Source organism: Novosphingobium nitrogenifigens DSM 19370 (genome assembly GCF_000192575.1).
Lineage (GTDB): Bacteria > Pseudomonadota > Alphaproteobacteria > Sphingomonadales > Sphingomonadaceae > Novosphingobium > Novosphingobium nitrogenifigens.
This window is the reverse complement of the sequence record NZ_GL876926.1, coordinates 1-112041: the sequence shown is the minus strand read 5'-3', so window position 1 is coordinate 112041 and position 112041 is coordinate 1. Positions and strand designations below refer to the sequence as shown.

Genomic DNA, 112041 nt, shown 5'->3' with positions numbered 1-112041 from the left:
GCTTCGTGCCGCTCTCCACCCAGCGCCGTCACCACGCGCATACCCATGACCGTATCGACCAGGAAACTGCCCAGATCAGCCCCCCGCTCGCGCATGGTCTGGGTGATGTCGACCAGCCGCCGTTGCAAGCGGACGAAGACCAGCACGGCAACCGGCACCAGCACCGTACCGACCACGAACAGCCGCCAGTCGAGCCAGACCATCATCGCCAGCGATCCGGCGAGGAACAGCACATTGCCAAGCACGGCGAGCAAGGTATCGCCCGCCGCCCGCTGCACGTCACTGACATCGTTGTTGATCCGGCTCATCAGGTCGCCGAGACGGAACCGGGCATAGAAACGCGGGCTCAAACGCTGAAGATGGACGAGCAAGGCCACGCGAATATCGAACAGCATCGAGGCCGAGAGCGCCACATAGCTGTAGGAGGACAGCACATTGAGCAGCGCCCCGCCCACTGTCGCCCCCAGAACCATCAGCGCGATGCGGACAAGCGCGGAAAAATCGTGGCGCAACAGCGCCTCGTCGATCATCAGCTTGGACAGCCACGGCTGCACCAGCCCGACCGCAGTCGCGACAAGATTGATCAGCAGGACAACCGCCAGCCGCCCGCGATAGGGCATGATCCACGGCAGCAACCGGCGATAGGTGCGCCAGTCCGCCACCGGCGGCGTAACCGGCGCGCGAGGCGGCATCGTGTCGGGGCGCGTTGGAGGTGTCAGGCGACGCGATCCCGCCGGACGAGACGATCACCAGCCAGAACGAAGCCCGGCTCCCCTGCCTCGGCCAGTTGCCGCGTACACCATGCATGCCCTTCGGCAAGGGCGGCGGCTTCCTCCTGCCACCAGTCGCTACGCCCGCCATGGGTATAGAAGGGCAGCGACGCGGCAAGGTGGCGCCGCATCGCCGCAATCACCATCGCGCGATAATGCGCGCCCAAGGCGGGCCCGTCCTGCACCGGGTCGAGCAAGGGACGGTCCACGCCGCATACTGCCGCCGCGACCGCCCCTGCAAGCAATCCACCCCGCACCGCCATCGCCGTCCCGTCGCCGCAGATCGGATCGAACGCGACCGCCCGGCTGCCGATCAGCAACCCTGCGTGATCGGCAAGGTCGTCGGCGATCCGGGGCGCAGTTTCAAAGCGGGCCTCGACATTGCCCAGTGTGGCAATCGCGGGCGCGACAAGGCGGCTTTGCCCAAGGCAGGCATCCGGATCGCCACCGACCGACAGCAACCAACCGGTCCCGTCGCCGACGGGCATCAGGAACAGCCAGCCTGCGTCAAGCGTTTCTACCTGCACCGCCTCGCTGTCGACGCCCTCGGTCAGCACGACCGGAGCCCCGGCGGCACGCCGCGACCCGAAATCACGCATCGAACATTCGCCCTGCCCCCCGACGGCATCGAGCGTGAAGGCCGCAGCCGATGGTCCGCTATCGCTTTCCTGGGGAGGAGGCAGGGCAGCGCCAAGACGCTCGCCGGACAGGATCAAACCGTTGTGCGGAAAACTGCGCGGTGTCTCGTCGCCCCAGCAGACCAGCCGGCGAGCGATGCGATGGCCTCGGGCAAGAGTGTCGGTCAGCGCCGCATGTCCGGCAAAGACATCGGCGAGCAGCGCCTGCGCCTGCTCCCCCAACATGACCACCGGTGCAGGACGCGCAGGGATTGGGGGCGTGAACGGCGCGGGCTTCCCCCCGAAAGCCGACTTCACATCCACGCCCCGGCCAACAAGACAATGTGCGGCAGTCGCGGCGGCAACGCCCCGTCCTGCCAGCACTACGCCTTGCGGCAATTCCCTCATCCAAAGTCCCCGCAACTTCGGGATGTTATTTCAGGATCAACATGCCCGCCATCGTGGCATCGGCGCCCAGATCCCAGGTCTTTTCGTATTTCATCGTCGCCGCGTCATAGACTTCGATGTCATAGCTGGCGCCATAGACATAGAGCTTTGTTCCATCGCCCGACATTCCGAGCGTGAAACGCGAACGGCAGTGGAATTCGACCTTGTCGGTGAGCTTGGCAGTGGCGAGATCGAATTTCCAGAATTCGCAACGCTTGTTGCCGGTCGCGCCATAAGTCGCGGCGGTATAGGCCGTCTTGCCGTCCGGGGTCACTTCGAGCCCGCTGATCTGGTTGGTGATCGGCCCGATCGGCGTGAAATCGAACTTGCGGTGTGTGAGGTCGACACGGCCGAGGCCGAACACCTTGTTATGGACATAAGGATCGGCAGCCGTGAACAACGAGACCAGTTCGTTCGGGCTGGTCATCTGCAGCCCTTCGACCCCGCTGCCGAAAGCGACGTTTTCATATCCGGTCGCATCGGCCTTTTGCAGATCGATACGGTCGACGACTTTCAGCGTCGCGGTATCGACGACGAGAACCTTGTCCTTGAAGGAATAGAGCGTCTTGCCGTCAGGCGAAATCGCCAGGGGCGAGCGCCAGCCGCCACCCACCGCGTCGTCCTCGGGGCTCAGTTCCACCGCCTTGACGATCTTCTTCTGGGCAATGTCAATCATCGCGAATTCCTGTCGCGAGACCGAATAGCGATCGACCTTCTTCTCGATATGATTGACGATCGTGTAGAAATAGCGGCCGGTCGGATCGGGCACACCGCCATTGAAGCGATAGCGATCGGTGGGTGTGTTGAGGCTGAACTGCGTGAGGACGTGGCGCGTTGCCGCGTCGAGCACGATCACCCCGCTGGTGGTGATCGTCGTCGCAAAGACTTTCTTGCCGTCCGCAGTCAGGCGCAGCGAGACCGGAAGACCGCTTTCGAGCGGGATACGCTCCTTGACGGTCCCCGTTGCTTCATCGACCGTGAACAGCTTGTCGGGATACGTCCCCAAAAGCAGCGTCCCGGCCTGGGCGGGACATGCGGCGGAACACAGACCAAGCCCCAGCGCGAGCGCGGCGGCACGGATTCGAAACGAAAGACGCGGCTTCATGACGGATCACCCGGGCGCTGGACGGTTCAGGGAAAGACGATGTCGAGATTGCGCCAGTCCTTGGTCGCAGCCGCGCACTTGCTCGCCCAATCAGGCGAATAGTTCACGTGATCGGCCATCTGCACCGGCCAGAAACACGTGACGTAGCAGTCATAGATGTCGCGCTCAACCGGCTGACACAGCCCCGCGGTGCCCCCGCTCGCGTCCACTTCCCAACCGGGCGAGAACGACAGCGAACATCCCATCGGGACATGCGGGCGCGGCGCCTGTTGCAGGGCGACGACATCCTCTTCCATTGCCGCAAGATCGGCCTCGATCCGGCGCGCCTTGGCGTTGAGCGGCTTGAGGTGCTTCATGACTGGACCTTTCGATCGGCAAAGCGGTCAAGGAATGCAGGATTGCGGGCGGCAAGCGTGCCGTAGATCCCGAGGCAGCGATCGGTCCATTCGCGGATCCAGTCGCAGTAATGCAGGTTGGCATGACCGGTATCGCCATACCGCACGAAAGCCTCGTGATGGCAGCCCCCGGCACAAAGCGGACGCGCCCAGCACGACGTGCACTCGTATTTTGCGCCGACGTGACCGCGCGCGAGGAAATCCACACGCTTTTCATGATCGACGCCGTGATCGACGTGGCCGAGCACATGATCGTCGGCATCGGTGAAGCGGTGGCACGGCGACAAGTCGCCCGAAGGACTGACGCCCAGAAGGCCGATACCCGCGCCGCAGGGATGCGACTTGTTGGTGCCCGCGACAAGCTCGCCAATCGTTTCCGACACGTTGGAAAAGCCGTGCATCTGCCCGCGCAGGGCATGGTCGAGCCATTCCTGTGCCAAGGCATGGAAACCGGCCAGAACGGTTCCCATGCCATCGCCGTCGAGGCCCCAGTCGCGGTCCTCGCCTGCACTCGTCACCGGCGCGAAACCGATTTCGTGAAACCCGATCTCGTCCTTGAGATGGCGATAGATGCCCACGACATCGGTCACCCCCGCGCTCAGCGTGACCCGGGCGGTGATCGCACGGCGGCGATGACGCGCGATCAGAGCCTTGAGCCGAGGCAGGATCACCGCATAGCTGCCCTTGCCGCTCTTGTAGACGCGCCGTGCGTCCTGCAGCTTTTCCGGCCCGTCGATCGAGACGGTCACCCCGATCGCCTTGTCGGCGAGAAAATCGATAATCTCGTCGGTCAGCAGCGTGGCATTGGTCGTCAGGCTATAGGTGACTTTCCGCCCGTTTTCCGCAGCCCGCTCGTCTGCATAGGCAACGACATCGCGCAAGAGACGGAAATTCATCAGCGTCTCGCCGCCGAAGAACGTGATGTGGACGCTTTCGCGCCCCTTGGCCCCGTCGAGCAGGAAATCGACCGCCGCCCGCGCGGTTTCGGGCGTCATGTACTTGGGCTTGCCGGTCGGCGTCGCAATGCGATCGGCGCCGAATTCATAGCAATACGTGCAGGCCAGATTGCACTGGTTGGTGATGTTGAGCACCAGGGCCTGCAAGGGGAAGTCGGCAGGCGGCGTATCGACCGCCGGGGCCGCGCTCACCACCTGATCGGATTCGATCAGGCGGACGAGCCGCAATTCGCGCAACAGGCCATCGGCATCGGCCGGGTCCATTCCGTCGGCCACCAGCGCGGCGGCCAGTTCGTCATGCGCGACCGCGCCGCCCTGCAGGCGTTCGAGCACGTCGGCAGTCGCCCCATCGAGCGCGAAAATCGCGCCCGCAGTCGGCAGATAGACGAATTCGGCATCGGCGGCGGCGAAACGATGCATTTCGCCCGCGCGATAACGGTGGAGCAGCGGCGCGCTCATTCGGAAATCTCGGGCTGGTCCCAGCGCTTGAACGAGGGAATGGTCACCACGAGATAGGCCTTGGCCGTCAACGGCTTGCCCAGTGTGTCACGGGCGGTCTTCGCCGTCGCAACGACCCAGACGTCACCGTAATTGTTGCGGTTGCCGCTACGCTTGGCGTTGGGGCCGTCAAGATTGGGGGTAAAGAACCCGGCCTTGGTAATTGTGCCGACGAAATCCTTGTCGTCGTCATACCAGGTGGCCCGAAATTCCTCGAGGCTGAAATCAGCATCGACCAGCCCGACCTTGACGTCGTCGGCGGTATTGGGCTTGCCGTCGGGACCGACGTCGAAGCCCCAGGCTTCGAACTGGTTGTAACCGCGCGGATGGGCTTCACCACCAAGGCGTGCGATCGCGGTTTCGGGCGTCACCTTGATATAGTCGACCCGGTGCCACACCGGCAAGGCGCCGGGCAGGACGGCCGAGCCGACCTTCACGTCATGGAGACCAGCCGCGACATCGGCCGCCGCGTCAACGCTCACCACCAGTTCATCAGGCTTGGCCGAGACGATTTTCGCAACCGACAGCCCACGGCCGAGATCGATCGTCTTTGCCGAAAGACCGGTCGGGAATGCATCGCCATAGATGTGCAGCACTTGCCCCTTGGCGCCGGCCTTGATCCCGCCTGCCGAAACCGCGCCGATCACCGGCGTTCCGTCCGCGCGGATCAGTTCCACGTCGTAGCCGAATTCCTGATATTCACCCCAGAACCAGCGTCCCGCCGCACTCTTGCCGTCGGCCGAGAACTGCATGACTTCGCGCAAGGGCTGATCCGGCGCGTCGGGCGCGAACGTCCCGCCCGTTGCAGCGCCAGCCCGACCACGCCACGAATAGCCGCCATAGACGACGCCGTTGCCCGACGAGGCAATCCCGGCCCCGCCACCCAGCGGATGGAGCGCGATCCTGGTCGCGAACTGCTCGGGCGCGCTACCCCCAGTTACATCCATGGTCCCGAACCACTCGCCCTTGCCGGGAAGATTGGCACTGATCAGCCATTTGCCCGCAAGATGCGCTTCGTGGGGCTGCTTGCTCCACTGCACCCACTCCGCGCTGTGAAGCGGGGCTGCCTTGCGCAGATAGGCAAGCGCAACTTCGCCCGACGTCAGCGGAATGACCCCCGGCTTGTTCACCACCGGCGTGGTCTGGCCCAAGGTCGCACCCGGTTCGTCGGTCGCGGGCTTTCGATACTGGGCATCGGCCTGCGAATAGAGGGCGATATGGAATTCCTGCAGCAGCTTCCACTCCGCTGCCGAACGCCGCCACGACAGCGGCTGGGCAAAGGCATGGCAAGCAGCACACGCGGTGCGCAGGGATTCGCTGGGAATATTGGTTTCGTCGATGACGCGCTTTTCGACGAGATAGGAAACCGGCTTTGCCTCTTCGGGCGCAAGACCATGGCTTCCGGCAAGATAGCGCACGATATGACGCGCATCGTCGGGCGTAATTGCCGCACCGTTCAACCGGACCATGCGCTTGATCGCCTGATCCCAGCCTTCGGGCGTGGTGCGAAGCCAGGAAATCCGCGACAGATTACCCTTGGCGTCGGGCGTATGACAGGTACCGCACTTCTCGCGGGTCAAGGCGTCGGTGACGGGGATGCCTTCCTCGGTCTCGGCCACAGGCGTGGCCGAACCGGACAGCGATTCCCCGGCGACGGCACTGGTCGTCGCCAAGGCCGCGGCAGCGAGCAGCAACATCGTGCCGCGTCGCCCGCCAAATCGGACATGCGTCACGGCGCCATCCGCATCCTGTTCCGGAAGTGGGCGAACCATCGGTCAATCGTCCCCTTTGTGGTGATCTGCGGCGCAACCACACCGCCGAGACAAGAATGCGACCCGGAAACGACCCCCCCGAGCCCCGCACAACCGCCGATTCGCGGCTGCGGACAAGCGAAAAACTGGGCAGATGTCCTAAGTTGGTCAATCGCTTTGTTGCGATGCGGCAATAAGCATTCTCAATGCGGACGAAATTGGACTGGAAAACCCCCGAACCATCACGCAATGTGGGCAGTCAGGGGACTTTATCGAGCCGACCGGGAAGGCATTGCCGTGAATGACGTGAACCCGGATCTGACCGCCCCGGATCTGACCGCCCCGGATCTGACCGGCCCGGCCTTGACCGGAGGGACGGACGTCGCCGACGCCCCCGTCAATCACGTCCCCCTTTCGCCGCATCGCCCCGGCACGTACCTGCGCGGAACCGAAACGGTCTCGGCCATTCTCAAGGCCGCGCTCTCGGTCCTGATCAACGAAGGCGCGGGCGCATTCACCATCCGGCGTATCGCCGCCGAATGCGGGATGAAAGTCGGCAATGTCAGCTACCATTTCCCGCGCAAGGAACTATTGGTCAAAGTTCTGCTCGACGACTTGCTCGAAAGCTACAACAAGGTGCTCGACACCCGCGTGCGCCGCCCGGACCTCAGCACCGAGGAACGCTTGCGCCTTGTCATCGTGATCTGCCTTGATGACATCGCGGGCATGCGCACAACCCGGCTGTTCACCGAACTGTGGGCGCTTGCCAATCACAACCCGTTCATCGCCGATCGCGTGCGCGCCTTCTATCAGCGCGTCCACGACGTGATCTCAGAATACGTGACCGAGCTCAATCCGACTCTGCTGCCCGACGAAGTCCATACCGTCGCCCTGTTCATCAGCGCGGCCATGGAAGGCACGACACCGTTCCTGGGCTTCGAAAAACCGTGGGCCGCCAAGATGCCTGCGATCACCCGGATCGCTGCCCGTCATCTGGTTTCAATCGCAAGTACGATCACAGCTGAGGAAATTCACGAGCTCGCCCCCGTCCCGCCGCTTCCGTGAGGCGAATGACGGCGACCTGACTTCCGCCCGCGTTCCCGCGGCGCAACGCTCGCCCGCAGGCGTTGCATTTCCGCCGCCTGCCACAACAAAGGTGGGACCTGCGGGCGAATGCGTCTTGACTCAATTTGGACGCTCGTCAAATGTTTGTGCGATCACTGATGGGGGTGCGCACTTCATTGACGCGCGTCCGCATCGGACCATCATGCATCAATTGAAGTGACCATGCCGACGTCACCGCGTCCAGAGGGGCCTGCCACGATGAAGTCCGCCGCCATGCCCAAGCTTTCCGCCGCCTCCGCGATGGGCCTTGCCCTTGCCGCGACCATCGGGGCGATCTGCCTGCCTGCCGCACCCGCCCTTGCCGGGACCGCCTCGGTCGAGCCGGAAGATTCCGATGTCGCCCCGCTCCCCATGCCCAAGCCCAGTTGGTTCTATATCCAGCGCGGTTTCGTGCAGGCCGGAACCGGCGTCTACGACAGCGCCACCGGCAAGTATCTTGCCCAGGTCGAAACGCCCGTTCTGGGCGATCTGGCGATCGACCCGGCGGGCAAGCACTACTACGTCGCGGAATCGGTCTGGACCCGCCGCCTGCACGGCAAGCGCCAGGATTTCATCTCGATCTACGACAGCACCGGGCTCAAGCTCGAAGGCGACCTCGACATTCCGGGCCGCATGCTGGTCGGCGGACGCCTCCACAACTTCATCGTCAGCGATGACGGCAAGACCGGCTACGTCTACAACTTCAACCCGGTCTCCTCGGTCAACGTGATCGACCTTGCCAAGCGCAAGTTCGTCAAGACATTCGAACTGCCCGGCTGCGCCGACATCGTGACCTATCCCGGCGTAGGCCTTGCCGCGCTGTGCTCGGACGGCTCGATCGCCTCGATCAACCTGAAGGGCGCAAAGGAAGAGATCACCCGGACCGAGCCGTTCTTCAACGCGACGAACGACCCGATTTTCGACAACTATGCCTATGACAAGAGCAAGGCGCAGATGACGATGCTGACCTATACCGGCCTCGTCTATACCGCCAAGCTCGGGGCCAAGCCGGAAGTCAGCACGCCGTTCTCGATCCAGGAAGCGGCTGGCATCCGCAAGGGCGACACCAAGCCGCTCGAAGTCAACTGGTTCCCCGGCGGCGGCCAGCCGCTCGCCCTGCACTATGCCTCCAATCACATGTTCGTGCTGATGCACGCCGGTGAATTCTGGTCGCACAAGGCTGGCGCGACCGAGATCTGGGATCTCGACGTGACCGCGCACAAGGTGGTCAAGCGCCTCTCCGTCAGCGGCGAACCCAATTCGATCCAGGTCACGCAGGAAGCAAAGCCCCACCTCATCGTTGCGGGCGACGATGAAGTCGTGCAGGTGATCGACCCGGCGACCGGCGAAGTGAAGAGCCGGATCAAGGATGCGGGCACCGGCCCGATCCAGATCGCTGAATAAGCGCCACGGAGAGCTTTGACGCCATGAACTCCATTCTGGTCGAAACCGGTCTTGCTGGTGCCGTGGGCACCGGGATCGTGTTTGCCGGAGCGGGGCTGGCAAAGCTTCGCCACCGCGAACTCTTCCCCGGCGTCGTTGCCAATTACCGCCTGCTGCCCCCTGCGCTCGAGGCTCCGGTCGCCCTGCTCCTGCCTTTTGTCGAGGTGGTGCTGGGCGTCGGCCTCATTGCCAGCGGGCTTACGGGCGGGAAACTGGCTTGGCTCGGCTGGCCTGCGGCGGCGCTGTTCCTCGGTTTTGCCGCGGCCATGGCGATCAATATCCGCCGGGGTCGCGCCCATATCGATTGCGGCTGCGGCCGCTCGCAATTGCGCCAGCCGTTGAGCTGGGGCCTGGTCGTTCGCAATGGCGTGCTCGCGGCTCTTGCCGTCTGCCATGCCGTTGCCGGCGCCCCGGCCACGGCGCCGGATGCTGCGGGACTTGCCGTGGCTCTTGTCGCCGGACTGGCGCTGTACCTGTTCACCCTGCTTTTCAACGCCCTTGCGGCGCTGGCGGCCTCGCCGCTGGCTAGCGGACGGAGATAACCCTCGCGATGCTGACTGCCCTTGTAATCTCTTCGATCTTCGCCTGGGTGGTGATCCTCGGCCTCGTCATCGCGATCCTTGCCCTCGCCCGGCAGGTCGGCGTGCTGCACATGCGCGTGGCACCGGCAGGCGCGCTGACGACGGCAGGCGGCCCCTCGGTCGGCGCCAAGTCGCCCGCGATCCCGACCAAGACCATCGACGGCGCCAGCGTCAGCGTGGGCGGCCCTGCGCCGGGTTCGGCGCTGCGCCTCCTGATGTTCGTTTCGGCTTCGTGCCCGCTGTGCAAGAACCTGATCCCGATGGCCAAGAGCTTTGCCCGCGACGAACGCGTGCAGCTGATCTTCGTCGGCGACGACGACACCGCGGTTCAGCGCGACATGATCGCCAAGCAGGGTCTTGAAGGATACCAGTTCATCAACGGCCCCGACGTCGGCCAGGCTTTCGAAGTCGGCAAGCTGCCTTACGCGGTCCTGCTCGATGCAGACGGCGTCGTGCTGTCAAAGGGCCTCGTCAACAGCCGCGAACATCTCGAAAGCCTCGTCGTCGCGCACGAGATGGGGATCCGTTCGGTTCAGGACTACATCAACGGCCTGAACAAGGAACTCGCCTGAGACAGAGCCTGATGGGGCGGCATGACTGCCCCGACGAATTTGATCCCTTGCGGGATCGTAAAGACGAAGACCACCATGCCCGGCATGGGCTGATCAAACCAGATGGCGGCTCAGCCCATGCCCGCCGACCGGACAACGGGGGATGTTATGAAGAAGTTCAATGCTGACAGCCTTGGGGAAAAGGTGCTGCGGCGTTTTGCCGGCGGCACGTCGCGACGCGGCATGCTCGCCCGCGTCGGGGCGGCTCTCGTTGCGGCGCCGGTTTTCCCGCTGCTGCCCGTCAGCCGCGCGGAAGCGGCAGGCAAGCCCGACCGCTCGCCGGAAACCAAAACGGCCTTTGCCCGTGCGGCACAGACCAGCGACGACACCAAGTGCAATTACTGGCGTTATTGCGCGATCGATGGCGCGCTATGCACCTGCTGCGGCGGCGGCATCCACACGTGTCCTCCGGGCGCGGAACCCTCGCCGGTGTCGTGGGTCGGGACCTGTATCAATCCCGAAGACGGCAAGGCCTATCTGATCGCGTACCGCGACTGCTGCGGCAAGTCGTTCTGCAACAAGTGCAACTGCAACGGCTCCGATCGCGAAACGCAGATCTACACCCCGCAGCTCAACAACGACATCATCTGGTGCTTCGGCACGCAGAGCATGGAATACCATTGCTCGACCGCGGTTCTCGTCGGCGCAGCCTGAGACCCGGCCTGATGTCGAAGACCCGTTTTCAGGTGGCAAAGCCCTTGCTCGCCGTCGCGATCGTCGCGGCGGCGGGGATCGGCCTTGCCCGCGGCAATCTCCATGCCGCCCCCGGTGAAGCACACCCGGCACCGCTCGACCTTCATGCCTTGATGAGCGACCCCGATCAGGCGCGCATCGATTACATCGAACAGTGTGGCGGTTGCCATGGCGTCCGCGGGGATACAGTCCCGGCCCATCTTCCCGAACTGGAAGGGCGCGTCGGCTGGTTCATGTGCACGCCCGAGGCTCGCGCCTATCTGATCCGCCTGCCCAATGTGGCGCACAGCCGGATCAAGGATAACGCCGAACTCGCCGACATGATGAACTATGTCGTCTTCGTGCTGGGCGAAGGCAGTGCCCCGGCGGGCACCAAGCCTTTCACCACCGAGGAAGTCGCCCACGAGCGCCAGTTTGCCCTCACCAACAAGAACCTGACGGCCGAACGCCTGCGCCTGACCACCGATCTGGTCCGCAAGTGCCGTGCGCCGGAATCGATCAAGCAGCTCTATCCGGGCGAAAAGCTGTAAATCCTGCATCCGGGATGTCGGAAGGACCGAGATCCCGGATGGAACTCGCGCCACGTCAAAGCAGGCGGTCGAGCAAGGCCTCGTCAGGGCCGATCTGACCATCCAGCATCAACATCGCCAGCCCATGCACGAGCGCCCACGAGCGCAAGGCGTGGATTTCGACTTCGCCACCCTCGCGCGCGGCCAGTTGAGCGGCATGGACCTGCAACAAGGCCCCTGCTTCGGTTCCCCGCCGCTCTTCCACATCTGACGCCGCCAAGGCAGGCGAGGCAAAGATCAGGCGAAACAGCGCCGGATTGGCAAGCGCGAAATGGACATAGGCCCGCCCGGTCGCGGCAAAGCCCGCCTCGCCTCCACCTGCGGCCCGATCGGCCGCTTTCTGCGCCTCGCCCAGTTGAACCAACCCTTCATGCGCCAGCGCGGTCAACAGCGCCTCCTTGTCGGGAAAATGGCGATAGACGGAGGTGGCGCTTACCCCGGCGGCCCGCGCCACTTCACGCAAGGAGAGCGTTTCGGCGTCACGTTCGGCCAGCAATCGCAACCCCTGGGCGATCAGGGCCGAGCGCAAGTCGCCATGGTGATAGGGCCGTTTCGCAATGTTGACAGCGTTAGCATGATCCGACATGATAACAGTGTAAACATTGGGATGCGCCATGGGAAGTCCGATCCGATCCCTGATCCGTCACAATGGTGGCGTCATCGCGGCCGAAGCACTGGTCAATATCCTCGCACCGCTCGCGCTCTATGAAATGACCGTCGGGCACCGGGGCGAAGTCGAGGCCTTGCTCGTTTCCTCGCTCCCGCCCCTGATCTGGAGCCTGATCGGGCTCGCACGGAAACGAAAGCTCGATGCCTTGTCGGTGCTGGCACTGGCGGGCATTGCACTTTCGTTGCTGGCCTTTTTCGGTGGCGGGTCGGTTCGCTGGCTCGCCCTGCGCGAAAAGATGGTCACTCTGGCGATCGCGCTCGCATTCCTAGGTTCGGCGGCAATCGGGAAACCGCTGATCCTGCCGCTCGCCCGCGCCACGCTTGCACGGGAATCCGGTGAGGAACTGGCCGAGTTCGAACGCCGTTCCGGGGAAAGCTCCATCCGGCGGACCATCATGGTCATGACGCTGGTCTGGGGCTTTGGCCTCCTCGCCGATGTGCTCGTCTCGGTGGTGCTGATCTGGACTGTACCGATGCCTGTCTATCTCGTGGCGGGGCCGGTCCTGCTATATGTGACGCTCGGCGGCCTTGGCCTGTGGACGGCGCTCTATCGCCGCCACCGACGGGCCGCCGGAGCGCGGATCATTCCGAAGGCATGACCGATCCGATCGAGGCCGCGATCACCAGTCCGATTGCCAGCCACTGCTGCATCGTCAGGTGTTCGCCCAGCAGCATGGCTCCGGCAAAAGCGCCCACCGCCGGTTCGACGCTCATCAGGATACCGAAACGTCCCGCCGGAATGCGCTTCATCGCCACCATGTCGAGCGTATAGGGAATGGCGCTCGACAGGATCGCTGTCCCCAGACCCAGCACGATCACCGGCGGCGACAGGATCGCCGCACCGGCCGACGCCACGCCGATCGGCACTGCAAAGATCGACGCGGTTGCCATACCCAGCGTCACCGCCTGAACCGCCGGAATATTCCCGGTGCGCTGGCCAAAGATGATGTAGAGCCCCCAGCAGACCCCGGCCCCGAGCGCAAAGATCACGCCGACCGGATCGAGCCCGTGCTGTGCTTCGCGCAAAGGCAGCAGCAGCGCCAGACCACCTGCCGCAAGAAGAACCATGAGAATATCACGCGGACGACGCGATTTCACGACGGACACCGTCAGCGGCCCGAGGAACTCGATCGCCATGCCAAGTCCGAGCGGGAGCGTGCGCAACGACATGTAAAAGCTGAGATTCATCAGCCCGAGCACGATCCCGTAGCGGATCACCGCCACTTTGTCCGCGCGCGTCAATTTCGTCCGCCAGGGGCGGAACAGCACCGACATGATGATCGCGGCAAACCCGACCCGATAGGCAACCGCCCCCGGCGCACCGATCACCGGGAACAGATGCTTGGCAATCGACGTCCCGACGCAGACCGAAGACATCGATCCCGCCAGCGCCAGATAAGGGAGCGCACGCGTCAGCAACGGGGAAGCGGAACGGGTCGAGGCAGTCATGGTCGTCATGCGGCTCCTATAGCCGGTCTGCTCTGGCGAAGGGCGCCGAATTCAGCCATCATGCGCCTGTTTCCGTCACAAAAATGGCCTGCCTCGATCAAAACCGTCGAACTCGATGAATTCGATCAGCGAATCCTTGCGATCGTGCGTCGCAACAATCTGGAACCCGCACGCTCCATCGCGCAACAGGTAAGTCTATCGGAAAGCGCGGTTTTACGACGTCTTCGGCGACTGCGAACGACCGGCGTGATCGTCGCCGACGTGTCGCTGATCGATCCGGCACGACTTGCCCCGTCGATCACAATCCACGTTCTGGTCGAATTGAACCAGACCGGGCTGGTGCGGGAAAAGGCGCTTGTCTCGCGGCTCGAACAGCGGCCCGAAGTGATCGGTGCCTGGAATGTCACCGGCCGGGCCGATTTTCTTATCACCGTCGCGGTGCCCTCGATCGAAGCCTATCAGCGCTTCGCCGACGAAGTTCTGGCCTCGGACGAGAATGTCCGGGGTTTCGAAACGCTTGTCGCCCTGCGCGAAATCGTCCGGTCCGATCCCTTGCGCGCAGGGCTTCCCCGTCAGTCCGCCGAGTAGACGACCTTTCCACCGACCATCGTCATCAGCACCCGCGTATCGGCAATGGCGCGGGGATCCCCGGCAAAGATGTCGCGATCGATTTCGATAAGATCGGCAAACTTGCCCGGTTCGAGCGATCCGGCCACCTTTTCCATGCGCAATTCATAGGCAGCGCCGGTCGTGATCGCATGGACGGCCTGCGCTACCGTCAATCCGGGTCCGGGCAGCGGATGGGCATATTGCTCGCCCGCCGACGGCGCGTTCAACCGGGTCACCCCGACCTTGAGCGCGAACCATTCGTCGAGCGGATCGACCGGCCAGTCACTGCCATAGGCAATCGGCGCGCCCGCCTGCGTCAGATAGCCCGACGGTTCCAGCCGGGCATAGCGGTCGGGGCCCATGAACTCCTTCGCCCCGCCAACCGTATCGGCAGCCTGCTTTTCCCATTGGAACGACAGGACGGGAATGACGCCCAAGGCCTTGTACCGGGCATAGTCGGCCGGATCGACGCTCTCGTCATGGGCGATCGCGGGACGCGTGCCCCACTCGGGATGCGCCTTGCGCAAGGCTTCGCTGGCGTTGAGCGCAATGCGTACCGCGCCGTCGCCATCGGCATGCATATGCGGATCGAACCCCAGGGCGGCGAGTTTCTGCACCAGCGGATCGAGCACCGGCTGCGGGAAATAGGGCGCAGGCCCAGTGCCGCCACTGGGCTGCCAGTCGGGCATGTCGGCCGTCCCCTTGTTCACGCGATAGGGTTGCAACATCACGCCGGTAAAGGCAGGCGCCGTGATCACGCCGTCCATGAACAGCTTTACATTGCGAACGGTAATCCCCGGTTGCGGGCTCAGTTCGCCCTGATCGTACGCCTTGCGCAAGGCGACGATCCCGGCAATCGCCTTGTCCGGCGCGGGCCCATCCTTGGGCTCGATCACCGGGGCGAAATGCGCCCGCGCGGTCAGGCCGCCTTCCTTCGCTACTGTCGAAAAGGCCTCAACCGCCTCGGGCGGAGCCGCCGCGTCGAGAAAGCCGGTGACGCCCTGCTTTGCCATGGCAGCCAGAGCCGCCCGCGCTGCCGCATGATTGTCTGCGACCGTAGGCGGAGGCACCAGTCGGCTCAACAGATGCTGCGCTGCATCCTCCAGCAATCCCGTCGGCTGCCCGTTCGCGTCGTGATGGATCTGTCCGCCCACCGGGTCGGGCGTCTTTCCCGTGATCCCCGCCAGTTCCAGCGCGCGGCTATTGGCCAGCGTCGAATGCCCGAACGAGGATTGAATGATGATCGGCCGCTTCGTGGGCAAAGCATCGAGCAAGGCCTTTGTCGTCTCCACCCCGATCGGCTGGGTTTCCTGCTGGAACCAGTTGATGACGACCAGCCATTTCCCTTCCGCCGCAGAGCCTCCGTGATCGAGGCACCCCTTCACGATCCCCTGCATTTCCGGAATGGTCAGGCGTCGATAATCGAGCGTGCACGACAACAGCCCCAACCCACCGGCCAGAGGATGCATGTGCCCGTCGATCAGACCGGGCATCACCACCCGCCCTTTGAGATCGACCTTGCGCGTCCCCGCCCCGGCCAACGCCAAGGCCCCGGCATCATCCCCCACATAGACGATCCGCCCGTCCCGCACCGCCAGCGCGGAAACCACCCGGTCCCCGGCGTCGAGCGTGTGAATGGCGCCATGGGTAAAGACCACGTCGGCCGCAACGGGAGGAGCCGCCATGGCCGCAACCGGTGTCAGGACCATCCCAATCGAAGCCAGCAACCGCGCCTTCATCACCTATCCCCTCGCCGTTTTCGAGTCGCCGCAAATCCGGCAACCCCATCTGCGATCACTGCGCATTCCCGACGAACTTGGCCACTGCCTTGTTATCAGAGGATGAGAGAGGAAAAGAAGGATGCGAGGGCCATCGCCCTCGCGCTCCCGGCAGCCGACGAGGTACGCCCCGCCGTAACCCCCACCGACCGAGTTTGGGACGAAGCCGCCATCCGCAAGCCGAGATCAAAAGTGCGGCTGTCAGTCCAGCATCGAACGTTCTGAAAGGCAGCAAGCAGCGGTGGCGCCATATCGTCGGGTCAGTTCGCTGCGGAAAAATGAGCCCGGTGAGGTTGATCCCGGCACTCCCTGACTTTTGGCTACCCTGACGGCTTTTCATCGGGATGGATGAAGGCGGGCTTGGGCGCGTGACGGTGCCGGGAATCCTGGCGAAATCCGCCAACCGTTTCTTATCGTACGAAATTTTTGGTGACATCACAGCTCATTTGCCTATTGCCGCCCGCGGAAGTGCTAGAATCTGGGGACAATAATGCGTGGAAGCGGGCGTGAGCGCCTGCCGCTGATTGACGCCATGCGTACAATCGCGGCAGCGGCCGTTGTTTTTTATCATGCGGAAAATCTGTTCTGTACTAACGGACTGTTTCGCAGAGGTTATCTGTTTGTTGACTTGTTTTTTCTGATCAGCGGTTTTGTTCTTACGCTATCCATCGAAAAGAACGGGCGCATGTCTATCGATGGCCTGACTTTCTTCAAGGTCCGGTTTCGCCGCTTTCTCCCCATGACCGCGATCGGCCTGGTAAATGGCGCTTTGCTAATGGGCGGAGCCTCGCCGGTCAGCATGACCATTGCCAACATAGCACTTGGCCTAGTGATGGTGCCCAACCTCTTTTCCGGGGGAGATATCTTTCCTCTCAACTCGGTACAGTGGTCGCTGATGCAAGAATTGCTCGCCAATATAGCGCATGGCTTCGTGCTCAAGCGGATGAACGACAGGCAACTGGCACAGCTGGCAGGAGTTCTGGCGTTGCTGTTGATTGTGTCGATTGCCGTGCTGGGCGAGAACACGGGCGGTCCCGGTGTCAACAATTGGTGGCAGGGCTTGCCTCGCGGCGGCTTCAGCTATGTGGCGGGCATGTTGCTTGCGCGGCGCAGGTTGATCGCTCCGCCCGGGCCGGTTGTCTCGTGGCAGCTATCGCTGTTGGCGCCGGTGGTTATCATCGTCCTCATAAACCAGTTTCCGACTGCGAACTGGCGAGGGCCGGTGCGCGTCATTGGCGATATTGTCACATGTCTTGTGCTATTCCCGTGGTGCCTTTGGGTGGCTTCGTCCGCCCCGGTTCCTGCCCGGGTGGGTATCTGGTTGCGTCGCGCAGGCAGGCTGTCGTTTCCGATCTATGCCGTGCACTTGCCGATCATCAGGGTACTGGCGCCTGCAAATGAAGTCATGGCGCGAACGTATCCGGGCCATTATGCCATGCTTCATGCGCTGGCGCTGGTTGCTTCGTTTGCCGCAGCCTCGGTCATCGCTATCATACAGACCGTTTGGGCCCAACGCGCGCGCCGCGCAGTCGGTCAGCGAGTTCCGCAACCGTCCTGAACCGAGACAACGCCAGTGCTGGTTCAAACGGTCAGATCACTTTCGGCGCGCCACAGCGGCAGTTCCTAACGAAAGCCGACACAGCCATGCTATTGCCGAGGATCACAACCGAGGAGCCGGTGTATGGGCGAGGTTGAACGCGGGCATTTGATCGGGCCTTGGGAAAAGCTCGATTATTTCGACAGGCAGTCGATCGACTTGCCGCGTGCGGTCGGTCTGTTGGAGGCGTGGAACATCCTGATGGAGAAGCCTTGGCCGGGGCTGAAGTGGGCGTTTCGGGTTCGGGATGCGATTTCGGCGCGGTTCGGGGTGAAGCGGATCGGGGGATTTTCCGGGCAGCGAAAGGATGCGGTGGTGGTCGGGGAGCGGCTCGATTTCTTCCTTGTCGAAGGGGTGGGGCCAGAGGCTCTGCTGCTGACCGAGCGGGACCGGCATCTTGATGTCATGACCTGTATTTCGGTCAAGGAGACAAGGCTATCGATCACGTCCTCGGTGATCGTCCACAACTGGTTCGGGCACACCTATATGATACCGGTCGGCCCTGCGCACAAAGTGATCGTGCGCACCATGCTGGCGCAATTGCAGCGGACATTGGCCGAAGAAGCGGGGTCGGTGGAGCATGAACTCGGCCGGTCCGGGTGATCAGGCCAGCGTCAGGTAGAGTTCCGCTTCGATCATCCAGGCCGAACCGAACTGACGCCACTTGGCCGTATAAGTGCCGCTCGCAAGCGTGGTTCCGGTCGATGCCGCGACACCTTGCCAATGGCCGTGTTCGAAACCGATCGGTTCGATCCGGGACACGGTAATGGTTTCCGGCGTGCGGGTGTAAATCGTCGGGTCGGATGCGGAAAACTCCCGCCTCCACGCCAAAAGCTGCGCCTTGCGGCCCGACAGGAGAGCGCTGTCGGTGCCGGTGACGAGAACCGCATTGGGCGCAAGGAAGGCGCCGAGAGCGGACACATCGCGTTCGGCCAGCGCGCGGTTGAAGGCGCTGCGTTGAAGGCGGATGGCAAGGTCGGGGGATGACTGCATCGGCGGCTCCGGCAAGGATTGGAAAGCGGCGGTGCCGGATCAGTCCGGCTGCGCCTGCTTGATGACATGGAACGCGCCGCCCATCAGCCGGGTCACTTCCTCGGCGCTCAGGACATAATGCGGTTCATAGCGAAGCCCCTGTTGCGGGGTCTTCTTCCAGTGATCGACATAGAGCCCCTTGTTGGGACCAAACGTCAGGTCGACGTGCTTGGACAGCCGCGCCGGGCCCTGCGCCGAATAGGCCGCACGGAAAATCGCAATGTCGGCAACATAGGGACCGACCATGACCCAGACGTGGCCATCCCAGTCGGGTTGCGGGGTCGCGAAGACCTGCGCCCCATCGAAAGGTTCGCGATTGCCGAAAACGGGTTCGCCCGCGACTGACAAAGTCCCCGCGACAAGGTGGATCGGGGCGTCGATCCGGCGTTCGAGAGCCACCGCCAGCGCCGCGCTCATCAGCGCCGAAGCGCCCGGAACAGGGGGAAACACCTTGAGAATCTCCAGCGCGCATTGCGACAGCGCCGCGCGATCGGCTTCGTTCATTTCATAGGCCTTGAAAGCCTTGGCAGCGGGCCAGCCGTGCTGGGCGGCCACGCGCTTGCCGAGTTCGGCAATATCCCTGGGTGTCGACATCGCCCCCCCATAGGGCATTGGCCGGTGTCACACAAACGGCGCGCAGCCGAGGTCCCGGTTCCCCGGATACCGCCCTCTCAGGCCGGCGTTTCGACCAGTTCGGCAATCTCGAAGACGAAGCTCTTCCATCCCCGTATCCTTGCAGCCTCGTCCACCGGCGCGCGCTTGCGCCGGGCTTCGGCCAGCGAACGGGTATGGCCCCAGAACACTTCGGTCTTGCCGTTTTCGAGCACGGCAACGATCCGCCAGTAATGGGTGAAGGTGTCGGTCGTCGGCCCGATCGTCTTCACATACCCGTCCGGCATCGTCGCGGTGAGATAGCGGCGCTTCTTCTTCATCGCTGGCCCGTTCGATCCGGCAAGGGTTACTGGGGGTCGGATACCCGGGGCCGACCGGGGCCCAGGCCTCCCGATTTGACGATGAAATCGATGATCTCATCCAGCCCCTTGTTCTCCTTGAGATTGGTGAACAGGAACGGGCGTTCGCCGCGCATCTTGCGCGCGTCGCGGTCCATCACGCCAAGATCGGCACCGACCAGCGGGGCAAGGTCGATCTTGTTGATGACGAGCAGGTCCGACCGGGTGATGCCGGGACCGCCCTTACGCGGGATCTTGTCGCCCGCCGAAACGTCGATGACGTAAATGGTGATGTCGGCGAGTTCGGGGCTGAACGTCGCGGACAGGTTGTCGCCGCCGCTTTCGATGAAGATCGCTTCCAGCGTGGGAAAACGGGCGCACATGTCCTCGACGGCGGCAAGGTTGATGCTCGCGTCCTCACGGATCGCGGTATGCGGGCATCCGCCGGTTTCGACGCCCATGATCCGTTCGGGATCGAGCGCGCCGGACCGGGTGAGGAATTCGGCGTCCTCGCGCGTATAGATGTCGTTGGTGATCGCCGCGATGTCATAGCGGTCGCGCATCGCCTTGCACAGGCGATCGGTCAGTGCGGTCTTGCCCGAGCCGACCGGGCCGCCGATGCCGATGCGCAGCGGGCCATGGGTGGAAACGGGTGCGAAAGTTTCGGTCTGGGTCATGATCGGAACAGCCTGGTATAAAGCGTTTCGTGATGGATCGAGGCAAGGTCGAGCCGGGGAGCCGAGCTGCCACAGGCATCGAGCGAGGCGGACAGCGCACGGTCGACAATACCCGGAATGATCCGGGCCAGTCGCGCCGTCACGCGTTGCCCGTCGGTCTGGCCCAGCGGGACAAGACGCACACCCGCCGAAACCAGATTGGCGGCAAGCCCATGCAACATGGCATGCAACCCGGCGGACAGCGGCACGCCGTGCGCGGCAGCGGCAAGAGCGAAGACGGCGACGTGGGCAACCGGACGCCCGGCCATGCGCGCGGCGAATCCGTCGAGGGCCTTATGCGGCCACGCCTCACGCGTGACTTGCAGGAAAGCGCGTCCCTGCTGATGACTTTCGAGCGCGGTTTCGGCCGTGGCGACGAATGCGGCAGCAAGCTCTGCAATCTCGTCGAACGCGGCCGCATCCCCGGCGGCGCGCCAGGCGTGGACATAGAGCACCGCCTGCGTCCATCCGCCCCCGCGTTCCAGCACCGCCTCGACATAGGCGGCGAGCGCATCGGGACCGACGACCGCGCCGGTGGAAACGGCAGTCTCAAGCCCGTGGCTGTAACTGAAAGCGCCGATCGGATAACTGGGCGATGTCCACGCCAGCAACCGATGCAGCGCGGCGTCAGTGGGCATGGTCGTGGTGATGCCCGTGGTGATGGTCATGATCGTGGTGCCCGTGATCATGACCATGGCCGTGCCCATGACTGTGGCCATGCCCGTGATCGCCGTGGTCATGCCCCGCATAGGCGCCGCCTTCCGGCGTGAACGGCGCGTCGACCACATCGACTTCCGCCCCCAGCCCCAGCAACATCTCGAGGATCACCCCGTCGCGTCGCAAGAGGATATGATCCTCGTGAATTTCGGCGGGCAAATGCCGGTTGCCGATGTGCCAGGCCAGCCGCAAGAGGTCGAGCGCCCCTTTGCCGCGCACAGTCATCAAAGGCTCGGGCACGGCTTCGATGCGGACGATCCGTCCGTCGGACAGCTTCAGGCCGTCGCCGTGGCGCAACATGGTCGCGCGGGCGAGATCGAGCACGAAATCGGTGCCGCCCCGCGCGATATAGCGGAACCGGCGACGGTGCCGAGCTTCATAGTCGAGCACGATGAAATCGGCGGCAAGACTGTCGTCCCATGTCCCGGCAGGCAGGACTTCTCGGGCGGTCAGGGTATCGGTCATCACAAAGCCCTATCAGAACAGGAAATAGCGTTGGCCGAAAGCGACGCGGGCCGTCGGCTCGCACGTCAGCAATTCACCGTCGGCACGCACTTCATAAGTTTCGGGATCGACTTCGATGTCGGGCATGGCATCGTTGAGCACCATGTCGGCCTTGCCGATGCCGCCGCGCGTGTTGCGCACCGCTTCGAGCGGACGGACGAGCCCGAGACTGTGGCCGATCCCTTCCTCGATCCCCGCCGCGCTGACGAACAGGCGCGAGGACAGCGTGCCCGCGCGACCGAGCGTGCCGAACATGGGCCGGTAATGCACTGGCTGCGGCGTCGGGATCGACGCGTTGGGATCACCCATCGGCGCTGCCGCGATCATCCCGCCCTTGATCACGAGCGCGGGTTTGACGGCAAAAAAGGCCGGGTCCCACAGCACCAGATCGGCAAGCTTGCCCGGTTCGACCGAGCCGACGATATGCGAAATGCCATGGGCGATCGCCGGGTTGATCGTGTATTTGGCGATGTAGCGGCGCGCGCGCAGGTTGTCGGCCTCGGCATCGTCGCCGGGCAGGCTGCCGCGCTGCTGCTTCATCTTGTCGGCCGTCTGCCAGCAGCGGATCACCGTTTCCCCGACCCGGCCCATCGCCTGGCTGTCGGAACTCATCATCGAAAAGGCGCCGAGATCGTGGAGAATGTCCTCGGCCGCGATGGTTTCCCGGCGAATGCGGCTTTCGGCAAAAGCCACGTCCTCGGCAATGCGGGGGTCGAGATGGTGACAGACCATCAGCATGTCGAGATGTTCGTCGAGCGTGTTGACGGTGTAAGGCCGGGTCGGATTGGTCGAACTGGGCAGGACATTGGGCAATCCGGCGATGCGGATGATGTCCGGCGCATGGCCGCCCCCTGCCCCTTCGGTATGGAAAGCGTGGATCGTCCGGTCCTTGAACGCGGCGACCGTGCTTTCGACGAACCCGGCTTCGTTGAGCGTGTCGGTATGCAGCGTCACCTGCACGTCGAAACGGTCGGCAACGTCGAGGCAGCAGTCGATCGCCGCCGGTGTCGTTCCCCAATCCTCGTGCAGTTTCAGCCCGCAGGCGCCCGCGCGGACCATTTCCTCGAGCGCGCCGGGCTGGCTGGCATTGCCTTTCCCGAACAGGCCGAAATTCATGGGCATTGCTTCGAGTGCCTGCAACATCCGCCCGATGTGCCAGGGGCCGGGGGTGCAGGTCGTCGCCAGCGTCCCGTGCGCGGGACCGGTGCCACCACCGAGCATGGTCGTGATCCCGGCATAGAGCGCCTCGTCGACCTGTTGCGGGCAGATGAAGTGGATATGGGTGTCGATGCCGCCTGCGGTCAGGATGCGCCCCTCGCCCGCGATCACTTCAGTGCCAGGGCCGATCGGAATGGTGACCCCGGGCTGGGTATCGGGATTGCCCGCCTTTCCAATCGCGGAAATGAGGCCACCACGGATCGCGACGTCGGCTTTCACCACGCCCCAATGGTCGAGGATCACGGCATTGGTAATGACGGTATCGGGTGCCCCTTCGGCGCGGGACATCTGCCCCTGCCCCATGCCGTCGCGGATCACCTTGCCGCCGCCGAATTTGACTTCCTCGCCATAGATCGTGCGGTCTTCCTCCACCCGGATCAGCAGCGAACTGTCGGCAAGGCGGATGCGGTCGCCAACGGTCGGGCCGAACATCGCCGCATAAGTCTGGCGCGAGATCGAAACCGACATCAGAGCGCCCCCATCACGTCGCCACGGAACCCGATCACGTGTCGCGTCCCGGCATAAGGGATCAGGCGCACTTCGCGCGACTGGCCCGGTTCGAACCGGATCGCAGTTCCCGCCGGAATGTCGAGCCGGTGTCCGCGCGCCGCCTCGCGGTCGAACTGGAGCGCCGGGTTGGTTTCGGCAAAATGGTAATGGCTGCCGACCTGGATCGGGCGGTCGCCGCCGTTCGCGACCGTCAGGACCATCGCCTCGCGATCGGCGTTGAGCAGGATGTCACCTTCCGCGACAAGCACTTCTCCCGGAATCATCGCAATTTCCTTCAACGGATCGGTTGGTGGACCGTGACGAGCTTGGTGCCGTCGGGGAACGTCGCCTCGACCTGGATCTCGTGGATCATCTCGGCAACGCCCTCCATGACTTGCCCGCGCGTCAACACGCCCGCGCCGCTCGCCATCAGGTCCGCCACGCTGGTGCCGTCGCGCGCGCCTTCGACGATGTGATCGGTGATGAGCGCGATGGCTTCGGGATGATTGAGGCGCACGCCGCGTTCAAGGCGACGGCGGGCGACAATGGCTGCCATGGCGACAAGCAGCTTGTCCTTTTCACGAGGAGTCAGATTCATCGGTCAATGCGTCCAGACGGCAGGAAGCGGAGTGGAAAGCCCTAGCGCAGCTTCGCGCAGGACAGACAGCAGATGCGACAGGCGACGACGCAGCCGCGCGGCATCGCTGTCGAGCAGGCGCAGCAGCAGGATCCCGTTGACGAGCGTCGCGCCGCCCTCGGCCCCGTCACCCGTCGCAAGTTCGATCACTTCGCGCGCGAGCGGAAGATGGGCGGCAGCATCCGGCCCGGCATAGATTGCACTTGCCATCGCCACCGCATCGCCCAGCCCCCAGGGCGCGGCGCAAAGCCCGGCGATGTCATCCTCCATCACGAAGCCGTCGGCCCAGACCAGTCGCCCGTCGCGCCGGATGCGCCAGGCATCGCGGATGAGCCCGGTCGTCATCCGCTCGCCCATGGCGATCCGCCCGAACACCAGACTTTCGACCGCCAGCAACCGGGCACTGCCGGAAAGGGCAATCTCCGTCCGCCGGTCGAGCCGAGCCGCGTCGAACAGGATCGCTTCCTGCGCCAGCCATTCGGCCCGCGCGCCGTCGGCGATGTCGATGCGCGTCACGATCGAGGCCGGTGCTTCGCCCGGCCCCACGCGATAGAGCTTTTCGGCGGCCTGTCCCATGACCGATGCACAGGCGCCTTCATCGACCGCAATGTCGAGGGCAATGCGATCGCCGCCGGTCAATCCGCCACTGGTGGTCAGCATGACCGCGAGCGGGAAGGCGCCTGTGGGAACGGCGGGAAACAGGACCCGGCACGGCGCCCGCTGATAGAGATCGGCCAGTCCGTTCGGCCCGAAGCGCAGGCGGGCGTGGCCATCGACACGCTGGTGCCGGAGTGCGGTTTCGGAAAAGCGGGGAAAGGATGGCGCCGAAGACGCGCGATCAAGAAAACTCATGCCATCTCACCGTGCCATGGCCCATCCCGGCTGGGCATGGGGCAAACCGCGTACCCGAAAACCCTTGTTGCCATTTCTCCAAGAGCCATGCGGTGGCTTGCAAAAACGGACTTGGCAAGCCGCCATCAACGATGATCTTGTCGCACCGTCCTTTTTCCGCGGAGATCCCGGCTCATGGCAACAAGGCTCGCCCCCCAGCTCCCGCCCGAAACACGGGCCGCCTTTCAGGAGGACGGGGTCGTCGTCCTGCGCGGGTTGTTCACCGATTGGATCGAGCCCTTGCGCGAAGGAACCGCGCGCAACATGGCCGAGCCGAGCCCGATGCACCGCAACTATACCAAGGGCGGCGCGCGTTTCTTCGGCGATTACTGCAACTGGGCCGCGATTCCCGAATTCAGGAGCTTTGTCCTCGACAGTCCGGCGGCCGAAATCGCCCGGCAATTGATGGGATCGCACAAGGCGCGGATTTTCCACGAACACCTGCTGGTCAAGGAATCGGGCGCCGACATTCCGACACCGTGGCACCATGACGGCCCCTATTACTGTGTCGACGGGCAACAGACGGTCAGCCTGTGGTTGCCGCTCGATCCGGTCCCGCGCGAAATCTGCCTCGAATCCGTGGCGGGCAGCCATCTGTGGGGCAAATTGTTCCGGCCTCGCCGCTTCGACGGCAGCGCCTATGACCACGACAACGACGCGCTGGTCGAAATGCCTGACATCTCGGCCAACCGGGATGACTACCGGATCATGGGCTGGGATCTGGACCTGGGCGATTGCATCGCGTTCAATTTCATGACCGTCCACGGCGCGCCGGGAAACATGACCGCCGGGAGCCGCCGTGCCTTTTCCACCCGCTGGTTCGGCGAAGACGTGGTCTATGCCGACCGCGGCGGCACGACCTCGCCACCCTACCCCCATCTGACCGGGAAACTGAAGACCGGCGATCCCCTGCCCGAAGACGAGTTTCCGGTCGTCGCGGGATAAAAAGGGGCAAGCGTTTCGCCATCTCCTCCTAGCGCGACGTCAACCCCTCCGCTCTTGCGACAGGGCCCGCAGCTTGTCCCAATCCCCGGCAATCAGGGCTTCTTTTTTTCGCCCGCCCTTCAGCTTCGGTTCGGCGGCAAATGCCTGATCCCGCTCGGGGAATGCCATGCCCCCTACCCGGCAGGCTCCAGCGCAATCACCCGTTCGGCGGCCGCCGTGACGGCGGTGTCCGTCCACAGGAACGGGACATAGCGCCCCGCCGCCCAGAGCGGGAACAGGTCGCGGTAATGTGCGTCCTGCGGATTGCCTGACTGGCCGGGGGCATTGATCACCAGCGAATTGTCCCAGGCGCCGACGTCGAGCACCATGCGCACCGAGGCGCCGCCGCCCACGCCATAGGCATTGCGCCCGTCCCATGTCGCCATCGGCGTACTGCCCGATCCGCCGACGCCGGCCGGTCCAACGGCCCAGCCGCCACGCTCGGCCACGGGGACGCGCGGGGCGATGGCCGGAGACCACTGCGCCACGTGAAGGGCGCCCCAACGCCAATGCGCGGGGTCGGGTCCGAGCCGCTTGACCGCGTCCCGCCATGCCTCGGCCAGCGAACGATCGACCACCTTGCGCCGGATACTGGCCGGATCGGCCCCGAGGGCGCTGTCGTTGCGGGCCAGCGCATCGATGACGGCGCCCGGCGTTGCATCTTCCAGAGCATGGACGAGATCGCCGGTCCCGACCGTCGCGGCCAGCACCGGCCCCAGGTGGCTCGCCTGCCAGATCTCGAACAAGGCCGCCGGGGCGCTGTCTGCGCTTTCATTGCCGTCCCAGCCCTTGAGCAGGGCAAGCGCCGCGCGAGTGTCGGGATCCTCGCTCTCGAAACCGTCGAACAGGACCATCGCGCGACGCGACAAGCGGCTGACCGTATCGGTCTGCAACGCGGTCATGTCCTCGATCGTCAGGCGCGACTTGGCCGAAAGCCGGGTCGTGATCTCGTCGATGCGCGAAGGATCGGACCACACGAAGCTGATCGGCCGAGTCTCGCTGGGCCAGTCAGGCGGCAGGTTGATCGCATTGGCCGAAGCGACAAAGCCCGAAGCGGGATTGCGCACCTCGGGCAGGATCGTCGGCGGGATCATGCCGTCCCATTCGTACCGCCCGTCGCCCGGCACCGGCAGCAACCCGTCCCAGCCCTTGCGCTGCGGCATGAAGGCCGAAGGACGCCAGCCGACCACGCCTTTGACATCGGCATAGACCAGATTGAGCGGCGGCGTTCCCCAATGAGCGTGGGCCGCGTCGAAATCGCCCCAGTCCTTTGCCTCGAACATCCACGTCGCATTGAAATAACCCGCCGCGCCGGGGGTGTTCCACACCGTGCGCAAGCCGAAGGCATGGCCCTCGTCCTCGTGGATGACCGGGCCGTGACGCGTGAATTTAAGCTCGACCTCGCGCGTCGCCCCGCCCTTGATCGCAACCGTCTCGCGCACCACGCGAAAGGGTTCCCAGCGTCCCTTGTAGTGATAGGCGCCGGGATGCAGCGGGCTGGTGCGATAGACGTAGAGATCTTCCTGATCGGCCGGAAAGATCGTCAGCCCCCAGGCTGCCGTTTCGTTGTGCCCGAAACTTACCCCCGGCAACGCCGGTTCCCCTGCCCCGGCAATATGGAAACCGGGCGCGGCCATGTCGACGAGATAGCGCAACGACGGCACGCCATGCGCGCGATGCGGATCGTTGGCGAGGATCGGCCGCCCCGTTGCCGAATGGGCGGCATCGATGGCCCAGTTGTTCGACCCTTCCTGCTGCCCGGCCCGATCGAGACTTCCCGACCACACCGCATCGGGAAGCCCAGCTTCGGCAAGCGGTCCCGGCGCAAACGCCACGCCCTTGGTCCCAAGCAGATACGTGTCGAGAACGTCGGCAGGAATGTCGCAAGGATCAAGCCCGGCAGGCACCTTGATCGCATGGACCGGCTCGATCCGGCGATGCAGCGTCAGGAACGGCGCCCCGCCCTTGCAGATCAGCCTTGCCCGTTCGACTTCGTCGGCAAGGTTCGAAACCAGCGCGTGACTGCGAATGCGCAGAACGTCATCGGCCTGCCAGTGGTCGGGACGCGAACCCGTCAGCGTAAACTCCCGAGGCAAGGGTTCGCGCCCGGCCTCGACTTCCCCGACATAGGCATTGATCCCGGCGACAAACGCCTCGGTCTCGGCATGGGCCGTGGCGGGATAGGTCGCCCATTCGGAGCGCATGTCCCCGCGATAGAGCAGCAGCCGGGCCGCGCGGTCCTGATCGAGGTAGGTTCCCCCGAGGCTGGCCGAAAGCAGCCCCAGCCCCCGCTTGCGCCACAAGTCGATCTGCCACAGGCGATCGCGCGCCGCGTTCCAGCCTTGCAGGAAAAAGGCATCGTGGACATTGGCCGCCCGCACATGGGCGATGCCCCAGCGATCGACGATCACGCGCCCCGGCGCCGTCAGTCCGGCAAGCGGCCGATGCTCGGCAACCGGTGCCGGGTCCGCCCATGCGGGAACCGCCGCGATCGAAAGTGCCAGAACGAGGCGGCGGGCCAGTCTCCGTGCGATCGGCTTCATCGACACTCCTTCCGTTTCGATCAGGCCGCGCGCACCCGGGTGATGACATCCTGAAACGCGCGATAGGCGTCCTCGCCAAGGTATTGCGCATACTGGCACTTCGCGAGCGCAGCCTGAGGCGGGAAAATCACCGGATTGTCGCGATAGGCCGCATCCATGGCCCTGAGCGCCGCGGCATTGGGCGTGGGATAGGCGATCGTGCGGGCAATGTCGGCCCCGGCTTCCGCGCTCAGGAGATAGTTGATGAACGCATGGGCGCCGTCGGGATTGGGCGCCCCCACCGGAATGCACAACTGGTCCGACTGGATCAGGCTGCCTTCCCTGGGCACGACGAAGGCCAGATCCTTGTCCTCGCGGATCACCTGCGCGATGTCGCCGTTGTATTCGATGACGATGTCGACATCGCCGCCGAGCAGGAGATCCTGCCCGTTGTCGTCATGGAACGTCGCGACATTGGGCTTCTGGCGGATGAGCAGCGCCTCGACCTCTTTCAACGTCGCCCGGTCGAACACGTTGGGATTTTTGCCCAGATAGATTTCGGCAAGGCGGCACAAGTCCGGCGCGTCGGACAAGAGAGCGATCCGCCCCTTGTAGCGATCGGAATCGAGCACCCATTTCCAGCTGTCGGGAACACCGTCCACTTTCGACTTGCGATAGCCGATCCCCAGCACCAGCCAGGTATAAGGCATGCTGTACTTGCGTTCGGGATCGAACGCGGGATGCTGAAACTGCGGCGCGATATTGGCCATGTTGGGGATTTTCGCATGGTCGAGCGGCGTCAGCAGATCGGCCTTGGCCATGCGTTGGACGAAGTCGTGCGAGGGCACGACCACGTCATATCCCGGATTGCCGCCCCGCAACTTGGCGAACAGCTCGTCGTTGCTGGAATAGAGGCTCATGCTGACATGGACGCCGCTCTGCTTTTCAAAGCCGGAGAGCGTGTTCCTGCCGACGTAGGTATCCCAGGTGTAGAAATTGACCTGATTGGCAGCAGGATTGTGGCATCCGCCCAATCCCGTGACCGTTATTCCGACTGCCGCCGCGCCAAGTCCGGAAAGAAAGCCGCGTCGCGATTGGGGAATCAGCATCCAATCCTCTTACTCTTTAGCCCGGTACCCGGCAACGGCGCCTCGCCGCCCATGAGATCACAGAACTCGATAAATATCCAGTCGCCCCATCATATCAGCGTTTAGGATCAAAGGGTTAAAGATTCAGGCGATCCCAGTCCTGCATCAGGTCCTCGCAGTCGCCGATGTCGGCCTTGATCGCAGCCCCCAGCGCCTGTGCGTCCCCGGCCGCGATCGCGGCGATCGCCACCCGGTGCTGGTCGACAAGATTGGCCGTGCCGTAGCGTCCATAGACCACCCGCATGAAGGGACCGAACTGCATCCACAGGCTTTCGATCATGCGGAACGTCATCGGCAAGGGCGCCGCGCCATAGATCAGCGAATGGAACCGATGGTTCGATTCCATGTAAGCGAGCACGTCCCCACCCGCGAGCGCGACATCGGTCGCCTCGTCCGCCGCGCGAATCTGGCGCAGGATCTCGGGCGTGATGTGCGACAAGGCCTCGGTCGCGATCATCGGTTCGAGCAGGATGCGCAGGCGCATGATTTCCTCGAAACGGACCGGCGTCATGCGCGGCACCATGACCGCGCGCTTGGAGCGGATTTCGACCGCGCCTTCGGCCGCGATCCGGCTCAGCGCATCGCGCACCGGCATCTGGCTCACCCCCATTTCCTGGGCGAGGCCGCGCGTCGAAATCCCCACGCCCGGCGCAATGCGCCCGGTGATCAGGCGATAACGAAGGTCATCATAAACCTTTTCGCGCAGAGAGGCCGGTCCTTCGCCTCCTTCGACGTCAGCGATGTCATCCATGTCCGGCGTTTCGCTTGCGACTGCCTTCATTCGCCTTGATGTCCCTAGTACTGCCTGTTCGTGCCCCCGACCACGCCGCAGCACGGGCGAAGTCAGGTGCAGTCTCCTGCGATCGCATCGATTTTGCAAAGGGGGCAATGCCACCCTTTTAAACCGGTCGATACCCCCTCCCTTGGGATAATGACCGCACAGACCGGTTCTGTGCCCAGTTCCAACCCCGCCGCAACGCCTTCGCAGCGTCCGATTTCGGCGCAAATAAGGTGCCCAAAAGGGCGGCCCGCCCCCTTGCCTTCACATTGACGCCGTGCCTGTCGAGGCGTATCTGTGATCTTAGCTGTTCAATGAGCGCATCACACGCTCATCCGGCGAAGCTTTTCCGGACCCATCCGGAAAGGCCGGTGTCGACACAGCCGATCTGTCCTGATCCCGATACGAGGGACGGGTCGGCAGCGATTTGCGAAAGAGTTCCATGGTCACTGTCCGCAACTACGACATTCCCGCCCTGCGCAAGCTCGACGTTGCGCATCACCTGCCGGCCCAGTCCAGCTACAAGCTGCAACAGGACATGGGTGGCAGCCGGATCATCACCCATGCCAAGGGATCGACCGTCTACGACGGCGAAGGCCACGCCATTCTCGACGGCATGGCCGGGCTCTGGTGCGTCAATGTCGGCTATGGCCGCAAGGAACTGGTCGATGTTGCGGCACGCCAGATGGAAGAGCTGCCGTTCTACAACACCTTTTTCCGCACCGCGACGCCCCCGCCCATCGAACTGGCGGCCAAAGTGGCGAGCCTTCTGGGCGGCAATCTCAACCACGTCTTCTTCAACAACAGCGGGTCGGAATCGAACGACACCGTGTTCCGCCTCGTACGCACGTACTGGGCGCTGAAAGGCGAGCCCAAGCGCACGATCTTCATCAGCCGCCACAACGCCTATCACGGCTCGACGGTTGCTTCGGCAAGCCTGGGTGGCATGGATTTCATGCACGTCCAGGGCGGACTGCCGATCCCGGGCATCGAACACGTGATGCAGCCCTACTGGTTCGGCGACGGCTTTAACGAAGATCCGGTCGCCTTCGGTGAACGCGCCGCCGCTGCCATCGAGGAACGCATTCTCGCCGTCGGCCCGGAAAACGTCGCCGCCTTCATCGGCGAACCGGTTCAGGGCGCCGGGGGCGTCATCATCCCCCCGCCCGGCTATTGGCAGAAAGTGGAAGCGATCTGCCGCAAGTACGGCATCCTGCTGGTTTCCGACGAAGTCATCTGCGGCTTCGGACGTCTGGGTGAATGGTTCGGCTTCCAGCACTTCGGGATCAAGCCCGACATCGTGTCGATGGCCAAGGGGCTGTCGTCGGGATACCTGCCGATTTCGGCGACCGGCGTGTCGAGCGAAATCGTCGAGGTCCTGCGCGCCTCGGGCGAGGAATTCGTCCACGGCTACACCTATTCGGGCCATCCCGTCGCGGCGGCGGTCGCGCTGCGCAATATCCAGATCATGGAAGACGAACACCTCGTCGAACGCACGCGCGAGGATACCGGCCCCTATCTCGCCAAGGTTCTGGCCGAACGGCTCGGCGACCATCCGCTGGTCGGTGAAGTGCGCTCGCTCGGCCTGATCGGCGCGGTCGAGATCGTCGCGGAAAAGGGCACCAATCGCCGCCACGGCACCGGCGGACAGGCTGGCCCCATCGTGCGCGACGCCTGCATCGCGCGCGGGTTGATGGTGCGCGCCATTCGCGACGCCATCGTGATGAGCCCCCCGCTCGTGATCACCCATGCCGAAATCGATCAGCTGGTCGGCACGATTGCCGATGCGCTCGATGCATCGGCCGAACAGCTCGCGGCCATCGGCTGACGGCTTAGGCGGGGACCGGTCATGCGCCGGTCCCCGCCTCTCGTTGCGCCGTCTGGAGCTACACCGTCTTTAGCTACACTGGCACTTCGCGCCATTCTCCGGGGGCGATCCCCTCCAGCGTCCAGTCCCCGATCCGCCAGCGCACCAGCCGCAAGGTCGGATGGCCGACCGCCGCCGTCATGCGCCGCACCTGCCGGTTCCGGCCTTCGCGAAGGATCAGTTTCAACCAGCAATCCGGCACGGACTTGCGGAAACGGACCGGCGGATTGCGCGGCCAGAGATCGGGCGCCTCGATCCGTTCAACCTGCGCCGGCAACGTCATCCCGTCCTTCAGCCGGACCCCGCGCCGCAACGCGGCCAGCGCATCCTCGTCGGGTTCCCCCTCCACCTGCACCAGATAGGTCTTGGGCGCCTTGTAGCGGGGATCGGCGATCCGCGCCTGCAACCGCCCGTCGTCGGTCAGCAGGAGCAGCCCCTCGCTATCGAGATCGAGGCGCCCGGCCGGATAGACGCCGGGCACGTCGATGAAGGTGGCCAGCGTCGGTCGCGCAGGCCCGGTGCTTTCATCCGTGAACTGGCACAGCACCCCATAAGGCTTGTTGAACGCGATCAGCACCGCTCACGCCTCGTCGTCGAAAGCAAGGCTGCCCTGATCGACGAGTGTTGCGATCGTTGCGACCGCGTCGGGCAAAGCCGCCAGTGCCGGGTCGAGCGTGAACGCCGGGCCCGAGCAAAGTTCTTCGGCAAGCGAAGCGGCCTCGCCGCGACACTCATGGCTCTCGCCGTCGACGAACAGCACAGCGCCGCCATCCTGCTGCCGGATGAAGGAAAAGCGACTGGCGGGATTGCGGCTGAGCCCCACGCCTTCGGACAGAAAATCGCGGACAGCCGACGCCCCAATCGGTTCCTCGCGGCTCCAGTCGACATCCGGGTACTTGGGCTGACTGTTGTAGGCTCCGAACCAGCGCGCAAAAGCCTCGCGATCGGACAGGGCGTCGAGCACCATGGCATGCAGGCGATCGAGAGCAGACGCCGTGATCTCGCCCGGACAGGCCTGCACCTTGAGATCGGGATCGGCATAACGGTCGTCCTCGACCATCGCGTCGACCTGATGCGCGCACCAGTTCTCGACCAGTTCGGCCCGCGAAGGCGCGCGGAAACCGATCGAATAGGTCATGCAGTCATCACCGACCGCCACTCCGTCATGCGCGATGCCCGGCGGGACATAAAGAATGTCGCCCGGCTCCAGGATCCAGTCGCCGGTCGCCTCGAAATCGGCAATCAGGCGCAGATCCTCGTGCGGTTCGAGCGGGGTGTCGGCATTGCACAAGGGCCCCACGCGCCAGCGTCGCTTTCCTTGCCCCTGGATCAGGAACACATCGTACTGGTCGTAATGCGGGCCGACGCCGGCGCCATCGGTCGCATAGCTGATCATCACGTCGTCGATGCGCCAGTCCGGCACGAAGCGGAACGGCTCGATCAGCGCTGCGACGTCAGGCACATGCTGATCGACGGCCTGAACCAGCAAAGTCCACGGTTCCTTGCCAAGGCTCGCGAAGCGTTCTTCGGGCAAAGGGCCGCTTTCCATCGCCAGCCCGTCCTTGCCCCGGACGATCAGCCGCGACTCAACGCCTTCCTCGCAGGCGAGCCCCGCCAGTTCGTCCGGTTCGAGCGGATTGCGCCAGGCCGCCCACGGATTGCGGATCAGCAAGGGGCGTTTTTGCCAGGTTTCGCTCAGGAACCGGTCGATGTCAAAATCAGTGAAATGCATGTCCAGCCCATGCGCCTGTGGCGGCCGCCTGTCAAAAATACCGGACGGGGAACCCGATGTCGGCTCATCCGTTCATCTTCCGTTGCTCCCGACATTGCCACGGTGCAATGAGACATTCGAAAACAGAAAAAGGACCGTCACCATGCGCAGGACCATTCTTGCCGTCGCCCTTGCGGCGATCACTCTGCCTCTCGCCACGCCTGCCCTTGCCGATCCGCCGCCGTGGGCTCCCGCGCACGGCGAACGCGACCATGGGCGCGATCGCGGGCCTGATCATGGCCGTGGGTACGACGACGGCGATTTTCGCGACCGTGGCCGTGGTCCCCGTAACATCTACGACGCACGCGGACGCTATTACGAACCGCATCAGCTTCGCCGCGACGACCGCATCTGGCGCGGGCGCGACGGCCGCTATTATTGCCACCGCGACAACGGCACGACTGGCCTTGTCGTCGGTGCCGCCATCGGTGGCCTGATCGGCAATCAGCTTGCCGGTCGCGGCGACCGCACGCTCGGCACGCTGCTCGGCGCGGCCGGTGGCGGTCTGCTCGGTCGCGAAATCGACCGCGGCAACGTTCGCTGCCGTTAAGCCGATGAAGACGACCCCCGATGCCCCGACGGCATCGGGGGCCGCTTTGCATTCGGAGTTCGGACTCTTCGGTTAACCATCATCTTTCTTATATTCTGCAAATTGTTGCGATTACCCCTCGGGTCTCACTCAATCGCCGGGGGGCGACCATGGCACGACAGAAACGGAATCGAACCAAACTCTGCGGCGTAACCGTTCTCTGGCTGATCGGCGCCAGACTGACGGTCGCCCTGGCTTCGATACTGATCGTTGCCCTGCTCGTCTTCCTGCAGCACCCGCACGGCGCTGCCGAAGCGACAAAAGCGGCCCAACATGTCGCGCTTTCGCTCGCACCGACGCTCGCGATCCTGGCATGGTCGGTACGGATCGCAATCGTGATCCTCGTTCGCAAGGGCATGTTGCCCGGAACGCAATTTCCCGATGACAGCGCAGACCTCGTCGCCGTCTTTGCCGAGCCGATCCCGGCCCCGGCCCGCCGCAACCCATCGACCCCATCCGCTCCCGCAGCGGCAGTTCCCTTGACAACGGGGCCCAAACCCTTCGGGCGCCGTCGCTCTCTGGTCATCGAAGAATAAGCCTGCGTGCCTTTGCACCTCAGTGCAGGCTTTCCTTTTCGGCGTTCAGTCGTTCCACCAGCTTTTCGATATCCTCGGGATTGAGAATCCAGGTCCGCGTCTTGCGTCCCTCGCGAAAAGTCGGGCGCGTCAGCAGCACGCGGGCCTGTTCCTTGGCGAACGGCTTGAAAATGGCGAAATGCATCACGCATTCGCGGATCGTGCCGATGATCGGCGTCTTGCCGTCAAGGTCGATAAGCGTGGCGGGCTGATCCCAGGGAATATCCAACATCATGTGATCCTACCGGCTCTTGCCCTCTCGGCAAAGCCTCCGTCTCTCAGGCGATCGCGTCCAGATAGGCTCTCACCGCCGTCTGCACATGGCGGAACCGATCCCCGCCAAGGTGTTTGCCGCCATACCAGCGCGTCACCACGACGAGATGATCCTTCAGCCCCTCACGCTCGAGCATTCTCAAAATGATCATGCCCGCGCCGCTTTCGCCGTCATCGTTCTTGACCTGCCCTTCGCCACAGATCAGGCCCCAGCTGTTGTGCGTGGCCTTGGCGAATTTCTTCGTCTTGCGCAGTTCGTCGATCAACGCGCGTGCTTCGGCCGTCGATCCGCACGGCGCACCCGACACGGCATACTTGGACCCGCGATCGGACAGGATGTTATCAAGGACGAGCATCAGGACAGGCTTAGCCTGCCTGCCCGCCCGCGTCGACCGGGCCGGGGATTTCCCCCGACCCGACCGGGACCATCAGCCCTTGAGCTTGGCCGCGATGCCTGCGACCCGTTCGCCATAGAGCACGGCCGTGTCGAGATCGCCCTTGTGGACTTCGTCGACCGACGCATCGGCAGGCGAGCGCACGAGCAGGCCGACCGAGCCGCCCAGATTGTTGAGATCGGCCGAAGTCGATGCCTTGGTGTTGGACGGCGGCGTACCGAGGCTGACCCAGATGCCGCCATGCTGCGAAGCCAGCGTCTGCAAGGTGATCAGCGCCACCTGCTTGTCGCCGTTGGGGCTTGCCGAATTGGTGAAGCCCCCAAAGACCTTGTCCGCCCACTGGCGCGTGAACCAGGCCTTGGACGTCGCGTCGGCGAATTTCTTGAACTGCCAACTGACATTGCCCATGTAAGTCGGCGCGCCGAAAATGATCGCGTCGGCTTCGTTGAGTGCGGTCCATTCCGCTTCTGCGATTTCGCCTTCCGGGCTGATCGCGACAAGTTCCGCGCCCGCGCCGCGAGCGACATGTTCGGCCACCACTTTGGTGTGGCCATAGCCCGAATGATAGACAACAACGATCTTGGCCATGATGTTCCTCGTCAAGGGAAACGAATGAGGGGAGCTTCGCCGACCTGTTCGGCAAGGCTCTTGGGGGTAACGACACCCGGCCCGCACCGTCTTGCGGCCCAGCCCCGGTCGCCCAAGGTTTCCATTGGAAACCAGGTGTCGTTTCGATAGATAGCGAGCCCCTCGCCCTCCGGTAAGAAGGCACCTTGCCGTAACATGGTTACCTCGACGAAACCGCCCTACGACGTCTACGACGCCAATTGCCCCGCCCGGCAGGTACTCGACCGCCTGAGCGACAAATGGGCCTTGCTCGTGCTCGATCGACTGAGAGGCGGCCCGTTGCGCTTCAACTCGCTGCGCCGGAGCATCTCTGGCGTTTCGCAGAAAGTCCTGTCGCAAGTGCTCAAGCGGCTCGAACGCGATGGCCTCATTTCCCGTCAGGTGTTCCCGACCGTACCGGTTTCGGTCGAATATGCGCTGACCTCGCTGGGCGGAACGCTGACCGCGACGGTCGAACTGCTGACCCATTGGGCCGAAACCAACATGGCCGCGATCGAGGCTGCGCAGGCCCGTTACGACGCCTCTCTCGCGCTGGCCTGATCCTGCGGATATGAAAAAAGGGGGGCGGTCGCAGGACCACCCCCCTTTTTCGCAATCCCGGCTTTCGCCGCAATCAGGCCTTCTGCAATTCCTTTTGCAGGGGCAATGACCGCAGCCGCTTGCCGGTCGCGGCAAAGACCGCATTGGCAAGCGCTGGAAAAATGATCGCGTTGGGCGGCTCGCCCATGCCGCCCGGCTTCTCGCTGCTTTCGATAATCGTGGCGTGGATCACCGGCGCCTCGTTCATGCGCAGCACGCGATAGTCGTGGAAATTCGACTGCTCGACTTGTCCACCGGCAATGGTGATCTCGCCGAAAAGCGCCGCCGATCCGCCAAAGTTCACACCGCTGTCAATCTGGGCGAGAATGCCCGAGGGATTGACTGCCTGACCGCAATCGACCGCCACGGTGACCTTGCGCACGGTGATCTGCTTGTCGCTGTCGACACTGACTTCGGCAACGGCGGCCATGTAGGTGTCCCAGACGTGCAGGACCGAAACGCCGCGTCCGATCCCGGCCGCAGTCTTTTCGCCCCAGCCCGACTGGGCCCGCACCGTTTCGAGCACCGCATGGGCGCGCGGATCGCTGATCTGCGACAGGCGATAGGCGATCGGGTCCTTGCCCAGCGAATGGGCGATCTCGTCGATCATGCTTTCGATCGCAAACGTGCTGCGCAAGCCGCCGACACCACGCCACCAGCTTGTCGGTACGAGGCTTTCGACCTGCTGGAACGTCACCTTGCGCGCGTCCGCACCATAAAGCGGGTTGATCGCCCCATCGACGGCATCATCGTCGACGCCGGTGAACTTGTCACCCAGAAGACGCGCCATGATCGAGGACCCGGCGATCTTGTGCTCCCAGCTCAGGATGCGGCCATCAGCAGCCAGCCCGATATTGAAGCGGTCGGCATAGACCGGCCGATACCAGTCGTGCGCGACGTCCTCTTCACGCGTCCAGACCAGCTTGACCGGGAACGGCACTTGCTTGGCAAGATCGACGCAACGCTCGATCATGTCGGGTTCGAGCCGACGACCGAACCCGCCACCCATGGTGCGGTTGTGGATGGCGACCTTTTCCATCGGCAGCCCGAGACGCGTCGCGATCACGCTGCGCGCCTGCGAGGGGATCTGGGTGCCGGTCCACACTTCGCAATGCCCGTCCTTTACCTGGGCAACGCAATTGGCGGGCTCCATGGTGGCATGGGCCAGAAACGGCTGGTGATAGGTACCGGTGAAGGTCCGCGCCGCACCCTGCCGCACTTTGTCGAGATCGCCCGACGTCGCCGCCACGAAACCGGGCTTGGCGAGCCCCGCCGTGACATTGGCGTCGATCTCTGCCTGATTGACAATGGTCCGCGAGGCATCGGCGTGCCACTGTGGCTTGGCAGCAGCCAGCCCCTGACGCGCGGCCCAAGTGTTGGTGGCAAGGACATAGACGACGTCGTCGCCCTTGATCACGCCCAGAACGCCCGGAACCGCCCGCGCTGCCGCTTCATCGACACCGGCGAGCTTGCCGCCGAAGACCGGGGATTGCGCAAGCGTCGCATAGCGCATGCCCGGCAGGATCACGTCGATCCCGTATTCGACTTTGCCGCGCGCCTTGGCATCGCCATCAAGACGCCGGAAAGGCTTGCCCACCACGGCATAGCTGCTCGTGGGCAGAACCGGCGCATCCTTGGGCAAAGGCGCAGCAGCCGCATCGGCAACGAGCGCAGCATAAGGCAGGCTGCGGTTGCTCGTCCGATGAACGATCGTCCCTTCGTGCGCGGCGCATTCACCGGCAGGTACGCCCCACTTCTTCGCCGCGACCGCGATCAGGGCGACGCGTGCTGTCGCGGCGGCTTCGCGCAAGGGCTGCCAGAGTTCGCGGATCGAAGTCGAGCCGCCGGTTTCCTGCGTGATCGGGGCGAAACGCGCCGCATCGCCATCGGGAATCGACACTTTGACGTCGCCGGGGCGAACCGCGAGTTCTTCGGCCGCGAGCATGACGATCGCGGTCATGATCCCCTGCCCCATCTCGGTCTTGGGCAAGGCGACCCCGACATGGCCTTCACCATCGACGCTGAGCCAGGCATTGGGCGCAACGGCAGCAGGCGTCGCCGCGCGCGTGCGGCTGGCGCCGATCGCGACAGGAACCATCAGCGCCCCGGTCAGGACGCCGGTCGCCGAAAGGACACCGCGACGGGTTGCAGTGATCATGCCTTTTCCTCCGCATGGATCTGGGCCGCGCGATGGACGGCGGCACGGATACGGGGATAAGTGCCGCAGCGGCAGATGTTGCCACTCATACCGGCGTCGATGTCCGCATCATCGGGATGGGCATTTTCCTTGAGCATGGCCGCCGCCGCGATGATCTGGCCGGGCTGGCAATAGCCGCACTGGACCACGTCGACTTCGTTCCATGCCGAAAACAGCGCCTTGCCCAGCGGCTGATCGGCCAGTCCCTCGATCGTGGTGATCGAGCGACCGACGGCATCGCCCGCCGGCGTCTGGCACCCGAACACGCGCACGCCATCGAGCAGAACGCTGCACGCGCCGCACAGGCCGACCGCGCAGCCGTATTTGGTTCCCGTCAATTGCGCGACATCGCGCAGGAGCCAGAGCAGCGGCATTTCCGGCGGGACGTCGAACGTACGCCTTTCGCCGTTGATGGTCAGGGTGACAGCCATGATTTCCCCCATGGGTTCTTGAAGCGTGATTTCTTGAAAACTTTGTCCGGCATCACGCCAGCCTGCGGCCCGTCCTGTCAAGGGGCGGGACCGCAATTGCCCTCAAAACGGAAGCGGCTCCAGGTCCGGTTCGACCCAGCCGCGCCGGGCCTCGAGCGAAAACAGCGTGTCCCGGTTCCAATGGGCAAGCAACCAGTCCGATTTGCCGAAAGCCGATGCCATCAGTCCGGCCAGAACCTCTTCGAGCGGAGCCTCCGTGTCCACCTTGGCCAGGCAGGCTTGTGCCGCCCGGATCGAGGCGCAGGTAATGGTGTGGTGATACCCGCCTGTATCGGTGTTCTCGCCGCCGACCGCCTCGTTATAGGTCATGATCAAAGGGCGCATCGCTTCGGGCGTCGCCAGATCGGGACGGTGCCTGGCCAGCCACAGGGCTGCGGCAAAGTGCCCCTCGTGCGTCCATTCCGCTTTCGGCAGAGTCCGGTCGAGAAACGCAAGCGTGTGCCGCTCGATCTCGGCTGTGGATGAAAGCGCCATGTTTCCCCCCAAACTCCCCCTTGGCGACCACAGGAAGGATAAACACCCCAGGTGGCGCCTGGGAAAGGTCTAGCCCCCTTTCCCGGCACCACCTGCAACAGGTCCCGTGTTGGGCCCCGCCGCGTCGCACGGGGCCGAGCGTCCCGTCCTTGCCGGTCGGAACCCATGTGGCGGAACGATCCGATGCAGGACCGATCCCTCGCGAAATCGGATCGTCGCAAATGCTGCAAGCGCGGCGAACCGTTTCGTTCGAGGCGTCGATAGCGGCAGCGATGCAATCATCGCCGATCCGGGTCGTCCGCACTCAAGACAGCACGAGCAAGTGACTCTGCCATCACAGTGGCCATGCGAGTACCACAACGGTTGCCCGGATACAGCCCTTGGCAGGGCTTGACGCCACCCTTGTACAACAAATGTACAACAAAGATGACCGGGATTAGCGCGACTGATAGCCGCGCCCCCTCTTACAGCAGCGGCAGATAGGTTTCGTATTCGAAACGGTCGATGTGGCTGAGGAATGCAGCGCGATCCTGCCGCTTGCACGCGACCACGATGTCCCGCAGCCGTTCCCCGAAAATGTCAGCGGCCAATGCCGAACCGGCGAAGCGTTCGATCGCCGCTCCCCATTCGACAGGCAAAGGTGCACCCGCGCCGGGATTGAGCGGATCCTGCGGCGGCGGCGGCATCTGCCCCGCCTCGATCCCCTGCAACATGGCCCCGAGCATGGCTCCGAGCGCGAGATAGGCATTGACGTCCGCACCCGAAATCCGGTGCTCGATCCGCGTCGCCTTTGCTCCGCCACCGACTTTCGCGCCATCGATCACACGGATTGCGGCCGAACGGTCATCATGCCCCCACCCGGCCGAAACCGGCGCATGGGCGTCGGGACGGAAGCGACGGAACGAATTGGCGTTGGGCGCAAAAGCCAGCATGGTTTCCGGCATCGCCGCGACCAGCCCCGCCACCGCATGGAACAGCGCAGGCGCGGGCGCCCCGGTTTCCGCGTCTGCCAGCACGTTGGCGCCCGAGGCATCATTGACACTGGCGTGAATGTGCATCCCGCTGCCCGAAGCCTCGCCATAGGGCTTGGCCATGAACGTCGCGCCCAGCCCATGCTGCGCCGCAAGTCCGCGCACGATCCGGCGCAGCAACATGGCATCGTCAGCCACTGCCAGCGCGTCCGCGCGATGCAGAATGTTGAGCTCGAACTGTCCCGGTCCGGCCTCGCTGATGACCCCGTCGGCGGGAATGCCGATCCCGTGGGCCGCCGCAAGGATCGCATCGATCAGAGCCTGATGATCGGCCAGCGCACTCGTCGAAAGCGTGTCGTTGCGGCGCCAGCTTGCCGCGCCGCCGCCCGAAGGGGGAACCGGCACACCGTTGTCCAGCCGGTAGAGATAGAATTCAAGTTCGACCGCCACGACCGGCGTCAATCCGCGCGCGGCATAACGCCCCACGATCGTTTCGAGCGCGCCGCGCGGATCGGCAACCGCCGGCGCCCCATCCCCGTCGCGCAACGACAGGAACGCCTGCGCCACTTTGTCGCCAAGCCAGGGAACAAGCGCGAAACGCCCCGCCACCGGAAAGCCGACCCCGTCCGGATCCCCGGTTCCGAAGGCAAGTCCCGCCTCGGCAACGTCGCAGCCCCAAACGTCCTGCGCAAAGACGGACAACGGGATAGGCAACCCCTTGGCATCGACCGATCCGGCCTTGTCGCGTGCCAGCCACTTGCCCTTGACCGCCCCGGCCACGTCGAACACGAACGCCTCGACGCGATCGACTTGCGGGTGCGCGGCCAGAAACGCCGCCAGCGATGCCTGTTCATCCGTACTCATGCTGCGATCACATATGCGATCCCCCAAAGGCTGTCCAGACCGGCCCAGCCGCGCCCGAGCCCATCCAAACCCCCGCAATTCAGGCACTTCCTGTCCCCGCAATTGCGGACGTCGCAAAAAGGTGGTCAGCCCGCGCAATCAAGGCAGTTGCACTGACGGCCTTGGTGGTTATGAAGTTCGCCACCCTAAGATCACAGTTAGGATTCGGAGATCGCACACCGCATGACTGCCCTTCCGACAGATGTCTCGCCGCTGGCCGTGATCGGAGCGTCCCGCCGCGCGGCATCCGATGGCGCGGTCCTGCCCACGATCAATCCCGCAACCGGAACCGTCCTTGCCGAATTGCCCGCGTGCGGCGCGGTGGAAATCGATGAAGCGGTATCCGTTGCCCGCGCCCGGTTCGAGGCCGGATCGTGGCGAGACATGGCCCCGCGCCAGCGCAAGGCCGTCATGCTGCGCGTCGCCGACGGCCTTGCCGCACGCGCCGAAGACTTCGCTCTTCTTGAAACGCTCGAGAGCGGAAAGCCGATTTCCGACACCCGCGCGGTCGATGTGCCGCTCGCGCTCAACACCTTGCGCTACTATGCCGAGGCGATCGACAAGATCCACGGCGAAGTCGGCCCCTCCGGCCCCGATCGCCTCTCGTGGGCCGTCCACGATCCGCTCGGCGTCATCGGCGCGATCGTCCCGTGGAATTTCCCGCTGCACATGGCGATGTGGAAAATCGCGCCCGCCATCGCGATGGGCAATTCGGTGGTGGTCAAGCCGTCCGAGCTGACTTCGCTGACCACGCTCCATTTCGCCGCCGTGGCACTCGAAGCGGGCCTGCCCGAAGGCGTGCTCAACATCGTTCCCGGAACCGGAGCACTGGCCGGTTCGGCACTGGCCCGTCACAACGACGTCGACATGATCACGTTCACCGGGTCCGGCCCGGTCGGACGCCAACTCATGCACGATGCCGCCGACAGCAATCTCAAGCGCGTGAGCCTCGAACTGGGCGGCAAGTCGCCGCATATCGTCTTTGCCGATTACCCCGACCTCGACCGCGTGGCCGAAGCCGCCGCCTGGGGCATCTTCTACAACCAGGGGCAAGTCTGCACCGCAGGCTCGCGGCTTCTGGTCGAACGGTCGATCCATGCCGACTTCGTCGCGCGTCTCGTCAAGGTTGCCGAAACGATCCGCCCCGGCAATCCGCTCGATCCGGCAACGCGTCTGGGCGCGGTCATCAGCGAAAAGCAGATGAACGGCGTGCTCCACCGCATTGCCGGGGCCCAGCGCGAGGGCGCCGACCTGATCCTGGGCGGGCGACAGGCCCTGAAGGAAAGCGGCGGGTTCTTTCTCGAACCAACGATCTTCGACCACGTCGCGCCGACGAGCGCACTGGCACGCGAGGAAGTCTTCGGACCGGTTCTTGCCGTCATTCCCTTCGACACGCCCGAAGAGGCGCTGCACCTTGCCAACGACACCGAATACGGCCTCGCCTCGGGCCTGTGGACCGGATCGATGGCACTGGCCAACCGCTTCGCCCGGCAATTGCGCGCAGGCCTCGTATGGATCAACGGCTGGGATGCCTGCGACATCACCATGCCGTTCGGCGGTTTCAAACAGTCCGGTTTCGGACGTGACCGCAGCCTCCATGCGCTCTACAAATATGCGGACCTCAAGTCGATTTCGGTGAGTTTCCCTCAATGAGCCGTCCCCTGCTCGGAATTGTTGCCTGTACCCGCGAAGCCGATGGAGAAACGATCCATCGCGTAATCGACCGCTATCTGCGCGCTCCGGCGACATGGTCGGGCGTCGATGTCGTTCTCGTCCCCGCGCTCGGGGCCCTCGCCGACCAGCGCAACCTCGCCGCACGGCTCGACGGCCTGCTCCTGACCGGCAGCACCTCCAATCTTGAACCCTGGCGCTATGGCGCGAGCGGGAACAACGGCCCGTTCGACCCGGCGCGCGATGCGACCAGCCTGACGCTCGCGAATGTCATGCTCGACGCGGGCAAGCCCGTGTTCGGCATCTGCCGGGGATTTCAGGAACTCAACGTCGTGTTCGGCGGCACGCTGCAACATCTTCCCGCCGACCAGCAGGTCGCGCATCATGCGCCCGCCGGCGTCTCGACCGAGGAGATGTTCGCGCACAGTCATCCGGTGACGCCGGTTCCGGGCGGCATGATCGCCTCGGCTCTGGGCGAACGTCCGCTGACCGTGAACTCGGTGCATTTTCAGGCCGTGGACCGGCTCGGCAACGGCCTTGCCGCCGAAGCCCACGCCCCCGACGGCCTTGTCGAAGCCTTTTCGGCGACCATGGGCAAGGCGCGCCTGCTTGCCGCGCAATGGCACCCGGAATGGGACGCCGACCGCAACCGCGCCTCGCGCTGGTTCTTCACCGCACTGGGCGAGGCCATGGGCGCAAACCCGCTGCAAAGCGCCGACGCCGCGTGATCGGCCCCGAAAACCCGAGGAAGCCGCACAAGATGCTGGGGGGCGCATGACCGACAAGACCAGTCACATTTCAGGGGGAAGCTCGGGCGCGTTCTGGGCCGTGTCCCTGGCCCCGATCGTGTGGATCGTGCTGTTTTTCGTAGTGCCGCTGTCGGTGATCTGGAGCTACAGCTTCGGCCGCACGCTGGGGCTGACCGAAGTGGCGGTGACCGGGACGCTCGACAACTATGTCCGCGTGTTCGATCCGGTCTATCTGCTGATCTTCGCCAAATCGCTGACGTTCGCGGCAATCACGACGGCGATCTGCCTGATCGTCGGCTTTCCCTATGCGCTGGTCATGACCTTTGCCACGCCGCGCGGAAAGATCCTGCTGCTGCTGGGCATCATGCTGCCGTTCTGGACCAACCTCTTGGTGCGCACTTATGCGCTCATGGCGGTCATGCGGACGGAAGGGTGGATCAACGACGGCCTCGGCCTGCTCGGGATTGGCCCGGTCGAAATGCTGCACACCAATTTCGCGGTCGTGACCGGCCTCGTCTACGTCCATCTGCCCTTCATCGTGCTGCCGCTGTTTTCGACGCTCGACCGGCTCGACCGTTCGCTGATCGAAGCCAGCCTCGATCTTGGCGCGGGACATCTGCGCACGATTTTCCAGATCGTGGTGCCGGTGGTACTGCCCGGCATTCTCTCGGCCGTGCTGCTCTGCTTCATTCCTGCGCTCGGCTCGTACCTTACCCCCGACCTGCTCGGCGGCCCGGACAGCCAGATGATCGCCAGCGTGATCGAGCGGCAGTTCAAGCGGGCCAACGACTGGCCTTTCGGCGCCGCGCTCTCGTTCATGCTCATGTACCTGACGCTTGCGGCCATGGTCTGGCGCGCATGGTCCGACCGCCGCGCCGGACGGAAGGAGGCGCACTGATGGCCCTGTTCGGCAAGAAACCCGGCGACAAGGGACCGCTCGACTATGCCAACCGCTGGCCGCTGCGCCTGTGGGTCGGTGCGGTACTGCTGTTCCTCTACCTCCCCCTCGCCAGCCTCGTGCTGTTCAGCTTCAATGATTCCCGCCGGACCATCCGTTGGGAAGGTTTCACCGTCGACTGGTACGGCAAGATGATGGGCGATGATGCCCTCATCAGCGCCTTTGCCAATTCGCTGACCATCGCCGCGATCTCGACGCTGTTCAGTGTCGTGCTGGGGACGATGACCGCCATTGCGCTCTGGAGCTTCCGCTTTCCCGGCAAGGGCCTCTTCGACGGCGTGGTCACGCTGCCCATCGTCGTTCCCGAAATCTGCATGGGTGTCGCCATGCTGGTCTTCTTCGGCACGATCGCGCCCTGGCCGCACGATCTGGTCTGGCCTTTCGATCTCGGCGCGATCACGATCGCCCATATCACGTTCAGCTTTCCCTTCGTCGCGGTCGTGGTGCGGGCACGGCTTGCCTCGTTCAATCGCGAGATGGAAGAAGCCGCGCGCGATCTGGGCGCGAGCGAACTGGGTGCCTTGCGCGACGTGCTGCTGCCCCATGTCCGCCCGGCGCTGATTTCCGGCGCACTGCTGGCTTTCACGCTCAGCCTCGACGACTTCGTCATCACCTTCTTCACGGCCGGGCCGAACACCGTGACGTTCCCGGTGAAGATCTATTCGATGGTGCGTTTCTCGGTCACACCCGAAGTCAACGCGGCCTCGACCGTGCTGATGGCGATCACGGTTGCCCTCACTCTTATCGGCATGAAACTGCAGGGGCGCGACATCGCCCAGATGGAAGGTCATTGATGTCCACTTCGCCCTCCCCGCTTTCGGGCAAGACCCTGATCCGCTTTGAAAACGTGAGCAAGCGGTTCGGCAGCTTCATTGCCGTCGACAATGTCAGCCTCGACATCGAGGCGGGCGAGTTCTTCTCGCTGCTCGGTCCGTCGGGTTGCGGCAAGACGACCTTGCTGCGCATGCTTGCAGGCCTTGAAACCCCGACCGAAGGACACATCCTCATCGATGGTGTCGACATGGCCGGGATCCCGCCCAATCGCCGCCCGGTCAACATGGTGTTCCAGTCCTATGCGGTGTTCCCGCATATGAACGTCGCCGACAATGTCGCCTACGGGCTCAAGATCGACAAAGTGCCCAAGGCCGAACGCGACGCCCGCGTTGCCGAGGCGCTGGCTCTGGTCAAGCTCAGCGACTTTGCCCATCGCCGCCCCGACCAGCTTTCGGGTGGGCAGCGCCAGCGCGTCGCCCTTGCCCGTGCTCTGGTCAAGCGGCCCAAGGTGCTGCTGCTCGACGAGCCGCTGTCCGCGCTCGACGCCAAGCTGCGCGACGCCATGCGTGCCGAACTGGCGCAGATCCAGCGCGATGTCGGCGTGACATTCGTCATGGTCACTCACGATCAGGACGAAGCGCTGGCCATGGCCAGCCGCTGCGCCCTGATGAACCGGGGCACCCTGCAACAAGTGGCCGCGCCCGGCGATCTCTACGAATATCCCGCCAACCGCTTCGTTGCCGACTTCATCGGCACGATCAACCTGTTCGAAGGCACGCTTTCGACCGACGAGCCGGACCATGCGGCGGTGACGACTGCCGCGCTCGACGCCCCGATCCATGTGAACCACGGCGTGACCGGCGCGCCCGATGCGCGCGTATGGGTCGGCATCCGGCCTGAAAAGATCGCGATGACCCCGCTCGACGCGCCGCGCCCGACCGGACCGGAGGCCCTGCCCCAGGCCAATGTCACCTCGGGTATCATCGTGACGTCGGCCTATCTCGGCTCGGTCACGCTCTATGACGTGGAAACGGCGACCGGAACGATCGTCAAGGTTTCCTCGCCCAACGGCGAACGCTCGGCCAATCCGGCGCTGCCGACCGGCACTTCGGTCTGGCTGCACTGGACGCCGACGGCTCCGGTTGTGCTTGTAAACTGACACGAACGCGCGTCATGGTGCATCCATGACGACGCGGCATTTCCCCGATCGGGCAGGCCCCAGCGGTGAGGACACGAGGCGCCATCCTGCCTCTTATTATGCCGCGACGCTCGATACCGACATCGCGGCCCCGCGGCTTGAGCAGGATACGACGGCCGACGTCTGCGTGATCGGCGGCGGGTTCACCGGGCTGGGCGCAGCGCTTGCTCTCGCCCGCGCGGGAAAAAGCGTCCGACTGGTCGAGGCTGGCCCGATCGGTTGGGGCGCGTCGGGTCGCAACGGCGGACAAGTCCATCTCGGCTGGAACAAGGACCAGCAATGGCTCGCCGAAAGACTGGGCGAACCGGCGGCCCGACGGCTGTGGGACGTCGCCCTTGCCGCCCGCGCCTTCCTCGACACCCTCATCGACAGCGATCCAGACCGCTGCGACTTTCGCGCCGGGCACATCCATGCCGATCACAAGGCGCGCTACGTCGCCCTGACGCACGAGCATGTCCGTTTCATGCGCGAAGCCTATGGGCACGAGGCGCTGACCCCGCTCAGCCGCGATGCCATGCGCGCCATGGTCGACAGTCCGGCCTATCACGGGGGCAGCCTCGACATGGCCGGGGGCCACCTCCACCCGCTCAAGCTGGTGCGGGCCATGGCGCGCCTTGCGGTCGCTGCAGGAGCGCGGCTCCATGGCCACAGCCCCGCGCGCTCGATCACCCCGACGCCCGACGGATGGGCGGTCGCAACACCTCTCGGAACGATCCGCGCGGGGCAAGTACTGGTCGCGGGCGGCGGTTATGCCAAGGGTCTGCTGGGTGAGATCGACGCCCGTGTCCTGCCCATCAACAACTATATCGCCACGACCGAGCCACTTGATCCCGTGCTTGCCGCGCGCCTGATCGCGGGCGGCCACTCGGTCTCCGATTCCCGTTTCGTGGTCCACTATTTCCGTGTTACACCCGACCATCGCCTGCTGTTCGGCGGCGGTGAAACATATGGCTACCGGTTTCCCCGGGATATCGCGGGATTTGTGCGACCGCATCTTGAACGCATCTATCCGCAACTGGCGGGTGTTCCCCTTGCCCATGCATGGGGCGGGACGCTTGCCATCACGCCTTACCGCCTTCCCTGTGCCCGAGAAGTTCGTCCTGGCCTCTGGTCGCTGAGCGGCTATTCCGGCCTTGGCGTCGTTCTCGCGCCTTTCCTCGGCGCGGCACTGGGTGAAGCGATGAGCGGACGGGGCAATGCCGCGTTCGACTGCCTGCGCCTCCTGCCCGCGCCTCGCTTCCCCGGGGGGCGCTGGCTGCGCTGGCCGACACTGGTTGCGGCCATGAGCTTCTTTGCTCTGCGCGACCGGATCTGACCGACACACGCCCCCGAAACCGACCGACGAATCCAACCGAGTTCACACATCATGACCCAGCAATTCGCCGAATGGATCCGCGCCAAAGGTATCAGCGAAGTCGAATGCATCGTGCCCGACATCAACGGCGTTCTGCGCGGCAAAGTCTTTCCCGCCGACAAGTTCCTCTCATCGGTCGGAAACATGAGCCTGCGCCTGCCCTCCAGCGTCTTTTCTGTCACCATCACCGGTGATTACGCCGATACCGACGCCGACGACTTCCTCTATCGCGACCCCGATGTCACCCTGCAGCCTGACTTGCGCTCGATCTGCGTCGCACCGGGCTTCCGCACGCCAACCGCATTCGTCGTCGCCGATGCGTTGCACCGCGACGGCACCCCCTTCGAAATCGCCCCCCGCTATGTCCTGCAACGCATACTCGACCGATTTTCGGATATCGGTTGGACCATGGTGGTCGCACCCGAACTCGAATTCTATCTCACCGAAATCAATCCGGACCCCGACCTGCCGATCCAGCCGCCGCGCGGGCGCTCGGGCCGCGCGGAAAGTTCGCCCCAGCCCTACGGCCTTGAATCGGTGACCGAGTACGAGGACATCATCGAGGAAATCTACGACAACTCGGAAACCGCCTCGCTTCAGCTCGACACGATGATCCACGAAAGCGGGACCGCGCAGCTGGAGATCAATTTCAACCACGGCGAACCTGTCGCGCTGTGCGATCAGGTTATCATCTTCAAGCGCATTGTTCGCCAGGTCGCCCTGAAGCACGGCGTCTATGCCACGTTCATGGCCAAGCCGATGGAATCCCAGCCGGGCAGCGCCATGCACCTGCACATTTCCGCCCAGAATGATCGCGGTATCAATCTGTTCGGCACGGAAGCAGGCATTACCGAGGATTTCCGCCATTTTGTCGGCGGCCTGCAACGCTACCTTCCCGAAATCGCGCCGCTCTTTGCGCCCAACGTCAATTCGTTCCGCCGCATGCGCCCGGCCCACAGCGCACCCATCAATGTCCAATGGGGCCACGACAACCGTTCGTGCGGATTGCGCATCCCGGTCAGCAATATCGCCAATACCCGGATCGAAAACCGCCTGCCCGGCGCCGATTGCAATCCCTATATCGCCATCGCAGCAAGCCTCGCCGCAGGCTTCATCGGGTTGCGCGACCGGATCGAACCCTTGCCCCTCATCACCCGCAACGCCTATCTCGAGGAACGCACGCTTCCGCGCAATCTCGATGCCGCGCTTAAACAGATGATGGCCTGCGAACCGGTCATGGAATTGCTCGGCGAAGGCTTCATCCGCGCCTTTTACGAGATCAAGATGAACGAATTGTCCGCTTATGACGAAGTCATCAGTTCGTGGGAGCGCGACCACCTGTTGCTCAAGGCCTGAATTCCTGCTCATGGCGACAAACGGTCGCGTCGAGGGGGCGCGACCGCAGGACAGCACAAGACGACAAGGGAGCCTCCGATCGATGAAGCGATCACGCCGCAATTTCCTCAAGGATATCGGCCTTGCCGGGATCGGCATCAGCTTCACCGGGGCGCTGGGTGCCTGTTCGCATCGTGGCGGACGGACGCTCAATCTCTACACCTGGGACACGTACATCGGCAAACACACCCTGCCGGATTTCGAAAAGGCGGCAGGGGCCCACGTCAACATCAGCCTCTTTGCCAACAATGACGAGCTTTTCGCCAAGCTGCGTGACGGCAATCCCGGCTATGACGTGATCGTGCCGTCCAACGACTTCGTCGAACGGCTGCACCAGATCGGCGCACTGGCCGACATCGACCATGCCAAAGTGCCCAACCTTGCCAATATCGACCCGCGCTTTCTCAACCCGCCGTTCGATCCGGGACGCAAGGTCTCGGTGCCCTATACCTGGATCGTCACCGGCATCGGCTATCGCAAGTCCAAGGTCGACGGTGTTCCCGACAGCTGGAAATGGGTGCTCGATTCCGATCGATACAAGGGACGGATCGGCCTGCTTGCCGAAGCGAGCGAACTGTTCGAGATCGGCACCAAGTATCTCGGCCTTCCCGCCAATACCGCCGACCCGGCAACGATCGCGCGGGTTCAGGCCATGCTGCTCAAGCAAAAGCCCAACATCGCAACGTTCCACGACGACAACGGACAGGATCTGCTGCTGGGCGGGGACATCGACCTTGTCATCGAATACAACGGCGACATTGCGCAAGTGATGCGCGAGGACAAGGATCTGGCCTTCGTCGTGCCGAAGGAAGGCGGCATTCTGGCCAGCGACGGCTTGTGCATTCCCAAGGGCGCGCCCAATCCCGACCTTGCCCACGCCTTCATCAATTTCGTGCTCGACGCGCACAACGGCGCGCACATCGCCGAAACGATTCGCTATCCGACGCCCAACAAGGCAGCCCTTGCCCTGATGCCGCCCGATTATCGCGACAGCCCGGTGATCTTCCCTCCGGCCGACGCGCTCGCGAAGTGCGAATACTCCCGGTACAAAGGGCTACAAGTCCAAGCTGCCTACGAAGACGCGATGACCCGCGTTCGCGCCGGTTGATCACAGCCTTCCGAAGCCGGTTTCGCAAGGCTTTCGATCTCAATAAAGATCACAGATGATACCGATGCGGCCCCCACCCCAGGGGCCGCATGCGTCTGCGCGTTACCGCCGGGCGTGCCCAAGAGGCCACAATATCCGCAAAAATACCGACAAAACGCCGCCTGAAACCCGTGACTTTTTGAACACACCGGCACGCTTGATGGCGTGATCTCAACAAGGCGTTTGACAATTTGATACATCCAAGGTGATGTCGGCGGGACAGTCTGTGATCCCTGATTGGAAACAGCCTTTAAAACAGGATGTTATTTCAATCGACGCGATCGAACGCTCACCACTGGGCGAACGGAACGCAAGGGATGCAGTCAGCACGGACCGAGGGGGTTTCTTCAATGTACCGTTCACATCACCGACAGGCCCGCAAGTGGCTTCTGGGCGCCGCCACGAGCCTGACCGCTCTCGCGCCGATCGCCGCCTATGCGCAGGAAGGAACCTCGTCGGTTCCCGCCGATCCGGCGACCGAAGCAAGCGCCAAGTCGCAGGGGCTGGGCGAAATCGTCGTGACCGCGACCCGCCGTCAGGAAAGCATTCAGAAGGTTCCGATCAGCCTTCAGGCCCTGAGCGCCGAAAAGCTCGAACAGCGCCAGGTGCAGAGCTTCGCGGACTATGCCGCCCTGCTCCCCAGCGTCAGCTTCGCATCGCTCGGCCCGGGTCGTTCGGACCTCTATTTCCGCGGCATCTCGTTCGACAGCGAAGGCGCGGGCGACACCTCGCAGCTTTCGGTTGCCGGCATCTATCTCGACGAAATCCCGCTGACGACCGCCGGGCGCATGCCCGAAGTGCACGTCTATGACATGCAGCGCGTCGAAGCGCTTTCGGGTCCGCAGGGTACGCTGTTCGGTTCTTCGTCGCTGTCGGGCACGCTGCGCCTGATCACCAACAAGCCCAAGCTCGGCAAGATCGAGGGCGGCTTCGACATCGAAGGCAACAAGTACGACAAGGGTGGCTTCGGCACCGTCGACGAAGGCTTCCTCAACATCCCGGTGACGGACAACGTCGCCGTGCGCATCGTCGGCTTCTACGACCACCAGGGCGGCTACATCGACAACAAGCCCGCCACGCACACCTACCCGATCTATGGCGCCGATTCTTCGAGCGAAAGCGGCTACAGCCAGACCGGCAGCTATACGATCAACAACCGCAATGTGGCGCAGAACAACTTCAACACCGTCGACGAATACGGCGGCCGCATCTCGGTCCTGGTTCAGGAAGGCGACTGGACCTTCATGCCCCAGTACGTCTACCAGTATCTCGATGCCAAGGGTTCGTTCAACTACGACCCCAAGGTCGGCGACCTTGCCGTGCATGACTTCAGCCCGACCGAAAACCGCGACGCGTGGATGCAGGCCGCGCTGACCATCAACGGCAAGGTGGGCGATTTCGACGTGGTGTCCTCGACCGGCTATTTCCACCGCCGGATCAAGAACTCGAACGACTACACCTATTACACCGTCGCCTACGACACGCCGGGCAACACCTCGTCGATCTGGTTCCACAACAGCGACGGGTCGACGATCAACCCGACGCAGGAATACCACGGCGACAACACCTACAACAAGTTCACGCAGGAAGTGCGCATCTCGGTGCCCAAGTCCTGGCCGTTCAGCCTGACTGTCGGCGGTTTCTACCAGTGGCAGAAGAAGAGCATCAACGAAGATTACTCGATCGCCGGCATCAGCGGCTCGTCCGACGGACAGCAGTCCTACCTGCGTCGTGACGCTTTCTATCTGACCGAAGTCGATCGCACCTATCAGGACTACGCGCTCTTCGCCGAAGGCACCTACGAAGTCGTCCACAACCTCAAAGTCACCGGCGGCGTCCGCCTGTTCCGCGCCAAGAACAAGGCCATCGGCTTTGAAGGCGTGGCATCGACCGCACAGGATGCAGGTTGCGCCGTCCCCTTCACCGCACCGCGCCTCGAAGCTTGCGACAACGTCTCGGTGGCGCACCCCTACAGCGAAGGCGGCGAAACCCACAAGGCGAGCGTCTCGTACCAGATCCGCCCCGACAAGATGGTCTACTTCACCTATTCGACGGGCTTCCGTCCGGGTGGCAGCAACACCATCGCGCCGGACCATCCGTACAAGGCCGATACGCTCTCCAACTTCGAAATCGGTTTCAAGACCGGTTGGGGGCGCCACTTCCGCCTGAACGCAGCCGCCTACTATGAAAAGTGGAAGGGCGTTCAATACTTCGTGGTCCCGGTCGGCTACAACGGCAACGGCCTGACCCTGAACGCGGGCGACGCACGCGTCTATGGTATCGAAGCCGACTTCGACCTGCGCTTCGGCGGCTTCTCGCTGTCGGGTTCGGGCTCGTACAACGACGCCAAGCTCGCCACCGACTTCTGCGCTCTCACTTCGTCCGGCAGCACCGAGCAGTTCAGCTCGTGCGCCGGCGACGCGGACAAGACCGCTGCTGCCAAGGGCACCCGCCTGCCCCGCCAGCCGCGCTTCAAGGGCCAGATCCAGGCGCGTTACGAGTACAAGATCGGTGAACTCGGCTCGTTCCTGCAGTTCGCAGCGAACCACCAGTCCTCGTCGACGTCGAACCTCGACACACTCAAGGACACGCTGCTCGGCGACGTTCCGGGCTTTACCAGCGTCGACTTCTCGACCGGGATCAGCAAGGACAAGTGGAGCGTCCAGTTCTACATCGACAACATCGCCGATAAGCGCGGTCAGCTGTCGCGCAACACCTTCTGCGCGATCGAAGTGTGCTCGGACTCGACCCGCACGTACACGATCAAGCCGCGCATCTTCGGCCTGAAGTTCTCCAACCGCTTCTGATACCCCGCCCCGGAACGCCGCCATACCGGCCGTTCCGGGGCACTTTCCGCAAGGGGCTCCACGTTTTCCACAGCCCCGCCAGAATATTGCGTAAAATACCAAAAAACCCGATTGACCCCGTCGCCCCACCCGCCTAAGAGCGCGGCCTGCCCGGCGACGAGGATAGATCCGAAGCGCCAAAAGCGGCCCATGTGGCGGAGTAGCTCAGCTGGTTAGAGCAGCGGAATCATAATCCGCGTGTCGGGGGTTCGAGTCCCTCCTCCGCTACCATAAAAACAATAACTTAGGTCCATCGCGATCCCTCCAGATCAGGGCCAGTTTACAAACTCTGTAAACCGCTAGGCGCTGAGGCGCTCCACCATCGACACAATGACACGTGCTTCATCGACGTATCGGCTGCGAATTTCGCTGATCCGTTTGGCCGTCCAGCCAATGGTTCGCGCGATCTCTTCATCGGTCAGCCCGCGCATGGCGAGCCAGGTTGCATAGGTCCCACGCAGGTCGTGCATGGTGCGGTCGAAGCCATCAGGTTTGGCCTTCTGGAACACGCTTCCCAGTCCGCTTTCGGTCCAAGGCTCGCCGCGACTGTTTCTCAGGATTGGGCCTGCCCCAGTGCCAATGGAGTCTAGCAACCCGCGAAGGTCAGGGAGGATTGGTATGATGGCTCGCCCTTTGCGCTTTCGGGTGGTCAGGATGATGGCCTTTTCTCCTACGTCTTCCCAGGCAACGCGAACCAGATCTCCCAATCTCAAGCCGGTTAGGCTCGCAAGGCGCAGGGCGCGATCCAGGTGGTCGGAATAGAGGGAGCGACCATTCTTGTCCTTGCTGCCTCGCATGGCCTCCCAGTGCCTGTCCTCCCAGATTTGGTCGGCTTTGTTGACATGATGGAGTTGTCGAATCCCAGTCGCAATGTTGACCGGGAGGATGCCTTCGCCCTGCGCCCAGCCAAGAACGGTGGCCATTGTGACGCTTGCTTTGTCGGCGGTGCGCGGCTGATCTGCCCACGTGTTGCGCCAATCGATGATCTCGGTGCGCATGCGCTGATCTTCAAAGGCAGCGATTGGCGCTTGGCCGAATTTTTCGCTGATGCGATCCAGCCACAGACGGTAATCTCGCTTGGTGCTCTCGGCCAATTTTGAGAATTCGGGACTTTGGCGATAGCGATCCAGAACATCGTCAAGGGTTGCAAGTGCCCCCTTGGTTGGGGAACGGGCCTTCTCTGCCTTCATGATGAGGGCCAGATCGACCACCGGCCGCTCGCCAAATGCCTTGTGGATGCAGGGCCCGCCACGCCACGCATAGACGTACCATATGCAGCCTTTGGCAGATCGCTTACCGACTATGTGCAGTCCGGTCACGACCCTGGTCTTTTGCCTTCCACGCATCGAATGCACTTCCAACTGGTTGGGTGGTCGGGGGGATGAAGGTGACGCCATCGGCGCGAATGTCGACGCCAGCGGCCGTGTGGCCCAAGCTGGTCCACCAGTCATAGGCTTGCTGAATTTCTGCCAATGGCACCAATCTGCGGCGTGAAGTCATTTCAGGGCTCCAATACTGGCAGTCGCGAGCCGCATTTCGACGCTCGATGAAGGCAGGCCGCACATCGAAGCACACGCAAAAGCACTGTTTGCATGAGCGCATCTCCTGTTGTATTTTACAGACATTCATCTGTAAAAAGTTTACATAAGTGTGTTAACTCACATATGTGAGATTCGTCAAGGCCCTTGGAAGGGGAATTTTTGGATGAGCATCGGAGGGCGAATTCTGGAGATCCGAAAGGCACTCGGCCTGAACCAAGCCGATGTCGCCTCGGAGCTTGGGATTTCGCACGGGGCGCTGGTGAATTATGAAAAGGGGCTGCGAGAGCCGCCTGCCAGCGTCATTCTGGGCTTCGCAGAGCGCTATAAGGTAAGCGCTGCATGGGTTTTGACTGGTGAGGGCCGACCGGATCAAGCCGGCCTCGATGAAGCATATGCGCGCTCAATAGAAACCGCTTGGACTTATCTAAGTCGCGGCGGTGACGATGTCGAAAAAGAGGCTTTGGTCAAGCTCGGGGGGGCCTTGTTTCAATATCTTCTTGAGCATGGCGAGATCAGTCCTGCGATGAGTGAGAAAATTTTTGCGTTGAGCGCTTGATATGATTGAAGATCGACTGACATCGATTACTGATGAGCGCTTGCTTGTGGCCTTGAAGGAAGTGAATCCTCCAATTGAAAAATTGATGGCCGATCGATTTGAGCTTCGGCAAGAAATGCGTCGCAAGCAGGCAGAGCTTGATGCGGAGCGTCAGCGTGTGAAAGAAATGCACTTCCTCACGTTTGAAGAGATTCCCCAAAGCTTGGCCTTCGCCAAGCGCACAGTTTTGTTAATTGCATCACTCTCCTTATTTGCCTTGATCATCGCCTACTTTTCAAAAATATTTGAAATCAAAACCATATCAATTATCTTCATCTCGCTCCTTTTGCCGATATGGCTTATAGATAGGGCGGAGGGGAAATTTGGCCGAATTTCATTATTTCGGTTTTGGTCGAAGAAATAAGAATTTATCTGATTTTTCAAGTGGGTGAGAGCTTTGTACACTTCTCTTCAAGCGCATTATCAGGCTCATAAAATCACCCTGGCAGGTGTCGATGATAGTGCATTTACACGGTCATTGACCTCCGCAAGAGTTCAGATGAACCCTCACCAGGTTGACGCAGCTCTGTTTGCGCTCAAGTCTCCGCTTTCAAAGGGGGTGCTGCTGGCAGATGAAGTCGGTTTGGGCAAAACCATCGAGGCCGGCTTGGTACTATCACAGCGCTGGGCCGAACATCGGCGGCGAATGATTTTGATTGTTCCCGCCTCGCTTCGAAAGCAATGGCAGCAAGAACTCTACGAGAAATTTTCGCTTCGCAGCGAGATCATCGAAGCGACCACCTATCGTGCGTTACGGCAGGCTGGAAATCGCCGACCGTTCGAAGCTGTGGATGGCATTGTCATCGTCTCGTATGAATTTGCCGCCCGGAAAGCTGATGATTTGCGACAAGTCCGCTGGGATTTGGTGGTTTTCGATGAAGCTCATCGCCTTCGCAACGTCTATCGCAAGGGGGGCTCTGCCCGAGCGAAAGACCTCAAAGATGCCCTGCAGGATCACTTCAAGATCCTGCTAACCGCAACGCCGCTTCAGAACTCATTGATGGAGCTATACGGCATCATCTCAATAATTGATGATGAGCACTTTGGCGGCGAAAATGCATTTCGGGCACAATATGCAGGTAGTGGCGCATCGTCAGCAGCGTTGGACGTTCTCCGCGACAGGCTCAAGCCCATTTGTCACCGGTCGCTGAGGCGGCAGGTGCAGGAAGCTGGTCACATCAGCTTCACGAAGCGAAATGCGAAGACTTTTCATTTCGATCCCTCGCAGCCGGAGCGAGATCTCTATGAGCAGCTTTCGACTTTTTTGAAACGCACGGATACAGTTTCATATGGGGACCGCGCTAACCAGTTGGTCGTTTTGCAAGTTCGGAAGATCTTGGGTTCCTCAAGTTTCGCAGTTGCCAAATATCTCGAAGCACTGATTGAGCGGTTGCAGCGTCGAAAAGCTGCATCCTTGAGCATGACGGATGATATTGAGGATTTTGGTACGACAATCGAGGAATCCGATCAGGACCAAGATGAGGACGATGATGTCCATATCACGCCTGAGATGATCGAGGCGGAAATCCTTGAGCTGCAAAGCTATCTTGCACTTGCCCAATCCATTGCCAAGAATGCCAAGGGCGAGGAACTGCTCAAGCGTCTGCCGCAGGTCATGGATGAGATCCATGCGAAGGGCGGCACAAGAAAGGCAGTAATTTTTACTGAAAGCGTTCGAACCCAGCGTTACCTTCGGGATTTGCTGGATACGCACGGCTATGCAGGCAAGGTCGTGTTGATGAATGGCTCCAATTCTGATGACGAAAGTCGTCGGATTTATGCTGAATGGCTCGCCCGCCATAAAGGGACGGACAAGGTTTCCGGTTCGAAGAGCGCCGATATGAAGGCGGCTATCGTAGAAGCTTTCAAAAGCGACGAGAAGGCAATCCTGATCGCCACCGAGAGCGGCGCTGAAGGTATCAATCTTCAATTTTGCTCGTTGCTGGTCAACTTCGACCTACCGTGGAATCCACAGCGTGTGGAGCAGCGTATTGGGCGATGCCATCGGTATGGGCAAAAGATCGACGTCACTGTCGTCAACATGCTCGATCTCACCAATCAGACCGAGCAGCGCATCCATGAACTTTTGAGTGAAAAGTTCCATCTGTTTGAAGGCGTTTTTGGTGCCAGCGACGAGGTTCTCGGCACTCTGATGAGCGGCGTTGACTTCGAGAAGGAAGTCTTGCGTATCGTCCAAGAGGGGCGGACGCCGGATCAAATCGAGTTTGAATTCAACGAGTTAAAATCTCGCATTCAAGATCATATCGATGCAGCATTTGAAGCCGCGCGCAACAAGTTGCTTGGCGAGATGGATGCTACCGTCGTTTCAAAGCTTCAGGATCGCGGTAAGGAATTGCAGCGCGTCGTTCCGGAATATCGCCAACGGCTACTCATGGTAGCCCATGCCGAGCTTGCCAACGCGCAATTCGATCATCCAGGTTCGGAAGTCTTCACGATCAACGGCCAGACTTACACGACCGAGTGGCCACAAGCAGACGAACGTGATTGGCAGTTTTTTCGAGTTAACGAAGGGCTGGGCGCCGAGTTGGTCGAAGCCGCGAAAAGCCGCGATCACACCGGTCAGATTGTCAAGGTCCGGTTCAAGCCGGAAAGCTTCCCATATGGCGGCCAGCTTGGCGCCGCTCGTGGTCTTGTGGGGCAGTCCGGTTGGATGCAGGTGTTCAAGGCGGTGATGCCGTCCGCCAATGCCCTGCGGGAAGAATTGCTGATCGCATGTGTTGATGACCATGGGAAACCGATCAAGGCCGAGGTGGCCGATCAATTGCTTCTTGCCCCCGCTGATGATCTGGGTGTCGAAACTCAGCAACCGGACGAGCCACGCCTTTCGGGCATCCGAGATGGGCTTTTTGGCAGCTTTTCTGACCGCGTATTCAAGGAAAATGAGGCATGGCTTGAGGCAGAGAGTGACCGGCTCGATCGGTATGCAGCGGACGTTGAGGTCGAACTCGATGCGCAAATTGCTGCGCTGGAAGCCGAGATCAAAGACTTGAAAAAGCAGAAGCGTGCGGCTGATGCCTCTATGCAGGACAAGATTGAAATTACACGAAAAATCAAGCGGATGGAGAACGAGGTTGATGACATCAAGCTTTCCAAATTCCAGCGCCGCAAAGACGCCCGACGAAAAGTTGAGGACATGCTTGATGAATTTGCCGACCAGTTGAATCAGAAGCCAACGATTCAGCCGCTTTTCACGCTGCGGTGGACAGTGGCTGCTGGTTCAAGTCGCCCCGAAAGTGCGATGGCTGCATAACGCCATGATTCCCGAGATTGGTCAGGTCCCGATCAGCCTCGAACTCGATTTCAGTTCCTATGAAGGCGACTGGAAGCATGTCGCTGCCTTTCGTGGGCAGCGTGGCTGGCTTCTGGCAGCCCAGGCGACTATCCAAAGTGAACGGGACATTTTGAGCCGGACATTGATCGTCGCCTGCGATGATCGGGACAATGTCATCCCTTCCTGGCGAGCCCTGCACTTGACGCAATGCTCATGGAGTAGCCTCGATTATTGCTACGAAGAGCCGCCTCAGATCCTGGACGATATGCTCTGTGAGGAAGAGGGCGCCTTCTATGCCCGCTGGCAACGATCCACAAACGCGGAACTGGGGGCGTTTTATGAGCAATCTCAGCGTGAGATCGAAGCGCTTGATCGCACCGTGAAGCTGAAGTCCAGGCAACTGGATCATCAAATCGGTGTTTTGCGACAGAGACGGCGCCGGCCAGATACCAGCATAGAGGCCCAAATCGCGCTCAACGCTGTGATTGCTGACCTTGAGGCAGAAAATGACAATCTGCTTGCCCGTTATGTTGACCAGCGTAGTGCCTTGCGTCGCCGCGCCGAAGCCCAAGAAGAATTGCTTTGGCGCCGAACGGATGTGCTCATTGAGGTTGAGCCGCTCTACATGGTCCGTTGGCGTTCAGGTTATCCCAGAGCTGAGCGGGACATTGCTCCGACATGGATAGAGGGCAGCTTCTACGCGCCGGCAGCACCCGAGGCGGAGGCGCCAATTGAGGATGCCGAATCGGTCCTCGCAAAAGTCGGTGCCGCTCTTCGCGCTAATGCAGCGAAGGAAGCAGCGAAACAGATTGACCCATCCGATGATCCTCAGAGTGCCACCAAGCCATCGCCGGCTGCTCATCCAGTCAGTGCCGCGCCATCCAAGAGCGAAACGGTAGCGATACAATCTCCAACTCCGCAGACGGTCGATCAGTCCAATGGAACTTGGACGCCGACAAGGCTGGCGACGCTGAAGCAGATGTGGGCCGATGGCATTTCTGCTGATGAGATTGCCCGCACGTTGGGCGGGGTCAAGCGAAACGCAGTGATCGGCAAAGCCTATCGGCTCGGCCTGCCAAAGCGGTTGAGCGCCTCGGAACAGACGCCGCCGCAAAAGCCTTCAATCGCGATCATTAAGCCCCATGCAGTGCCCGCGATCGGCGATGATCTGGCCGTCAAGCGGGCCATGCTCGCCGCGGAACTCGAAGATTTGATCGAGCACAGTAAGAAGTTTTTCCCCGGTTCGCGGAAGTTCCTTGCCAATCAAGAGGCGCAGGCTGCGACACGCAGGGAATTGGAGTTGCTGGACCGGCGAATGGCGGCGTCAGCGGCAGTGATTGGCAATGGCTGGTCTGACGATACCGATGGCGGCCCATGGTCGGGAAAGCGGGTGGAGATGCTCAGGCAGTTGTGGCTTTCCGGGCACTCGGCAGCCCAGATTGCCGAAGTGTTGGGCGGCACGAGCCGCAATGCCGTTATCAGCAAGGCCAAGAGGTTGGGCTTGCCGTTCAAAACTCCCACCGCGGGCGAGACAATCGACTGAGAAGGCGCTATCGCATTGTTATGACCAAAAAGACCAAGCTTGAACTGACCTGGCCCGGCAAGGATGAACGCCCTAAGCTGGAGCCGCGTATTCTGATCGAGGACCCCTCGAAGAGCTATCACGCACAAGTGCGGCGTGAGGGCGACATCTTCGATAATATGCTGATCAAGGGCGACAACTTGCTCGCGCTCAAGGCGCTGGAGCAGGATTATGCTGGCAAGGTGAAGTGTATTTTTATCGATCCTCCATATAATACTGGGTCTGCTTTCACACATTATGATGACGGTGTTGAGCACTCAATTTGGCTTAGTTTGATGAGGGATCGCCTCGAAATAATCAGGAATTTGCTTAGTGATGATGGTTCACTTTGGATTACTATTGATGACAACGAATCTCACTATCTGAAAATTCTTTGCGACGAAATTTTTGGTAGAGAAAATTTCGTATCCAATATTGTATGGCAATCAAAGGATACTCCAGGAAACAATGCGTCTACGATTGCGCAGACGCACAATATGGTGTTGGTCTTCAAAAAATCAGCGATTTGGAGGCCTTATTTGATACCGCGAAGTGAAAAGCAGGTAGCAAATTATAAAAACCCAGACAATGATCCACGAGGAGCGTGGCTTGGCACTCCTTTGACGCGCGCTGAATTTCGCGAGAGGGATTATTATGCCCTGACCAATGATGCTGGACGAGATGTTTGGCCACCGAAAGGTAGTTCCTGGCGTCGTCCTCCCGCTGAGCTTACCAAGCTTCAGTCTGAAAAAAGAATTTATTGGGGCAAGGATGGGGATGCAGATTTCCCGGTTGAGAAGAAATTTCTTAGCGAAGTGAAGGATGGTGTCGTTCCTCAGACATGGTGGCCTTACGATTTTGCGGGCAGCACACGGAATGCGAGCGCAGAACTGAAGGGGATTTTTGAAGGGGAAAAATCATTCGACACCCCAAAGCCTGAGAAAATCGTCCAAAGAGCTCTCGAGGTAGCAACTCGTCCTGGGGATATTGTTTTGGATTCATTTGCAGGATCTGGGACGACGGGAGCAGTGGCCCATAAAATGGGACGGCGCTGGATTATGGTCGAAATTGGGGATCACGCGACTACGCACATAATGCCGCGCCTTGTTAAGGTAGTGGATGGAATTGACCAAGGTGGCGTAAGTAAGATAGTTGATTGGAAGGGGGGTGGCGGCTTCCGATACTTCACTTTAGCCCCTTCGCTGCTTGAGCAAGACAAGTACGGGAACTGGGTGATCGCGAAGGATTACAATCCGGCGATGCTGGCCGAAGCCATGTGCAAGCATATGGGCTTCACCTACGCTCCCGCCGAAGATCCGCAGGAATATTGGCGGCACGGCCACTCGACGGAGACCGATTTCATCTATGTGACGACGCAGGCGCTGACCCATGATGCCTGCGCTAAAATCGCGCATGATGTTGGCCCGGACCGCAGCCTCCTGATTTGCTGCAAGGCGTTCGATACGAGGGCCGATGCCTTTGACAATCTGACCCTGGTGAAGATCCCGACCTCGATCTTGCAAAAGTGCGAATGGGGCCGTGACGACTATTCGTTGAACATCCAGAACCTGCCCATGGCCGAGGAGGATGGCGAGCCTACGGAGGATGAAGCTCCGAAGAAGGGCCGGCGCGGCGGCAAGGCCAAGCCCGATGCCATGGACCTGTTCGGCGGGGAGGCTGGCGATGAGTGAGCCGGTGAACGAAGCCCGCATCCGGCGTCAGATTGCCCAGCGCCTTTCACTGCGCGCGCCGCAGGAAAACTCGTTGTCGATCCTTGGGGATGTGCTGAGCCATATGGACTTCAGCGCTGAGACCGATCCGGTGGCGTTGCTGGAGGCGATCAAAGCCCAATACCCGACCGTTGCCGATTTTGAGAGGGAGTTCCCGTCGGTCTGCTTTTCGCTGGCCACAGGCGTGGGCAAAACACGTCTGATGGGGGCCTTCATTGCCTATCTCTATCTGTCCGGCCGCTCGAAGAATTTCTTCGTGCTGGCGCCGAACACCACGATCTATGACAAGCTGATTGCCGATTTTTCCAAGCAATCCTCGCCCAAATACGTGTTCCGCGGTATCTCGCAATTCGCCCAGACGCCGCCGGTGATCGTCACCGGCGATACGTGGCAGGAAGGGCGCGGCATTCGCGGCGCCGACCTGTTCGGCTCAGAGGCGATCATCAACATCTTCAACGTCGACAAGATCAACAAGGAAGGCGGAAAAATCCGTAGCTTCCGGGAGACCCTGGGCGACAGCTATTTCGACTACCTGTCAAAGCTGCCCGATCTGGTACTGTTGATGGACGAGGCGCACCGCTATCGCGCCAAGGCTGGGGCCAAGACCCTGTTCGAACTCAATCCCAAGTTGGGTCTCGAACTGACCGCAACGCCGAAAGCGGTGGGGACCAACAAAGAGTTCCGCAACGTCATCTTCAACTATGGCTTGGGCAACGCCATGGCGGATGGCTTTGTAAAGGAGCCTGCGGTTGCGACCCGCGCCGACTTCAATCCCAAAGACTATGACCCTGATGGCCTTGAAGCCATCATGCTTGAGGACGGGGTTCATTATCATGAGTTCGTGAAGACCGAACTGGAGCTTTATGCCCGGCAGACCGGACGTAAGCGGGTGTTCCCCTTCATGCTCGTCGTAGCGCAGGACACAACCCATGCAGGCAAGTTGAAGGCGCGGATCGAGAGCGAGGAGTTCTTCAAGGGGGCCTATAAGGGGCGCGTGATCGAAGTTCACTCAAACCTGAAGGGTGAGGAAAGCGACGATGCCATGTCGCGTCTGGTTCGTCTGGAAGAAGCTGGCGACACCGATATTGTTATCCACGTCAACAAGCTGAAGGAAGGTTGGGACGTCACCAACCTGTATACAATCGTGCCGCTGCGTGCTTCAGCGTCAGACATCCTGACCGAGCAGACGCTTGGGCGTGGTCTGCGCTTGCCCTACGGCGAGCGGACGGGGAACGAGGCGGTCGATACACTAACCGTGATCGCGCATGATCGGTTTGACGAGGTCATCAAGAAGGCACGCGAAGCGGATTCGATCGTCCAGATCAAGGAATACACGATCGGCGAAGGGGGGGACATCACCACCGCGCCACAGACGGTGCTGACTGTACCCACGGCTTTCGAGGCCGCGCTGACTGGCTCAGCCCCTCAGGTTCCTGATGACGACGACAAGGTTCGCGAAGTACTAGCGCCGGTCATCTTTGAAACACCCGAAGACCGACAGGTCGCTCAGTTGACCATCGATCTTATCCGCGAGAAGTATGAGCGCGAGCTCAAGGGTGGCCACAAGGAATTGAAAAGCCCCGAAGTCCAAAAGCGTATTGCTGAGGACGTTCGCCGGATTTCAAAGGCTCGACAGGGCACGCTGGAGGGCATTGTCGTCCAGCCTGATGTCGATCAACTGGTCGCTGTCGTGACCGCCAGCATCGCCGATAACAGCATCGAAATTCCAGAAATCGTCGTTCTGCCAAGCCGTGAGGTCAATTTCTGGTTCGAGGATTTTGACCTTTCGGGGATCAGCGACATTCGGTTCCAGCCTATCTCGGATCGCTTGCTGGTACGAAATCTGCGCGATCAAACCCAGCGCGAACTAGCGCGCGCCCTGGATGGACCACGAGAGGATCGGATCGAGAATTACATCGTGCGCTTCCTCATGGATTATCCTGAGGTCGATTATGATAGCCAGGCCGACCTGCTGTATAAGCTGGCGGGGCAAATGGTGGATCACTTGCGCAGCTACCTGCAAAGTGAAGACGATGTCGAAAATGTCGCGCTGGCCCAGGGCAAGGCCTTGGCGCAGCGCATCATGGTCCAAATGAAGCAACATTACCGGCAGACACCGGCAGAATATCGCGCAACCAAGGTTCGGTCTTTCCGCAGTCTTGAACCCCAGAATATTGCGTATTCACCTGCCAAATCGCTACTGCTGACAGAGGCCGCTAATCCACTTTCAGCAACGCCGGGATACACGTTTCGTGGGGGGCAAAAGAGCCCTTACAAATTTCACAAATTCCATTCTGATCCTGAGCGCCGGTTTGCCGTTTTGATCGACAGCGAATTTGAGAAGGACGTGATCCGTTGGCTCAAGCCGGCGCGCAATCAATTCCGCATCGAATACCAGCCAGGTAAGCCATACGAACCGGATTTCGTCGTTGAGCTTTCCGATCGGAAACTGATCGCAGAGATCAAGGCTGAGCGGGAAATGGACGATCCCATTGTCAAGGAAAAGGCGAGAGCTGCCGCCGAGTGGATCAAACATGCCAATGAATTTGCGGCAGAAGGGGATGGCAAACCTTGGGAATATGCCTTGATAACTGACCAAGCTGTAACCGAGAACGCAACTTTGGCGGGTCTTGTCGCCCGTTACGGCACCAAGATTTGATGATATGTGGGGCGCCTGCGGTAAAGTGGGCGCTCCAGCCTTGCCCCCAGAGACTATTTATCCGAGACTAGCAGCGCGATAACCGGATTGGGCCCGATTGAAAGATCGGGACTGTGAAATTTAGATTTCTGCTGCTTGCCGCTATGATCGGCTCTTCAGCTTACCCGTCGATGCTCGCCGCGCAGAGTGTCACCCTGGAGAACTTTGACAGTTCAGCAGGCAAGTTCCAGTCGTTTGCCCTCCGTGTCCCCGATCATGATGGGAAGCATGGTAGTGCTGCCTCATTGCTACTGGACGATTTCACCAGCATGGTTGAGCACAAACTGCCCGTGGCGGATGGCAGTCAAAAACCGCGCCGGGCAATCCCAGCTTCGCGACGGCAGAAAACCCTCCGCGACGAACTGCCCACTGATCCGATGCCTTGTTTGGCAGAGCCTTATGTACCCAGTCCGCAACTGCCAGGCCAGGCCGAGCGCCGTCGCGCCGTATGGTATTCGAGTATGGTAGCCGCCGCTTGCGAGGCGGGCGTGCCCGCTCGATTGTTCGACGCCCTCATCATCCAGGAAAGTCGATACAACCCTATAGCGATCAGCCCCAAGGGCGCGACTGGCCTCGCGCAACTTATGCCGGCCAGCGCTCGTATTCTGGGAGTTCGCAACATCCTGGATCCGCGTGAGAACATGCGTGCCGGGGCCCGTTATCTACGCGGCTTGCTCGATGAATTCGGCCGCTTTGACCTAGCGTTGGCCGCCTACAATGCTGGCGCAGGCCGCGTACGGGCAACAGGCCGGGTGCCCCGCATCACCGAGACCATTCACTACGTCTCGAGCATTCTGGTGACCATGCAGCGGGATCGTGTCCCGCGGCGTGGTGTAGCTTATCTGGGCCACCGCCAATTTCGGCATCAGCTTGAGCCGATCATGCACCGGTCACAGCCGAGAGCATGACGATGGGATTGTCGCTCACCGGCGCCATGGTTTCAAGGGACATGTAGCGCCCGCGCTGGACGGCCCATTCGTCGGACTGTTCCATGAGAATGGCACCAATCAGGCGGGTGATCGCAGCCTCGTTGGGGAAGATGCCCACGACCTCGGTGCGGCGCTTGATCTCGCCATTGAGGCGCTCGATGGGATTCGTGCTGTGCAACTTGGCGCGGTGTTCCTTTGGGAAGGTCATGTAGGCCAGCACGTCGGGTTCGGCATCGTCCATCAAAGTCGCCAGTTTCGGGAGCTTTGGGCGCATCTGGTCGGCGACGGAACGCCATTGCTGGCTGGCTGCCTCAGGCGTGTCCTGGGCAAAGGCGGTGCCGATGAATGCCGAGACGACGCGCCGGCCACTCTTGCCAGCATGGGCGAGCGCATTGCGCATGAAGTGGACGCGGCAACGCTGCCATGTTGCGCACAGCAGCTTGGACACCGCCGCCTTGATGCCTTCATGAGCATCGGAGATCACCAGCTTCACCCCACGCAGGCCCCGGCGCGTCAGCTTGCGCAGGAAGGCGGTCCAGAAGGGTTCTGCCTCGGATGGCCCGATGTCCATGCCCAGCACTTCGCGGCGACCGTCGCTATTGACGCCCACCGCGATGATCACCGCGACCGAGACGATCCGGCCGTTCTGGCGGACTTTGACATAGGTGGCATCGATCCAAAGGTACGGCCAGTCGCCCTCGATCGGGCGTTCGAGGAAGGCGTTGACCTTCTCGTCGAGCTCTTCGCACAGGCGACTGACCTGGCTCTTCGAAATGCCGTCCATGCCGAGCGCTTTGACCAGGTCATCGACCGAACGGGTCGAGATGCCATGCACATAGGCCTCCTGGATGACCGCCGTCAGCGCTCGCTCGGCCATCCGGCGCGGCTCCAGAAAACCGGGAAAATAGCTGCCTTTGCGCAACTTGGGGATGCGCAGTTCCACCGTTCCCGCGCGGGTTTGCCAGTCGCGGTCGCGATAGCCGTTGCGCTGGACAAGCCGATCAGTGGACTTCTCGCCGTGGCCCGCCCCCGTCAAGCCGCCGACCTCCATCTCCATTAAACGCCCGGCGGCAAACGAGATCATCTCGCGCAAAATATCCGCGTCAGGGGCCTTCTCGACCAGCGCGCGCAGGTGCATCATGGAAGCGGTCATCGTGGTTCTCCAGGTTCGAGCTTCGCAACCCAAACCTATCCGAAAAGCACGGTGACCACCCGCCAGATCCTACACCACGTCCCGGGACACGATCTGCAGCGGCAGCTTGCGACGCCTATGCCGCTTCGCGAATAGTCTGGCACTCCTCAATTCGTTGCGGCTGCGGCGACCCGAGGGAGATGCAACCGTTTGCCCATATTGTGCGGGCCGAGGGGCTTTCAGAGCGTGGGCAGCTTTATGAACTCATCGCGGCGCTGTCGGATCTGCTTCTGATTGGTGATCAGAATGTCGGCGAGCCACGACGTGAACTTCTCTTCGGCGGCCACCGACAAAGGCTCCATCGGGAAATCGGCGCTGGCATCCACCTTCTTAAAAACGGGTGCCAGCATCCGGATGAGGATCTCCAGCACTGGCTCATCATAGGCGCTCCAATCACCGATCACCTCAATGGCAATGACCGCCTTTGCGGCATCGATCCCGACAATAGCTGAGAGCCGCTTGAGATCGACGAGCCGCAAAGGCTTCTGGCCGTCTAGGAGACGACCAAGCTGGCGGCGGCTCATCCCCGCCAGCGATGCGATTTCTGCCATTGACCGGCCATCGCGGTTGATTCGGTCCCGAAGCAAGGCGCAATGGCTCCCAGAAACCGGGACCTCAGATACCAAGGCCGCCCGCTCCTGGGATACTAAAGTATAGTCATCATTGGGATTGATAGGCTCAGTCATAGTTCTCCTCGGCGCGCTGCGGCGTTAACCATAACCGGCGCGGGAGGGCGACTTTTGTCAAGTTTCAGGCAATGTCGTTGCTTTGGCTCAAAGACCCTTGTTCATCACATGGGCACAAGCGTTGATCGCCTCGATCACGCTGACCGATCGGCCGAGACGGCGGCCAGCCTCATCGCGAAAATCACGCAGCCGATCGTTGATTTTGGAATCGACCCGGATGTTGATCGGCACCTCGCCTATCAGCGCGTCGTGATGGCAAATTCCATCCAACACATTGAGAGGAATGTGAAATATCTCTTCTTTCGCTGAGGACAGCACTGTGGTCAGCAGGCGTCTGGGCGAGCAAAGCTCAAGCTCGCGCGACGAGAGATTGTGCAGCGCCAAGCTAAGCGCGCGAAACGCCGCCGGGCTCATTTTCAGGCGATGTGCGGTTTGAGATCGCGGCTGATGATTATCCCTTATCTGATCCTCTTTCATGGCCTGCCCCCATATCAATCTCCTGTTGCCCCATGATTTCAGCCCGATAATGGGCGCTGAGCGCCCACCCTTGCGCGAGATTGAAACAAGCCCCGTCTTGTTTCGCCCGCGACTGGGCGCTTCCCACACACCTGTTGGGCCGAATCGAGTCGAGCATACGCCCGGCCTTGGAATTTTACTTGATTTAGCGCCAATTTGGCGGGACCCACCTTGTCGGTGAGTCCCCGTCTGGCGGAGCCTTCGGATCGGCACAGGAAGCAAATCATTCCTGGCCCTCTCGAAAGGACTTACCCCATGACGTCCCTTGCTCTGCCGGCGCCCAAGCGCGCCTCGATCCTGCCCTATCTCGGTGTCGCTGTGGTGGCGGCGGCCATACTCGGCCCGGGCGCCGCCTTTGCCGGCACCGACACTTCGTTCAACACCGCGCTCACGCAGTTCACCAACTTCCTGTCCGGTTCGGGCGGCAAGGTGATCACCGTGTTGAGCCTGGCTGGCGGCATCGTCGGCCTGGCCTCCGGTCGCTTCTCGCTGGCGCAGGTTGCCGTGCCGGTCGGCACGGGCGTTGCCGCTGGCACGGGCGTGCCGATCGTCACCGCGATGGTCACCGCGACCATCTGACGAGAAGGTCGGCTGCGCGGGGAACTTGCCCCTCCCACACCCCCGCGCAGACCGGCCCGATCCCCCACAAACTCTTGTGACGGCGGGCAGCGATGGAACGCTATGCGATCCCCAAACATCTGGATGACCCCGAACTCATCGGGTTCTGGACGCTGGATGAGTTCCTGGTGATGGTCACCCCCTTCATCTGGGGCATTCTGGCTTCGCATATCGTCATCGGGCTGGTGTTCTCCACCGTGGCCTGGTTCGGTTATCGCAAACTCCGCGCCGGACGCTCGATGGCCTGGATCCTGCATTTTGGATACTGGCACCTTCCTGGCGAGTTTTTCGCCATGAAGAGCTTCCCGCCGTCCCATCTTCGCGTGTTGGCGGGCTGAGATGGACATCGATCTCGCCCACGACAAATCGCAAAGCATCCTGCGCCAACGCAACGGCCTCGCGCTGCTATCGCTGGTTCTGGGCCTCGTCGCGGTCGGCAGCGTGGTCTCTGCCGGACACAAAGATCGCGAGGTCGTGCTGGTGCCGACCCTGCGCACCCCGCTCACGCTAAGCAGCGCCAAGGTCTCGCCCGACTATCTTGAGATGGTGACCCGCGATGTGGCGATGGTTGCCCTCAACCGCTCGCCCCAAAGCCTGACCTACTGGATGGATTCCATCCTTGAGGTAACCGACGAGCAAGCCCGCGGCGAGGTCAAGAAGGCACTGATGAAAGTGGTGGCCGAGCAGCAAGGCTCGCAGATCACCCAGTTTTTCACGCCCGATGCGATGCATGTCGATCCCGACAAGCTGACCAGCACGGTGGGCGGCACGCTCCACACCGTGGTCGCCTCCAAGGAGGTGACCTCCGAGCATCGCACCTTCCGCTTCACCTGGACCTACAACGGCGTCTCCCTGAAGCTCAAAGGCTTCGGGATGATTGCCAAGCCGGAGGAAACGCCATGAGCGGCCCATTCCCCGGCGCCATCCCACAAGGGTTTTCCTTCATGGCCATTCTGGAATTGTCGGCAGGGGCAAGCCTTGCCCCGCGCCTTTGGCGGGCTGAGCGCGCCCTTGGCATCGCCCTCATCGGCGTCGGCCTTGCGAGTGCGGCACCCGCTTATGCCGATCAGACGCTGCTGGTGGCCGACAATGGCACGGTCCATTGCGAGGCCTCGGCCAAAGATCTGACCCGCATTTCGCTGAAGGATGACCAGTTCGCCTCGGTCTCCAAGGTGCAGGCGACCAATCCGGCCGACGATTTTCAGGTGGTCAACGAGCCGCTACGCGGAGACATCTACCTCTCCGTCGCCAATGGCTTTTCCAAGCCGACCATCTCCTTCTTCGGGACGACGCGCAAAGGCTTCGTCTACAAATTCACCTGCGCCGTCGGCGGCTCGGACGCCCGGCAGGTGTTCATCGCCAATGCCGATGTCGAGCATCCGCGCCCGGTCGGCGAGACATGGCCCGCTGGCCTCTCGGCGCAGGACGCCTCGGCCCGCCTAATCGCGGCCATGTACGCCCAGAAGCCGGTTGAAGGCTTCGACATCACCTGGCGCGCGCTGGTGCCAGTCAAAATCGACACGCTCCTCGTCCAGATGGTCGGGCAATATGTGGGGGCCTCCTACACCGGCAAGCTGCTCAAGATCACCAACCGCGGTAACAAGCCCGGCGTCCTGAGCGAGGACAAGGTTGCGCCTGCTGACGCCATCGCTGTGAGCATCACCAACCCGCGACTGGCCCCCGGTGAAGCAACCACGGCCTTCATTGTTCAGCGCAGCGCCGATGCGGGAGGTCAGCCATGAGCGCGCCCACCACGCAAGGCGGTCCCGCCACAGCAGCCCCCGGCACCGATGACCTCGCCCGCAATGCCGTCACTCGCCGACGCCAGCAGATCGCCATGTGGGGTCTGGGGGGTGTGCTGGTGATGGCCGGCATGTGGTGGATCCTGGCTTCGCCCACGCCCCAGACGGGCAGCGCGGACAAGAAGGACGATCCCAAGGCGATCAAGATCTCGACCGACGACATGGTCAACCGTTCGATGGCCGACAAGGAATGGATGGCCCTCTCGGAGAACCAGCTCAACACGCAGGGCAACCAGATCAAGACGCTGCAGGGTGATTCCGTCCGCCTCGATCAGCTCCAGAAACAGATCGAGGATCTGCAGGGCCAGAACCAGGCACTCAAGACCGATGGCTCCAAGGTGCTCTCGGCCTATCAGACCGAGAACGACCAGCTCCGGTCCCAGATTTCCGCGCTCTCGACCCAAATGCAGAGGGCGACCGCCGGGCCAAGCGCGCTTTATGGAACGGGCGCACCGCCGACCTATCAGCGGTCCTCCTCGATTCCCAGCGGGTCGCCTCTGGCGCAGCCCACTGGGGATCCGGCTCGCGCTGCCATCGATCCGGCCAGCACGCCACGTTCGAGCGAAGTGAAGCTACTGTCCTTCGGCGGCGATACAGGCGGGACGGGGACGCGCATGGTGCCCGGCAAAACGACCCAATTCACCGACAGCGAGAACTATCTGCCGCCCAATTCGATCGCGACAGCCAAGGTGGTGGTGGGCGTCGATGCCACGACCAACACAAAGAGCCAGACCGATCCGCTGCCCGTCGTGCTGCGCATCACCGGCCCCGCGCGCTCGGTCTATGCTCAAGGCAAGCTGCTCAAAACCAACATCGTTGGCTGCATGGTCAATGGCGCGGCGCTCGCCGATCTCTCGTCCGAAAAGGTCTATGTGAAGCTCCAGCGCATGACTTGCCCGCAGCCGGGCGGCAAAGTCGCGGTGAGCGAGGTCAAGGGCTTCATCGCCTTTGGCGGCAAGACCGGCGTGCGCGGCCGCGTGGTCAACCGCTCGGGCAATCTGGTGGGCCAGGCCTTCATCGCCGGTGTGCTGGGCGGTTTCGGGCGCGGCTTCTCGACCAATTCCTCGGCCTATCTGACCTCGCCCACGGTCAGCGTGAATGGCCAGCGCTCGACGCTCTCGCCGTCGGACATCGCCCAGGGCGGGCTTGGTCAGGGCGTCGCCCAGTCCGGCGACATGGTCTCCAAATATCTGATCGAGCGCGCCGAGCAATACCAGCCTGTCGTCGAAATGCCGACCGGCCTCGATGTCGAGGTCGTGTTCCTCGACGGCGTCTTCATCCGCAATTGAAGGAAACCCCTCGCGTGTCTCACTCCCGATCCTTTCTGCGCCTGCTACCTTTGCTCGGGCTTGCCCTGAGCACCTTGCCGACCATTGCCGAGGCCCGCGCCGCGACGGCAACGCGCGCTCGTCCTGCTCTGGCGAGGAATGCGGCAGCGATGCGGGCTTTGACCCAGCGCCTACCGCGCACCGCCGTCACCAAAGTCGATTGCGCCCATGTGCCGGGCATCTGCGAGGTGCAGGCTGGCGCCAACCTCTTCTACATCGATCCCTCAGCCCGCTACCTCATCGTCGGGCGGATCTATGACATGGAGACGCATCAAGATCTGACGGCCGCGCGCCTGCTGGCCATCAATCCTGATATGCTGGTCGGCGCCGCCGCATCGGCAAAGGCGCAAGAGACAGAGAGCGCAGGCCTTGCGCCCTCGCATCCCCAATCTGCGGTGGCGTCGGCTCCCGCTCAAAAGGTGAGCCTTGCAAGCCTTCCGGCCAATGGGGCCATCGAATGGGGTAGTGGCAATGCCAGTGCGCCTAATGTCACGGTCTTCAGCGACTTTCACTGCGGCTATTGCCGCGCGCTGCACCAGACCCTCAAGGCCATGGGCGCGCACGTTACCGAGCGGCCGATCTCGATCCTCGGCACGCGGGCGATTTCCGAAGCCGTGATCTGCGCCGAGGATAAGGCTACTGCCGTGGAGCGGGCCTATGGCGATCAGGATGTCGCGAAACACGCCTGCGACACCAGCGGCCTCGACGCCAACGAGGCCTTCGCCCGTGCCCATGGCTTCACCGGCACGCCGGTGCTGGTCCGTGAGGATGGCGCGGTGTTGCTGGGCTTCCGCCCGCGCGAATTCCTCGAAAGCTGGCTCAAGGGGGGCGCCTGACCCATGCGCATGTCCCCGATCATCGCCGCGCTCGGCCTGATGCCGCTGGCCGGTTGCTCGCTGTTCCACTCCAACGTCAAAGGCGGTTTCGTGTGCAGCGCGCCGCGCGGCACCTGCGCGCCATCGACCACCATCGATGACAGCGCCATCCACGCGATCGACGCCGAGGCCGACAGCAAAAACGCGCCCGCGCCCGATGGCCAGACCGCTGCCAGCGGGACTCAAGCATCCACCAATCCCAAGGAGAAGAAGGCATGGACCTTTGTCGGCCCAGCTCGGCCGGTGCTCAAAATTGTCTATTTGCCCTGGCGCGATGGTTCAGGCCGCCTCCATCCCCGCACCACCGGCTTTGTCCCCGTCGACGCGCCGCTTGCTTCCGAGCTGTCCAGCGCGTCGCTCGACGCGAAAGCCATGGGCACAGGCACCGAAATGAGCCTGCTCTCCCTTGCAGAATTGGCTCCCGACATGGCGCTGATGGATCCGTCACCCAAGCCAGCGATGCCAGCAAAGCCCAAGGCAGACGCCGCCGCTCCGATCACTCCCGGCGATCCGGTCGCGGCGATCAAGGACAAGGTGAAGGCGATCCTGAACCAGCCCCAAGAACAGCCCGGCACGCCAAAGCCTCCGGCCCCCCAGCCAACGCAAGCGAAGACCAACGCGGCGACCTTCCCGCCGCAGGGGAACTGACGCGCCATGCTCGCCCGGCTCATCGAACTTGTCACCGGCGACAGTGAGGCGCCCGAACATCGCGCAGAAACGCGCGATGTGCCCATGCTCGCCAGCTTCCTCGGCTACCGCGCCTATGCCGCCGAAACGCAGATCTTCCATCTCACCCGCTCGAAGGGCTTCATCCTCGAACTAGCCCCGCTCATGGGGGCCGATGAGCGCATCGGCGACATTCTGACCTCGATCATTTCCGATGTGCTGGTGGCCGGCTGCGAATTCCAGATCATCAATTACGCCAGCCCCCGGATCGCCGAGAAGCTGCAAGAGTGGGCCTTGCCCCGCGTCCGCGCCGGCGCGGTCTTCAACAAGCTGGCGCGGTACCGGCTCGACTTGCTGCGTAGCGGGGCCTGGGCATCGCTTGCCACCGATGGCCCCTTCCATCTGCGCCAGTTCCGCGTGCTCTTTGCTGTGGGGGTTGGCGCGGGTTCGGGCGTTGATACCGAGACACTGCTTGGCATCCGCGACGGGATCACCTCGGCGCTCGACTCGATCAACGTCAAGACGCGGATCTTCAGCCCAACCGAACTCATCCGTTTCATCGACGATGTGGTCTGCCCCGCGACGGGCGCTGGCGATGATGCGCCCGATTACAGCCCTTTCGATCCGATCAACGAGCAGTGCATCCGCCGCGATCTCGTCACCCGTGTCGAGAAGGACCGGCTGGTGCTTGAAGCGCCCTCGCTGCGCCCCTCAGGGCTTGTGATCGATGGCGCGCCCGAGATGGCCGATATGAGCCCGCACGAGTTCGATGTGCGGACCATGTCGGTTCGCTATTTTCCCGAACGCTGGGCGCCATGGGACACGCAAAAGGTCATCGGCGACATCTTCAATCCCAAGCTCTGCCTGCCGTGCCCGGTGCTCCAGTCGATCGCAGGGATCATCCCCTCGGCCGAAACCTCCGAAGCCAAGGCAGGTTGGAAGTTCACCCGCACCACGGCGTTAGCCGATGGCAAGGCTGCGCGCCTCGTCCCCAGCCTCAAGACCCAATCGGCTGAATGGGAGCATGTCCAGGCGCAGGTCCGTCTGGGGCAGAAGCTGGTCCAGATCTATTACAGCGTCACAATGGTCTCGCCGCTTGGCCGGGGCGATGTGAATGAGCGCACCCTCAAGGCGATCTACAAGGCCGCTGGCTGGGATCTGATCGACGAGACCTATCTCCAGACCGGCGGGCTGCTCGCATCCTTCCCATTGACGCTGGCCGATGGCCTGTCGCGCGATCTCATGCGGATGCGTCGCTTCCGCACGGTGCTCTCGGCCAATGTGGCGGCGCTCGCCCCAGTCCAGGGCGAATACAATGGTGGGGCGATCCCGCACCTGCTGTTCATCGGGCGGCGCGGTCAGCCCCAGTTCTGGTCGCCTTTCCAGAACAATGCCGGCAACCACAATGTCGCGATCGCTGGTAAATCAGGCTCGGGCAAGTCAGTGCTGCTTCAGGACCTGACCGCGAGCCTTGCCGGGGTCAACGCCAAGACCATAGTCATCGATGATGGCCGCTCCTTCGAGCATATGGCCAAAGCCTTGGGCGGCAAATTCACCGAGTTCAAGCTGTCGTCCGGCATCTCGATCAACCCGTTCCGCATGATCGATCTCGAGCTGGCGGCGGGCGACGAGGACTATCTCGTCGACTGCCTCGCGATGCTCAAAGCCATCATCAGCCAGATGGCCCGCTACGAGAACCGCCTCAACGACACCGAGCGCGGGCTGATTGATGCCGCGGTCAATGCCGTATGGAACGAGAAGGCGCGCGAGGGCACGGTCGATGGGATCATCGCTGCGCTGCGCGATGCCGGTCACCCTCAGGCGGACGATCTGGCGACAGCACTGCTGCCCTTCTCGGAAGCCGGCACCTATGGCCCGTTCTTCCTTGGCGACACCAATCTCGACCTCTCAGCCGATCTGACGGTTTTCGAGCTGTCGGACCTCTCCTCGCGCGAGGAACTGCGCAGCGTCGTCCTGACCTCGATCATGTTCGTTGCCTCGCAGACGATGAGGAAGCTCGACCGGCAGATCCCGAAGGCTCTCATCATCGATGAGGCCTGGGCGATGCTGAAGGGCGGCGCGATGGCCGATTTCGTCGAGACCTATTCGCGCACCTGCCGCAAATATGGCGCCTCGCTCATCACCGCGACCCAGTCAATTAATGACTTCTACAAGTCGGGCGGCTCGAAGGCAGCGCTGGAAAACTCCGACTGGATGCTGGTGCTCCAGCAGAAGCCCGAGACCATCGCGGATTTCCGCAAGTCCGACCGTTTCGAGATGGACAATTTCACCGACGCGCTGCTGCGTTCCTTGAAACGCAACGGCACGGAATATTCCGACCTGCTGATCCGTGGCCCGGATACACAGACCGTCTGCCGCCTCGTGCTCGATCCCTTCTCAGGCACGCTCTATTCGTCGAGCCCCGCCGTCTATGCCCGGATCGAGGCCGAAGTCGCGCGCGGCGCCACCATGGCCGAGGCCATCGAATGCGTGGCTTACGGCCTTGATCGTAGCTCCAAGGGAGCACGGCCATGACCCCGCGGCGCTCCGGCACCAAATCCACCTCCATCAACTGGGGCGCGGTGGCGGCTTGCGCTCTGCGCCTGACAGGTTGGTTTGCCGTCAATGTGCTGGCGGCTGCTGGCGTTCTGGCACTGATCCTCTTTGCGATCGGCGACTTCTCGCTGCCCGTCACCATGGCGCAGCTCGCCAATCTCGCAGACCGCTATGTCGCGGCCAACGCCATCCGCCGCGACCAGTTCGACAGCCAAGTCATTATCGGCTTCTTCGCGATCCTGTTGACTGTCACCTTCTTCCGCCGCGGCGGCTTTGCGCGGGCCTTCGAGGACGCCTCCGACAAAGGGAAACCCTCCGATGCACGATGACAACCCGCTGCCGCAGGGAGAATTGCCCTTGGGGCTCAAAGCAATTCCCACGCCTGCTGCCGTGACCGGCAGGCGCCGCTCACTGGTGGCCTTCCTTGCCAGCAATCGCCGCCAGATCCTCGCCATGGGCCTTTCCGGCGCTTGCCTGCTCTGGGGAAGCTGGACCACGCACAAGCTGCTCGGCCTCGAGCAGCGCGTGACCACGATCCGGAAAGTGGCACTGGCCGACCTCGTGCGGGACTATGTCCAGGCCGAGGCCCGCAGCGGCGCCACACCTGACCAGATCACGGCGGAAACCGGCGCCTACATCAAGGCGCTCAACCTCGCGGTCGCTCGCCACGCGGCGCAAGGCGAAGTCCTACTGCTGAGCAACGCCGTCGTCGCCGGCGATGTCCCCGACATCACGCCCCAGGTCCGCGACGAGGTCACGGCCAGCCTGGCCAAGCCGGCCTCATCTCAGAGCCCCGCCGTGCAGATGCAGCAGTTCTTCGATGCCAAGGGAGCCGACCATGGCAGCAGCAAGTGAAGCTGCGCCAGTCGCGGCACCGCGCGCGTCGTCGTGGCGCCTCAAGCTCGGCGGCATGGCGCTGATCGGCGGCGCAGCGCTTGGCTGGTCCGCACTCAAGGACTGGCACGACCACCACGCCTTCCTCATCAACGCCAGCGAATCGCTTCCCAACTGGGCGCTGCTGGTCGAGACCGGGCGCTTTCCCGCTCGCGGTGACTATGTCGTTTTCGCACCCGGCCATGATCCGCTGGTCGTCAAGCATTTCGGGGCTGATCCCAAGCCCTTCGCCAAGATCACCTATGGCGTGCCGGGCGATGTCGTCACCCGCACAGGCGACGCCGTGCGGGTGAATGGCAAGACCATCGCCCACTTGAAGCCCAAGACCCATCAAGGCGAAGATCTGCGCCCCGGCCCGCTTGGCACAATCCCACCGGGCTGCATCTATGCCGGAAGCCCGCACAGGGACGGGTTCGACAGCCGCTATGCCGCGATCGGCTTTGTCTGCCGCGACCGGTTGATCGGCATCGGGACGCCGATCCTGTGAGGCGCGCCGGTCCCGCCTCGATCCTGCTCGCCGTGCTTGGGATCGGCTCGGTGCCGATGATGGCGAGCGCCCGCGATTTCGGGACGTTTGGCCCGACTTGGTCGATTGCCGAGCCGGATCTGCTCGCGGTCATCAAGGCACGCCTCGAGGCCGCGCGGCAGAACGGCAAACTCGATGCCATGAACCAGCGCTTTGTCGAGGCGGCACAGGCCAGCGTGCGCCGGCCCCACGCGGTGACGGGGATCACGCCTGCCACTAGCGACAGGCGCTGGAGCTTCGATCCCAGTGTCACACTCTCTCAGGACATCCGCGATGCACGCGGGAATCTGATTGCCGCGCAGGGCCAGCGCTTCAATCCGCTGGGCCATCTCAATCTCGCGCATAGCTTCGCCTTCATCGATGGGGACAGTTCGGCTGAGCGCGAGTGGGCCATGCGCCAGGGCGCACCGGACAAGCTCTGGATCGTGCTGGTCAAAGGCTCGCCTACCGATCTCATGAAGGCAACCCAGCGCCGGTTCTATTTCGACCAGATGGGCAGCCTCACGGGCAAGTTCGGCATCGCCCACACGCCCGCGCTGCTCGTCCAGCAGGGCGATCATCTCGACATCCGCGAAGTGGCGCTGCCGCAAACCGGAGAACGGCCGGGAGACCGCCGATGAAGCGCATCCGCCCTGTCTTCTGGCAACGCTTTGGGCGTGGGCTACGCTCCGGCAAGGCAGCGCGCCGCGCTCCCCGTCGGATGGGCAAATTCTGGGCGATGCTCGCCGCCAGCCTGGCGTTGGGTTCGGCGCAAGTGGCGCAGGCGCAAGGCTCGCCTACTTGCCACGGCCATTTCCCCAATCCCATCACCGACATCTGCTGGGATTGCTTCTTCCCGCTCTCGATCGGTGGTTTCGACCTCTGGCCGAGCGACAAGCCCGACCCTGGAAACCCCAGCCTGCCGGTATGCCTCTGCGGCATCCGGCCGGGCCTGTCCTTCGGCTTCTGGGAGCCGGTGCGCCTTATCGATGTGACGACCAAGCCCTTCTGCTTCCCCAACCTTGGCGGGCTGACGATCAATCCTGGCATGTATGTGGGCAACGGCCATGTCTCGACCGCCTCACAGAAGGGCGGCAACACGCAGATGAGCGCCCAGTATCAGGCACATTATTACGTCTACCCGCTGTTCTATCTGCTCGAACTGCTGGGAGATTTCATCTGCTTTGAATCCGCCTCCTTCGATCTGGCCTATATGACCGAGATCGACCCGACCTGGAACGACGATACGCTGGCTGCGCTGGTCTATCCCGAGACCGTGGTCTTCGATTTTCCGCTGGCGCAGGTCGCTTGTGCTGCCGATTGCGTCGCCGCCACCGCCGCGCTGCCGCTCGACCAACTCTTCTGGTGCGCAGGCTGCAATGGCTCGATGTACCCGATGACCGGCAACATCGGTAACAACGATACGATGGACCAGTCGATGCGGCTTGCGGCCGAGCGCATGGTCTTCAAGATGCACCGCACCGCGCTGGCCTGGGGCACGATGGGGGATCAGGGCCTCTGCGGCAAATATATCATGCCGATCATGCGTAAGCAGCAATACCGGCTGCAAATGGTCAATCCGGTCGCGGCCACCTCAGGCCGCTATGCCTGCCAGCCTCCCGGAGGATCGACAGCCGTCCAGATCACCTCGCACACCTATCCGGTGGTGGGTGAGGATGTGGGCTACCTCCTTTGGCGCAAGCGCAATTGCTGCGCGTTCTGATGGGAGGGTCAAAGATGCGCAAATCTCTCCTGTTGCTCGGCTCTCTGGTCACCCTCGGCGGTGTCGGCACGGTGCTGGCCCAGACCACGGTCGATGGTCTCAATCTCGATGCCATCAACAAGGCAGCGCAGGCCCATGCCCGCAACCTCGGTCAATTTGTGGATCAAGTCCTCGGCCATCAGGCCGAGGCCAACGCCGATTTGGCCGACGACATGGCCGCATTGGTTGAGAGTTCTCAGGCCAGGGTGAAATCCGAAGCGACAGCGCGGGCCAAGGTGAACCCGACAGGCGATCCGATCGATCTAGACGCGCTGGTGGCGGACGCTGGCCACAGCATGGCGCCATCCCCGCAAGCTGCCCCGATGCTGATTGCCTTTGCCAGCCTGTCGATGCCGCCCGAGTCCCTGAAACGAATGATTGCCGACGTTTCCAAGGCGGGCGGCATGGTGGTCTTCAGGGGGTTCTCGCCCGGTGGTCCCAAGCCCTTCATGGCCGCATTGCATGAGGCCATCGGTGATACGTCCGGCGCTCATGTCAGCATCGATCCGCGGCTTTTCCGTGCCTTTGGCATTGAGGCGGTGCCCACCTATGTCGCGGCTTCGTCCAGCTTCGACCTCTGCTCGGGCGAAGACTGCGCTAGCAGCCCGACGCCCTATGACCGCATCGCTGGCAACGTCACCACCCATTTCGCGCTCGAGACCATCGCGCAAGGCCATGGCCCTGGCGCGATGGTTGCAAAGCAAGCGCTGGCCAATCTGGACCGCGTGCCATGAGGGGCCGCGCGATTTTGCTGGTGGGATTGGCTTGCCGCGCATTGCTCGCCGGTGCGCCGCTCGCTGCCCAGACCGTCGATCCCAAGGCTGCTGCCAGTGCGATCGCCAGCCAGTTGCTGGGCCAGGTCACCGGCAATGTCACCAGCCAGTCCGCGCCCAATGCCGTGCCCGGCTATGGCGGTGCCGATCTGCCGCAAGGCCAGTATCTGTCCAACCCGAACAGCCTTGCAGGGGACGGTGCGGTCGCCGCAGTCACCTCGCAGCCCTATGCCATCGTCACCAACCCGAACCGACCAGTGGTCGATGCCTCGAGCCTTGGCCTCTCGAGCGCCAAGCAGGTCGAGAGCAGCCCGACGAGCTACACCGGGATAGTGGGGAGTTCACAGGGCAATTGCCAGCCCATTCCGGCCAGCAGCGGCACGAGCAGCACCTATTACGATTCCTGCCACATCGGGACCGCCGAGACAGACAGCAGCTTCTCCTGCACCATTGGCTGGACCAACCAGTTCACCAGCGCCTACCAATATACCTGCCACACCTCGGAATGGGACATCTACAACCCCAACACCGGCGGCACGTTCTATTGGGGCGAGGTCTCCGACTGTGGCAGCTTTGCAAGCCAATCTTCCTGCACGCAGGTCAACCAGACCAAGAAGCCATCGGTCACCAACTGGCCGCCCGGCGCGGGCCTCGGCATGGTCTTCACCGAGACCGACACGACCTACAATTGCGGCGCGCAGACCAATTACGGCGCGAGTGCCTCGAAGACCTATTGCATCAATCACACGACGCTCTGCTTCGAGCCTCCGCCGCAGGATCTGGCTCCGGGTGTGCCAGGCGCGGCCTATGTCGGGCCGATCCAGATCTATCAGGGCTCGAGCGTCGACAATGCCGACTGTCAGGCCAAGCTGAAAGCCCTGCCGACCGGCGAGACTTGCATGCAACCCAGCCAGGTCTGCGTCGATGCCTCGCCCACCACGCGAACCATCAACGGCGTCCCGGTCACGCACGATTGTTGGCAATGGCAGGCCAGCTACCAGTGCAGCACGCTCTCGAATGCGAACGACTGCGCAACACTATCGGCGAAGAACAATTGCAGCTTCGACCACGAGGTCTGCCTCGACAGCCCGCAGATGGGTGCCTGTCAGGTCAAAAGCGAGGTCTACAAATGCACGACCCCGGCGACAAGCCAGACCACCCAGGCCTATTCGTGCAGCGGGGACGTCTATTGCATCGATGGAAGCTGCACCCAGCTTCCGACCTCGCCGGCGCCTGATCTGGCCAAAACCTTAGTCGCCATGAACGCGATGAAGGATGCCAAGCAGCAATTCGACGCCAACAACCTGACGATCTTCGATGGCGATGCCACCGGCTGCCACAAGCCGCTCTTCGGCCTCGTCAATTGCTGTGCGGGCAAGGTTTCCGGCCTGCTGACGGGCGCGGCGGCCGCCACGGCCGCCATCGGCCTCGCCTCGGGCAATCCGGCCATGCTGCTGGGCCTTGTGACCCAGTTCCTGCCGCTCTTCATGTGCTCGGGCGAGGAGATGCAACTCGACGTCAAAGACCGCATGGGCCTGTGCCATTATGTCGGCGAATATTGCTCGGAAAAGGCGCTCTTCGTCTGCACCACCATGCGCAAGAGCTACTGCTGCTACCAGTCCAAGCTTGCCCGTGTGATCCAGGAACAGGGCCGCGCGCAATTGGGGCTGGATTTCGGGAGCCCGCAATCGCCGACCTGCACCGGCTTTACCGTCGACCAGTTCTCCAAGCTCGACCTCTCCAAGATGGATTTCGCGGAAGTCTTTGCCGACTTCACCAGCGCGGTGTCGCTGCCCGCCTCGCTCCAGACCTCCGCCCAGATCCAGCAGAAGGTCCAAGCCTACTACCAAACCCATGGTCAAGGATCCTGACGCCATGCGCAAAGCCTCACGCCCGATCACCGCCACGTTCGCCGCCTTACTCGCTGGCGTAAGTCTTCTTGCGGCCAGCCCGCTCATGGCGATGGACAGCCCGCAAGCCAGCCCCACACTGGACCAGGAGGACATGTCCAATCGTGAGGATGTGAACCCGTCCACGCGTGAACAGGCGGACAAGGCCACAGGTGAACTTGTGGACACGTTCACCGTTACCGGCGATCCCTTCTATTGCGGCGAGCGCAAGCTGGGCACCTGGTTCTACTGCGAACGCCCGAAGGCCAAGCCCAGCGCGCCCACGACCAGCCCCGGTTCGGCATCGCCGACCTACCGCCAGCAGCTCGACAAGATCGGTGCGCGGCTTGAGGAGCTGAAGGCCAAGGCGATCCTCGAGCCGACCTCGGACAATATTATCGCCTATGTCCGCTATCAGCGCGAGCAACTCGACCGCGCCTCGACCTTTGCCGATGTCTGGGAGCGGGCCATCTGGCAGCACCCCGATCTCGATTACACGCTCCAGCGCCCGGTCAGCACGCTGGGCAAGACGGCATGGCTCGCCCAGCGCAAGACCGACCGTGAGGCCGTCATCTCATCGCTGTCGGAACGCTATGGGCTGTTCTTCTTCTACTCGTCGTCCTGCGGGGCCTGCGAGGTGTTCTCGCCCATCGTCCGCACGCTCTCGGACAAATATCACCTCTCGGTCCTGCCGGTCTCGATGGATGGCGGCCCGACACCCGCTTTTCCGCGCTTTGTCGTCAATCAGGGCCAGTATGAGAAGATGGGGCTAGAAGGCGGTCAGGTGCCGGCGCTCGTGCTCTTCGACACCTATCTCAAGAAGCCGATCCCTATCGGTTACGGCATCATGGCCGAGGATGAGGTGCTGCAACGCATCTTCTATCTCACCAGCGTCAAACCGGGGAGCGACTTCTGATGCGCTGGCCCCATGCGATCCGCCATTGGCTGGCCCGCATCCTCGCTGTGCTGGCGCTGGGCAATCTGCTCTGCGTCCAGACCGCGCAGGCTGATGTGAATGGCCAGCTCAATTCGTTTTTCTCGAACCTTGGCGGGGCGGCGAATGCCACTGGCCCGGTTGCCTATAACGGCCAACAGGGCGGCTATTACTCGGGCGGCAACCTCTGGGTGCGCTTCCCGGCGCAAACGACCTATCAGTTGGGCTCCCTCCAGATGCCCAGCGTCAAGGCCGGCTGCGGCGGCATCGACATTTTCACCGGCGGCTTTTCCTTCATCAACACCGACCAGATCGTCGCGGCCATGAAGGCGGCCGCCAATGGCGCGCTGGCCTTCGTCTTTGACCTCGCGATCAACGCCATCTCCTCACAGATCGGCACATCGATCGAGAAGATGATGCAGAAGGTCCAGCAGTTCACCCAGCACAGCCTCGACGCCTGTCAGGCAGGCCAACAGGTGGCAGCAGGCCTTGCCGGTATGGTGGGCGCGCGCGACAGCCAATTCTGCAAGATTATCGGCAACAGCCAGGGCGTCTTCTCTGACTGGGCATCGTCCGAGCAGGGCTGCGGCACAGGAGGCAGCCAAAGCTCGACCATCAAGGGCAACTCGGACAGCACGATTCCGGCCGGACCCTACAATTACACTTGGGTAATGCTGAGCCAGAAATACCCAAGCTTCGACACCGCCTTCAAACAATACCTGATGAGCCTTGTCGGCACGGTGATCTACCAGCCCGGCACCAGCGACACGCAAGGCCCAACCTTCAAGTTTCTGGGCCAAGGCGATCCGGCGCTCATCACCGCGCTGCTCGATGGTGGCAACAGCGCCACCGTCTATGCCTGCGACACCACCGACAAGTGCCTCAACCCCTCGCAGACCAGCCTGTCGGTCAGCACAGCCAATGCGCTCAAGACGCGGGTCTACAACCTGCTGATCGACATTGCCGGGCGCATCCAGGGCAACCAGCAACTGACCTCCGAGGAGATCGGCCTGCTCGGCGCCACCACAATCCCGCTCTACAAGATCATGGTGGTGAACGCTGCGGCGAGCTTTGGCGGCATGAACTCGGCTGACATTTCCAGCTTGGCCGAGATCACCTCGGTCGACCTGCTCGAAACCATCGTCGGCCAGTTCTACAGACTCGTGACTGACGGCCAATCTTCCTTCCAGAACGCCGATCCGCTGACCCTCAAGCAGTGGCAGGATCAGCTCCGCGATGTGACCAAAACGCTGGACGCGCAGGTGGTCCATAATTCCGAGCGGCTGACCCGCACCGAGCAGATCCTCGAGCGAACGATCCGTATCGAGGCCACGCTGCGCAACACCATGTCCCCACAGATGACCGCCGCCCTCCAGTTCGAGAGGTCGCTCGGCCAGCACCCCCTTCAGTGAGATCAGCCTCATGACCGTCAATCTCATCACCAGCGGGGGCGGTCAGTATATCGTCAACGTGCTGAATGCCGTCGCCGCCTGGACAGGTGGCGGCGGTTTCCGTTCGATGCTGCAAGTCGTGCTGGTGATGGGCCTCGGCTACAGCCTGCTGGTGATGGCCTTCTCATTGAACTGGCGGGTGCTGTTACACTGGTTCCTCTCGGCGACCGCCATGTACATGTGCATGATCGTGCCCACGACCACGGTGGTCGTCTCCGACACGATCAACCCGACGGTGGGCAATGGCGCGGTGGCCAATGTGCCAATCGGCCTTGCTATGGTCGCCAGCTTTTCGAGCCAAGTGAACAACTGGCTGACCAAGACAGCCGAGACTGTCTTCACCATGCCCTTGGCGCTGACCTATAGCGCGGGCGGGATGATCTATCCCACTCGGCTCAACGATTTGACCAGCCAGTTCACGATCGCCGATCCGATCATGAAGGCCAATGTCGAGGGCTATCTGGCCCAATGCACCTTCTATGACATCCTGCTCGGCCAAGGGAATGGTTGGTCGACGCTGGCCAGTTCGCCCGACCTGCTCTCCGCCATCGGCCCGGGCTCGCCGGCGCGCTCGACCACATGGATCCCCGCCGGTGGAGGCACAGCCTCGATCATCGGCTGCCAGAGCGCCTATCAGGCCATTGTTCAGGCCTATCCGGCCCTGACCACCGCTGGGATCAACTCAGCGGCGCCCGCCTTCTATCCTAACCTGTCTGCCGCCAGCGCAGTGGCCAAACTCAAGAGTGATCTACCCACCATGGCGCAGGCCTATTATGGCGGCACCTCGATGAGCGCGCAGACCATCTTTCAGCAGCGCTCTCTGGTGAACGCCTTCATGGAAGCGCGGGCCAACTTCGGATCGGGCGGAGGCGATACCTTCGCCGCGCTTCATGCCGATGTTCAGGCGCAAAACAGCTATATCTCGGCGGCGCGGCAGGCGATGACCTGGGTGCCGGTGCTGAACCTCGTGCTCACCATCGTCTTCTATGCGATGTTTCCGGTGGTCTTCCCGCTCTTCCTGTTTCCGCAGACCGGGCCGGCGCTGCTGAAGGGCTACCTCACGGGCTTCTTCTATCTTGCATCCTGGGGACCGATCTATGCTGTGCTCCACATGTTCATCACGCAATATTCGGCGGCCCAGCTTTCCGCGCTCGCGCCGAGTGGCATGACCATGGCCACGATGGTGGGTATCGATTCCGTCAACCAGAACATGGAAACGCTGGCTGGCTACCTCTTGATGTTCGTGCCGGTCATGGCCGCCGGTATGGCCAAGGGCGCCATGTCCATCGCGTCCAACACCACCGCCATGCTGGCGCCCGCGATGCACGCGGCCGAGGCTGCCGCCGTCGAGCGCACCACCGGAAACTATGCCTATGGCAACAGCCAGTTCCAGAACGTGACCGGGCATCAGGTCAACACCGCGCCCACCTGGACCGTCTCGGCCAGCCCGATCCCGCAGGTCAACATGCGCGGGGACAATGGTACGATCACCTCGACGATGGCCGACGGCTCGACCGTCTACAACACTTCGCAAGGCATCAGTCGTTTCGGCTTCTCGGCCAGCGAGATGCAAAGCGTCACTGGCAATCTTCAGCAGACCGGCGCGCAATATCACACGCGCGCCAATGCGCTGCGGGAGACCTCGGCCGAGCGCTGGAGCCACGGAATGCGCACCCTCGACAGCCTATCGTCTGGCTCGCGCCGTGCGAGCGGCAGTGAAGGGGCGACAGGCGGTCAGGGCGGGAACACCACCACATTGTCCGATCGGCAGGGGACCGATTCCAAGCAGCATACCGGCACCAACCGCACGATTGGCGAGAACCTTACTTCGGGCCGCTCGCTGGGCCATTCCGAGACCAACACGTTTGGGATCAATGCGGGCGCGAAGGCGGGTGTCGGCGGAAAGGTGCTGGGCGCCGAGGTGGGCGCCTCGGCAGGCGGAACATGGGATCATCGGTGGACGAAAACCACCGGCGATCAGGAAGCCCATGGCACCAGCGACAGCCTCAGCCAAAGCCAGGGCAGCAACGTCACGCGCTACCATGCCAATGGGCAGGACATCACGCTCACCGATGGCGGCTACTGGCGTGATGGCACCTTCCACCGCATCGAGAACTTTTCTGAAAAGCGCCACGCCATCGAGCGCGACTTTTCCGAGGCGCAATCACTGGAGCGGCAGGCAACCCGCTCCGACGAGGTCGGATCCCGCCTCGAAAGTATGGCCTCGCTCTCGCGCAGCAACGGCTACCAGATCTCCGACGACATGAGCCAGGTCATTGCCTCGCGCTATGCCGAAATGGCGGCAAGCCCTGAATTCCGCGATCTGGGCGCGCCATCACTCACCAACACCACACCATCCCCCCATCAGCGCGAAGTCCGTAACATGATCGTCGGGCGCATTCTGGAGCAATATGCGGCCGAGGGCTTGGCGCCGGTTCGGGCGGGTCTGGTGGATCCGGCTGCGGCGATGGGTGCCGTGCCAGCGCCCGCTGAGTTTTCCATGCCACATGCAACGCCTCGACCGCAGGGTCGCCGTAGCGCAGGATCAGCGGCCCGCCACGCGTCCCAGGGCCCGGGAGGTGGATCGGACACGCCCCATCATGCGCCGGGCGATGATGTTGCCAGAGCAGCAATTCAGAGGGGGGCCACTGAAGTTGCTGGTGATGACGCAGCAGCCAGGGCGACATTCGCGCGGAAAAGTGCCGCTACGGATGTCGAAGACAAAAGGATCAAACGCGATACACAATAAGCCTCAGTACAGCTTATTTGTGAGGCTTAAATCCGGGATCGGACTGAAATTCATCCGCGACCCGATCCATAGCTGCATGGCTCTCCAACTGCTGCTGATGATCCCGATAGGCATAAAGCCCCCCAAACACAGCAACCGCAACCAAGATTACCGGCACGACAATCATCACCGCCGTGGCGATCTTCCGCTGCCAGGCAACAGCCTGATGGCTCTTCAGGAAGGTGGGGATGCGGTCGTACTCGAGCGCCATCAGCGCTTCGGCCTTCGACCCACGGAAGCCAGCCTCGCGCAAGGCTGCATTCTCAGCAGTCAACTTCTCAACCTGAGCCTTGAGTTGGGCGATTTCGTGCTCGTCATCCATGGCGCCAAGTTACGTCAAAAGAGAACAAAACTCAAACAAATTGACGATTGGTTTGCTGCCAGAAGCAGGGCGGAAAGCCGTGCAAACTGGTCGCGATAAAGCAGAATACGAGCTTTGATGCTGTCGCTGCTTGTTTTGACCAAGAATTGCCGCGAACTTTGTAATAGGATCGCAATGGGTGTATATGCTGGTCTATGGCACATGAACTCGATGACATCCGGGCTCAAACCGAATGCCCTGTCTGCGGCGGCGATCTCAACGTCAGCTACAAAACTATGCGCCTGGGGCGAACAGTGGAGTGCCCGACCTGCGGTGAAACCATCCGCCCCATCGACGACACGCCCATTGGGAAAATTCAAAAGCTGATCGACGAGGCATAGTTCGACAGCGTCAGTGGAGCAGCATCTTCCGAGGTGCCGATGTGCTGCCAGAACCGGGAGAAGGTGGTCCTAACCGACCGGTGCTAGACTTCTGATCATCATGCCAGGACAGGTCACAAACCCAGTTCGATGGTTTTCTCAGGGACATGGGCCAACGCAGGCTTCTTACCGACCTCGGGCTTGGCGCGCTCCCCCCGCAATGTCTTAATATCAATCGCGAATTGGTCGGCCCGATCGGCCGCTGAACTGGGCGAAGGCGATTTGCGCAGACCTTCAGGCGCCGGCGACTGATTTGGAAACGCCGATGCCCCTGCGAGCTCAAGCGCACTGGCCTTGTCTCCGGGATTGGCTTGAATGGACCGGAGCAACGCGTCGCGATCATTTGTATAGATCGTGAGGTCGTCTCGCACGCGGGTAGCCATCACATGCGTCAGTCGCTGGTTTGACAAGTGTCGCTCGGCCGAATGCATGACGCCAATGCCTTGATCGGTGGTCATGCCCTGCGCCTGGTGCATGTTGATCGCGTAAGCCAAGCCAAGGCGGGACAGCATCCGGTCGCTGTGGGCCAACACGATGTTCACACCCTCACTTGTGCGAACCTCCACACCATCACGTTTGATGGCGACTACATCGGCCGAGGCGGAATTGAACAAGCCTCGCGCCTTGTCATTGGCAGTCCAGCGAATGCGGTCGCCTTCATGAAGGCGCAAGGTCTCGCGTTCGAACAGAGCCAGGTGGTCCCGCTTGTCAGTCGGATCAAGGCGATCAGGCCGGAACCGGACCCGCTTGCCCTCCGCGTCACGGAGGCTGACGACGCCCTTGGCGGAAACGCCAACCACATCATAGGTTCCGCGCTCAAGCCCGGCGGGGCGGTCTCGGCCGATCACTTCCAGAACCTGGCCGCTCCGGTAATGGCTGGCATAGCGCATTTCCTCGCGGGTGAGATTGACGCTTTCCAGACGCGAAAGGGCAAGGCCTTCACCGCGCAAGCTGCCTTCGGCCTTGAGCCCATCCTGCACCAGCGCATTGAGATGAGCGCGTGTCCCGCGCCCCGAAGCATAGAGCGCCGTCTTTTCACGATCCTCGGCCGAAAGTTCCAGCCATTTGCGTGCGGCCACCTCTCGAAAATCCGCGCCGGATGAGACCACCCGCTCGCCCAGAACCTCGAAAGCATCCTTGAAATGCCCGCCTCGCGTCAGGGATGCCACAGCCTTCATATGTTCAGTGCGTTGGCGGTGGCTGACATCAAGCTGCGCCATCGCAGGCCTGTGCTGCTGGATCAGGGAAAAAGCCTTGCCGGCATCGATCGGCTGCAATTGGGCGCGGTCCCCAATCATCACCAAGCGATCAAGGCCGAGGCGATTGGCAATGGTCACAAGGTCATTCATCGGCTTGTTCGCCACTAGCGAGGCCTCGTCGAGCACCAGCATGGTATCCTTGAGGGCGGCTCGCGAAGCCTCATAAGCCTCGCCTTGGCCTGCCAGGGCAGCGCGCAGATGCTGGTTCACGAAGGAGGAAACTGTCTGCGCCTCAATCCCGGCCTCGCTTTTCAGCATCTCGACCATCGTGTTGGCCTGCGCCAATCCCAGAACCTGTCGCCCTTCGCTTTTGGCTGTCTCGGCCATCGCTGAAATGAGCGTGGTTTTGCCCGCCCCTGCAACCCCTTGGATCACCACGGTACGGTCACTGCTGGACAGGGCCAGAATACCGGCATCCAATTGCTCCCCGCTCAAGGGGCGATCGCCGGAATGCACCTGCAATCGCTTGGCGGCATCGCTCGCACTCAGCACCGGGCCAGCAATCTCCCGACCAGCGTCGATCCCCTCAAGGAGGCGGCGCTCCTCCGCGATATGCTCTGGTGTCGTGACGTGAGTGACACTGCGATCAGGGCGACCCGATGTCCCGAATACCAACTGGCCCTTGTCAGCCAGAACGCGAACTCGCGCCTCGACGGCCTCGATGGTCACCCCCTTGATGCCCAGATCAAGCGCCGTTCGAGAGATCTCGTGGATCGGAAAAGCTGCCTCGCGTTGGCCCAGGATGCGGATCGCTGAAGCCACAGCCATTTCCGTACCGATCTCGGTCGCTGACAATGCCAACCGCGCCATGCCGCTGGTCACCAAGGGGTCGCCAGGCTTCAGCCACTCCCGCAATCCTTCTGCCCATTGGGCTGCAACGCTCGCGACCTGCCGTAGGGCATCAAAGGCGGTTTGCTTCTGGGATCCTTGCGTTTCCCGCGCCTCGGCTTCGGCAACCACTGCCTTGCCGTCAAACCCTAGCGCCGCTGCCCGCTCCCCCCATTCCGCGCGGAGGCTATCGCGATCATCGAGATTGATCTTGTCGTCGCGCGTGCGCTTGGTGATTTCCCGAAGGAGTTCGGGGTTGCGCCCGTCGCGGCCAAGGTCGGCGGCTTTGGCGAGGATGTCTTCGCGCCGCTGACTGAACTCCGTCAGCACCGCCTTGGGCACGCCCTCGATCTCGAACTGGCCGTGCTTGCCTGTCTGCCGGGTTTGATAGCCAAGCTCTTCGACCATGGTCCGCAAGGCAGCGTGATAGACGCTGCCGATCAGCGAGTTGTTCTTCCAGAGTTCGTCGTTGAACAGCGCCTGCCAGTTGCCCGCGACCTTGGTGAGATTGGCGACCACCACATGAATATGGGCCTGCGGATCAAGCTTGCGGCTCGTATCGTGCTGGAACATGGCATAGGTCAAATGGCCGGTGCGAAGGGGATCGCCCTTGGGGTTGTCGACATAGGTCCGCCCTTCGGCGAAAGTCTTCTCGACCCAGCCCATCGTCTGACGAACGGCCTGCATGTGGGCTGCAAGCAAGCGCTCATCGCCCGCGACATAGGCCAACACACTGGCTGACTTGGGCATCGAGAAGGTCAGGTCGAGCCCAGCGCGCCGCCGCTCGGGATCGCCGATCTGTTCGCCATCGGGCAGCTTGCCCTTGAGGAGATCCTCAAAGACCTGCTTCTCGACCTCGCCGGAAAGGCCCAGTTCCACTGCGCCCAGCCCGCCCCAGCCGCTCACTTCGCTGGCGTGCTCGCCGACATAATAGTCGTCCTTCGCGAAATAGTTGGCAGCGCCGCCTGCTGACCGAACCGAGGCAACCGACAGCACCGGTCAGAACCCCATATCCATATCGTCACCGAGACCAAGCGTTGGGTCACGGTCCACTGGGGTCGGGTGGTGGCGGTGCCTTTCGGCAGGGTCGGTAAATGACTGGCCGGTGCGTTCCTCAATGGTGATCTGCTGTTCGCGGCGCTGGGGTGATGAGGGACCGGTGGGCCTGGATCCCGATGCCTGATCCTCCTTGCCCTTGTCATCACGAGTCGTGCCCGAACTCTCACGTCCACCTGGCGATCTCGAACCCCGCAAACTGTCACGCAGACTGCTGCCGTCGTTGGATGCAGTCGGGGCATCGTCATCGGTCTTGGCCGGGGATTTTTCTTCAGCGCGCGTGTCCGCCTGAGCCTCTGCAGAGGTCATTTCACGCGGATCGGCAACGTCAGGTGCCGGGCGCTCTGTTGCCGCATCCGGCTCACTCGTCGCCGATTCCGGCTCGGCCATGGCCTGTTCGCCCGCACCGACGACGGGCGCCGGCCCACCATCACCGCCCGCGTCCGCTTCCTCGTCGTCCCCGCCGCCTCGGGGAACGTAAGCAGCCAGTTGCATGTCGGTCTTGCGCAGGAAGGGTTCAGCGATCTTGGGATAATCACGCCAGAGGAGGCGGATGCGTGCTGCCGGAAAGCCTTCAGGAAACTTCACATAGCCGTGGAGCGACGGCAGGTTCATGATATCATCCGGGATGACCAGCGGTTTGACCTCGGTGCGCGGCGTTATGGTGGCCGCATCACGCGACCGGCTTGCGCCGATCGAATAGGCCTCGTCCGTCTCACGCACTTCGCGGAAACCAATGAAGTTCGAGCAGACCTCGGCGGTGTTCTTGTCGGCGGTGGCGAGGATCAGCTTGGTGCGGGCCAGCGAGGCCAGATTGATCGCGCCTTCCTCGCCATAGGTTTCCGCCAGTTTGTCGAAGCTGTGCATGCCCAACACGAAGGCCCCGCCAAAGCCGCGGGCGGTCTGCAAGCCATGCTCGATTGCCGGCATCCGGTGAAGCGCGTGGACCTCGTCGAAGAGATACCACATCCGCAAATCACGGGTGCGCGGCATTCCCATCAGCGCATTGACCGCCAGATCCATCCAGAGCGTGAGCAGCGCGCGGTTAAGCGTGAGATCGGTATGGGTCGAGGTGATAAACAGGATCGAGCCCGGCACCGGATCCTCCTGCACCCAGCGCCGGATTGAGAACGGTGCCGCGCCACCCGCCACGGGGTCTGGAAGGAAGCGGATGGCCTGGGCATTGGTGTTGAAGACCGCGCGGATCGATTCCGCCATGCGCGCTGCCTCGACCGCTGTCAGCGGACTGGCGATGGTGTTGGCGAGCTTGGCATGGACCGCCTTGAGGTCGGCCGACATGAGGTGATGGGCGATGGCGCCATTAGTGGTCTCGCCCGAGGCCGCGAGCTTCACGCACATTTCGACAAAGAGCGTCCGCGCCGCCATGGCCCAGAAGGGCTCGGCATTGCCGCCGTCGCTGGGGATCAAGGCAGCCGCCGCCGAGATGTAATCGGCGTAATTCTGGCAGTCGTTGAAGATGGTCCAGGGCGGGCAGCGCTGGTCCATGGGGTTGAGGATATGATCGCGCCCTTCCTCATAGAAGGCCTCGACGAAGGCGCCGGTGAGGTCAAAAACCACACAGCGCTGGCCCCGCTCGCGCGCCTCGGTCACCAGCTTGCGGAGCTGGGTCGTCTTGCCTGCGCCGGTGGTGCCGATCAGCATGGCGTGGGTCTGTTCGAGCCGCCAGGGATAGGCGATGCCCGCCATGGCGTAGGGCACATGCAGGCCCAGCGCGACACGCTCAGCGATGGTCGCCGCAGCGACACGTTCAGCCACCATGGTTGGGTGACGCTCGGCCAGTTCGAGGGCGAATTCGGCAGCGTTGTGGGCCTCGATCTCGCCGTCCAGTACTTCGGCGCTGACCAGCATCGCGCCGCGCTCGTGCCGCTCCCTGAGGATGTCGACGCCGATCTTCTGCGACAGACGGACGAACCAGGTCGCCAGTGGGCCGCTGAAGAAGAGCGATCCGGCCAGAGCTACGATCATGCAACGGACGAATTTGGTCCAGGCCTGCGCGACATCGGGATAGTCAGGCACGTCGCCGATGGTCATGGGTACGATGCTGTCGTCGGGCAGCGTCAGATTGACGCTGTGGCCGGGATCGAGATCGACCAGATCCCACAGGTCGGCAAAGATCCGCATCTCGACGAGTTGCACCTCATGCTCTCGCATCAGCAGCGCCAGCAGCAGGACCAACAGCAGGCTGAAGCTGAGGACTGCTGCCAGGACGGGCCAGCGCAAGCCCTCCATCATCATCATGTAGCGTAGCCGGATGAGCTGCGACCCACGGGTGAAGGCCCCGACGTTGCGGACGATCTCGCCGCGCGCCGATTCATGCTCAACCGCGACTGGGCGCCGGTCGAAGCGAATGTCCCCGTCACGCGGCATGGTATTTTTTCGCGTGTTCGATGGCGAGGTCGAGCAGGCGGTCAGCGTCCTCTGGCGATGCCTTTTGAAGCAGGGCGTCGAGGACAAGTGTGTTGAACTCGATCATGGTGATGAGACGAGGAAAGTCGAAACCATGACCGCGCTCTGCAAAGGGCAGGGCAATGTTGATGAGGTTGCGGGTCGTTTCGGAAATCGACGTGCCCTGCTTCTCGGCAAGGACTTGAAGACGTTCAGCCTGCCGCGCTGTCATGCTGACGCCGATAGGAATGTAGTCGGCCATTCTGCTTCTCTTTGTGCAGAGGCCGGTTCAGTTATCGCCTAGGCAATCTACCGCTTGAGTGGCTGGAATTCAAGCTTCAGACGCTGTCATTCGCCACTCGAGAGCGTAAAGGCGTTGCAGTAGACTGCATCGAAAATAGGACTATTCTAGAGTAACTTAGGATAAATTTGCAGCGTACTGCATGAATTTGGATGAACAATCGCCATCTTGCACCCTGCTGCAACAGCCGTTGCAAGGATGCAGCAGTGTGCAACGCGATCTAACCATCAGACAATGCTGTTTATTTTTTCAGACGGTCGGCCTTATGTATCTGCGGCCCTCCGCGTTCGGTGTGCTGCCAGTCCCTTCAGGAACAGGGCAATTCAGAATGATCGTAGATGCTTGAGGTTGTCTGCCAATGACCGGGTTCCTGCTCACCGCCCAGTCGCCGACAGGCGCTAGGGGCACGGCGGCTCAGTCCAAAGACAACCGGTCGCCGAGCTGTTGGATAAGATCCATCCGCTCGTGCAGGATGGCGACGATCAGCGGCGGATCATTTCCACGGAGAAGGCAGAAAACATAGTGATGCTCAATGCGGGCCATCCGTAAGCCGGGGTGCATATCGCTCATCTCTCGATGGGAACCCAAGCCTTGGGCGAGACGCGCGATGCCTTGCTCGAGCTTGGCCATGTAGGCGCGGACCTGCGCCTCGCCCCATTGCTGGCGTGTGTAGCGGACGATTGACCTGACATCAGCCTCGGCCGCCGCAGTCAGAACATAGGTGTGGCTCAAGAGGCTTGGCCCGTGCCCAATTCCTGATCAACGATGGCATTGATGCTCAGCGCCGAGGTCTGTCCGGCCAAGCCCTGTTCGATGCGCTCGCCCAGCAGCGCTTGCAATTCACGCCAAGCCTGATCGCCACTGGCATCAGCGGGGAACAGGCGTTCGAGCGCATATTGCTTGATCGTCTTACCTTGAAGGGCAGCCAGTGCCTTCAGGCTCTGGTGCTGTTGGCTGGTAATGTCGATAGTCAGGCGGCTCATGTCGACCTCTTGGCGATTACAACAAACCATCATTACCGCAAATGTGGGTTTGTGGCCAGCTTGGTATTCCACGCCGTTTCCAACACGCGCGCGGTATGAGGTGGGCTTGTCCCACCTCTACGTCCGCGTGCGTCCTGCCATCGGAAAAGAGAAGGAGGACGCCGCAGATGCGGCGCCCTCCAAAGCGTCAGGCAGCGACGCGCTGGTGGCGTTGGGCGAAAGCGTGGTGGGGCACGTTCGCCTCACGCACGCGGCTCAAGAGATTGGACTGGAGGCCCGAGCCTTCGCAGACGATGGCGTGGACCGGTTTAAGGTTCATCAGTTGCTCGTTGCGGACGAAGCCTGCGCGCTTGCCCAGTGCCCGGTTGAGGGTGAAGCGGACGGTCTTGACGCCGCGCGCGGCGGCCCAGGCGTGGGCGATCTGGTCGCAGCCCTTGTGCTGTGCAGTGGTGGCGAGGATCATGTGGGGCACGCGGGCGTGGGTTTCATCGAGGGCCTGCCAGAGGAGTTCGTGGTCGTGCCAGTCGGTGCCGCCGGAGAAGATCACCACCGGGCCGGTGGGCGCGTGGTCTTCGCGGCGCTTGGCAGCGCGGGCAGCGAGGAAGTCGCGGGCGTCGATCTGGCTGGCGGTCAGGCCGGAGGAGACGCGGGTGCCCTTGACCGTCGAGAACGGGCGGCCAGTTTCGACGCGGTAGATCTCGCCGGCGTAGTCGCGCATGGCTTCCATCGCCTCGCGGCAGTCCATCAGCGTCTGGGCGATGCGCTGGGTCTCTTCCAGTTCGACGGCGTAGATTTCGGAAGGGTCAAAGGCGCGGGCCATGTCGCCCAGCTTCCTGGTGGCTTCGTCCTCGCGCTTCTCGATGCGCTGCGAGGTGACGTGGAAGCTGTTGACGATACCCCACACGATGTCCTGGCCGAATTCCTCCATGCGGGTGCCACGGAAGAGATCGAAGACGGTGCCGATGACCATTTCCATCGCCCCGCGCGCAACCTGCGGGTCGGGCATGTCGGTGGCGGCGGGTTCGTCGTGGACGGAGAGTTGCGCCATACTGCCTTGCTCGGTGAAGGCAGTGTCAAAGCCGGGGACTTCGATCTGCTCGCGGTAAAAAGCAGAGAGGGCTTCGAAATTGGCGAATGCTTGCGTCATGGTGACCTCCAGAAGGCTTCTTGTTCGTCATCCTCGTGATGACGGGAGGTCAGAGGGCGAGCAGGACCAGCTTGTCAGGGACGTTGGCCGGGAAGCTGGGAGCGCAGCGGACGGAACCCGGTTGACGCCGCGCCAGCGGGGCGTGGGGGAGCCGATTTTGTGGTGGGCACGCCCGCCGCAAAATTGGGGGCACCGCGCATCCTTGCACAAGCGCCCGGCCAGCTTGCCATGCTAGGACTACGAGAGAGAGATTGTTGGTTTCAGGGGTACGCTACGGTGCCCCAAGCGCCCCGCGCCAGTCGATCGTCACCCGAATGGGCCGAGACCCGCATGGGGCTCGGTGGAGCCCGGAGCCCGTCAGGGTTTTGGGCGGAATAGAGCGCGGTGACCGCCTCGGCGGTCAGGCGTTAGCATCCAATGATAGAGACCAGAACGAAACACCTGCAAAACCGTGGGAAGAATCCCGCATTTTCGCCTAACTGCGTTGACTTCAACGTATAGTCCTTCACCTATGCGCCATGCGATGCGGACAGGACTGGCAGCCTACATTTATAAAACGCGTGATTGCTCAATTTAAGAGCAGCACGGAAGTTGTCCATGTAGCCACCGATGCGGGCAATGGATTTCTCAAGGGCATGGGAAACAGGCAAGGCGACGAATCGCTTGCCTGTGAATTGGTTGGCTCAGAGCTCGCTTCACTGGTGGGCTTATCCGTGCCGCCCTTTGCTATCATCGATTTGCAGGATCTGGAGATCAATACATTGAGTGGCAGGCGACTTGGAATGGGGCCTGCCTTCATTTCAAAAGACCAAGGAATGGTCATTACCGCCGATGCGGAAGGCAGTTGCTTGGGCCGGCTTCGTAGACGAAGCGACCTTTCTTTGCTGATCGCTTTTGACACCTGGGTCCGTAATCCGGATCGGTGCCCACCGCCTGATCACGCTGAGCAACTCCCCAATCGCGACAATCTCATGTTTCGCAAAAGCAGGGGCTGGTATGAGCTTATGGCTTTCGATCATACCCACTGCTTCATGGTGGCCGAGCTCGAAACCGACCTGCAGGGGGACCACTTTGTCGATGACTCCGGGGTGTATGGTGCATTTCCAGAGTTTCGGCCCTATATTGACGAGGCGAGCTTGCGCGCAGCCTGCGCGACCATTGCCAGCATTGACGAAGCACAGGTGTTGGAGATAATCGCGGCCGTCCCGCATCCGTGGGGTCCGACCCAGGCGGTTCGCGAACGATGGGCACAACAAATTATTAACCGCGCTGCGCGAGTGGAAGAATATGTTATCTCAGCGCTCGTCCCTCAGGGGCAGCTGGGTGTTTAGGAGGCCGGACATGTCAAAATATCAAGGGAAATACGCCCTTGTGCAATATTGTCCGGTCCCGGAGCGGCTGGAGTTCGTCAACATTGGCTTGCTGCTGATGGTGCCGGAGTTGCCTTTTTTCGACGTTCGGTTTGCTAATGGTCAGTCGCGCGTCGAGCGGCTTTTTGGTAAGCAATCCAAGCCCCATCTCGATTCTCTGAAGGCCTCGTTCCGGTCGCGCCTGCTTGAGCAATTCAGCCAAGATCGCGATGGCTCTGGCTTTGAGGAATTCGCTGCGCGTCGCGCCAACGAAATCCGCCTTTCGCCGCTCCAGTCGGTTCTGGTTACGGATGCAGCGGAGGATTTCGACGAGCTGTTCAATGCGCTGGTTGGCGATCAGGATCCGGTTCGTCGCGAGCCACAGATCAGGAGGAAGCTGCGAGAAGCTTTCATCCGGCATGGCGTTGATAATTTGCTCGAAAAGCCTGCAGAGATTGCGCTGCCGGAATACGACCTCTCGATCAACGTGCCATATGGCTATCAGAACGGGTGCTATAACCTCATCGACGGTATGCGCTTGCCAGCGCAGACGATGGACGGCCTCAAAGAGGCCGGCAAGCGTGCGATGGAAGGCAGCATGATCTGGAAGCATTTTGCAGACGGACCACGTAAAAAGTTGGTTGTCGTCGGCGATTTCTCCCAGCAGTCGAATGGCTTTTATCACGCTGTCCAGGAGCAGTTCGATCAAGCCAATGTCGGGCTCTATCGCCTCGACGATATGGGGCCTTTGTATGAAGACATTCAGCTTCAGGCCACTGTTCATGGCTGCCATTCCTTGAGTTGATTCAAGAAACAGATTGATCATCGCTCACATCAAAGGGGTGCCGCTTGCGGCACCCCTATCGGTTTAATGCACCGCCACCACATCGATGAGTAGACCGTCGAGGCTATCGATGCCGCGCTCGCTGGCGATCAGGCTCCAGGCGGCAACCAGTTCCTCGAAATATTCAGCATCGACCAGCGTCTCGGCGCTGGCTTCGCCAAGCTGGCTTTGCTCCCAGGCAAGGGCGTGGGCGGCGTCGGTTGAAGAGGCGATGGAATTGCCGAGATGGGCGGCGATTTCGTAATCGCTCATCGCAGCGGCTTGGGCACGGATACGGGCGACCATGGCGGGGTTGGTGACGGTGATGCCGCAGGGGACGCAGGCGAATTCATCGAAGGCCGAGGTGTAAAACATGGGCTTGCTCCCGAAAGAGAAAGGGCGGCCCGTGGGGCCGCCCGTCTCGGTCAAATGAACTCGATCTCGTCAGCGACGATCTCGGTGTTGTAGTAGGTCCGCCCGTCCTTCTCGTTGCGGGTGTAGCGGATCTCGCCAGTGACGATCAGCTTGTCGCCCTTCTTCTTGTGGTTGGCGATCGACTTGCCGAGGCCGTTGAAGGCCTTGATGGTGTGGAACTGGTCGTAGGTTTCGGCGTAGCCATCATCGCCCTTGACGACCTGGCCGTCCTTGATGACCGGCCTGCTGGTGACGAGGGTGAAGCTGACTCCGCCCTTGCTGTCGGTGCCGAAGCGGCTGATGTCGGAGGTGATGCGGCCGGACAGGAAAACCTTGTTCATGGGAAGTCTCCAGATCTTACCGGCGAGCCTTTCCCGCCGGGATGAACTAAAGCGCAGCCCGCGATTGAGGGGCCGCCGCACCGGAGCGCAGCGTAGGGGAACCTCCATTTTTCGAGTGGTGCGGGCCTGAGCGCAGCGAAGAACTCGGTCGACAAATGGGGGTTGCGACGGTCCCGCGCGGGCGTAGTGTTCATCCCTTCTCTGGCGGGATGGCTTGCCGGTCAGATTGCCCGGAGATGTGTGACCAAGGTTGTGCTTTGCTGTCGGGCTGCCCCGAAATCAGGTGCCGTGCTTGGCACTGCCAAGAGCCTGCTTGCCCGCACTTGCCCCTGTGCCGCCGCTCCGTGGTCGCCAGGCAAGAGGTCTTGAGCATGGCTTGGCCCCCGACCCACAGTATTGCACCCAAGGCCTCGCCCGACCGGAAAGCGTTCGCCCGCTACAGTATCGGGCGACTGGCTGTCATCGGCGATGCTGCACCCATTCGAGACGGAACGGGCGCGCCACAACAGCCGTGCAAGCTGTGTTTTGATAGATCAGGCCTGAGCGGCGGCCTGCGGGTTGAGCGGGTTTTCGGGATCAAGGCATTGCAGCGCATGATCGATATGCATGGCTGCAAGCAGATCCCCAGCGTCAGAGAGCCGGCACTTTATCTCGGACAGCGAGGCATTAATCGCCTGATAGTCGGCTTGCGTGAGCGGAATGCGGTGATCGTTCATGATAGGAGGCCTTTGGCAGGGCAGTTCTGACAAGTGCAGATTAGCAGACTAGCGTTACAACGCTCGGGAAGCCGAGGTTTAACACAGATTGGCCGCATGAAGGGGCGGACGGGATCGTTCTGCAAGATCATTTACATATTATAGTTGATAAACTCAAAGTATGTAAATCGCGATCCTGCTGCGCATGGACATGCGTAAACTGGTTGGCCGGAATTTCGCGCGCCTGCGTCGGGATCGGGGCCTGACTCAGGAGCAGGTCGCGGAGCGTTCTGGCTTCAGCCAGCAATATCTCAGCAATTTGGAGCGTGGATGGCGCAATCCGACCGTCATCACGCTTTACGAGCTGTCGCTGGCGCTGGGCGTCAGCCATGTCGATTTGGTCCGCCCCGACCTCGAAGATCCCATCGAGCATTGAACGAAAATAGGCGACCCGTCGCGAGACGGGCCGCCCATAGGAACAAGCATTCTGGAGGTTGGGATCAGGCCGCCTTGGCGAGGCCCGGTTCGAGATCGCCAAAGGGCGAGGCATCGCGGCGAGCATCATCGCCAGCACCAAAGCCATCGTTGGCCGCGCCCATCACGGTCGTATCGGCGAAGCCTGCCTCGGCCCGACGGCGCGGTCGCGACCAGGCGATGTTGAGCGCGCCATCGGCCTGCGCGAACAGCGCGATCGACAGCGGAGCCTCGAAGCTGGGATCGTCGATCTGGCCCTGAAGGAAGGTGCTACCGCCATTGTTCGCCGTCTTCTCCCACAGGCCACCAACGGGGATGAACTGGCCATTCTTGGCGCGGACCATCACATCATACTTGGGGGCGGCGGCATTGCTGGAATTGACCGGGCGCAGGCCCACCACGAGGTCGAGCGTGGCGGTCTGGATCTTGCCCATGTAAACGCCAGCGCCGTTGAGCTTCAGTTCACCGATATTCATGGCCGTATTCTCCTCTGGCCCGACACCCTCTTGCGTCCTGGGTGCCGAAGGTTGGTTCGCGTCTTTGGCCCCTTGGCCCCAGACACCCATCCTCGATCCCCTCAACTCTTCCCCGCCCGGTGGCCGCCCAGCGCCGCGCCGCCGGAGACGAGCAAGGCCAGCGTCCCGGCATGTCGCCAAGCGCCGCAGGCAGGAAAATGATGCCCCGAGCGAACATCACCCGAGGCATCGCGAGCAAACCGTCAGGCCGCGTCCATATAATTAGGATTGTCGTTGGCCGAGGCCGCCACACGAAAGCCGGAGCGGCGCTGGGGGCGCAGCCACGCGACGTTGTAGCTGCCGTCGCTCTGGCGAAAGGCGCTGATCGCCAGAGGACGCGTCATCGAGGGATCATCGATGCGGCCTTGGAGGAAGCATTCGCCGGTCGTCTTCGAGGTCTGCTCCCACAGCGCGCCAACCTGGACGGCGGCACCGGCGGGGCTTAGCGTGCAGATCTCATAGCGTGGGGCATTGGGATGGTTCGAGCTCACGCCGCGCAGGGCGAAACTCATGGCGACGGTCAGCGTGGCGATACTGCCGGTCAGCGCGCCGCGGTCGTTGGCGCGAATGGTGCCGATGTTCATGGGGGCTTCCTTTGGCAAAGGCCCCGACTTGCGTTCCAGGGGCCGCAGGGTGGGATGTGTCTCTGGGCGCCTGCGCCCATGACACTTACCTTCCACCCGCTTGCCTTTTCTACATTTTGCATCACCAAAGAATTGAAGTACCTTAACTTCGATTCTCATTGGGAGATATAAAGGGTCGGGAATTTGGCCATTTGAACTGCGTTTGAAGGCCTGTTACAGAACTGATTGAATTTGAAATGCTTTTTCCGATCTCTTTAGTGGCCAGGGCTAAGGTGCCTGATCGATGACCAAGCTTGATTATTCCAAAGGCTACACTTTCGACCCCGCCCGAACGCAGCGATATGGTGACGTCCTTGCTCCCGATCCTGTCGTGATGAAGGTGCTGCCCAACAAGCGTAAAAAGAAGAAGCACAAAGCAAAGCCCGTTCAGGCACAGAAGGTCGCGCCGAAGCGACAGGCACCGGTGAAGCAGGTCATCGCGAAGCCCAAAAAAGTCAAACCTGCAAAAGTCGCGCCGGTGAAGCCCGCACGCACGCCGGAACAGGCGCAGGCGGAGGCCGAAGCAAAAGCAACTGCCAAGGAGGCACATCGTCACCGATGCCTCGCCAAAGCACGGCGCCGAGAGGCAGAGATAGCCGCGAAAAAGAAATCACATTTGCGTGCATGGGCGGACAGCCAAACCGAACTCAACAGCGATCGCGAAGAACTTCGCCGTCGCTGGCGGGCTGCCTTGCTCAGTACGCCACCATCCCTCTAAGTTCTATTTGTCGATTTGTAATTAATTTTCGATACCTGCGTGGTAATAGGGTGTGTGCAGGCCACAGATGTTCTCCGGTGACCAACGCAGATGCCCGCCAGACAGAAAGCGCCCATCCTCCGGATTCACCGTCACCGGCCCGTTGGCCAGCACGTCGAAGAAGGTGCCGTTGATCGGATCCATCGTCGCCACCCAGCATTTCTCGAAAGTGACAGGGCGGCTGAGGTCGAGCGCGATCAGGTCCGGGATCGGCACTATCGCGTAGAGGCAGAAGAGGAATGAGGTGGAGCAGGCATTGTCGATGATTTCGGCAAGCTGCTCGTGGCTGATGATCGGCGCGCGCCGCCGCCGCGTATGTCGTGGCAGGGCACGGTCGGCCGGATGGCGGTTGCCACAGGCTTTTCGGAACTCCCCGATGGTGTAGCCGAGGTTGTTAAGCGCGAATTGCAGATTGGCGGTGATGGCAAGTTCGCTGGCCTGAGGCCAAGGACGATGCGAGAAGACCAGCGCATCATCGAGCCAGCGCTCGGCACTGAAGCGGAACAGCAATTCGCAACGGTCATAGCTGGCGAAGAGATCGGCCACGCTGCTGTCGTCGCGCTCGGCGGCACAATCCTCCCAAGCGTAGCGAATGGCGTCGATGGCCTCGCTGTCTTCGTCGAGGTCTGCCTCATGCAAGCACGAGCGCAATTGCGGCGCCACCTCGTGATACCAGGTCTGGTAAGGCTCGGCGGGCGGGAATTCGGCCTCCATGGCATCCTCGATAGCATTGCCGTCATAGCGGGCGTCGATGATCCGCGCGGCCAAGGCGTTGAGGCTTTTGAGCGACCAGCAATCGGAGCGGTCCCGCCAGTAACGGGTATGCGGGAAATTGTCAGCCAGTGCTCCGACCCAGCTTTCACCAGCGGCGCTGGCCAGAAAGGCTGGATCGGCAAGAGCATTGGGCGCGGGTAGAGTGGGAACGGTGAACATGGGTTTTGAGCTTCCTTTCGGGTTCACCCGCCCATCGCCCTCTCAGCTTTGCGACCTGTGGCATCGCCCACATGTCCACATGTGGACCTATGACGCCGTGGACATGTGAACAGGTGGACGTGTCATCTCCGCCCAGTCGTTGAAACCAGCGGGGCAGCGCTCAAAGCTCAAAGGCTGATCGGGCGATTGCCATGCAGCGATGGCAGCCCTTGCGGCCTGTATTCCCTCATGGTCGTTGTCAGGCAGGAGGATCACCTGCTGGCTGCCGGAACCAACCGCGAAGCCAGCAAAGTTGCGCAGTCCAAAGCAGGTTCCGGCATCGCGCCCGGTGAGTTGGCGATAGGCGCAGGCTGTCTCAAAGCCCTCCGCAATCCGCATGGTGTCGCCCGCGAAGCTGGCGGGCCAGGTTCCACCGCGCGAATTGCCCAGCATCATACGATGTGTGCGCTGGCCGGTTACGGGGTCCAAAAACAGGCGCTGGATAGCAATGACGCGCTGCGCTCGAAAGACGCCGACCAGCAAGGCTGGCAGGCGTCTGGGCGATGGGCCGGGCCCCATCGGGCACGCTGGATGGAACCGTACATCGGGCGGCATCACGGTGATGCCCCGGATCTCGCGTAAATAGCGGTGCGCCAGCGTTCCCGTGATCGCTACCCCTTCGGACCAGAGCCGCTGAAAGGGCGCGGTCCGATCATTGGCTGGCACAGGCAAAGCGCGCTGGCTGCCGACCGGATGCCCCAAGACGTGCCGGATGGCCCGCATGACATCTCCGCCATCGCATCCGGCAAAGCAATGGACGAGGATCGAATGCTGCCCTTGTCGGATCGACAGGCTGGGCGTGCGATCCTCATGCGCCGGACACGGCACCAGCGCATAGCGGCCATTCCAATGTCCGCCGAGGCGGGCAACGATGGCCAGCGTCTCGGCGGTGGGTTGAAAGCGCATTCTGACAAGCTCCTGAAAGGATGGGGTCAGCCACGGCAATGGCGGCAGCCAGAGCCGTCGCAACAATCAGCCCAGGCGCTGATGTGGAGGGTCCAGCCGTCCTTGAAGCGCGCGGATACGCCCGTGGCATATTCCAGCGTGCTGGCATCATGGTCGAGTTCGAAGCACCAGTCTTCCTCAAGCCTTTCCCAGACCTCGTAAATATGGGCGAGGTTGCAGTTGAAGTTGGGAAAGGAATGGCGCGCGAGGTCGGCGATGGTGACCTCGGCGCCGAACCTTTCGTGGGCGCGGTCGACGACAAGCTGCCCGCACATCAGTAATCCTCGGGCAGCAGGATGGTCATCACCCGCGTGGTGATCGAGGCATCGGCAGGATCCTCCGAGCCGAATTCCATCGCCGCGTCGTAATAATCGATCTTCATCCACACTTTGCGGCCGAGAAACTCGATCGCGGCAAAGTCCCGCTCGGGGCTGTCTTCCGAGAAGGTGCAATGGCGAAAGGCCGCCATAAGGCGGGCTTGCAGCACGATGGTTTCCTCGGGCGCGCCCTCGCTCTCGGCCAGGCGCTCGAGGCAATTGCGGGTGATGACGATGCGAGCGCTGCGGTCGAGGCCAAGGCGAGTGCGATCATTGAGCCGGGCAATCTGTTCCAGGCGCGCGTCTGCGCCCGCCGACGTGGCGGTGGTCAGCATGATGGTTCTCCGGTGGGTGGGCGTCAGGCGGTGGGCGCAATGAGCGCGGACAGCGCGGGATCGATAGTGAAGCCGAGCGCTTGGGCCAGCGCGATGGCAGCCTCGATGTCGGCGGTGGTCAGGTTGAAAGCGGCGGCGAAGTCGCCCAGCGTTTCATGCGCCTTGGGTTGAACGCCATGGAGCTTGCCCGCCGCTTGCGTGACGGCGAAGGGCCAGCAATGGGCCACGCCGACAACACCCTCCGGCAAGATCAGCAGCGTGTCGCCGCTGGCGATCCGATCATCGGTCTGTGTTGCGTCATAGGCATTCCCTGTGCTGGCAAAGCCGTGAATGCGCCGGGCTGTGAAGGCGAAGCGTTCGCTGTCGGTGAGCATGAGGCGTAACCTTTCGGGCGAGCGGAATTGCTCGCACCGCCGCCTCCACCTCCACTCTTCGCCACATGGGGGAGTGTCGATCGATGCCCGAAGGCGCAATGCTTCACTCGAACGGCAGCATCCCCATCAGGCCGCGCCCGGCCCACCGCGTCGCGGTCTGCTCAACGGCCAGTTCATCCTCCCAGGTCCGGCAAAGCCCAAAGGCTTCCCGTGGTGAGCCTTCGATCCATGTTTTCCAGTGATCCTGACGAAGGATCACCGGCATACGATCATGAACCTCGCATATCTGGGGCGAGCTTTCGACCATGACCATGCTGTAGGCATCGCCCCATTCCTCGGTAGCCCGCCATAGACCGGCCACCGCGAATGGCTCACCGCTCGGGATGGAATACCAAGTCCGGGTCATTTGCCCCGCTTCACCTTCCGGTTCGGCCCAGGCCGAGACCGGGATCAGGCAGCGGCGGCTTTCAAAACTGGCCCGCCAGAAGGCAGTGCTCAGCTTGTCGTCGCGGGCGTTGGTGACGGGCTTGTGCTTGAGTTTCTGACCGTTGCGGCCGGTCATGACGAGCGGGAAGCCCCAGTTCATCACCTTCAGGCGCCGCCCCGCCATCACCAGCCCAGGATAACCGGGATAGACTTCTTCGCTATAATTGGCGCCTTGGGTGGCTTCGACACCAAACAAGTGGGCAATGTCAGCGGCAGGTTTATTCAGACGATAAAGGTTGCACATGGGATCTTGCCTCACGTGATGCGGCATGACTGTCAACCTGCGTTGGCCTGAATACGGTTTTTCAGCGCCATGCGTTGCATGGATGGCAATCGGCAGCATCTTTTCCGCACTTGCGAAATTCATGTTGCAATGCGATATAAAACTCGCCTTTCAGGCATCCTCTCCCAAACTTTCCAAAGGCCAGCCTTCGGGCTGGCCATTTTTTTGCCCGATGGTCTGGGCCACCTCGGGCGCGGCCCTATTGCCTACATGTTCACATTATGTTCTCATTTGCGGCTCACCCGATTCGGGCTGGAGCCCATGCGAAAACCAACGACGATTGAACACCTTTACCTTGATTTTGATGGATTCTTCGCATCCGTCGAGCAATTGCGCGACCCTCATCTGCGGGGGCGGCCGGTTGGCGTGATCCCCTATGCCGGTGGGGGACGCACCTGCATCATTGCATGTTCGCGTGAGGCCAAGGCGCGCGGCGTGAAAAACATCATGATGGTCGATGAGGCGCGGCGACTATGCCGCGACATCGTTCTCGTACCGCAAAAACCGGACCTCTATCGCAGAGCGCACAATGCCCTGATCTCGGAAATCGGGTCGGTGATCCCGGTGGATCAGGTGAAATCGATCGACGAGGTTTCGTGCTGGCTCGACGAGACCCAGCGGAGCGAACCCACTGATCTGGCCCAGCGGATCAAGAACACGATCCGCTATAACATCGGCGCTACGCTGACCTGCTCGATCGGCTTTGCCGCCAACCGGCATCTGGCCAAGATCGCCAGCGACACGAAGAAGCCCGATGGCCTGACGATCTGGTATCCTGAGGACGTTCCGGCCCAGCTTGCCCGGCTCAAGCTGGAGGACATTCCTGGCATCGGGCGATCAATGGTCAAGCGACTTGCCGCGGCCCGCGTTGGGGATGTGCCAGGCTTGCTGGCCCTACAGCCCAAGCAGATGCGGGCGATCTGGCGCAACGTGACGGGGGAACGACTGTGGTATGCGCTCCATGGCTATGCCGTGGAGGCGCCTGAGACGGAGCGGAATATGTTCGGCCATGCCCGTGTGCTGCCGCCCGACCAGCGCAGTCTGGATGATGCCCGCGCCATTACCCGCCTGCTGCTGGTGAAGGCCGCGCGGCGAATGCGGCGATCCAATTTCTATGCCTCGGCGCTCTATCTCTGGGTCAAGGGCTTCGAACGCGGCTGGGGGAACGTCGCCCCCTTGGGCGAGGTTCAAGACGACATGGCCATTCTCGCCGCGCTCAACGAGTTGTGGGAACGCGTGACGGCGGTGATCCCGCCCATGACCAAGATCATGCGGGTGAGCGTGACGCTGGGCGAATTGACGCTCGATACGGCGCGACAGCCCGATCTGTTCGCCAATGACGACAAGGAGCGGCAGCGCTGCGAAGCGTTGAGCCGGACAATGGATGGTCTCAATTCCCGCTTCGGCCAGACGGTGGTGAGCGTTGGTCCTTGGGCACCGCCTGCCGGTGGCAATGTCGGATCGAAGATCAGCTACACGCGCATTCCAGAAGCGGAGGACAACTGGTGAGTTGGCTCGATGCCATCCAGTTGCGCGACCTCGATGCCGGCGCGCGGCTTGAGCTCACTTGTCGCAACTGCGGCAAGGTGCGCTTCGTGACTCCAGCGCAATTGCTGGCGCTCGGCGATTTCGGGCACCTGTGGTTGTCGGAAGTGCAGGCCCGTGCCCGATGCAAGCAACGTGGCTGCAAAGGCGCGATGCGCCTCGCGCTGCCCCATCGCGGCGAAACGAAGGGATTTGTTGGGGGTATTGCCTGATTGCCCCCTCGTGACTGGGAAATATTACGCTATGCATGTGCCGTCACCGAACGGATGAGGACGTTATTTCCATGGCCGATGAAACGCTGCTGACGCTGGCTGCCGATATTGTTTCCGCCCATGTCAGCCACAACGCCGTTGCCGCTGACCAACTTCCCGTGCTGATCCAGTCGGTCTATGCCTCGCTTGCGGGCTTGGGCCAGGCTCCCGCGCCGGTGGAAGAGAAGCGCGAGCCTGCCGTCTCGGTGCGCTCATCGGTCAAGGCCGATGCGATCGCGTGCCTCGAATGCGGGGCCAAGATGAAGATGCTCAAGCGGCATCTCTCGACCGACCATGGAATCAGCCCCGCCGAATATCGCACCCGTTGGAGCCTGCCCGCCGACTATCCCATGGTCGCGCCGGACTATGCCGCCAAGCGCAAGGAACTGGCGGTGAAGATCGGTCTCGGTCGCAAGCCGAAGGCGGTGGTCGAAGCAGAACCGGCTCCGAAGCCCAAGGCGGCGCGACGGAAGAAGCAGGCAGCGCCTGCGTAAGGCCGCATCAGGAAGATATTCCGAACCGATAGCTTGACGAAATTTTCGGGTGAGCTTTCGGCTTGTTCGGAAATGTGGGTCGGAGAAGAGCTAGCGTGAGCGATACCCCAGAACAGCGTGACAGGACGTTGGTCAGCCACGACGGCCGCATCCTCCTGATGAGCTGTAAGCAATTCGTCGACGAGATCGTAATGGGCGATGCCTGCTTCGTTTGTGGCGTCTCACCGAGGGACAAGCCGTTCAATGACGAGCACATCATCCCCCGATGGGTCCTCAGACGGTTTGGCCTGTTCGACAAACAGATCACCTTACCCACCGGCGAACGTCGCCATTACCGGGGCTACCGGGTCCCCTGTTGCGTGGCCTGCAATAGCTTGCTTGGCGATAAAGTGGAGACGCCGATCTCCCAACTGCTGGACGGCGACTATCAAGCGGTGATGCGTCGCCTAGATGAGCCAACGCTTCGATTGCTCTTCATCTGGCTGGCCCTGCTGTTCTTCAAGATCCACCTTAAGGACCGTTCCGTCAGGCTGCACAAAGACCCCCGGATTGGGCCTGAGGTGGTCGGTGACGCCTATGACTGGGGTGATATGCACCATCTCCATGCCATCGTTCGTTCGCCGTACACCAAAGCCAGCCTGTTGCCAGGCGTGATCGGCTCGCTGCGGATTTATGAGATCACCGGTGAACTCACGCAAGACGCTTGGGATTATCTAGACTTCAGCTACGACCAGACGATGGTCGTTCGGGTCGGGAGAGTCGGCATCGTGGCCACGTTGAACGACTCAACAGCCGGCGAAAGCGCCTGGTCGGATCGCCTGGACGTCATCGACGGGCCCATCTCGGAGCTACAACTGCGGGAGATTGGAGCGATGTTTGCCTTGGCCAACCGGGATCTGATTGATCGTCCGGTCTTCTCAACCCTCATCTACGACAAAGCATTCGCGATGATCACCTGCCAGCGGCCACCGCTAAAGCTCAAGGACTTCGCCCCCGAGGCCTTTGGGGAGGTCTTGTTGTTTGCGGTCCGAAACTACGTCGAGGCTAGAGCCATCACGGTGGACAACTCGCGGGACCCGGAGAAGGTTGCAGCGGCTATCGCCACCGGATACGTGCGCTTCCTGACGTTCAATGGAGAATTCATCCGACCTAAGATTTTCCGAGAGGGTGCGAGCTGATGAGCGACCTGACGGAGGAATGCCTCCGCATCTTGAACAAGGGTCTCTTCGAGATCACCGATCCGGGCCCCCTCCATCAGCCGATCAGTAGTTTTTCAATCCGACGGGACGATAAACTGCGCCTCATTTTGGAGACTGAGGCCCCCCCCAATGCGACGGCGGCGGCAGTCAATCAGCCGCCAGGCACGGTTCGCATGACTACCGAGCGAGCGCTACTCCGCAGCGTAGGCGGCCTCGAAGGGGAATTCTTCGGGATTGTTCCCTACAGCCAGTACCGCCAGGCCAAGGGCGCGACTGAGCAGCCCCTCAAGGAATTGACCCAGGTTCATATCGCCAAGACCAACAACCCTTCCGGGGCGCCCGCAGCATACGTCATCGACTGGCTCGAAAACCTGCCCAAAAGCCCATACACTTGGCCTGCAGCCTCCGAAGTTGTCACCAGAACCATCACAACTCGGAGAATTTGGCTCAACGACGGTATCTCCATCGCCAAAGATAACGACCGATTCGACACCTCGTGGAACACAGCCAAGGTGACGGTGGATGGGGTAACCTTTTACGTTTGCGCGCTCGACGGAGAAGGCCGGCCAGGCGCGAGAAAGCCGGGGTGCATCGTGTACGATGGCACCCCCGATGACGAGTTCCGAAAGAAAATCCGCACGGGCCTCTCATTCGCTATGGGCGTTTATTTGGTCGATCTCGGAACAAGCCATTACGACGCTGAATGGAACGTCGTGTCTACATTAGCGCGAAGCGCCTACAGCCTTCGCGGCCATGCCTTCGACATTGAAACACTCCAGCTCGCGCCGCTCGGCGACCGCTTTCTGAACGAGCTAGGTGCCCCGCAGCTGACAAGGGCGATCCAGGCGTTTGTGACAGCGTTCGACGTCCTTGACCTTGCAAACCTGCACTGGGCCTTCTGGCATGCTTGCGTCGCTACCCCGCACATGGCGCCCGCGCACTTTGGCGCGACCATCGAGGGCCTGCAGAGCGCCTACACCAAAGCCAACCCTGGAAAGGTGCGTGAAGGCTGGGCTACACCAGACGAATGGAAGAAGCTTAAGGTGGCGCTCAGCGGCATCATTGCGGACGCCGACGTCTCCATTGAGGCGAAACATGCCCTCCAAGGCAACCTGCATACCTTTAATGGCATTAATCAGCGTCAGCGGCTGAAGAACGTCATGGCTGCCCTGAATCTCGAACTGGGCAAAGACGAAGATGCAGCTTGGCGCCGACGGAACATGGCCGCGCACGGCACGCCCATCCCTCTGGGGCAGGAGGTGGCGGCGATCCGCGACATGAAGCTGTTGAGAGGGGTGTTCCAGCGCCTACTGCTGCGAATCACCGGCGCGGCAGACCAGTACATCGACTATACCTCGCCCAACTACGAGTACCGACTTCTGTGCCAGGCTCCGCCGAAGATCGGCTAGGCGTTGGTGAATTTGCGGTGGAAGTCGATGTTCGCCCTCCGCCGAGTCAGGGATCTGCCGTTAAGCGCACGATGGAATTAAAGCGCTTCGCCTTGAAACACTCCAGCAACGCCCGCAGGGCTTCTTGCTGCTGAAGCAGAGCATCAAGGCAATCCGGAGCGCTATCGACGAAAGCCTCATGGTCGGGGTCGCTCATGTCGAGCACCCGAGAGACGGCTTGCAAGATCTGGAGCATCGCAGGCGCACGCGCCATGAGGCGCAGATTGGCCAGCGCCTCGTCATAACGGCGGGCTCCGGCCTGCCTGACCGTGCCGATGCAGGTGTAGCTGCCGGACACTGGATCAATTGCCGTGATCTCCGCAACCCAGTGGAACGGCCAGTCGGCGGTGGTGCGGCAAAGGCTGCCTTCGAGCCATTCGCCAGAGGTAGGCAATCGGGTCATAGGAATCTCCTGAAATCGAACGATCAGGCGGCTTTGAGCCAAGGCTGATCGACAGGCAGATGGATTGGGGCAAAGTCGAGGCGGCAGGCAGTGGCCTCGAAAGTCGGCGCGGTGCTGGAGAGCCAGTGACGAGCCGGGCCAGAGACATCGCTCCATTCGCAGCGGATGCGATAGTCACGGTCGATCCGCTCGCAGATCCAGACGGCAGCTTGCCCATCGAGGCAAGTCAGGCCGATGTCGGCATAAGGGTTGCGCAGTAGGACCCGATGTTCAAACCCACGCCAGCGATGGATGGGATCGAAGGAGCGCATGTCTTGCCGCATTCCGCTGCGGATCGCTGCCACCAGATCGAGATAGGCGGGAAGCCAGTCGGCGGGCGGAATGCCAGATATGGCGCGGCAGGCGGCCTTTGCGCCTTCCGGCCAGAATGGGGCGACAGCCAAGCCGCGCCTCATGCTGCCAGCGGCAGTGGCGTCACCGCTGCCTTGTGCGCCGCGTGGATCCAGTCTGTGGCCGCCTGCGCCTGCGCGGCAGCGTTGAAGATCGCCTTGGGATCGTGGCGCAAAGCCCCCAGCCAACTCGCAAGGTAGGCGGCATGGTCGGGCCGCGGCGTGTAGGCGAGACCCAGATCGGCCATCAGGTAGCTTGCGCCCAACTCGGCCAC

116 protein-coding genes and 1 tRNA gene (1 of these 117 only partly in view) are annotated in these 112041 nt (G+C 62.1%); 60 read left to right on the top strand and 57 right to left on the bottom strand.

The window, feature by feature from the left end:
- The 6 genes in view from Y88_RS00950 to peaA are tightly spaced (at most 26 nt apart) and all read right to left on the bottom strand, a layout consistent with a single transcriptional unit that may run on beyond the window.
- Positions 1 to 692 carry the 5' portion of an ABC transporter ATP-binding protein gene (locus Y88_RS00950; protein WP_018075302.1) on the bottom strand. 1012 nt of this gene lie to the left of the window's left edge, so 692 of the gene's 1704 nt are visible here — the first part of the coding sequence; it begins with the start codon at positions 690 to 692; the stop codon falls past the left edge of the window.
- Positions 693 to 715: 23 nt separating this feature from the next.
- Positions 716 to 1795 (bottom strand): hypothetical protein, encoded by a 1080-nt coding sequence (locus tag Y88_RS00945; protein ID WP_036500009.1) that lies wholly within the window; start codon positions 1793 to 1795, stop codon positions 716 to 718.
- A 25-nt stretch (positions 1796 to 1820) separates the two neighbouring features.
- A complete protein-coding gene (locus Y88_RS00940) occupies positions 1821 to 2939 on the bottom strand; it encodes a YncE family protein (RefSeq protein ID WP_008065311.1) in 1119 nt (372 codons plus the stop codon).
- Positions 2940 to 2965: 26 nt separating this feature from the next.
- On the bottom strand, positions 2966 to 3295 hold the full coding sequence (gene qhpC / locus Y88_RS00935; protein WP_008065309.1) for a quinohemoprotein amine dehydrogenase subunit gamma: 330 nt from the start codon (positions 3293 to 3295) through the stop codon (positions 2966 to 2968).
- On the bottom strand, positions 3292 to 4749 hold the full coding sequence (peaB, locus tag Y88_RS00930; RefSeq protein ID WP_008065307.1) for a quinohemoprotein amine dehydrogenase maturation protein: 1458 nt from the start codon (positions 4747 to 4749) through the stop codon (positions 3292 to 3294). Before peaB ends, qhpC begins: the two co-directional genes overlap by 4 nt.
- A complete protein-coding gene (gene peaA, locus Y88_RS00925) occupies positions 4746 to 6560 on the bottom strand; it encodes a quinohemoprotein amine dehydrogenase subunit alpha (RefSeq protein ID WP_008065306.1) in 1815 nt (604 codons plus the stop codon). Before peaA ends, peaB begins: the two co-directional genes overlap by 4 nt.
- Before the next feature lie 276 nt (positions 6561 to 6836).
- Between peaA and Y88_RS00920 the strand changes: the two genes are divergently transcribed.
- From Y88_RS00920 to Y88_RS00895, 6 genes are all read left to right on the top strand, one after another.
- Positions 6837 to 7604, top strand: a complete 768-nt coding sequence (locus Y88_RS00920; RefSeq protein WP_008065304.1) for a TetR/AcrR family transcriptional regulator — start codon at positions 6837 to 6839, stop codon at positions 7602 to 7604.
- A 258-nt stretch (positions 7605 to 7862) separates the two neighbouring features.
- A complete protein-coding gene (locus Y88_RS00915; RefSeq protein WP_008065303.1) occupies positions 7863 to 9047 on the top strand; it encodes an amine dehydrogenase large subunit in 1185 nt (394 codons plus the stop codon).
- A 23-nt stretch (positions 9048 to 9070) separates the two neighbouring features.
- On the top strand, positions 9071 to 9628 hold the full coding sequence (locus Y88_RS00910) for a MauE/DoxX family redox-associated membrane protein (protein WP_008065302.1): 558 nt from the start codon (positions 9071 to 9073) through the stop codon (positions 9626 to 9628).
- 8 nt (positions 9629 to 9636) lie between these two features.
- Entirely contained in the window at positions 9637 to 10239 is a 603-nt protein-coding gene (locus Y88_RS00905) for a thioredoxin domain-containing protein (RefSeq protein WP_008065301.1), read from the top strand.
- Between the two features lie 147 nt (positions 10240 to 10386).
- A complete protein-coding gene (locus Y88_RS00900; protein ID WP_008065300.1) occupies positions 10387 to 10932 on the top strand; it encodes a methylamine dehydrogenase light chain in 546 nt (181 codons plus the stop codon).
- 11 nt (positions 10933 to 10943) lie between these two features.
- A complete protein-coding gene (locus Y88_RS00895) occupies positions 10944 to 11501 on the top strand; it encodes a hypothetical protein (protein ID WP_008065293.1) in 558 nt (185 codons plus the stop codon).
- Positions 11502 to 11556: 55 nt separating this feature from the next.
- Here Y88_RS00895 and Y88_RS00890 read toward each other — a convergent pair whose 3' ends face one another.
- Positions 11557 to 12126, bottom strand: a complete 570-nt coding sequence (locus Y88_RS00890) for a TetR/AcrR family transcriptional regulator (RefSeq protein ID WP_026166791.1) — start codon at positions 12124 to 12126, stop codon at positions 11557 to 11559.
- Between the two features lie 28 nt (positions 12127 to 12154).
- Between Y88_RS00890 and Y88_RS00885 the strand changes: the two genes are divergently transcribed.
- Positions 12155 to 12808 carry a VC0807 family protein gene (locus Y88_RS00885; protein WP_008065288.1) on the top strand — a complete coding sequence of 218 codons (654 nt, stop codon included), beginning with the start codon at positions 12155 to 12157 and terminating at the stop codon, positions 12806 to 12808.
- On the opposite strand, the gene Y88_RS00880 is transcribed toward Y88_RS00885, so the two are convergent.
- Positions 12792 to 13667, bottom strand: a complete 876-nt coding sequence (locus tag Y88_RS00880; RefSeq protein ID WP_008065285.1) for an EamA family transporter — start codon at positions 13665 to 13667, stop codon at positions 12792 to 12794. The genes Y88_RS00885 and Y88_RS00880 overlap by 17 nt on opposite strands.
- A gap of 51 nt (positions 13668 to 13718) precedes the next feature.
- On the opposite strand from Y88_RS00880, the gene Y88_RS00875 reads away from it, so the two are divergent.
- Positions 13719 to 14246 (top strand): Lrp/AsnC family transcriptional regulator, encoded by a 528-nt coding sequence (locus Y88_RS00875; protein WP_008065283.1) that lies wholly within the window; start codon positions 13719 to 13721, stop codon positions 14244 to 14246.
- Here Y88_RS00875 and Y88_RS00870 read toward each other — a convergent pair.
- Entirely contained in the window at positions 14231 to 16006 is a 1776-nt protein-coding gene (locus Y88_RS00870; RefSeq protein ID WP_018075305.1) for an amidohydrolase, read from the bottom strand. The two genes, Y88_RS00875 and Y88_RS00870, sit on opposite strands and share 16 nt — an antisense overlap.
- Positions 16007 to 16535: 529 nt before the next feature.
- Here Y88_RS00870 and Y88_RS00865 point away from each other — a divergent pair.
- Both Y88_RS00865 and Y88_RS00860 read left to right on the top strand, forming a co-directional pair.
- The gene (locus tag Y88_RS00865; protein ID WP_018075306.1) at positions 16536 to 17603 is read left to right on the top strand and encodes an acyltransferase family protein; all 1068 of its coding nucleotides are present in this window, start codon (positions 16536 to 16538) and stop codon (positions 17601 to 17603) included.
- A 123-nt stretch (positions 17604 to 17726) separates the two neighbouring features.
- Positions 17727 to 18245: a DUF2867 domain-containing protein gene (locus tag Y88_RS00860; protein ID WP_008065276.1), complete on the top strand. Its 519-nt coding sequence runs from the start codon at positions 17727 to 17729 to the stop codon at positions 18243 to 18245.
- Here the strand turns inward: Y88_RS00860 and Y88_RS00855 are convergent, their stop codons facing one another.
- The 10 genes from Y88_RS00855 to Y88_RS00810 form a co-directional block, all read right to left on the bottom strand.
- Positions 18246 to 18635, bottom strand: a complete 390-nt coding sequence (locus Y88_RS00855) for a nuclear transport factor 2 family protein (RefSeq protein WP_008065275.1) — start codon at positions 18633 to 18635, stop codon at positions 18246 to 18248.
- A gap of 39 nt (positions 18636 to 18674) precedes the next feature.
- Entirely contained in the window at positions 18675 to 19268 is a 594-nt protein-coding gene (locus Y88_RS00850) for a hypothetical protein (RefSeq protein ID WP_008065274.1), read from the bottom strand.
- Between the two features lie 77 nt (positions 19269 to 19345).
- Entirely contained in the window at positions 19346 to 19606 is a 261-nt protein-coding gene (locus Y88_RS00845; RefSeq protein WP_008065272.1) for a hypothetical protein, read from the bottom strand.
- A gap of 26 nt (positions 19607 to 19632) precedes the next feature.
- A complete protein-coding gene (ureG, locus tag Y88_RS00840) occupies positions 19633 to 20301 on the bottom strand; it encodes an urease accessory protein UreG (RefSeq protein ID WP_008065270.1) in 669 nt (222 codons plus the stop codon).
- Positions 20298 to 21059: an urease accessory protein UreF gene (locus Y88_RS00835; protein ID WP_232280870.1), complete on the bottom strand. Its 762-nt coding sequence runs from the start codon at positions 21057 to 21059 to the stop codon at positions 20298 to 20300. Before Y88_RS00835 ends, ureG begins: the two co-directional genes overlap by 4 nt.
- On the bottom strand, positions 20968 to 21522 hold the full coding sequence (locus tag Y88_RS00830; protein ID WP_018075309.1) for an urease accessory protein UreE: 555 nt from the start codon (positions 21520 to 21522) through the stop codon (positions 20968 to 20970). Before Y88_RS00830 ends, Y88_RS00835 begins: the two co-directional genes overlap by 92 nt.
- A 12-nt stretch (positions 21523 to 21534) precedes the next feature.
- On the bottom strand, positions 21535 to 23247 hold the full coding sequence (gene ureC, locus Y88_RS00825; protein ID WP_008065266.1) for an urease subunit alpha: 1713 nt from the start codon (positions 23245 to 23247) through the stop codon (positions 21535 to 21537).
- Complete coding sequence (locus tag Y88_RS00820) at positions 23247 to 23552, bottom strand: urease subunit beta (protein ID WP_008065264.1); 306 nt, start codon at positions 23550 to 23552, stop codon at positions 23247 to 23249. Before Y88_RS00820 ends, ureC begins: the two co-directional genes overlap by 1 nt.
- A gap of 11 nt (positions 23553 to 23563) precedes the next feature.
- Positions 23564 to 23866 carry an urease subunit gamma gene (locus Y88_RS00815; protein WP_008065261.1) on the bottom strand — a complete coding sequence of 101 codons (303 nt, stop codon included), beginning with the start codon at positions 23864 to 23866 and terminating at the stop codon, positions 23564 to 23566.
- A gap of 3 nt (positions 23867 to 23869) precedes the next feature.
- Complete coding sequence (locus tag Y88_RS00810; RefSeq protein WP_008065260.1) at positions 23870 to 24757, bottom strand: urease accessory protein UreD; 888 nt, start codon at positions 24755 to 24757, stop codon at positions 23870 to 23872.
- 174 nt (positions 24758 to 24931) lie between these two features.
- Here Y88_RS00810 and Y88_RS00805 point away from each other — a divergent pair, with 174 nt between their 5' ends.
- Positions 24932 to 25741, top strand: a complete 810-nt coding sequence (locus tag Y88_RS00805; protein WP_008065258.1) for a phytanoyl-CoA dioxygenase family protein — start codon at positions 24932 to 24934, stop codon at positions 25739 to 25741.
- 39 nt (positions 25742 to 25780) lie between these two features.
- Here the strand turns inward: Y88_RS00805 and Y88_RS00800 are convergent, their stop codons facing one another.
- The 4 genes from Y88_RS00800 to Y88_RS00785 all read right to left on the bottom strand — a co-directional run bounded on the left by Y88_RS00800 (position 25781) and on the right by Y88_RS00785 (position 30231).
- Positions 25781 to 25909: a hypothetical protein gene (locus Y88_RS00800; RefSeq protein ID WP_008065257.1), complete on the bottom strand. Its 129-nt coding sequence runs from the start codon at positions 25907 to 25909 to the stop codon at positions 25781 to 25783.
- A gap of 5 nt (positions 25910 to 25914) precedes the next feature.
- The gene (locus tag Y88_RS00795) at positions 25915 to 28323 is read right to left on the bottom strand and encodes a penicillin acylase family protein (RefSeq protein WP_018075311.1); all 2409 of its coding nucleotides are present in this window, start codon (positions 28321 to 28323) and stop codon (positions 25915 to 25917) included.
- A 20-nt stretch (positions 28324 to 28343) separates the two neighbouring features.
- Positions 28344 to 29411 carry an ABC transporter substrate-binding protein gene (locus Y88_RS00790; protein ID WP_018075312.1) on the bottom strand — a complete coding sequence of 356 codons (1068 nt, stop codon included), beginning with the start codon at positions 29409 to 29411 and terminating at the stop codon, positions 28344 to 28346.
- Between the two features lie 115 nt (positions 29412 to 29526).
- A complete protein-coding gene (locus Y88_RS00785; RefSeq protein WP_008065252.1) occupies positions 29527 to 30231 on the bottom strand; it encodes a GntR family transcriptional regulator in 705 nt (234 codons plus the stop codon).
- Between the two features lie 439 nt (positions 30232 to 30670).
- Here Y88_RS00785 and Y88_RS00780 point away from each other — a divergent pair, with 439 nt between their 5' ends.
- Positions 30671 to 32056: an aspartate aminotransferase family protein gene (locus Y88_RS00780; RefSeq protein ID WP_008065251.1), complete on the top strand. Its 1386-nt coding sequence runs from the start codon at positions 30671 to 30673 to the stop codon at positions 32054 to 32056.
- A gap of 73 nt (positions 32057 to 32129) precedes the next feature.
- Here the strand turns inward: Y88_RS00780 and Y88_RS00775 are convergent, their stop codons facing one another.
- Both Y88_RS00775 and Y88_RS00770 read right to left on the bottom strand, forming a co-directional pair.
- Complete coding sequence (locus Y88_RS00775; protein WP_008065249.1) at positions 32130 to 32672, bottom strand: pseudouridine synthase; 543 nt, start codon at positions 32670 to 32672, stop codon at positions 32130 to 32132.
- A gap of 3 nt (positions 32673 to 32675) precedes the next feature.
- On the bottom strand, positions 32676 to 33827 hold the full coding sequence (locus Y88_RS00770) for a ribosomal protein uL16 3-hydroxylase (RefSeq protein ID WP_008065241.1): 1152 nt from the start codon (positions 33825 to 33827) through the stop codon (positions 32676 to 32678).
- Positions 33828 to 33969: 142 nt separating this feature from the next.
- Here Y88_RS00770 and Y88_RS00765 point away from each other — a divergent pair, with 142 nt between their 5' ends.
- Both Y88_RS00765 and Y88_RS00760 read left to right on the top strand, forming a co-directional pair.
- Entirely contained in the window at positions 33970 to 34416 is a 447-nt protein-coding gene (locus Y88_RS00765) for a glycine zipper 2TM domain-containing protein (protein WP_008065238.1), read from the top strand.
- A 149-nt stretch (positions 34417 to 34565) separates the two neighbouring features.
- Positions 34566 to 34991: a hypothetical protein gene (locus tag Y88_RS00760; RefSeq protein WP_008065236.1), complete on the top strand. Its 426-nt coding sequence runs from the start codon at positions 34566 to 34568 to the stop codon at positions 34989 to 34991.
- Between the two features lie 19 nt (positions 34992 to 35010).
- Here Y88_RS00760 and Y88_RS00755 read toward each other — a convergent pair whose 3' ends face one another.
- The 3 genes from Y88_RS00755 to Y88_RS00745 form a co-directional block, all read right to left on the bottom strand.
- Positions 35011 to 35262 (bottom strand): hypothetical protein, encoded by a 252-nt coding sequence (locus Y88_RS00755; RefSeq protein WP_026166793.1) that lies wholly within the window; start codon positions 35260 to 35262, stop codon positions 35011 to 35013.
- 46 nt (positions 35263 to 35308) lie between these two features.
- On the bottom strand, positions 35309 to 35659 hold the full coding sequence (locus Y88_RS00750; RefSeq protein WP_008065234.1) for a YigZ family protein: 351 nt from the start codon (positions 35657 to 35659) through the stop codon (positions 35309 to 35311).
- A 72-nt stretch (positions 35660 to 35731) separates the two neighbouring features.
- Positions 35732 to 36286 (bottom strand): flavodoxin family protein, encoded by a 555-nt coding sequence (locus Y88_RS00745; protein ID WP_008065231.1) that lies wholly within the window; start codon positions 36284 to 36286, stop codon positions 35732 to 35734.
- 195 nt (positions 36287 to 36481) lie between these two features.
- On the opposite strand from Y88_RS00745, the gene Y88_RS00740 reads away from it, so the two are divergent.
- Positions 36482 to 36865, top strand: a complete 384-nt coding sequence (locus Y88_RS00740; protein ID WP_008065227.1) for a winged helix-turn-helix transcriptional regulator — start codon at positions 36482 to 36484, stop codon at positions 36863 to 36865.
- A 73-nt stretch (positions 36866 to 36938) separates the two neighbouring features.
- On the opposite strand, the gene Y88_RS00735 is transcribed toward Y88_RS00740, so the two are convergent.
- The 4 genes from Y88_RS00735 to Y88_RS00720 all read right to left on the bottom strand — a co-directional run bounded on the left by Y88_RS00735 (position 36939) and on the right by Y88_RS00720 (position 41901).
- A complete protein-coding gene (locus tag Y88_RS00735; RefSeq protein ID WP_008065225.1) occupies positions 36939 to 39062 on the bottom strand; it encodes a xanthine dehydrogenase family protein molybdopterin-binding subunit in 2124 nt (707 codons plus the stop codon).
- Positions 39059 to 39532, bottom strand: a complete 474-nt coding sequence (locus Y88_RS00730) for a (2Fe-2S)-binding protein (protein WP_232280869.1) — start codon at positions 39530 to 39532, stop codon at positions 39059 to 39061. The genes Y88_RS00735 and Y88_RS00730 overlap by 4 nt, the downstream gene beginning before the upstream one ends.
- Before the next feature lie 102 nt (positions 39533 to 39634).
- On the bottom strand, positions 39635 to 40066 hold the full coding sequence (locus tag Y88_RS00725; RefSeq protein WP_008065220.1) for a hypothetical protein: 432 nt from the start codon (positions 40064 to 40066) through the stop codon (positions 39635 to 39637).
- Between the two features lie 464 nt (positions 40067 to 40530).
- Positions 40531 to 41901: a glutamine synthetase family protein gene (locus Y88_RS00720; RefSeq protein WP_018075313.1), complete on the bottom strand. Its 1371-nt coding sequence runs from the start codon at positions 41899 to 41901 to the stop codon at positions 40531 to 40533.
- Positions 41902 to 42123: 222 nt separating this feature from the next.
- On the opposite strand from Y88_RS00720, the gene Y88_RS00715 reads away from it, so the two are divergent.
- The 10 genes from Y88_RS00715 (at position 42124) to Y88_RS00670 (ending at position 54263) form a co-directional block, all read left to right on the top strand.
- Entirely contained in the window at positions 42124 to 43593 is a 1470-nt protein-coding gene (locus tag Y88_RS00715; RefSeq protein WP_008065210.1) for an aldehyde dehydrogenase, read from the top strand.
- Positions 43590 to 44339, top strand: coding sequence for a gamma-glutamyl-gamma-aminobutyrate hydrolase family protein (locus tag Y88_RS00710; protein WP_008065208.1), 750 nt, complete (start codon positions 43590 to 43592; stop codon positions 44337 to 44339). The genes Y88_RS00715 and Y88_RS00710 overlap by 4 nt, the downstream gene beginning before the upstream one ends.
- Before the next feature lie 46 nt (positions 44340 to 44385).
- Positions 44386 to 45258: an ABC transporter permease gene (locus tag Y88_RS00705; RefSeq protein ID WP_008065206.1), complete on the top strand. Its 873-nt coding sequence runs from the start codon at positions 44386 to 44388 to the stop codon at positions 45256 to 45258.
- Positions 45258 to 46112 (top strand): ABC transporter permease, encoded by an 855-nt coding sequence (locus tag Y88_RS00700; protein WP_008065205.1) that lies wholly within the window; start codon positions 45258 to 45260, stop codon positions 46110 to 46112. Before Y88_RS00705 ends, Y88_RS00700 begins: the two co-directional genes overlap by 1 nt.
- On the top strand, positions 46112 to 47251 hold the full coding sequence (locus Y88_RS00695) for an ABC transporter ATP-binding protein (protein ID WP_008065203.1): 1140 nt from the start codon (positions 46112 to 46114) through the stop codon (positions 47249 to 47251). The genes Y88_RS00700 and Y88_RS00695 overlap by 1 nt, the downstream gene beginning before the upstream one ends.
- Before the next feature lie 25 nt (positions 47252 to 47276).
- Complete coding sequence (locus tag Y88_RS00690) at positions 47277 to 48605, top strand: NAD(P)/FAD-dependent oxidoreductase (RefSeq protein WP_008065200.1); 1329 nt, start codon at positions 47277 to 47279, stop codon at positions 48603 to 48605.
- A 51-nt stretch (positions 48606 to 48656) separates the two neighbouring features.
- Positions 48657 to 50000 carry a glutamine synthetase family protein gene (locus tag Y88_RS00685; protein ID WP_008065198.1) on the top strand — a complete coding sequence of 448 codons (1344 nt, stop codon included), beginning with the start codon at positions 48657 to 48659 and terminating at the stop codon, positions 49998 to 50000.
- Positions 50001 to 50082: 82 nt separating this feature from the next.
- Positions 50083 to 51147, top strand: a complete 1065-nt coding sequence (locus tag Y88_RS00680) for a polyamine ABC transporter substrate-binding protein (RefSeq protein WP_008065196.1) — start codon at positions 50083 to 50085, stop codon at positions 51145 to 51147.
- 389 nt (positions 51148 to 51536) lie between these two features.
- Positions 51537 to 53993, top strand: coding sequence for a TonB-dependent receptor (locus Y88_RS00675; RefSeq protein WP_008065194.1), 2457 nt, complete (start codon positions 51537 to 51539; stop codon positions 53991 to 53993).
- 193 nt (positions 53994 to 54186) lie between these two features.
- Positions 54187 to 54263: transfer RNA gene (locus Y88_RS00670), tRNA-Met, on the top strand.
- A 68-nt stretch (positions 54264 to 54331) separates the two neighbouring features.
- Here Y88_RS00670 and Y88_RS00665 read toward each other — a convergent pair.
- The gene (locus Y88_RS00665; RefSeq protein WP_232280868.1) at positions 54332 to 55351 is read right to left on the bottom strand and encodes a tyrosine-type recombinase/integrase; all 1020 of its coding nucleotides are present in this window, start codon (positions 55349 to 55351) and stop codon (positions 54332 to 54334) included.
- Positions 55352 to 55736: 385 nt separating this feature from the next.
- Between Y88_RS00665 and Y88_RS00660 the strand changes: the two genes are divergently transcribed.
- The 7 genes from Y88_RS00660 (at position 55737) to Y88_RS19460 (ending at position 66357) form a co-directional block, all read left to right on the top strand.
- Positions 55737 to 56129: a helix-turn-helix domain-containing protein gene (locus Y88_RS00660; protein WP_018075315.1), complete on the top strand. Its 393-nt coding sequence runs from the start codon at positions 55737 to 55739 to the stop codon at positions 56127 to 56129.
- 1 nt (position 56130) lies between these two features.
- Positions 56131 to 56532 (top strand): hypothetical protein, encoded by a 402-nt coding sequence (locus Y88_RS00655; RefSeq protein ID WP_018075316.1) that lies wholly within the window; start codon positions 56131 to 56133, stop codon positions 56530 to 56532.
- A gap of 135 nt (positions 56533 to 56667) precedes the next feature.
- Positions 56668 to 59439 (top strand): SNF2-related protein, encoded by a 2772-nt coding sequence (locus Y88_RS00650; protein WP_081458621.1) that lies wholly within the window; start codon positions 56668 to 56670, stop codon positions 59437 to 59439.
- 4 nt (positions 59440 to 59443) lie between these two features.
- Positions 59444 to 61003, top strand: a complete 1560-nt coding sequence (locus Y88_RS19745) for a GcrA family cell cycle regulator (RefSeq protein WP_050805604.1) — start codon at positions 59444 to 59446, stop codon at positions 61001 to 61003.
- Between the two features lie 20 nt (positions 61004 to 61023).
- Positions 61024 to 62712: a site-specific DNA-methyltransferase gene (locus Y88_RS00640; RefSeq protein ID WP_008065188.1), complete on the top strand. Its 1689-nt coding sequence runs from the start codon at positions 61024 to 61026 to the stop codon at positions 62710 to 62712.
- Positions 62705 to 65410: a DEAD/DEAH box helicase gene (locus tag Y88_RS00635; RefSeq protein WP_018075320.1), complete on the top strand. Its 2706-nt coding sequence runs from the start codon at positions 62705 to 62707 to the stop codon at positions 65408 to 65410. The genes Y88_RS00640 and Y88_RS00635 overlap by 8 nt, the downstream gene beginning before the upstream one ends.
- Before the next feature lie 113 nt (positions 65411 to 65523).
- Positions 65524 to 66357, top strand: coding sequence for a lytic transglycosylase domain-containing protein (locus Y88_RS19460; RefSeq protein WP_232280867.1), 834 nt, complete (start codon positions 65524 to 65526; stop codon positions 66355 to 66357).
- Here Y88_RS19460 and Y88_RS00625 read toward each other — a convergent pair.
- From Y88_RS00625 to Y88_RS19080, 3 genes are all read right to left on the bottom strand, one after another.
- Positions 66329 to 67531 (bottom strand): IS256 family transposase, encoded by a 1203-nt coding sequence (locus Y88_RS00625; RefSeq protein WP_018075322.1) that lies wholly within the window; start codon positions 67529 to 67531, stop codon positions 66329 to 66331. The two genes, Y88_RS19460 and Y88_RS00625, sit on opposite strands and share 29 nt — an antisense overlap.
- A 218-nt stretch (positions 67532 to 67749) precedes the next feature.
- Positions 67750 to 68256, bottom strand: coding sequence for an aminotransferase class IV (locus Y88_RS00620; RefSeq protein WP_232280866.1), 507 nt, complete (start codon positions 68254 to 68256; stop codon positions 67750 to 67752).
- Positions 68257 to 68343: 87 nt separating this feature from the next.
- Positions 68344 to 68733 (bottom strand): hypothetical protein, encoded by a 390-nt coding sequence (locus Y88_RS19080; RefSeq protein ID WP_157132562.1) that lies wholly within the window; start codon positions 68731 to 68733, stop codon positions 68344 to 68346.
- A gap of 294 nt (positions 68734 to 69027) precedes the next feature.
- Here Y88_RS19080 and Y88_RS00610 point away from each other — a divergent pair, with 294 nt between their 5' ends.
- The 18 genes from Y88_RS00610 (at position 69028) to Y88_RS00525 (ending at position 87574) form a co-directional block, all read left to right on the top strand.
- Positions 69028 to 69351: a hypothetical protein gene (locus tag Y88_RS00610; protein ID WP_008065176.1), complete on the top strand. Its 324-nt coding sequence runs from the start codon at positions 69028 to 69030 to the stop codon at positions 69349 to 69351.
- A gap of 92 nt (positions 69352 to 69443) precedes the next feature.
- Positions 69444 to 69728 carry a type IV conjugative transfer system protein TraL gene (gene traL / locus Y88_RS00605; protein ID WP_008065174.1) on the top strand — a complete coding sequence of 95 codons (285 nt, stop codon included), beginning with the start codon at positions 69444 to 69446 and terminating at the stop codon, positions 69726 to 69728.
- A gap of 1 nt (position 69729) precedes the next feature.
- Positions 69730 to 70293, top strand: coding sequence for a type IV conjugative transfer system protein TraE (locus Y88_RS00600; protein WP_008065172.1), 564 nt, complete (start codon positions 69730 to 69732; stop codon positions 70291 to 70293).
- A complete protein-coding gene (locus Y88_RS00595; protein ID WP_008065171.1) occupies positions 70290 to 71132 on the top strand; it encodes a type-F conjugative transfer system secretin TraK in 843 nt (280 codons plus the stop codon). Before Y88_RS00600 ends, Y88_RS00595 begins: the two co-directional genes overlap by 4 nt.
- Positions 71129 to 72481: a TrbI/VirB10 family protein gene (locus tag Y88_RS00590; RefSeq protein WP_008065170.1), complete on the top strand. Its 1353-nt coding sequence runs from the start codon at positions 71129 to 71131 to the stop codon at positions 72479 to 72481. The genes Y88_RS00595 and Y88_RS00590 overlap by 4 nt, the downstream gene beginning before the upstream one ends.
- 50 nt (positions 72482 to 72531) lie before the next feature.
- Positions 72532 to 73356, top strand: coding sequence for a DsbC family protein (locus Y88_RS00585; RefSeq protein WP_008065169.1), 825 nt, complete (start codon positions 72532 to 72534; stop codon positions 73354 to 73356).
- Positions 73357 to 73359: 3 nt separating this feature from the next.
- The gene (locus Y88_RS00580; RefSeq protein WP_008065168.1) at positions 73360 to 74043 is read left to right on the top strand and encodes a hypothetical protein; all 684 of its coding nucleotides are present in this window, start codon (positions 73360 to 73362) and stop codon (positions 74041 to 74043) included.
- Positions 74044 to 74049: 6 nt separating this feature from the next.
- The gene (gene traC / locus Y88_RS00575) at positions 74050 to 76596 is read left to right on the top strand and encodes a type IV secretion system protein TraC (protein ID WP_008065167.1); all 2547 of its coding nucleotides are present in this window, start codon (positions 74050 to 74052) and stop codon (positions 76594 to 76596) included.
- On the top strand, positions 76593 to 76946 hold the full coding sequence (locus Y88_RS00570; RefSeq protein WP_018075325.1) for a hypothetical protein: 354 nt from the start codon (positions 76593 to 76595) through the stop codon (positions 76944 to 76946). The genes traC and Y88_RS00570 overlap by 4 nt, the downstream gene beginning before the upstream one ends.
- Entirely contained in the window at positions 76936 to 77472 is a 537-nt protein-coding gene (locus tag Y88_RS00565; protein WP_008065165.1) for a TrbI F-type domain-containing protein, read from the top strand. The genes Y88_RS00570 and Y88_RS00565 overlap by 11 nt, the downstream gene beginning before the upstream one ends.
- A complete protein-coding gene (locus tag Y88_RS00560) occupies positions 77456 to 77998 on the top strand; it encodes a S26 family signal peptidase (RefSeq protein WP_018075326.1) in 543 nt (180 codons plus the stop codon). The genes Y88_RS00565 and Y88_RS00560 overlap by 17 nt, the downstream gene beginning before the upstream one ends.
- Positions 77995 to 78657 (top strand): type-F conjugative transfer system protein TraW, encoded by a 663-nt coding sequence (gene traW / locus Y88_RS00555; RefSeq protein ID WP_008065163.1) that lies wholly within the window; start codon positions 77995 to 77997, stop codon positions 78655 to 78657. The genes Y88_RS00560 and traW overlap by 4 nt, the downstream gene beginning before the upstream one ends.
- A gap of 80 nt (positions 78658 to 78737) precedes the next feature.
- Positions 78738 to 79739: a conjugal transfer pilus assembly protein TraU gene (gene traU, locus Y88_RS00550; RefSeq protein ID WP_008065162.1), complete on the top strand. Its 1002-nt coding sequence runs from the start codon at positions 78738 to 78740 to the stop codon at positions 79737 to 79739.
- A gap of 14 nt (positions 79740 to 79753) precedes the next feature.
- Complete coding sequence (gene trbC / locus Y88_RS00545) at positions 79754 to 80512, top strand: type-F conjugative transfer system pilin assembly protein TrbC (protein ID WP_008065161.1); 759 nt, start codon at positions 79754 to 79756, stop codon at positions 80510 to 80512.
- Positions 80509 to 82422, top strand: coding sequence for a conjugal transfer protein TraN (locus tag Y88_RS00540; protein ID WP_050805603.1), 1914 nt, complete (start codon positions 80509 to 80511; stop codon positions 82420 to 82422). Before trbC ends, Y88_RS00540 begins: the two co-directional genes overlap by 4 nt.
- Positions 82406 to 83356 (top strand): conjugal transfer protein TraF, encoded by a 951-nt coding sequence (locus Y88_RS00535; protein ID WP_008065159.1) that lies wholly within the window; start codon positions 82406 to 82408, stop codon positions 83354 to 83356. The genes Y88_RS00540 and Y88_RS00535 overlap by 17 nt, the downstream gene beginning before the upstream one ends.
- A complete protein-coding gene (locus Y88_RS00530) occupies positions 83356 to 84786 on the top strand; it encodes a conjugal transfer protein TraH (protein WP_008065158.1) in 1431 nt (476 codons plus the stop codon). Before Y88_RS00535 ends, Y88_RS00530 begins: the two co-directional genes overlap by 1 nt.
- Positions 84787 to 84796: 10 nt before the next feature.
- Positions 84797 to 87574 carry a conjugal transfer protein TraG N-terminal domain-containing protein gene (locus Y88_RS00525; protein WP_008065157.1) on the top strand — a complete coding sequence of 926 codons (2778 nt, stop codon included), beginning with the start codon at positions 84797 to 84799 and terminating at the stop codon, positions 87572 to 87574.
- A gap of 13 nt (positions 87575 to 87587) precedes the next feature.
- Here Y88_RS00525 and Y88_RS00520 read toward each other — a convergent pair whose 3' ends face one another.
- Complete coding sequence (locus Y88_RS00520) at positions 87588 to 87935, bottom strand: hypothetical protein (RefSeq protein ID WP_008065156.1); 348 nt, start codon at positions 87933 to 87935, stop codon at positions 87588 to 87590.
- Positions 87936 to 88129: 194 nt separating this feature from the next.
- Between Y88_RS00520 and Y88_RS00515 the strand changes: the two genes are divergently transcribed.
- The gene (locus tag Y88_RS00515) at positions 88130 to 88315 is read left to right on the top strand and encodes a hypothetical protein (RefSeq protein WP_008065154.1); all 186 of its coding nucleotides are present in this window, start codon (positions 88130 to 88132) and stop codon (positions 88313 to 88315) included.
- 113 nt (positions 88316 to 88428) lie between these two features.
- Here the strand turns inward: Y88_RS00515 and mobF are convergent, their stop codons facing one another.
- From mobF to Y88_RS00485, 6 genes are all read right to left on the bottom strand, one after another.
- Positions 88429 to 91437: a MobF family relaxase gene (mobF, locus tag Y88_RS00510; RefSeq protein ID WP_008065152.1), complete on the bottom strand. Its 3009-nt coding sequence runs from the start codon at positions 91435 to 91437 to the stop codon at positions 88429 to 88431.
- 3 nt (positions 91438 to 91440) lie between these two features.
- Positions 91441 to 93885 carry a type IV secretion system DNA-binding domain-containing protein gene (locus tag Y88_RS00505; RefSeq protein WP_008065151.1) on the bottom strand — a complete coding sequence of 815 codons (2445 nt, stop codon included), beginning with the start codon at positions 93883 to 93885 and terminating at the stop codon, positions 91441 to 91443.
- Complete coding sequence (locus tag Y88_RS00500) at positions 93875 to 94165, bottom strand: hypothetical protein (RefSeq protein ID WP_008065150.1); 291 nt, start codon at positions 94163 to 94165, stop codon at positions 93875 to 93877. The genes Y88_RS00505 and Y88_RS00500 overlap by 11 nt, the downstream gene beginning before the upstream one ends.
- 453 nt (positions 94166 to 94618) lie before the next feature.
- Entirely contained in the window at positions 94619 to 94936 is a 318-nt protein-coding gene (locus tag Y88_RS00495; protein WP_018075330.1) for a type II toxin-antitoxin system RelE/ParE family toxin, read from the bottom strand.
- Complete coding sequence (locus tag Y88_RS00490; RefSeq protein WP_008065148.1) at positions 94933 to 95187, bottom strand: antitoxin; 255 nt, start codon at positions 95185 to 95187, stop codon at positions 94933 to 94935. The genes Y88_RS00495 and Y88_RS00490 overlap by 4 nt, the downstream gene beginning before the upstream one ends.
- Positions 95188 to 95374: 187 nt before the next feature.
- The gene (locus Y88_RS00485) at positions 95375 to 96334 is read right to left on the bottom strand and encodes a DUF2493 domain-containing protein (protein WP_008065147.1); all 960 of its coding nucleotides are present in this window, start codon (positions 96332 to 96334) and stop codon (positions 95375 to 95377) included.
- Positions 96335 to 96894: 560 nt separating this feature from the next.
- Between Y88_RS00485 and Y88_RS00480 the strand changes: the two genes are divergently transcribed.
- Positions 96895 to 97665, top strand: coding sequence for a HipA family kinase (locus Y88_RS00480; RefSeq protein WP_018075331.1), 771 nt, complete (start codon positions 96895 to 96897; stop codon positions 97663 to 97665).
- A 10-nt stretch (positions 97666 to 97675) separates the two neighbouring features.
- Entirely contained in the window at positions 97676 to 98488 is an 813-nt protein-coding gene (locus Y88_RS00475; protein WP_008065146.1) for a DUF3037 domain-containing protein, read from the top strand.
- 63 nt (positions 98489 to 98551) lie between these two features.
- On the opposite strand, the gene Y88_RS00470 is transcribed toward Y88_RS00475, so the two are convergent.
- The 3 genes from Y88_RS00470 to Y88_RS00460 form a co-directional block, all read right to left on the bottom strand.
- Positions 98552 to 98881, bottom strand: coding sequence for a hypothetical protein (locus Y88_RS00470; RefSeq protein ID WP_008065145.1), 330 nt, complete (start codon positions 98879 to 98881; stop codon positions 98552 to 98554).
- A 50-nt stretch (positions 98882 to 98931) separates the two neighbouring features.
- A complete protein-coding gene (locus tag Y88_RS00465) occupies positions 98932 to 99261 on the bottom strand; it encodes a single-stranded DNA-binding protein (RefSeq protein WP_008065144.1) in 330 nt (109 codons plus the stop codon).
- Between the two features lie 533 nt (positions 99262 to 99794).
- Positions 99795 to 99977: a hypothetical protein gene (locus Y88_RS00460; RefSeq protein ID WP_008065143.1), complete on the bottom strand. Its 183-nt coding sequence runs from the start codon at positions 99975 to 99977 to the stop codon at positions 99795 to 99797.
- Between the two features lie 184 nt (positions 99978 to 100161).
- Here Y88_RS00460 and Y88_RS00455 point away from each other — a divergent pair, with 184 nt between their 5' ends.
- Entirely contained in the window at positions 100162 to 100392 is a 231-nt protein-coding gene (locus Y88_RS00455) for a helix-turn-helix domain-containing protein (protein ID WP_008065140.1), read from the top strand.
- Between the two features lie 64 nt (positions 100393 to 100456).
- On the opposite strand, the gene Y88_RS00450 is transcribed toward Y88_RS00455, so the two are convergent.
- Positions 100457 to 100906, bottom strand: coding sequence for a DUF736 domain-containing protein (locus tag Y88_RS00450; protein WP_008065138.1), 450 nt, complete (start codon positions 100904 to 100906; stop codon positions 100457 to 100459).
- A 242-nt stretch (positions 100907 to 101148) separates the two neighbouring features.
- Positions 101149 to 101529, bottom strand: coding sequence for a DUF736 domain-containing protein (locus Y88_RS00445; RefSeq protein ID WP_008065136.1), 381 nt, complete (start codon positions 101527 to 101529; stop codon positions 101149 to 101151).
- Positions 101530 to 101812: 283 nt separating this feature from the next.
- Between Y88_RS00445 and Y88_RS00440 the strand changes: the two genes are divergently transcribed.
- Positions 101813 to 102286 (top strand): hypothetical protein, encoded by a 474-nt coding sequence (locus Y88_RS00440; RefSeq protein ID WP_018075333.1) that lies wholly within the window; start codon positions 101813 to 101815, stop codon positions 102284 to 102286.
- Positions 102287 to 102307: 21 nt separating this feature from the next.
- On the opposite strand, the gene Y88_RS00435 is transcribed toward Y88_RS00440, so the two are convergent.
- The 6 genes from Y88_RS00435 to Y88_RS00410 form a co-directional block, all read right to left on the bottom strand.
- Positions 102308 to 103258 (bottom strand): hypothetical protein, encoded by a 951-nt coding sequence (locus Y88_RS00435; RefSeq protein WP_008065132.1) that lies wholly within the window; start codon positions 103256 to 103258, stop codon positions 102308 to 102310.
- Between the two features lie 87 nt (positions 103259 to 103345).
- Complete coding sequence (locus Y88_RS00430; RefSeq protein ID WP_232280864.1) at positions 103346 to 104242, bottom strand: DUF7146 domain-containing protein; 897 nt, start codon at positions 104240 to 104242, stop codon at positions 103346 to 103348.
- Positions 104230 to 104517, bottom strand: a complete 288-nt coding sequence (locus Y88_RS00425) for a hypothetical protein (protein ID WP_008065128.1) — start codon at positions 104515 to 104517, stop codon at positions 104230 to 104232. Before Y88_RS00425 ends, Y88_RS00430 begins: the two co-directional genes overlap by 13 nt.
- Complete coding sequence (locus tag Y88_RS00420) at positions 104517 to 104894, bottom strand: DUF3768 domain-containing protein (RefSeq protein ID WP_008065127.1); 378 nt, start codon at positions 104892 to 104894, stop codon at positions 104517 to 104519. Before Y88_RS00420 ends, Y88_RS00425 begins: the two co-directional genes overlap by 1 nt.
- A 23-nt stretch (positions 104895 to 104917) precedes the next feature.
- Positions 104918 to 105268, bottom strand: coding sequence for a hypothetical protein (locus Y88_RS00415; protein WP_008065126.1), 351 nt, complete (start codon positions 105266 to 105268; stop codon positions 104918 to 104920).
- A gap of 103 nt (positions 105269 to 105371) precedes the next feature.
- On the bottom strand, positions 105372 to 105998 hold the full coding sequence (locus tag Y88_RS00410; protein ID WP_008065125.1) for an SOS response-associated peptidase: 627 nt from the start codon (positions 105996 to 105998) through the stop codon (positions 105372 to 105374).
- 78 nt (positions 105999 to 106076) lie between these two features.
- On the opposite strand from Y88_RS00410, the gene Y88_RS00405 reads away from it, so the two are divergent.
- The 5 genes from Y88_RS00405 (at position 106077) to Y88_RS00385 (ending at position 110935) form a co-directional block, all read left to right on the top strand.
- On the top strand, positions 106077 to 107546 hold the full coding sequence (locus tag Y88_RS00405; RefSeq protein ID WP_198133317.1) for a Y-family DNA polymerase: 1470 nt from the start codon (positions 106077 to 106079) through the stop codon (positions 107544 to 107546).
- A complete protein-coding gene (locus Y88_RS00400) occupies positions 107543 to 107794 on the top strand; it encodes a hypothetical protein (RefSeq protein ID WP_008065121.1) in 252 nt (83 codons plus the stop codon). The genes Y88_RS00405 and Y88_RS00400 overlap by 4 nt, the downstream gene beginning before the upstream one ends.
- A gap of 71 nt (positions 107795 to 107865) precedes the next feature.
- The gene (locus Y88_RS00395) at positions 107866 to 108327 is read left to right on the top strand and encodes a MucR family transcriptional regulator (RefSeq protein ID WP_008065120.1); all 462 of its coding nucleotides are present in this window, start codon (positions 107866 to 107868) and stop codon (positions 108325 to 108327) included.
- A 95-nt stretch (positions 108328 to 108422) separates the two neighbouring features.
- Positions 108423 to 109505: a hypothetical protein gene (locus Y88_RS00390; protein ID WP_018075336.1), complete on the top strand. Its 1083-nt coding sequence runs from the start codon at positions 108423 to 108425 to the stop codon at positions 109503 to 109505.
- Positions 109505 to 110935, top strand: a complete 1431-nt coding sequence (locus Y88_RS00385; protein WP_008065118.1) for a hypothetical protein — start codon at positions 109505 to 109507, stop codon at positions 110933 to 110935. Before Y88_RS00390 ends, Y88_RS00385 begins: the two co-directional genes overlap by 1 nt.
- A gap of 46 nt (positions 110936 to 110981) precedes the next feature.
- Here the strand turns inward: Y88_RS00385 and Y88_RS00380 are convergent, their stop codons facing one another.
- From Y88_RS00380 to Y88_RS00370, 3 genes are all read right to left on the bottom strand, one after another.
- Positions 110982 to 111377 carry a hypothetical protein gene (locus Y88_RS00380; RefSeq protein ID WP_008065117.1) on the bottom strand — a complete coding sequence of 132 codons (396 nt, stop codon included), beginning with the start codon at positions 111375 to 111377 and terminating at the stop codon, positions 110982 to 110984.
- Positions 111378 to 111400: 23 nt separating this feature from the next.
- Entirely contained in the window at positions 111401 to 111820 is a 420-nt protein-coding gene (locus Y88_RS00375; protein ID WP_008065116.1) for a hypothetical protein, read from the bottom strand.
- A gap of 8 nt (positions 111821 to 111828) precedes the next feature.
- Positions 111829 to 112041, bottom strand: a 213-nt coding sequence (locus tag Y88_RS00370; protein WP_232280863.1) for a zincin-like metallopeptidase domain-containing protein, incomplete at its 5' end; no start/stop codon positions are given.

Bases quoted from the DNA above. Each gene is read 5' to 3' on its own strand.
- Y88_RS00945 (WP_036500009.1), bottom strand. From the start codon at position 1,795: ATGAGGGAATTGCCGCAAGGCGTAGTGCTGGCAGGACGGGGCGTTGCC.
- Y88_RS00940 (WP_008065311.1), bottom strand. From the start codon at position 2,939: ATGAAGCCGCGTCTTTCGTTTCGAATCCGTGCCGCCGCGCTCGCGCTG.
- qhpC (WP_008065309.1), bottom strand. From the start codon at position 3,295: ATGAAGCACCTCAAGCCGCTCAACGCCAAGGCGCGCCGGATCGAGGCC.
- peaB (WP_008065307.1), bottom strand. From the start codon at position 4,749: ATGAGCGCGCCGCTGCTCCACCGTTATCGCGCGGGCGAAATGCATCGT.
- peaA (WP_008065306.1), bottom strand. From the start codon at position 6,560: ATGGTTCGCCCACTTCCGGAACAGGATGCGGATGGCGCCGTGACGCAT.
- Y88_RS00915 (WP_008065303.1), top strand. From the start codon at position 7,863: ATGAAGTCCGCCGCCATGCCCAAGCTTTCCGCCGCCTCCGCGATGGGC.
- Y88_RS00910 (WP_008065302.1), top strand. From the start codon at position 9,071: ATGAACTCCATTCTGGTCGAAACCGGTCTTGCTGGTGCCGTGGGCACC.
- Y88_RS00905 (WP_008065301.1), top strand. From the start codon at position 9,637: ATGCTGACTGCCCTTGTAATCTCTTCGATCTTCGCCTGGGTGGTGATC.
- Y88_RS00900 (WP_008065300.1), top strand. From the start codon at position 10,387: ATGAAGAAGTTCAATGCTGACAGCCTTGGGGAAAAGGTGCTGCGGCGT.
- Y88_RS00895 (WP_008065293.1), top strand. From the start codon at position 10,944: ATGTCGAAGACCCGTTTTCAGGTGGCAAAGCCCTTGCTCGCCGTCGCG.
- Y88_RS00890 (WP_026166791.1), bottom strand. From the start codon at position 12,126: ATGTCGGATCATGCTAACGCTGTCAACATTGCGAAACGGCCCTATCAC.
- Y88_RS00885 (WP_008065288.1), top strand. From the start codon at position 12,155: ATGGGAAGTCCGATCCGATCCCTGATCCGTCACAATGGTGGCGTCATC.
- Y88_RS00880 (WP_008065285.1), bottom strand. From the start codon at position 13,667: ATGACGACCATGACTGCCTCGACCCGTTCCGCTTCCCCGTTGCTGACG.
- Y88_RS00875 (WP_008065283.1), top strand. From the start codon at position 13,719: ATGCGCCTGTTTCCGTCACAAAAATGGCCTGCCTCGATCAAAACCGTC.
- Y88_RS00870 (WP_018075305.1), bottom strand. From the start codon at position 16,006: ATGAAGGCGCGGTTGCTGGCTTCGATTGGGATGGTCCTGACACCGGTT.
- Y88_RS00865 (WP_018075306.1), top strand. From the start codon at position 16,536: ATGCGTGGAAGCGGGCGTGAGCGCCTGCCGCTGATTGACGCCATGCGT.
- Y88_RS00860 (WP_008065276.1), top strand. From the start codon at position 17,727: ATGGGCGAGGTTGAACGCGGGCATTTGATCGGGCCTTGGGAAAAGCTC.
- Y88_RS00855 (WP_008065275.1), bottom strand. From the start codon at position 18,635: ATGCAGTCATCCCCCGACCTTGCCATCCGCCTTCAACGCAGCGCCTTC.
- Y88_RS00850 (WP_008065274.1), bottom strand. From the start codon at position 19,268: ATGTCGACACCCAGGGATATTGCCGAACTCGGCAAGCGCGTGGCCGCC.
- Y88_RS00845 (WP_008065272.1), bottom strand. From the start codon at position 19,606: ATGAAGAAGAAGCGCCGCTATCTCACCGCGACGATGCCGGACGGGTAT.
- ureG (WP_008065270.1), bottom strand. From the start codon at position 20,301: ATGACCCAGACCGAAACTTTCGCACCCGTTTCCACCCATGGCCCGCTG.
- Y88_RS00835 (WP_232280870.1), bottom strand. From the start codon at position 21,059: ATGGCCACAGTCATGGGCACGGCCATGGTCATGATCACGGGCACCACG.
- Y88_RS00830 (WP_018075309.1), bottom strand. From the start codon at position 21,522: ATGACCGATACCCTGACCGCCCGAGAAGTCCTGCCTGCCGGGACATGG.
- ureC (WP_008065266.1), bottom strand. From the start codon at position 23,247: ATGTCGGTTTCGATCTCGCGCCAGACTTATGCGGCGATGTTCGGCCCG.
- Y88_RS00820 (WP_008065264.1), bottom strand. From the start codon at position 23,552: ATGATTCCGGGAGAAGTGCTTGTCGCGGAAGGTGACATCCTGCTCAAC.
- Y88_RS00815 (WP_008065261.1), bottom strand. From the start codon at position 23,866: ATGAATCTGACTCCTCGTGAAAAGGACAAGCTGCTTGTCGCCATGGCA.
- Y88_RS00810 (WP_008065260.1), bottom strand. From the start codon at position 24,757: ATGAGTTTTCTTGATCGCGCGTCTTCGGCGCCATCCTTTCCCCGCTTT.
- Y88_RS00805 (WP_008065258.1), top strand. From the start codon at position 24,932: ATGGCAACAAGGCTCGCCCCCCAGCTCCCGCCCGAAACACGGGCCGCC.
- Y88_RS00800 (WP_008065257.1), bottom strand. From the start codon at position 25,909: ATGGCATTCCCCGAGCGGGATCAGGCATTTGCCGCCGAACCGAAGCTG.
- Y88_RS00795 (WP_018075311.1), bottom strand. From the start codon at position 28,323: ATGAAGCCGATCGCACGGAGACTGGCCCGCCGCCTCGTTCTGGCACTT.
- Y88_RS00790 (WP_018075312.1), bottom strand. From the start codon at position 29,411: ATGCTGATTCCCCAATCGCGACGCGGCTTTCTTTCCGGACTTGGCGCG.
- Y88_RS00785 (WP_008065252.1), bottom strand. From the start codon at position 30,231: ATGAAGGCAGTCGCAAGCGAAACGCCGGACATGGATGACATCGCTGAC.
- Y88_RS00780 (WP_008065251.1), top strand. From the start codon at position 30,671: ATGGTCACTGTCCGCAACTACGACATTCCCGCCCTGCGCAAGCTCGAC.
- Y88_RS00770 (WP_008065241.1), bottom strand. From the start codon at position 33,827: ATGCATTTCACTGATTTTGACATCGACCGGTTCCTGAGCGAAACCTGG.
- Y88_RS00765 (WP_008065238.1), top strand. From the start codon at position 33,970: ATGCGCAGGACCATTCTTGCCGTCGCCCTTGCGGCGATCACTCTGCCT.
- Y88_RS00760 (WP_008065236.1), top strand. From the start codon at position 34,566: ATGGCACGACAGAAACGGAATCGAACCAAACTCTGCGGCGTAACCGTT.
- Y88_RS00755 (WP_026166793.1), bottom strand. From the start codon at position 35,262: ATGTTGGATATTCCCTGGGATCAGCCCGCCACGCTTATCGACCTTGAC.
- Y88_RS00750 (WP_008065234.1), bottom strand. From the start codon at position 35,659: ATGCTCGTCCTTGATAACATCCTGTCCGATCGCGGGTCCAAGTATGCC.
- Y88_RS00745 (WP_008065231.1), bottom strand. From the start codon at position 36,286: ATGGCCAAGATCGTTGTTGTCTATCATTCGGGCTATGGCCACACCAAA.
- Y88_RS00740 (WP_008065227.1), top strand. From the start codon at position 36,482: ATGGTTACCTCGACGAAACCGCCCTACGACGTCTACGACGCCAATTGC.
- Y88_RS00735 (WP_008065225.1), bottom strand. From the start codon at position 39,062: ATGATCACTGCAACCCGTCGCGGTGTCCTTTCGGCGACCGGCGTCCTG.
- Y88_RS00730 (WP_232280869.1), bottom strand. From the start codon at position 39,532: ATGGCTGTCACCCTGACCATCAACGGCGAAAGGCGTACGTTCGACGTC.
- Y88_RS00725 (WP_008065220.1), bottom strand. From the start codon at position 40,066: ATGGCGCTTTCATCCACAGCCGAGATCGAGCGGCACACGCTTGCGTTT.
- Y88_RS00720 (WP_018075313.1), bottom strand. From the start codon at position 41,901: ATGAGTACGGATGAACAGGCATCGCTGGCGGCGTTTCTGGCCGCGCAC.
- Y88_RS00715 (WP_008065210.1), top strand. From the start codon at position 42,124: ATGACTGCCCTTCCGACAGATGTCTCGCCGCTGGCCGTGATCGGAGCG.
- Y88_RS00710 (WP_008065208.1), top strand. From the start codon at position 43,590: ATGAGCCGTCCCCTGCTCGGAATTGTTGCCTGTACCCGCGAAGCCGAT.
- Y88_RS00705 (WP_008065206.1), top strand. From the start codon at position 44,386: ATGACCGACAAGACCAGTCACATTTCAGGGGGAAGCTCGGGCGCGTTC.
- Y88_RS00700 (WP_008065205.1), top strand. From the start codon at position 45,258: ATGGCCCTGTTCGGCAAGAAACCCGGCGACAAGGGACCGCTCGACTAT.
- Y88_RS00695 (WP_008065203.1), top strand. From the start codon at position 46,112: ATGTCCACTTCGCCCTCCCCGCTTTCGGGCAAGACCCTGATCCGCTTT.
- Y88_RS00690 (WP_008065200.1), top strand. From the start codon at position 47,277: ATGACGACGCGGCATTTCCCCGATCGGGCAGGCCCCAGCGGTGAGGAC.
- Y88_RS00685 (WP_008065198.1), top strand. From the start codon at position 48,657: ATGACCCAGCAATTCGCCGAATGGATCCGCGCCAAAGGTATCAGCGAA.
- Y88_RS00680 (WP_008065196.1), top strand. From the start codon at position 50,083: ATGAAGCGATCACGCCGCAATTTCCTCAAGGATATCGGCCTTGCCGGG.
- Y88_RS00675 (WP_008065194.1), top strand. From the start codon at position 51,537: ATGTACCGTTCACATCACCGACAGGCCCGCAAGTGGCTTCTGGGCGCC.
- Y88_RS00660 (WP_018075315.1), top strand. From the start codon at position 55,737: ATGAGCATCGGAGGGCGAATTCTGGAGATCCGAAAGGCACTCGGCCTG.
- Y88_RS00655 (WP_018075316.1), top strand. From the start codon at position 56,131: ATGATTGAAGATCGACTGACATCGATTACTGATGAGCGCTTGCTTGTG.
- Y88_RS00650 (WP_081458621.1), top strand. From the start codon at position 56,668: ATGAACCCTCACCAGGTTGACGCAGCTCTGTTTGCGCTCAAGTCTCCG.
- Y88_RS19745 (WP_050805604.1), top strand. From the start codon at position 59,444: ATGATTCCCGAGATTGGTCAGGTCCCGATCAGCCTCGAACTCGATTTC.
- Y88_RS00640 (WP_008065188.1), top strand. From the start codon at position 61,024: ATGACCAAAAAGACCAAGCTTGAACTGACCTGGCCCGGCAAGGATGAA.
- Y88_RS00635 (WP_018075320.1), top strand. From the start codon at position 62,705: ATGAGTGAGCCGGTGAACGAAGCCCGCATCCGGCGTCAGATTGCCCAG.
- Y88_RS00625 (WP_018075322.1), bottom strand. From the start codon at position 67,531: ATGACCGCTTCCATGATGCACCTGCGCGCGCTGGTCGAGAAGGCCCCT.
- Y88_RS00620 (WP_232280866.1), bottom strand. From the start codon at position 68,256: ATGACTGAGCCTATCAATCCCAATGATGACTATACTTTAGTATCCCAG.
- Y88_RS19080 (WP_157132562.1), bottom strand. From the start codon at position 68,733: ATGAAAGAGGATCAGATAAGGGATAATCATCAGCCGCGATCTCAAACC.
- Y88_RS00610 (WP_008065176.1), top strand. From the start codon at position 69,028: ATGACGTCCCTTGCTCTGCCGGCGCCCAAGCGCGCCTCGATCCTGCCC.
- traL (WP_008065174.1), top strand. From the start codon at position 69,444: ATGGAACGCTATGCGATCCCCAAACATCTGGATGACCCCGAACTCATC.
- Y88_RS00600 (WP_008065172.1), top strand. From the start codon at position 69,730: ATGGACATCGATCTCGCCCACGACAAATCGCAAAGCATCCTGCGCCAA.
- Y88_RS00595 (WP_008065171.1), top strand. From the start codon at position 70,290: ATGAGCGGCCCATTCCCCGGCGCCATCCCACAAGGGTTTTCCTTCATG.
- Y88_RS00590 (WP_008065170.1), top strand. From the start codon at position 71,129: ATGAGCGCGCCCACCACGCAAGGCGGTCCCGCCACAGCAGCCCCCGGC.
- Y88_RS00580 (WP_008065168.1), top strand. From the start codon at position 73,360: ATGCGCATGTCCCCGATCATCGCCGCGCTCGGCCTGATGCCGCTGGCC.
- traC (WP_008065167.1), top strand. From the start codon at position 74,050: ATGCTCGCCCGGCTCATCGAACTTGTCACCGGCGACAGTGAGGCGCCC.
- Y88_RS00570 (WP_018075325.1), top strand. From the start codon at position 76,593: ATGACCCCGCGGCGCTCCGGCACCAAATCCACCTCCATCAACTGGGGC.
- Y88_RS00565 (WP_008065165.1), top strand. From the start codon at position 76,936: ATGCACGATGACAACCCGCTGCCGCAGGGAGAATTGCCCTTGGGGCTC.
- Y88_RS00560 (WP_018075326.1), top strand. From the start codon at position 77,456: ATGGCAGCAGCAAGTGAAGCTGCGCCAGTCGCGGCACCGCGCGCGTCG.
- traU (WP_008065162.1), top strand. From the start codon at position 78,738: ATGGGCAAATTCTGGGCGATGCTCGCCGCCAGCCTGGCGTTGGGTTCG.
- trbC (WP_008065161.1), top strand. From the start codon at position 79,754: ATGCGCAAATCTCTCCTGTTGCTCGGCTCTCTGGTCACCCTCGGCGGT.
- Y88_RS00540 (WP_050805603.1), top strand. From the start codon at position 80,509: ATGAGGGGCCGCGCGATTTTGCTGGTGGGATTGGCTTGCCGCGCATTG.
- Y88_RS00535 (WP_008065159.1), top strand. From the start codon at position 82,406: ATGGTCAAGGATCCTGACGCCATGCGCAAAGCCTCACGCCCGATCACC.
- Y88_RS00530 (WP_008065158.1), top strand. From the start codon at position 83,356: ATGCGCTGGCCCCATGCGATCCGCCATTGGCTGGCCCGCATCCTCGCT.
- Y88_RS00525 (WP_008065157.1), top strand. From the start codon at position 84,797: ATGACCGTCAATCTCATCACCAGCGGGGGCGGTCAGTATATCGTCAAC.
- Y88_RS00520 (WP_008065156.1), bottom strand. From the start codon at position 87,935: ATGGATGACGAGCACGAAATCGCCCAACTCAAGGCTCAGGTTGAGAAG.
- Y88_RS00515 (WP_008065154.1), top strand. From the start codon at position 88,130: ATGGCACATGAACTCGATGACATCCGGGCTCAAACCGAATGCCCTGTC.
- Y88_RS00505 (WP_008065151.1), bottom strand. From the start codon at position 93,885: ATGCCGCGTGACGGGGACATTCGCTTCGACCGGCGCCCAGTCGCGGTT.
- Y88_RS00500 (WP_008065150.1), bottom strand. From the start codon at position 94,165: ATGGCCGACTACATTCCTATCGGCGTCAGCATGACAGCGCGGCAGGCT.
- Y88_RS00490 (WP_008065148.1), bottom strand. From the start codon at position 95,187: ATGAGCCGCCTGACTATCGACATTACCAGCCAACAGCACCAGAGCCTG.
- Y88_RS00485 (WP_008065147.1), bottom strand. From the start codon at position 96,334: ATGACGCAAGCATTCGCCAATTTCGAAGCCCTCTCTGCTTTTTACCGC.
- Y88_RS00475 (WP_008065146.1), top strand. From the start codon at position 97,676: ATGTCAAAATATCAAGGGAAATACGCCCTTGTGCAATATTGTCCGGTC.
- Y88_RS00470 (WP_008065145.1), bottom strand. From the start codon at position 98,881: ATGTTTTACACCTCGGCCTTCGATGAATTCGCCTGCGTCCCCTGCGGC.
- Y88_RS00465 (WP_008065144.1), bottom strand. From the start codon at position 99,261: ATGAACAAGGTTTTCCTGTCCGGCCGCATCACCTCCGACATCAGCCGC.
- Y88_RS00460 (WP_008065143.1), bottom strand. From the start codon at position 99,977: ATGAACGATCACCGCATTCCGCTCACGCAAGCCGACTATCAGGCGATT.
- Y88_RS00455 (WP_008065140.1), top strand. From the start codon at position 100,162: ATGGACATGCGTAAACTGGTTGGCCGGAATTTCGCGCGCCTGCGTCGG.
- Y88_RS00450 (WP_008065138.1), bottom strand. From the start codon at position 100,906: ATGAATATCGGTGAACTGAAGCTCAACGGCGCTGGCGTTTACATGGGC.
- Y88_RS00445 (WP_008065136.1), bottom strand. From the start codon at position 101,529: ATGAACATCGGCACCATTCGCGCCAACGACCGCGGCGCGCTGACCGGC.
- Y88_RS00440 (WP_018075333.1), top strand. From the start codon at position 101,813: ATGACCAAGCTTGATTATTCCAAAGGCTACACTTTCGACCCCGCCCGA.
- Y88_RS00435 (WP_008065132.1), bottom strand. From the start codon at position 103,258: ATGTTCACCGTTCCCACTCTACCCGCGCCCAATGCTCTTGCCGATCCA.
- Y88_RS00425 (WP_008065128.1), bottom strand. From the start codon at position 104,517: ATGTGCGGGCAGCTTGTCGTCGACCGCGCCCACGAAAGGTTCGGCGCC.
- Y88_RS00420 (WP_008065127.1), bottom strand. From the start codon at position 104,894: ATGCTGACCACCGCCACGTCGGCGGGCGCAGACGCGCGCCTGGAACAG.
- Y88_RS00415 (WP_008065126.1), bottom strand. From the start codon at position 105,268: ATGCTCACCGACAGCGAACGCTTCGCCTTCACAGCCCGGCGCATTCAC.
- Y88_RS00410 (WP_008065125.1), bottom strand. From the start codon at position 105,998: ATGTGCAACCTTTATCGTCTGAATAAACCTGCCGCTGACATTGCCCAC.
- Y88_RS00405 (WP_198133317.1), top strand. From the start codon at position 106,077: ATGGATGGCAATCGGCAGCATCTTTTCCGCACTTGCGAAATTCATGTT.
- Y88_RS00395 (WP_008065120.1), top strand. From the start codon at position 107,866: ATGGCCGATGAAACGCTGCTGACGCTGGCTGCCGATATTGTTTCCGCC.
- Y88_RS00385 (WP_008065118.1), top strand. From the start codon at position 109,505: ATGAGCGACCTGACGGAGGAATGCCTCCGCATCTTGAACAAGGGTCTC.
- Y88_RS00380 (WP_008065117.1), bottom strand. From the start codon at position 111,377: ATGACCCGATTGCCTACCTCTGGCGAATGGCTCGAAGGCAGCCTTTGC.